The sequence below is a fragment of the Chryseobacterium sp. 6424 genome, from assembly GCF_003692615.1.
GTDB lineage: Bacteria > Bacteroidota > Bacteroidia > Flavobacteriales > Weeksellaceae > Kaistella.
On sequence record NZ_CP023540.1, the window covers coordinates 1,268,771 to 1,384,113 of the forward strand.

General features: G+C 42.6%; 109 protein-coding genes, 1 tRNA gene and 1 pseudogene (2 of these 111 running past the window's edge). 56 read left to right on the forward strand and 55 right to left on the reverse strand.

Annotated features, from left to right (window positions below):
* Positions 1 to 248, forward strand: the end of a protein-coding gene (locus tag CO230_RS05945; RefSeq protein WP_122027755.1) for an RNA methyltransferase. The gene continues 484 nt to the left of window position 1, outside the view; only the last 248 of its 732 coding nucleotides appear in the window; the start codon falls outside the window, past its left edge; the stop codon is at positions 246 to 248.
* A 27-nt stretch (positions 249 to 275) separates the two neighbouring features.
* On the opposite strand, the gene CO230_RS05950 is transcribed toward CO230_RS05945, so the two are convergent.
* The 5 genes from CO230_RS05950 to porQ form a co-directional block, all read right to left on the reverse strand.
* Positions 276 to 773: a phosphoribosyl-ATP pyrophosphatase gene (locus CO230_RS05950; protein ID WP_122027756.1), complete on the reverse strand. Its 498-nt coding sequence runs from the start codon at positions 771 to 773 to the stop codon at positions 276 to 278.
* A 4-nt stretch (positions 774 to 777) separates the two neighbouring features.
* Positions 778 to 1,086: a phage holin family protein gene (locus tag CO230_RS05955; protein WP_122027757.1), complete on the reverse strand. Its 309-nt coding sequence runs from the start codon at positions 1,084 to 1,086 to the stop codon at positions 778 to 780.
* Positions 1,087 to 1,167: 81 nt separating this feature from the next.
* On the reverse strand, positions 1,168 to 1,551 hold the full coding sequence (locus CO230_RS05960; protein WP_122027758.1) for a YtxH domain-containing protein: 384 nt from the start codon (positions 1,549 to 1,551) through the stop codon (positions 1,168 to 1,170).
* A 95-nt stretch (positions 1,552 to 1,646) separates the two neighbouring features.
* Entirely contained in the window at positions 1,647 to 2,321 is a 675-nt protein-coding gene (gene cmk / locus CO230_RS05965; protein ID WP_122027759.1) for a (d)CMP kinase, read from the reverse strand.
* A gap of 62 nt (positions 2,322 to 2,383) precedes the next feature.
* Positions 2,384 to 3,382, reverse strand: a complete 999-nt coding sequence (gene porQ, locus CO230_RS05970) for a type IX secretion system protein PorQ (protein WP_122027760.1) — start codon at positions 3,380 to 3,382, stop codon at positions 2,384 to 2,386.
* Positions 3,383 to 3,515: 133 nt separating this feature from the next.
* On the opposite strand from porQ, the gene pyrH reads away from it, so the two are divergent.
* Both pyrH and frr read left to right on the forward strand, forming a co-directional pair.
* The gene (gene pyrH / locus CO230_RS05975) at positions 3,516 to 4,223 is read left to right on the forward strand and encodes a UMP kinase (RefSeq protein WP_122027761.1); all 708 of its coding nucleotides are present in this window, start codon (positions 3,516 to 3,518) and stop codon (positions 4,221 to 4,223) included.
* A gap of 71 nt (positions 4,224 to 4,294) precedes the next feature.
* A complete protein-coding gene (gene frr / locus CO230_RS05980; protein WP_122027762.1) occupies positions 4,295 to 4,849 on the forward strand; it encodes a ribosome recycling factor in 555 nt (184 codons plus the stop codon).
* Positions 4,850 to 4,875: 26 nt separating this feature from the next.
* Here the strand turns inward: frr and CO230_RS05985 are convergent, their stop codons facing one another.
* Positions 4,876 to 5,523 carry an NAD(P)H-binding protein gene (locus CO230_RS05985; protein WP_122028909.1) on the reverse strand — a complete coding sequence of 216 codons (648 nt, stop codon included), beginning with the start codon at positions 5,521 to 5,523 and terminating at the stop codon, positions 4,876 to 4,878.
* A 77-nt stretch (positions 5,524 to 5,600) separates the two neighbouring features.
* Here CO230_RS05985 and CO230_RS05990 point away from each other — a divergent pair, with 77 nt between their 5' ends.
* Positions 5,601 to 5,954, forward strand: a complete 354-nt coding sequence (locus tag CO230_RS05990) for an MmcQ/YjbR family DNA-binding protein (protein WP_122027763.1) — start codon at positions 5,601 to 5,603, stop codon at positions 5,952 to 5,954.
* Here the strand turns inward: CO230_RS05990 and CO230_RS05995 are convergent.
* Positions 5,951 to 6,871, reverse strand: coding sequence for a bifunctional riboflavin kinase/FAD synthetase (locus CO230_RS05995; protein ID WP_122027764.1), 921 nt, complete (start codon positions 6,869 to 6,871; stop codon positions 5,951 to 5,953). The genes CO230_RS05990 and CO230_RS05995 overlap by 4 nt on opposite strands.
* Before the next feature lie 104 nt (positions 6,872 to 6,975).
* Between CO230_RS05995 and atpD the strand changes: the two genes are divergently transcribed.
* Both atpD and CO230_RS06005 read left to right on the forward strand, forming a co-directional pair.
* Positions 6,976 to 8,484 (forward strand): F0F1 ATP synthase subunit beta, encoded by a 1,509-nt coding sequence (gene atpD, locus CO230_RS06000; protein WP_122027765.1) that lies wholly within the window; start codon positions 6,976 to 6,978, stop codon positions 8,482 to 8,484.
* Between the two features lie 73 nt (positions 8,485 to 8,557).
* Positions 8,558 to 8,839 carry a FoF1 ATP synthase subunit delta/epsilon gene (locus CO230_RS06005; RefSeq protein ID WP_122027766.1) on the forward strand — a complete coding sequence of 94 codons (282 nt, stop codon included), beginning with the start codon at positions 8,558 to 8,560 and terminating at the stop codon, positions 8,837 to 8,839.
* An 88-nt stretch (positions 8,840 to 8,927) separates the two neighbouring features.
* On the opposite strand, the gene CO230_RS06010 is transcribed toward CO230_RS06005, so the two are convergent.
* The 7 genes from CO230_RS06010 to CO230_RS06040 all read right to left on the reverse strand — a co-directional run bounded on the left by CO230_RS06010 (position 8,928) and on the right by CO230_RS06040 (position 16,373).
* Positions 8,928 to 11,114, reverse strand: coding sequence for a B12-binding domain-containing radical SAM protein (locus tag CO230_RS06010; RefSeq protein WP_122027767.1), 2,187 nt, complete (start codon positions 11,112 to 11,114; stop codon positions 8,928 to 8,930).
* 75 nt (positions 11,115 to 11,189) lie between these two features.
* A complete protein-coding gene (locus tag CO230_RS06015) occupies positions 11,190 to 11,480 on the reverse strand; it encodes an EamA family transporter (protein ID WP_122027768.1) in 291 nt (96 codons plus the stop codon).
* Between the two features lie 243 nt (positions 11,481 to 11,723).
* Positions 11,724 to 12,056 (reverse strand): hypothetical protein, encoded by a 333-nt coding sequence (locus CO230_RS06020; RefSeq protein ID WP_122027769.1) that lies wholly within the window; start codon positions 12,054 to 12,056, stop codon positions 11,724 to 11,726.
* The gene (locus CO230_RS06025; RefSeq protein ID WP_122027770.1) at positions 12,056 to 13,237 is read right to left on the reverse strand and encodes a hypothetical protein; all 1,182 of its coding nucleotides are present in this window, start codon (positions 13,235 to 13,237) and stop codon (positions 12,056 to 12,058) included. Before CO230_RS06025 ends, CO230_RS06020 begins: the two co-directional genes overlap by 1 nt.
* Positions 13,238 to 13,450: 213 nt before the next feature.
* A complete protein-coding gene (gene rnk, locus CO230_RS06030; RefSeq protein WP_122027771.1) occupies positions 13,451 to 13,861 on the reverse strand; it encodes a nucleoside diphosphate kinase regulator in 411 nt (136 codons plus the stop codon).
* A gap of 85 nt (positions 13,862 to 13,946) precedes the next feature.
* Positions 13,947 to 15,221: an aminotransferase class I/II-fold pyridoxal phosphate-dependent enzyme gene (locus CO230_RS06035; RefSeq protein ID WP_122027772.1), complete on the reverse strand. Its 1,275-nt coding sequence runs from the start codon at positions 15,219 to 15,221 to the stop codon at positions 13,947 to 13,949.
* A 114-nt stretch (positions 15,222 to 15,335) separates the two neighbouring features.
* Positions 15,336 to 16,373, reverse strand: a complete 1,038-nt coding sequence (locus tag CO230_RS06040; protein ID WP_122027773.1) for a PLP-dependent cysteine synthase family protein — start codon at positions 16,371 to 16,373, stop codon at positions 15,336 to 15,338.
* A gap of 221 nt (positions 16,374 to 16,594) precedes the next feature.
* Here CO230_RS06040 and CO230_RS06045 point away from each other — a divergent pair, with 221 nt between their 5' ends.
* The 3 genes from CO230_RS06045 to CO230_RS06055 all read left to right on the forward strand — a co-directional run bounded on the left by CO230_RS06045 (position 16,595) and on the right by CO230_RS06055 (position 23,473).
* A complete protein-coding gene (locus CO230_RS06045) occupies positions 16,595 to 20,080 on the forward strand; it encodes a DUF2723 domain-containing protein (protein WP_122027774.1) in 3,486 nt (1,161 codons plus the stop codon).
* Between the two features lie 121 nt (positions 20,081 to 20,201).
* On the forward strand, positions 20,202 to 21,011 hold the full coding sequence (gene kdsA, locus CO230_RS06050) for a 3-deoxy-8-phosphooctulonate synthase (RefSeq protein ID WP_122027775.1): 810 nt from the start codon (positions 20,202 to 20,204) through the stop codon (positions 21,009 to 21,011).
* 32 nt (positions 21,012 to 21,043) lie between these two features.
* Positions 21,044 to 23,473: a TonB-dependent receptor plug domain-containing protein gene (locus tag CO230_RS06055; RefSeq protein ID WP_228438204.1), complete on the forward strand. Its 2,430-nt coding sequence runs from the start codon at positions 21,044 to 21,046 to the stop codon at positions 23,471 to 23,473.
* Between the two features lie 33 nt (positions 23,474 to 23,506).
* Here CO230_RS06055 and CO230_RS06060 read toward each other — a convergent pair whose 3' ends face one another.
* From CO230_RS06060 to CO230_RS06075, 4 genes are read right to left on the reverse strand one after another with little or no spacing between them, the layout of a single operon-like run.
* Positions 23,507 to 25,024 carry a carbon-nitrogen hydrolase family protein gene (locus tag CO230_RS06060; protein WP_122027776.1) on the reverse strand — a complete coding sequence of 506 codons (1,518 nt, stop codon included), beginning with the start codon at positions 25,022 to 25,024 and terminating at the stop codon, positions 23,507 to 23,509.
* Positions 25,025 to 25,036: 12 nt separating this feature from the next.
* Positions 25,037 to 26,083, reverse strand: coding sequence for an anhydro-N-acetylmuramic acid kinase (locus tag CO230_RS06065; RefSeq protein WP_122027777.1), 1,047 nt, complete (start codon positions 26,081 to 26,083; stop codon positions 25,037 to 25,039).
* Positions 26,084 to 26,110: 27 nt separating this feature from the next.
* A complete protein-coding gene (gene lptC, locus CO230_RS06070) occupies positions 26,111 to 26,701 on the reverse strand; it encodes an LPS export ABC transporter periplasmic protein LptC (RefSeq protein WP_122027778.1) in 591 nt (196 codons plus the stop codon).
* A 2-nt stretch (positions 26,702 to 26,703) separates the two neighbouring features.
* Positions 26,704 to 27,978, reverse strand: coding sequence for a hypothetical protein (locus CO230_RS06075; protein WP_122027779.1), 1,275 nt, complete (start codon positions 27,976 to 27,978; stop codon positions 26,704 to 26,706).
* A gap of 200 nt (positions 27,979 to 28,178) precedes the next feature.
* Here CO230_RS06075 and CO230_RS06080 point away from each other — a divergent pair, with 200 nt between their 5' ends.
* Positions 28,179 to 29,300 (forward strand): ATP-binding protein, encoded by a 1,122-nt coding sequence (locus CO230_RS06080; protein ID WP_122027780.1) that lies wholly within the window; start codon positions 28,179 to 28,181, stop codon positions 29,298 to 29,300.
* A 74-nt stretch (positions 29,301 to 29,374) separates the two neighbouring features.
* On the opposite strand, the gene CO230_RS06085 is transcribed toward CO230_RS06080, so the two are convergent.
* From CO230_RS06085 to CO230_RS06110, 6 genes are all read right to left on the reverse strand, one after another.
* Positions 29,375 to 30,868, reverse strand: a complete 1,494-nt coding sequence (locus CO230_RS06085) for a carboxypeptidase-like regulatory domain-containing protein (RefSeq protein WP_122027781.1) — start codon at positions 30,866 to 30,868, stop codon at positions 29,375 to 29,377.
* Between the two features lie 3 nt (positions 30,869 to 30,871).
* A complete protein-coding gene (locus CO230_RS06090) occupies positions 30,872 to 32,245 on the reverse strand; it encodes a CsgG/HfaB family protein (protein ID WP_122027782.1) in 1,374 nt (457 codons plus the stop codon).
* 29 nt (positions 32,246 to 32,274) lie between these two features.
* Positions 32,275 to 32,682 (reverse strand): curli production assembly/transport component CsgF, encoded by a 408-nt coding sequence (locus CO230_RS06095; protein WP_122027783.1) that lies wholly within the window; start codon positions 32,680 to 32,682, stop codon positions 32,275 to 32,277.
* Between the two features lie 4 nt (positions 32,683 to 32,686).
* Complete coding sequence (csgH, locus tag CO230_RS06100; protein WP_122027784.1) at positions 32,687 to 33,403, reverse strand: curli-like amyloid fiber formation chaperone CsgH; 717 nt, start codon at positions 33,401 to 33,403, stop codon at positions 32,687 to 32,689.
* A gap of 11 nt (positions 33,404 to 33,414) precedes the next feature.
* Positions 33,415 to 33,801 carry a hypothetical protein gene (locus CO230_RS06105; protein ID WP_122027785.1) on the reverse strand — a complete coding sequence of 129 codons (387 nt, stop codon included), beginning with the start codon at positions 33,799 to 33,801 and terminating at the stop codon, positions 33,415 to 33,417.
* A gap of 69 nt (positions 33,802 to 33,870) precedes the next feature.
* On the reverse strand, positions 33,871 to 34,689 hold the full coding sequence (locus CO230_RS06110; protein WP_122027786.1) for a hypothetical protein: 819 nt from the start codon (positions 34,687 to 34,689) through the stop codon (positions 33,871 to 33,873).
* Between the two features lie 213 nt (positions 34,690 to 34,902).
* Between CO230_RS06110 and CO230_RS06115 the strand changes: the two genes are divergently transcribed.
* The 5 genes from CO230_RS06115 (at position 34,903) to CO230_RS06135 (ending at position 41,411) form a co-directional block, all read left to right on the forward strand.
* Positions 34,903 to 35,508, forward strand: coding sequence for a TetR/AcrR family transcriptional regulator (locus tag CO230_RS06115; RefSeq protein ID WP_122027787.1), 606 nt, complete (start codon positions 34,903 to 34,905; stop codon positions 35,506 to 35,508).
* Positions 35,505 to 36,845, forward strand: a complete 1,341-nt coding sequence (locus CO230_RS06120; protein ID WP_122027788.1) for a TolC family protein — start codon at positions 35,505 to 35,507, stop codon at positions 36,843 to 36,845. Before CO230_RS06115 ends, CO230_RS06120 begins: the two co-directional genes overlap by 4 nt.
* Positions 36,846 to 36,849: 4 nt before the next feature.
* Positions 36,850 to 37,905, forward strand: coding sequence for an efflux RND transporter periplasmic adaptor subunit (locus CO230_RS06125; protein ID WP_122027789.1), 1,056 nt, complete (start codon positions 36,850 to 36,852; stop codon positions 37,903 to 37,905).
* A 16-nt stretch (positions 37,906 to 37,921) separates the two neighbouring features.
* The gene (locus CO230_RS06130; protein ID WP_122027790.1) at positions 37,922 to 41,077 is read left to right on the forward strand and encodes an efflux RND transporter permease subunit; all 3,156 of its coding nucleotides are present in this window, start codon (positions 37,922 to 37,924) and stop codon (positions 41,075 to 41,077) included.
* Positions 41,078 to 41,195: 118 nt separating this feature from the next.
* A complete protein-coding gene (locus CO230_RS06135; RefSeq protein ID WP_122027791.1) occupies positions 41,196 to 41,411 on the forward strand; it encodes a hypothetical protein in 216 nt (71 codons plus the stop codon).
* Here CO230_RS06135 and CO230_RS06140 read toward each other — a convergent pair.
* The 3 genes from CO230_RS06140 to CO230_RS06150 form a co-directional block, all read right to left on the reverse strand.
* On the reverse strand, positions 41,408 to 42,775 hold the full coding sequence (locus CO230_RS06140) for an MATE family efflux transporter (RefSeq protein ID WP_122027792.1): 1,368 nt from the start codon (positions 42,773 to 42,775) through the stop codon (positions 41,408 to 41,410). The genes CO230_RS06135 and CO230_RS06140 overlap by 4 nt on opposite strands.
* Before the next feature lie 59 nt (positions 42,776 to 42,834).
* Positions 42,835 to 44,019 (reverse strand): sigma-54-dependent transcriptional regulator, encoded by a 1,185-nt coding sequence (locus CO230_RS06145; RefSeq protein ID WP_122027793.1) that lies wholly within the window; start codon positions 44,017 to 44,019, stop codon positions 42,835 to 42,837.
* Positions 44,020 to 44,098: 79 nt separating this feature from the next.
* The gene (locus CO230_RS06150) at positions 44,099 to 44,773 is read right to left on the reverse strand and encodes a YggS family pyridoxal phosphate-dependent enzyme (protein ID WP_122027794.1); all 675 of its coding nucleotides are present in this window, start codon (positions 44,771 to 44,773) and stop codon (positions 44,099 to 44,101) included.
* Positions 44,774 to 44,956: 183 nt separating this feature from the next.
* On the opposite strand from CO230_RS06150, the gene CO230_RS06155 reads away from it, so the two are divergent.
* The 16 genes from CO230_RS06155 to CO230_RS06230 all read left to right on the forward strand — a co-directional run bounded on the left by CO230_RS06155 (position 44,957) and on the right by CO230_RS06230 (position 60,034).
* Positions 44,957 to 45,598 carry a hypothetical protein gene (locus CO230_RS06155; protein WP_162989992.1) on the forward strand — a complete coding sequence of 214 codons (642 nt, stop codon included), beginning with the start codon at positions 44,957 to 44,959 and terminating at the stop codon, positions 45,596 to 45,598.
* Positions 45,599 to 45,604: 6 nt separating this feature from the next.
* Positions 45,605 to 46,375, forward strand: a complete 771-nt coding sequence (locus tag CO230_RS06160; RefSeq protein ID WP_122027796.1) for a sensor histidine kinase — start codon at positions 45,605 to 45,607, stop codon at positions 46,373 to 46,375.
* Between the two features lie 2 nt (positions 46,376 to 46,377).
* A complete protein-coding gene (locus CO230_RS06165; protein WP_122028911.1) occupies positions 46,378 to 47,025 on the forward strand; it encodes a response regulator transcription factor in 648 nt (215 codons plus the stop codon).
* A 300-nt stretch (positions 47,026 to 47,325) separates the two neighbouring features.
* Positions 47,326 to 47,841 (forward strand): GNAT family N-acetyltransferase, encoded by a 516-nt coding sequence (locus CO230_RS06170; RefSeq protein ID WP_122027797.1) that lies wholly within the window; start codon positions 47,326 to 47,328, stop codon positions 47,839 to 47,841.
* Between the two features lie 73 nt (positions 47,842 to 47,914).
* Positions 47,915 to 49,444 (forward strand): 2,3-bisphosphoglycerate-independent phosphoglycerate mutase, encoded by a 1,530-nt coding sequence (gene gpmI, locus CO230_RS06175; protein WP_122027798.1) that lies wholly within the window; start codon positions 47,915 to 47,917, stop codon positions 49,442 to 49,444.
* Positions 49,445 to 49,616: 172 nt separating this feature from the next.
* Positions 49,617 to 50,594: an acyl-ACP desaturase gene (locus tag CO230_RS06180; RefSeq protein WP_122027799.1), complete on the forward strand. Its 978-nt coding sequence runs from the start codon at positions 49,617 to 49,619 to the stop codon at positions 50,592 to 50,594.
* 88 nt (positions 50,595 to 50,682) lie between these two features.
* Entirely contained in the window at positions 50,683 to 51,114 is a 432-nt protein-coding gene (locus tag CO230_RS06185) for a BT0820 family HAD-type phosphatase (protein ID WP_122027800.1), read from the forward strand.
* A gap of 10 nt (positions 51,115 to 51,124) precedes the next feature.
* Positions 51,125 to 51,934 carry a type I methionyl aminopeptidase gene (gene map / locus CO230_RS06190; protein ID WP_122027801.1) on the forward strand — a complete coding sequence of 270 codons (810 nt, stop codon included), beginning with the start codon at positions 51,125 to 51,127 and terminating at the stop codon, positions 51,932 to 51,934.
* On the forward strand, positions 51,934 to 52,698 hold the full coding sequence (locus CO230_RS06195; protein WP_122027802.1) for a class I SAM-dependent methyltransferase: 765 nt from the start codon (positions 51,934 to 51,936) through the stop codon (positions 52,696 to 52,698). The genes map and CO230_RS06195 overlap by 1 nt, the downstream gene beginning before the upstream one ends.
* Positions 52,699 to 52,762: 64 nt before the next feature.
* Positions 52,763 to 53,638, forward strand: a complete 876-nt coding sequence (era, locus tag CO230_RS06200; protein ID WP_122027803.1) for a GTPase Era — start codon at positions 52,763 to 52,765, stop codon at positions 53,636 to 53,638.
* Positions 53,639 to 53,686: 48 nt separating this feature from the next.
* Entirely contained in the window at positions 53,687 to 54,115 is a 429-nt protein-coding gene (locus CO230_RS06205) for a DoxX family protein (protein ID WP_122027804.1), read from the forward strand.
* 76 nt (positions 54,116 to 54,191) lie between these two features.
* Entirely contained in the window at positions 54,192 to 56,594 is a 2,403-nt protein-coding gene (locus CO230_RS06210) for a prolyl oligopeptidase family serine peptidase (RefSeq protein ID WP_122027805.1), read from the forward strand.
* Positions 56,595 to 56,845: 251 nt separating this feature from the next.
* Positions 56,846 to 57,286 carry a hypothetical protein gene (locus CO230_RS06215; RefSeq protein WP_122027806.1) on the forward strand — a complete coding sequence of 147 codons (441 nt, stop codon included), beginning with the start codon at positions 56,846 to 56,848 and terminating at the stop codon, positions 57,284 to 57,286.
* A gap of 35 nt (positions 57,287 to 57,321) precedes the next feature.
* Positions 57,322 to 57,831, forward strand: coding sequence for a hypothetical protein (locus CO230_RS06220; protein ID WP_122027807.1), 510 nt, complete (start codon positions 57,322 to 57,324; stop codon positions 57,829 to 57,831).
* A 223-nt stretch (positions 57,832 to 58,054) separates the two neighbouring features.
* Positions 58,055 to 58,798: an NUDIX hydrolase gene (locus tag CO230_RS06225; protein ID WP_122027808.1), complete on the forward strand. Its 744-nt coding sequence runs from the start codon at positions 58,055 to 58,057 to the stop codon at positions 58,796 to 58,798.
* A gap of 54 nt (positions 58,799 to 58,852) precedes the next feature.
* Entirely contained in the window at positions 58,853 to 60,034 is a 1,182-nt protein-coding gene (locus tag CO230_RS06230) for an acyl-CoA dehydrogenase family protein (protein ID WP_122027809.1), read from the forward strand.
* A gap of 27 nt (positions 60,035 to 60,061) precedes the next feature.
* On the opposite strand, the gene CO230_RS06235 is transcribed toward CO230_RS06230, so the two are convergent.
* A complete protein-coding gene (locus CO230_RS06235) occupies positions 60,062 to 62,794 on the reverse strand; it encodes a PD-(D/E)XK nuclease family protein (protein WP_122027810.1) in 2,733 nt (910 codons plus the stop codon).
* Between the two features lie 114 nt (positions 62,795 to 62,908).
* On the reverse strand, positions 62,909 to 63,544 hold the full coding sequence (gene rsmG / locus CO230_RS06240) for a 16S rRNA (guanine(527)-N(7))-methyltransferase RsmG (RefSeq protein WP_122028912.1): 636 nt from the start codon (positions 63,542 to 63,544) through the stop codon (positions 62,909 to 62,911).
* Between the two features lie 82 nt (positions 63,545 to 63,626).
* Between rsmG and CO230_RS06245 the strand changes: the two genes are divergently transcribed.
* The gene (locus CO230_RS06245; RefSeq protein ID WP_122027811.1) at positions 63,627 to 64,826 is read left to right on the forward strand and encodes a pyridoxal phosphate-dependent aminotransferase; all 1,200 of its coding nucleotides are present in this window, start codon (positions 63,627 to 63,629) and stop codon (positions 64,824 to 64,826) included.
* Between the two features lie 57 nt (positions 64,827 to 64,883).
* Here CO230_RS06245 and CO230_RS06250 read toward each other — a convergent pair whose 3' ends face one another.
* Both CO230_RS06250 and CO230_RS06255 read right to left on the reverse strand, forming a co-directional pair.
* Positions 64,884 to 65,666, reverse strand: a complete 783-nt coding sequence (locus CO230_RS06250) for a zinc ribbon domain-containing protein (RefSeq protein ID WP_122027812.1) — start codon at positions 65,664 to 65,666, stop codon at positions 64,884 to 64,886.
* A gap of 4 nt (positions 65,667 to 65,670) precedes the next feature.
* Positions 65,671 to 66,768 carry a Nif3-like dinuclear metal center hexameric protein gene (locus CO230_RS06255; protein ID WP_122027813.1) on the reverse strand — a complete coding sequence of 366 codons (1,098 nt, stop codon included), beginning with the start codon at positions 66,766 to 66,768 and terminating at the stop codon, positions 65,671 to 65,673.
* Between the two features lie 63 nt (positions 66,769 to 66,831).
* Between CO230_RS06255 and CO230_RS06260 the strand changes: the two genes are divergently transcribed.
* A complete protein-coding gene (locus tag CO230_RS06260; RefSeq protein WP_122027814.1) occupies positions 66,832 to 67,659 on the forward strand; it encodes an ion transporter in 828 nt (275 codons plus the stop codon).
* 396 nt (positions 67,660 to 68,055) lie between these two features.
* Here CO230_RS06260 and CO230_RS06265 read toward each other — a convergent pair whose 3' ends face one another.
* The 3 genes from CO230_RS06265 to CO230_RS06275 form a co-directional block, all read right to left on the reverse strand.
* Positions 68,056 to 69,093 (reverse strand): peptidylprolyl isomerase, encoded by a 1,038-nt coding sequence (locus CO230_RS06265; RefSeq protein WP_122028913.1) that lies wholly within the window; start codon positions 69,091 to 69,093, stop codon positions 68,056 to 68,058.
* 75 nt (positions 69,094 to 69,168) lie between these two features.
* A complete protein-coding gene (locus tag CO230_RS06270; protein WP_122027815.1) occupies positions 69,169 to 69,678 on the reverse strand; it encodes an FKBP-type peptidyl-prolyl cis-trans isomerase in 510 nt (169 codons plus the stop codon).
* A 91-nt stretch (positions 69,679 to 69,769) separates the two neighbouring features.
* Entirely contained in the window at positions 69,770 to 70,843 is a 1,074-nt protein-coding gene (locus CO230_RS06275) for a branched-chain amino acid aminotransferase (RefSeq protein WP_122027816.1), read from the reverse strand.
* A gap of 84 nt (positions 70,844 to 70,927) precedes the next feature.
* On the opposite strand from CO230_RS06275, the gene mnmD reads away from it, so the two are divergent.
* Together mnmD and CO230_RS06285 are read left to right on the forward strand one after the other, a co-directional pair.
* A complete protein-coding gene (gene mnmD / locus CO230_RS06280) occupies positions 70,928 to 71,605 on the forward strand; it encodes a tRNA (5-methylaminomethyl-2-thiouridine)(34)-methyltransferase MnmD (RefSeq protein WP_122027817.1) in 678 nt (225 codons plus the stop codon).
* A 44-nt stretch (positions 71,606 to 71,649) separates the two neighbouring features.
* Entirely contained in the window at positions 71,650 to 72,075 is a 426-nt protein-coding gene (locus tag CO230_RS06285) for an NUDIX domain-containing protein (RefSeq protein WP_122027818.1), read from the forward strand.
* Here CO230_RS06285 and CO230_RS06290 read toward each other — a convergent pair.
* A complete protein-coding gene (locus CO230_RS06290) occupies positions 72,059 to 72,850 on the reverse strand; it encodes a S1/P1 nuclease (protein ID WP_122027819.1) in 792 nt (263 codons plus the stop codon). The two genes, CO230_RS06285 and CO230_RS06290, sit on opposite strands and share 17 nt — an antisense overlap.
* 3 nt (positions 72,851 to 72,853) lie before the next feature.
* The gene (locus CO230_RS06295; RefSeq protein ID WP_122027820.1) at positions 72,854 to 73,564 is read right to left on the reverse strand and encodes a DUF4294 domain-containing protein; all 711 of its coding nucleotides are present in this window, start codon (positions 73,562 to 73,564) and stop codon (positions 72,854 to 72,856) included.
* A gap of 53 nt (positions 73,565 to 73,617) precedes the next feature.
* On the opposite strand from CO230_RS06295, the gene CO230_RS06300 reads away from it, so the two are divergent.
* Together CO230_RS06300 and rpe are read left to right on the forward strand one after the other, a co-directional pair.
* The gene (locus CO230_RS06300; protein ID WP_122027821.1) at positions 73,618 to 74,694 is read left to right on the forward strand and encodes a M28 family peptidase; all 1,077 of its coding nucleotides are present in this window, start codon (positions 73,618 to 73,620) and stop codon (positions 74,692 to 74,694) included.
* A gap of 13 nt (positions 74,695 to 74,707) precedes the next feature.
* A complete protein-coding gene (rpe, locus tag CO230_RS06305; RefSeq protein ID WP_122027822.1) occupies positions 74,708 to 75,358 on the forward strand; it encodes a ribulose-phosphate 3-epimerase in 651 nt (216 codons plus the stop codon).
* 72 nt (positions 75,359 to 75,430) lie between these two features.
* Here the strand turns inward: rpe and CO230_RS06310 are convergent, their stop codons facing one another.
* The 6 genes from CO230_RS06310 to cphA form a co-directional block, all read right to left on the reverse strand.
* Complete coding sequence (locus CO230_RS06310) at positions 75,431 to 75,850, reverse strand: nucleoside-diphosphate kinase (protein ID WP_122027823.1); 420 nt, start codon at positions 75,848 to 75,850, stop codon at positions 75,431 to 75,433.
* 177 nt (positions 75,851 to 76,027) lie between these two features.
* Entirely contained in the window at positions 76,028 to 76,954 is a 927-nt protein-coding gene (rsgA, locus tag CO230_RS06315) for a ribosome small subunit-dependent GTPase A (RefSeq protein ID WP_122027824.1), read from the reverse strand.
* A gap of 3 nt (positions 76,955 to 76,957) precedes the next feature.
* Positions 76,958 to 78,025 carry a chorismate mutase gene (locus CO230_RS06320; RefSeq protein ID WP_122027825.1) on the reverse strand — a complete coding sequence of 356 codons (1,068 nt, stop codon included), beginning with the start codon at positions 78,023 to 78,025 and terminating at the stop codon, positions 76,958 to 76,960.
* 27 nt (positions 78,026 to 78,052) lie between these two features.
* Positions 78,053 to 78,523: a hypothetical protein gene (locus CO230_RS06325; RefSeq protein ID WP_228438051.1), complete on the reverse strand. Its 471-nt coding sequence runs from the start codon at positions 78,521 to 78,523 to the stop codon at positions 78,053 to 78,055.
* Between the two features lie 119 nt (positions 78,524 to 78,642).
* A complete protein-coding gene (gene dnaX, locus CO230_RS06330; RefSeq protein ID WP_122027826.1) occupies positions 78,643 to 79,734 on the reverse strand; it encodes a DNA polymerase III subunit gamma/tau in 1,092 nt (363 codons plus the stop codon).
* Between the two features lie 135 nt (positions 79,735 to 79,869).
* Entirely contained in the window at positions 79,870 to 82,497 is a 2,628-nt protein-coding gene (cphA, locus tag CO230_RS06335; protein WP_122027827.1) for a cyanophycin synthetase, read from the reverse strand.
* Positions 82,498 to 82,681: 184 nt separating this feature from the next.
* Between cphA and CO230_RS06340 the strand changes: the two genes are divergently transcribed.
* From CO230_RS06340 to CO230_RS12195, 3 genes are all read left to right on the forward strand, one after another.
* Positions 82,682 to 83,569, forward strand: coding sequence for a cyanophycinase (locus CO230_RS06340; RefSeq protein ID WP_122027828.1), 888 nt, complete (start codon positions 82,682 to 82,684; stop codon positions 83,567 to 83,569).
* Positions 83,570 to 83,575: 6 nt separating this feature from the next.
* Complete coding sequence (locus tag CO230_RS06345; RefSeq protein WP_122027829.1) at positions 83,576 to 84,418, forward strand: isoaspartyl peptidase/L-asparaginase; 843 nt, start codon at positions 83,576 to 83,578, stop codon at positions 84,416 to 84,418.
* Between the two features lie 96 nt (positions 84,419 to 84,514).
* A complete protein-coding gene (locus CO230_RS12195; RefSeq protein WP_162989993.1) occupies positions 84,515 to 84,679 on the forward strand; it encodes a hypothetical protein in 165 nt (54 codons plus the stop codon).
* A gap of 46 nt (positions 84,680 to 84,725) precedes the next feature.
* Here CO230_RS12195 and CO230_RS06350 read toward each other — a convergent pair whose 3' ends face one another.
* Entirely contained in the window at positions 84,726 to 85,748 is a 1,023-nt protein-coding gene (locus CO230_RS06350) for a 3-oxoacyl-ACP synthase III family protein (protein WP_122027830.1), read from the reverse strand.
* A 76-nt stretch (positions 85,749 to 85,824) separates the two neighbouring features.
* Between CO230_RS06350 and CO230_RS06355 the strand changes: the two genes are divergently transcribed.
* A complete protein-coding gene (locus tag CO230_RS06355; protein WP_122027831.1) occupies positions 85,825 to 86,727 on the forward strand; it encodes a CorA family divalent cation transporter in 903 nt (300 codons plus the stop codon).
* 26 nt (positions 86,728 to 86,753) lie between these two features.
* On the opposite strand, the gene CO230_RS06360 is transcribed toward CO230_RS06355, so the two are convergent.
* Complete coding sequence (locus CO230_RS06360; RefSeq protein WP_122027832.1) at positions 86,754 to 87,410, reverse strand: response regulator transcription factor; 657 nt, start codon at positions 87,408 to 87,410, stop codon at positions 86,754 to 86,756.
* A gap of 135 nt (positions 87,411 to 87,545) precedes the next feature.
* Positions 87,546 to 92,189, reverse strand: a complete 4,644-nt coding sequence (gene dnaE, locus CO230_RS06365; RefSeq protein ID WP_122027833.1) for a DNA polymerase III subunit alpha — start codon at positions 92,187 to 92,189, stop codon at positions 87,546 to 87,548.
* A 174-nt stretch (positions 92,190 to 92,363) separates the two neighbouring features.
* Here dnaE and CO230_RS06370 point away from each other — a divergent pair, with 174 nt between their 5' ends.
* Positions 92,364 to 93,926: a glycoside hydrolase family 10 protein gene (locus tag CO230_RS06370; protein WP_122027834.1), complete on the forward strand. Its 1,563-nt coding sequence runs from the start codon at positions 92,364 to 92,366 to the stop codon at positions 93,924 to 93,926.
* Between the two features lie 246 nt (positions 93,927 to 94,172).
* Here the strand turns inward: CO230_RS06370 and CO230_RS06375 are convergent.
* Positions 94,173 to 94,245, reverse strand: a tRNA-Met gene (locus CO230_RS06375).
* Between the two features lie 89 nt (positions 94,246 to 94,334).
* Between CO230_RS06375 and CO230_RS06380 the strand changes: the two genes are divergently transcribed.
* From CO230_RS06380 to CO230_RS06415, 9 genes are all read left to right on the forward strand, one after another.
* Entirely contained in the window at positions 94,335 to 94,946 is a 612-nt protein-coding gene (locus CO230_RS06380) for an L-threonylcarbamoyladenylate synthase (RefSeq protein ID WP_122027835.1), read from the forward strand.
* A 41-nt stretch (positions 94,947 to 94,987) separates the two neighbouring features.
* Positions 94,988 to 95,746: a peroxide stress protein YaaA gene (gene yaaA, locus CO230_RS06385; RefSeq protein WP_122027836.1), complete on the forward strand. Its 759-nt coding sequence runs from the start codon at positions 94,988 to 94,990 to the stop codon at positions 95,744 to 95,746.
* A 15-nt stretch (positions 95,747 to 95,761) separates the two neighbouring features.
* Positions 95,762 to 96,172 (forward strand): acyl-CoA thioesterase, encoded by a 411-nt coding sequence (locus CO230_RS06390; protein ID WP_122027837.1) that lies wholly within the window; start codon positions 95,762 to 95,764, stop codon positions 96,170 to 96,172.
* Positions 96,156 to 96,716, forward strand: coding sequence for a helix-turn-helix domain-containing protein (locus CO230_RS06395; protein WP_122027838.1), 561 nt, complete (start codon positions 96,156 to 96,158; stop codon positions 96,714 to 96,716). Before CO230_RS06390 ends, CO230_RS06395 begins: the two co-directional genes overlap by 17 nt.
* Positions 96,717 to 96,788: 72 nt before the next feature.
* Positions 96,789 to 98,813, forward strand: coding sequence for a heavy metal translocating P-type ATPase (locus tag CO230_RS06400; RefSeq protein WP_262601757.1), 2,025 nt, complete (start codon positions 96,789 to 96,791; stop codon positions 98,811 to 98,813).
* On the forward strand, positions 98,786 to 99,403 hold the full coding sequence (locus CO230_RS12535) for an HAD-IC family P-type ATPase (protein ID WP_317124763.1): 618 nt from the start codon (positions 98,786 to 98,788) through the stop codon (positions 99,401 to 99,403). The genes CO230_RS06400 and CO230_RS12535 overlap by 28 nt, the downstream gene beginning before the upstream one ends.
* A 74-nt stretch (positions 99,404 to 99,477) precedes the next feature.
* Positions 99,478 to 100,014, forward strand: a complete 537-nt coding sequence (locus CO230_RS06405; protein ID WP_122027839.1) for a type 1 glutamine amidotransferase domain-containing protein — start codon at positions 99,478 to 99,480, stop codon at positions 100,012 to 100,014.
* Between the two features lie 17 nt (positions 100,015 to 100,031).
* On the forward strand, positions 100,032 to 100,628 hold the full coding sequence (locus CO230_RS06410) for a hypothetical protein (RefSeq protein WP_122027840.1): 597 nt from the start codon (positions 100,032 to 100,034) through the stop codon (positions 100,626 to 100,628).
* Positions 100,625 to 101,356, forward strand: a complete 732-nt coding sequence (locus tag CO230_RS06415) for a DUF72 domain-containing protein (RefSeq protein WP_122027841.1) — start codon at positions 100,625 to 100,627, stop codon at positions 101,354 to 101,356. The genes CO230_RS06410 and CO230_RS06415 overlap by 4 nt, the downstream gene beginning before the upstream one ends.
* Here the strand turns inward: CO230_RS06415 and CO230_RS06420 are convergent.
* From CO230_RS06420 to CO230_RS06440, 5 genes are all read right to left on the reverse strand, one after another.
* Entirely contained in the window at positions 101,353 to 102,330 is a 978-nt protein-coding gene (locus tag CO230_RS06420) for a polyprenyl synthetase family protein (protein WP_122027842.1), read from the reverse strand. The two genes, CO230_RS06415 and CO230_RS06420, sit on opposite strands and share 4 nt — an antisense overlap.
* Positions 102,331 to 102,438: 108 nt before the next feature.
* Entirely contained in the window at positions 102,439 to 103,314 is an 876-nt protein-coding gene (locus tag CO230_RS06425) for a hypothetical protein (protein WP_228438053.1), read from the reverse strand.
* Complete coding sequence (rlmN, locus tag CO230_RS06430; protein WP_122027843.1) at positions 103,311 to 104,348, reverse strand: 23S rRNA (adenine(2503)-C(2))-methyltransferase RlmN; 1,038 nt, start codon at positions 104,346 to 104,348, stop codon at positions 103,311 to 103,313. The genes CO230_RS06425 and rlmN overlap by 4 nt, the downstream gene beginning before the upstream one ends.
* A gap of 94 nt (positions 104,349 to 104,442) precedes the next feature.
* Positions 104,443 to 105,492 carry a tRNA preQ1(34) S-adenosylmethionine ribosyltransferase-isomerase QueA gene (gene queA / locus CO230_RS06435; protein WP_122027844.1) on the reverse strand — a complete coding sequence of 350 codons (1,050 nt, stop codon included), beginning with the start codon at positions 105,490 to 105,492 and terminating at the stop codon, positions 104,443 to 104,445.
* Between the two features lie 126 nt (positions 105,493 to 105,618).
* The gene (locus tag CO230_RS06440) at positions 105,619 to 106,107 is read right to left on the reverse strand and encodes a DNA-deoxyinosine glycosylase (RefSeq protein WP_122027845.1); all 489 of its coding nucleotides are present in this window, start codon (positions 106,105 to 106,107) and stop codon (positions 105,619 to 105,621) included.
* A gap of 207 nt (positions 106,108 to 106,314) precedes the next feature.
* Between CO230_RS06440 and CO230_RS06445 the strand changes: the two genes are divergently transcribed.
* Entirely contained in the window at positions 106,315 to 106,722 is a 408-nt protein-coding gene (locus tag CO230_RS06445; RefSeq protein ID WP_122027846.1) for a hypothetical protein, read from the forward strand.
* Between the two features lie 41 nt (positions 106,723 to 106,763).
* Here CO230_RS06445 and CO230_RS06450 read toward each other — a convergent pair whose 3' ends face one another.
* The 3 genes and pseudogenes from CO230_RS06450 to CO230_RS06460 form a co-directional block, all read right to left on the reverse strand.
* Positions 106,764 to 108,758: a S9 family peptidase gene (locus tag CO230_RS06450; protein WP_122027847.1), complete on the reverse strand. Its 1,995-nt coding sequence runs from the start codon at positions 108,756 to 108,758 to the stop codon at positions 106,764 to 106,766.
* Positions 108,759 to 108,903: 145 nt separating this feature from the next.
* Positions 108,904 to 109,247 (reverse strand): annotated as a pseudogene (locus CO230_RS06455) (phage holin family protein).
* A gap of 3 nt (positions 109,248 to 109,250) precedes the next feature.
* A complete protein-coding gene (locus tag CO230_RS06460) occupies positions 109,251 to 109,718 on the reverse strand; it encodes a DUF2147 domain-containing protein (protein ID WP_162989994.1) in 468 nt (155 codons plus the stop codon).
* Positions 109,719 to 109,875: 157 nt separating this feature from the next.
* On the opposite strand from CO230_RS06460, the gene CO230_RS06465 reads away from it, so the two are divergent.
* Complete coding sequence (locus CO230_RS06465; protein ID WP_122027850.1) at positions 109,876 to 111,426, forward strand: M20/M25/M40 family metallo-hydrolase; 1,551 nt, start codon at positions 109,876 to 109,878, stop codon at positions 111,424 to 111,426.
* Between the two features lie 49 nt (positions 111,427 to 111,475).
* Here CO230_RS06465 and xth read toward each other — a convergent pair whose 3' ends face one another.
* Entirely contained in the window at positions 111,476 to 112,249 is a 774-nt protein-coding gene (gene xth / locus CO230_RS06470; RefSeq protein ID WP_122027851.1) for an exodeoxyribonuclease III, read from the reverse strand.
* Positions 112,250 to 112,323: 74 nt separating this feature from the next.
* On the opposite strand from xth, the gene CO230_RS06475 reads away from it, so the two are divergent.
* The 3 genes from CO230_RS06475 to ligD form a co-directional block, all read left to right on the forward strand.
* Positions 112,324 to 113,103: a Ku protein gene (locus CO230_RS06475; protein ID WP_122027852.1), complete on the forward strand. Its 780-nt coding sequence runs from the start codon at positions 112,324 to 112,326 to the stop codon at positions 113,101 to 113,103.
* 18 nt (positions 113,104 to 113,121) lie between these two features.
* Positions 113,122 to 113,727, forward strand: a complete 606-nt coding sequence (locus tag CO230_RS06480; RefSeq protein WP_122027853.1) for a DNA polymerase ligase N-terminal domain-containing protein — start codon at positions 113,122 to 113,124, stop codon at positions 113,725 to 113,727.
* Between the two features lie 65 nt (positions 113,728 to 113,792).
* Positions 113,793 to 115,343: the 5' portion of a DNA ligase D gene (gene ligD, locus CO230_RS06485; protein ID WP_122027854.1), read on the forward strand. It continues 306 nt past the right edge of the window; only the first 1,551 of its 1,857 coding nucleotides appear in the window; it begins with the start codon at positions 113,793 to 113,795; its stop codon lies beyond the right edge, outside the window.

A 115,343-nucleotide genomic window follows, 5' to 3' on the forward strand; every position in this document is an offset into this window, starting at 1 on the left:
TAGGTAATACCAACAACCCCGTTCTCGGCACCGATATGGAAGGAGAAAATATTTATACCTATAATTTCCCGGAACGTTTCAGCTTGGTCTTAGGCAACGAAGGCAATGGCATACGGCCGGAAATTGAATCGCTTTTGACACAGAAGATTACGATCCCACGTTTTGGACGTTCGCAGGCCACCGAAAGTCTGAATGTGAGCATGGCTACCGGAATCGTATTGGGTGAAATATTTTCCGCAAAGGCATAAAAAAAACCGCTGAGAAGCGGTTAAATTTTATATCAGATGCTGCATACTCGAGGTGGTTTTGTTCCTTTGGTAATTTTCCAGCCGTTCGCGAACCATTTTCAATACAACGGGTGCCACATAAATCAGCGCGAGGCCAATGGCTTTTTTCTTCCAACTGGTATTGTTAAGGTTCTCTCTGGCATATTTCCCTACCAAATTCACAGCACCAAGTTTAAGTGCATTTTCTGCGATGCTTACTGCTTCCGGGCTGCTGGTGATGCTGTGCACATTCTTTCTGGTCAATACAGATTCGCGGAAATTATTTGCGAATTCTTTCACAATACCACTTGAATCGAAGGCGAGGCGCGTTCCGCCGCCAGGTTTCGGTTCTTCGGTAAGGAATTTATCTGTAAAACCATTGGTGAAAGCACTTAGGCTTTGTTTGGTGTTATCAAAAGTCAGCAAGTCTTCCATATCGGAAACTTCCTTTTTTAAAAGTGCCTTTTTACGGCGCAATTCTTCAAGATTGTTATATTTTGCTTCCATAATGTTAACCGCTAATAGATTTGATGATTTTATTGGCCACTTTATCTTTAATGGCTTTGCGTGCAAGGAATATAACCAGCATCAACAGTAGATAGAAGCCCGCAAGGATCAGGAATCCAAGGCCATAATTATCTACCCAAGTGCCAATAAGAAATCCCAGGCCGATGTTCAGTAGAATGATGAAGAAGAGGGCGGCCACTGCTATAAGCACAAGGTAGGTAGTGGTACCTGCCACGACAGAAGATTTTTCTGTAGCCTCCATTTTCAGCAGGTCCAGCCTTTTCCCGGCATAATCTTTTACAAGGTTCAGCATAGTATTTTGTTTTGGTTTACAAAAAAGGAACTTCAAAAAAATTAAAGTTCCTTTTAATTTAAAATCTTAAGAACCTGGTAATTAAGATTTCATTCCGTCCAACTCGTTTTCAACATCCTTTACAACTTCTGTAGTCGTAGCGATGGCTTGGTCTTTATATTTATCGTATCCTTCTTTTACAGAGCTCACCACTTTGTCAGCGGTTTCGCGCACCTGTGTGGAAATATTGCCATATTGGTCTTTTACCTTCACGGAAACATCCTGAAACTGCTCTTTAGCCTTTTCGCTCATTTTCCCATATTGGTCCAGCGCCTGGTCTTTCAGATCGTTGGCTTTAGCTTTTACTTTCCTTCTGGTTTCAGCGCCTTCCTCCGGTGCATATAGCATTCCTAATACCAATCCTGCTGCGGCACCTGCAAGTAAACCTGCTAAAACTCCTGCTGAGTTATTTCCTTTTTTAGACATTGTGATGTTTTTAATAGTTAATATTAATGTTTGAATAAGATATGTAGGAAGTTACAATTTATATACCAATTAGATTAAAGTGTTCTTAAAATTTGTTAAATCTCTTTGATATACGATAACAGCAGCTCGATGGTTTCCTTTTTCGTAAGTTGAGAGTTATCGATTAAAATGGCGTCTTCGGCTTGTTTCAGCGGTGCAACTTCACGTTCGCTGTCGGTTTTGTCACGGGAAATCAGGTTTTCGCGGACTTCCTCTTCCGGCATTTCAATTCCCAGGTTTTTTAATTCTAGGAATCTTCTTTTGGTACGTTCTTCAATGCTTGCGGTAAGGAAAAATTTGTAATCGGCGTCTGGCAATACTACGGTGCCAATATCGCGCCCATCAAGGATAACGCCGCCATCATTGGCGATTGCACGCTGTGTTTGCAGCAAAAAATCGCGTACTTGGGGCTGACTGGCAATTAAACTTACATTTTCAGATACTTCTTTGGTTCGGATTTCATTCGTGATGTCTTTACCATCCAGAAATAAAATCAGCTCCTCATTGATCTTCCTGAAACCAAGTTTAAGTTGCGGTAGCTGTTCGAATAAAGCCGGTAAGTTGATGTTGCCATCGGGCAAACGGCAAGAGGTAAGTGCAAAATAGGTAATCCCTCTGTAAAGCGCACCAGTATCCATATGGACGAGACCTAGTTTTTGTGCAATGATCTTTGAAATGGAGCTTTTTCCGGTGGATGAATAACCGTCTACGGCGATTACAGGTTTTCTCATAAGGCAAATTTCATCATTTTTTTTCAGATGCCGAAATCTGCAGCGGCGGAATTTCTAAATTATCAACGGCGGTTGCCACCTACCTGAATTAGGTCGAGCGTAAGGCCAAACATATTCATATTAGCAGCGTTGTGGTACCGCACATGCGCATAATCAAACCTAAAGGCGGAAATCTTTATCCCAAAACCGGCCGAAAGCCCAGTAAAACTCCGCTGATCGAGCACGGCGAGTTCATTACCGCGTTTTACATTATATCCGAAACGGATATTGAAAGCCTGTTGGGGGAATAATTCTGCACCTACCGAAAGATGGTCCAGAAGTTTCCTCTGCCAGCTGATTTCCTGACCGTTGTTGTTATAATCCTGGGAAATATTGAACTGCTGAAGATCGTGCGCCGTGATGGTAAACGCCAATGGAAACTCATCAAGTATCTTCGTATAACCCAAATCTACCCGAAACGCCACATCTTCACGAAGACCATTGTAAGTCTTAAACAGATAACCAAAATTCCTGAAAACCAACGCCAATGTTTCATTACTCAATTCATTATGATAAGTAATTCCTGCCGAACCAATGACTGCCATTGACGTGTAGGTATCAATTTTTGAAGTGACAAAACTGGCACTTCCGGCCACCGTCCAATCCTCATCGAACTGATAAGCATAGGAAAGGCCTATGGCAGCATCCATCGCCCCGAAATTGCCGTTGATCTCAGCGCTTTCATCGGTTCGTGGCATGTTCCCATAATCCATGTAACGGATGTTCAGTCCAATCAAGTGTGCTTCATTGAGATCGCGTACATAACTTAATGTTCCGTATTTCGAGTCTGCCAGATAGGAGGAATAATTCAAGGAAATCATTTCATCCTGCTCAATATTCATCAAACCGGGATTAACAGCCGCGAAACCCACATCATAATCCCGCACAGATACCGCATCACCTCCCATGGCTGCCTGGCGGGCAGAAACGGGCAAGTTCAAGAATGGGTAAATCTTAGTCCCTTCCTGAGCGCAAACGCAAACAGTATATAGAAGCACCGAAAGTGTGGCAATCTTTTTCAATGGGGTAATTATGGGTGCAAATGTAATTTTTTTAAGAATTTTCCGGAAATTTTCGCTGTAAATATAAATCTATTAACGGAATTATCTGCGTTTACTTATATTTGCAAAGCAAAAAATGCGATTAATACAAACCATGAAATACCAAAGAATTCTACTTAAACTCAGCGGCGAAGCACTGATGGGTAACCGACAGTACGGGATTGATAACGACAGGCTGAAGGAATATGCTGCCGAAATCAAAAAAGTGGTAGACCTGGGCTGCCAGGTAGCCATCGTCATCGGTGGTGGCAATATCTTTCGGGGATTGGCTGGTGCTGCCTCCGGTATGGACAGGGTTCAGGGTGATTACATGGGGATGCTCGCTACCGTAATCAACGGTATGGCCTTGCAGGGCGCGCTTGAAGATGCAGGTATCCATACCAGATTGCAGTCTGCGATAGAAATGGACAAAGTGGCTGAACCTTTCATCAAAAGAAAAGCGACCCGCCATCTGGAAAAAGGCAGAGTGGTCATCTTTGGCGCAGGCACCGGTAATCCGTACTTCACGACCGATACCGCAGCTACACTACGCGCGATTGAAATTGATGCTGATGTGATCCTGAAAGGCACCCGGGTGGATGGTATCTACGACTCTGATCCTGAAAAGAACGAAGCGGCGGTGAAGTTCAATTCCCTAACTTTTGACGAAGTGTACGCAAAAGACCTGAAAGTGATGGATATGACGGCTTTTACTCTCAGCCATGAAAACAAACTCCCAATCATCGTCTTTGATATGAATAAAGAGGGAAATCTGGTGAAGATTGTGAAAGGTGAGAATGTAGGAACACTTGTAACGATATAAAAATAATTAAAGGCCAGTTCGCGGTTTAAAAATCAGGTGAAGCTGGCTGTATCAACCGAAACAACAATATTATGGAACAATTAGAATTAATTGTGGATATGGTGAAGCAGGAAATGGATGCGGCCATAAAACACCTTGATCATGCTTTTCAGAAAATCCGCGCCGGGCGCGCGTCCACCACGATGGTACAGGACGTAGTGGTAGAATATTATGGCGCGCCTACACCGCTAAACCAGGTGGCGAACGTGATGGTGCCGGATGCGATGACGATCTCTATCCAACCTTGGGACCGTACAGCGATTGGGGCTATTGAAAAAGCCATCATCAATTCTAATCTTGGTTTTGCACCGATGAATAACGGTGAAAACATCATCCTCAATGTACCGCCACTTACCGAAGAGCGAAGACGCGATTTGGCCAAAACTGCCAAAGCCGAAAGTGAAGCTAGCAAAGTTACCGTAAGAAATGCCCGCCAAGACGGCATGAAAGAACTCAAAAAGCTTGATGGTGTTTCCGAAGATTTGATTAAAGGAGCGGAAGCCGACATCCAAGCGCTTACTGATAAATATGTAAAGCTTTGTGATGACCATCTGAAGGCCAAAGAAGCCGATATTATGAGAATATAGTTGAAAGTCCTGAATCTTCAGGACTTTTATTTTTCCGCAAAACTGAATATCGCGCCCAATTTTATATTAGAGTAGCCATTGCTCTTGATTTTCGCGGCGTTGATCATCGCTTTTGCCAGTGTGGCGGTTGGTAACGGTTTCTGCGATTCTAAAATTCCGAGTTTATTAGCAAATTTAATGATTTTTCCACCCAGGACTTCACCGGTGCGGTCGCTGTCTTTCCTGTCGAGCATACCGGGCTGAAAGATGGTTATTTTACCGAAATGCAGGGTTTTCACTCTTTCCTCAAGTTCACCTTTCATCCGCGAGTAAAATAATTTCGATTTTGCATTGGCGCCGTAAGCCGACACGAGGATGTAATCTTCCACCTTATTATCGCTGGCTGCTTTGGCAAAGTAATACTGATAGTCAAAATCAACCTTCCATTGGGCATCGTTACTTCCTGCAGCTTTTAGTGTGGTTCCAAGGCATGAAAACGCTACATCACCGTTTACAAGCTGCTTCCACTCATCGGGTTTATCAAAATTGATAACGTGTGCAGACAGTTTTGGGTGACTGAAATCCAGAGGTTTTCTAACAAAAACAGCTACTTCCGAATAATCGGGATCAGCAAGAAGTTGCTGAACCAAATCTTTTCCTGTTGCGCCTGTGGCACCTATAATTAATGCTTTCATGTACATGTATTTTATGAGAACAATCGTCTTGTTATTCTTTAAATTGATTATATTTGAAGATAAATTCACCCATCGAAATGGATGCCAACCAGATTATAGACTATTGCCTTGCGAAAAAAGGAGTTGATGAATCTTTCCCGTTTGATAAGGAAACCCTGGTGATGAAAGTGGGCGGGAAAATGTTTTTGCTGATGTCCCTGGATAAGCAGCCGGTAAGTATTTCCGTAAAAACCGATCCCGAATGGAGTGCAGAACTTCGCGGGCAATATCCGCAGATTACTGGCGCCTACCATTTGAACAAAACGTATTGGAACTCTGTACGATGCGAAGGTTTGAAACAAGAGTTACTCACAAAACTTATCGATCATTCTTACGGACTCGTATTTAGCTTGCTCACGAAAAAAGTGAAAGAAGAAATATTGAAATCTTAGAATTTAAAGTTTTCTGTAAGCCTTTTGTCCTCATCAAGTCTTTCAATCAGTTTCTCCAAAGACTCGAACTTGATTTCATCATGCAGAAAATCGCGGAAATTTACAGAGATTTGTTTTCCGTAAATATCATCGTTGAAATTGAGGATGTAAACTTCTACTGAAAGCGAACTGCCGCCGACGGTGGGGTTGGTCCCAATGCTCAGCATTCCTTTATATTGTAAGCCATCAATGAAGACTTCAACAACATAGGCACCTTTTTTTGGTAAAAGTTTCATCGGATTCACGGCGATGTTCGCAGTGGGATAACCGATGGTCCGCCCAATCTTTTTACCGCCAATCACTTCACCCGAAACCGAGTAAACGTAACCCAGCATTTCGTTTGCAGCCTTCACGTTACCTTCTACCAACGCATTCCGGATCTGCGTGGAGCTGATGGGTTGGGTATGATAATCTACCGCCTGTACCTGCTCAACTTCAAAACCATACTCAGAAGACATTTTTTGTAAAAGATTAAAATCGCCGCTGCGGTTTTTGCCGAAAGTATGGTCGTGACCGATAATCAAATGCTTGACGTTCAGTTTATCTACCAAGACCTGTCGGATAAATTCTTCACCGGAAAGATTGCGGAACACTTCATCAAATTCTTTCAGAAAAAGATGCTGTACACCGTTTTTATTGAGAAGATAGGTTTTTTCCTCAATCGTATTCAGCAATTTTAAATCATCACATGGGTTGAAAACCGTCCTCGGATGTGGCCAAAAGGTGAGTATAGCTGACTCCAGACCTTTATCATGAGCAATTTCATTAAGATTTCCGATGATGGTTTGATGCCCACGGTGAACCCCATCAAACATGCCTATAGAAAGGGCTAACGGCGTGTCGGAAGAATAATCGTGAAGATTGTTGATGGTTTTCAAAAGTAGCAGTTTTTGATGCTGCAAATATGATAAAAATCTTCAATTAAAATCAATTGCCAATTTGGGAAGTTTCATTATATTTGCACACACGAAAAAAATCAGCAATGGCAAACCAAATTAAAGGAAAAATTTCTCAAATTATCGGTCCGGTAATCGACGTGGTTTTCTCGGATGCAACAGCGCTTCCAAAGATCTACGACGCACTGGAAATCTTGAAAACAGACGGTAACAAAGTAATTCTTGAGGTAGAACAACATATCGGTGAAGACTCCGTAAGATGTATCGCGATGGATGCTACAGACGGTCTTCAGAGAGGTCAGGAAGTTATTTCCCAGGGCCGCCAGATCACCATGCCAACCGGAGAAGGTGTGTATGGACGTCTATTCAACGTAGTAGGCGATGCTATTGACGGTATTCAGGATGTTTCTAAGGAATCCGGTTTGCCTATTCACCGTGAAGCACCAAAATTCGATCAGCTTTCTACATCTGCAGAAGTTCTTTTTACAGGTATTAAAGTAATCGACCTTGTAGAGCCTTATGCAAAAGGTGGTAAAATTGGTTTGTTCGGTGGTGCGGGTGTTGGTAAAACAGTACTGATCCAGGAATTGATTAACAATATTGCAAAGGGACACGGTGGTCTTTCTGTTTTTGCCGGTGTAGGTGAAAGAACGAGAGAAGGGAATGACCTTTTGAGAGAGATGCTGGAATCCGGCATTATTAAATACGGTGATGAGTTTATGCACTCCATGGAAAATGGCGGTTGGGACTTATCTAAAGTAGATATGGAAGAAATGAAAGACTCTAAATGTACTTTCGTTTTCGGACAGATGAACGAGCCACCTGGAGCAAGAGCGCGTGTAGCACTTTCGGGCCTTACAATCGCGGAATACTTCCGTGATGGTGACGGACAAGGTCAAGGTAGAGACGTACTTTTCTTCGTTGATAACATCTTCCGTTTCACCCAGGCAGGTTCTGAGGTATCTGCACTTCTTGGGCGTATGCCGTCTGCAGTAGGTTACCAACCAACTTTGGCATCGGAAATGGGTGCGATGCAAGAAAGAATTACTTCAACTAAAAACGGTTCCATTACTTCTGTACAAGCGATCTACGTACCTGCGGATGACTTAACTGACCCGGCGCCTGCAACTACATTTGCTCACCTTGATGCAACTACCGTATTGGACAGAAAGATTGCTTCATTAGGTATTTATCCTGCGGTTGATCCATTGGCGTCAACTTCAAGAATCCTTACGCCGGAAATCTTGGGTGATGAGCATTACGACTGTGCACAGAGAGTAAAAGAAATCCTTCAGAAATACAAAGCTTTACAGGATATCATCGCTATTCTTGGTATGGAAGAACTTTCCGAAGAAGATAAATTATCTGTATACCGTGCAAGAAAAGTACAGCGTTTCCTTTCTCAGCCTTTCCACGTTGCAGAACAGTTTACAGGTCTTAAAGGTGCATTGGTAGATATTAAGGACACCATCAAAGGATTCAACATGATCATCGATGGAGAATTAGATCACCTTCCGGAAGCTGCTTTCAACCTTAAAGGAACCATCGAAGAAGCAATCGAGGCTGGAGAGAAAATGTTGGCAGAAAACGCATAAGAAATTTTAAATGCTAAATTTTAGATTTTAGATTAGTTTAAAATTTAAAATCTATAATCTATAATTTTAAGAAATGAATATTAAAATTTTAACCCCTGAATTTGTAGCTTTCGAAGGCGAAGTAAGTTCTGTACTGCTTCCGGGCAAGAACGGAGATTTCCACATCAAGAAAGATCACGCGGCTATCGTAGCATCGCTCACAGGCGGTAAAGTAAGGGTTTATACCAACACGATACCCGAGAACTACGAGAAGCATTTCACCAAAGAAAACACATCTGACAGTGTGTATTCAATTGAAGTGAAAAGCGGCGTGGTAGAATTCAGCAATAACAAAGGGATTATTCTCGCAGAATAATTTCAGTTCAGATAAAATGAAATCCCGGAATCTAATTTCGGGATTTTTTTATGTCTTATTTTAAAATGATTAAATTTTTCAGCCGTATCTAAAGGCTCAGCACAACACCATTTTCCTTAAGCTGCTGAACAGGTTTCGAAAACCAGAACATTTCGAAATCCTCGAAATGAAGTTCGAAATCATTTTTCAGTTGCTGAAGCGTGATCTGAGTGCCTTTTTCGATCGAATAATGCTTCATCGTGTCGATAAGCCACGCGGCCACCTGACGATCGAGTTCGATTTTAAGCAAATTCGTGTTCAGATGGAAAGTCAAAGCCGTCATTTCGCGCGACAACCCTTTTCTTGACTTGATAAAATCTTCTTTGATAGGCTCTGGGTGCAGGAATATGACCTTTGAATTTGCTTTAAATTTAAATGTTTCTTCTTCAATTAACGAATTGTGGATAAAATCCTGATCTATAGTCGTACGCGGAATCTTAAAATCAAACCAATCCTGCAGCGGAATTTCAAAATTGATTCCGTGCATATAGTTGAACAAAGATTTTTTCAGTCCGAAACTGAACTTGCTGTGATCAATCCCCGTACTGTCGATGAAATCGACGTCATTATTGGCAAACATAATCTCGCGTTTCACCGGCATCACCCCGAATTCTTCCGGCTTTATCCCGATCGGTGAGTGTGCAGTCATCGCGAACTGGTGCCAGAAGCCGCTTTGCAGCACGCCCATTTCGAAAAGTTGCCTTACCATTTCAAGGGAATCCACGGTTTCTTGAACTGTTTGGGTCGGGAAGCCGTACATCAAGTAGGCATGAACCATGATTCCCGCTTCGGTAAAATTTCGGGTTACCTGAGCCACCTGCGCCACCGAAACGCCTTTATCGATGAGCTTCAGAAGTCGGTCACTGGCCACTTCAAGTCCGCCGGAAACCGCCACACACCCGGAAAGTTTAAGCAGGAAACACAAATCCCGACTAAAACTCTTTTCAAACCGGATATTGGTCCACCACGTCACCACCAGTTTCCTGCGGATGATTTCGAGTGCTACTTCGCGCATCAGCGCCGGCGGTGCGGCTTCATCCACAAAATGAAATCCGGACTCGCCTGTTGAAGCCATCAGTTCCTCCATTCTGTTGACCAGAATTTTTGCAGCGACAGGCTCGTAAATTCGAATATAATCAAGCGAAATATCGCAGAATGTACATTTGCCCCAATAGCAGCCGTGCGCCATCGTGAGTTTGTTCCACCTGCCGTCACTCCAAAGGCTGTGCATCGGGTTTGCAATTTCGATTACCGAAATATATCTGTCGAGCAAAAGACCGCTGTAATCCGGCGTGCCAACTTCCGCCTGGCGATAATCGGGCAGGGTGGAATCATTCAAATACACCACTTTGGAATCTTCTAAGAGGAAAGTACGTTTATACGATCTTGGACCTTCATTTTTAAGATTTTTGATCAGCAGTTCAAGCGGAAGTTCACCGTCATCCAAAGTAATAAAATCGAAGAACTCAAAAACACGTTTATCCTTTACTTCGCGCAGTTCAGTGTTCGGAAAACCGCCACCCATAGCGGTTTTGATGTGCGGATATTTTTCTTTGATGTGTTTCGCGCAACGGAATGCAGCGTACAAATTACCCGGAAACGGCACCGAGAAACAGACCAATCCTGGATTTTCGCAGTTAAGATGACCATCCACAATATTTAATGTCAAACGGTCAATGTAGGTCTTTGGACCGATAATTTTCTGATATAATTCGTCGAACGAATTTGCGCTTTGGCTGATACGTTCGGCATAGCGGCTGAATCCGAAATCCGGGTCGATATTCTCAACGATATAATCTGAAAGGTCTTCAAGATAGAGCGTGGCGAGATGCTTGGCTTTGTCCTGCAAACCCATATTCCCGAAAGCATAATCAAGCTCGTCGAGCTGAGCAAAACGGGAAGCTTCGGGCAGAAAATTCATCGTGCAGATTTGCCTTGCCAACGTCGCATTTTTATTCTGAAGGAAAAGAATGACCTGATCGATAGTTCGGATATACTCGTTCCGGAGCGAAAAAATCCTTTGCGAGTTCACGGAAGCTTTTTGCAGATCGGTCGGTTGCGAGAAGACATTGGAGATTCCTTTTTTCGAGAACAATTCCAGTATCACTTCAATCCCCAAATCCATCTGATAGCTTTCAATATTCTTAGTTTTAAGAAAACCTTTGATATAAGCTGTGGCGGGATACGGCGTATTAAGCTGCGTAAACGGGGGAGTGATAAGGAGGATATTGCTCAAAAGTAATTTTTTGCAAATTTATCTTAAATCTTTCAGATAAACAGGGTGCTTCAATTTTTAAAAATAATCCTGATATTACTTGGTTATTGACAGGATGAACGCCGCCGCAATGCCCAATAAGATGCCGAGTTGCTGTTTTTTGGTGAGATATTCTTTGTGATATAATTTTGAAATGGTAAGCCCGATCACCGGTTCAATAAGTCCGATGATCGCGAACATAACAATACTGATATTGGCCAGCGCAAAATTTAAACAAAGTGTGCCCAAAGTGCCTAGAAGGATGAGCAAAAGTACCTCCTTTTTAGTCCTTGAACTGATGGCGGAGATTTCTATTCTTTTTGGTTTAATTTGAATACAGAGCGACACTCATTACACAAACTGTAAACTCAAGTATGACGCAGAAAAGTATCGGACCTAATTTATTGATAAAAGGCACATACAAATAAGCGGCAGACCAAAAAATCTTGCATAAAATAGAGTAGATCAAACCTTTTGAGATGATGGTGGAGCGTTTCTGGCCGGCGCTGTCAACCAATGAAATACCTATCAAAACGACTATGCACATCATAATTTTCAATGGCGAGATGTCTTCATCGTACACAAAGTACGCTACCCCATCCCTATTACCAAACCGATTTTGCCAAAGCCAATGGTTTTGGCCACAGGCGCGTGCTTCATGGATTTAAGGAAGAAAAACAAGCCAAAATAATTCACCGCACAGATACCCATCGTCTGTAGAATATCTACATAGGTAAACTTTGGGTGATTAAAAACACCGAAAAATATCAGCCCAAAATACAGCCCGGAAAAAATAAGAAAACAGCAGAAACTCCTGATGATGATGAGCGGTAAGGTACCAATTTCGTTCCGCGGGTTTTTCCATAGCACATTGGTGGTACCATACGCGATGTGGCCCAGAATAGTAAGTAAAATCCCCAGCATTAGATTTTCTTCATATAAGTAAACTTAGTACGCGCTATAAGGATGTCGAACCGCCGTTGCAAGTCCTTCCTACGTGGGTATAAGATGCGGGCGAAGTAAACATACTTCAATTCGAAGTAAATTTTGCTGTTGAACGAAAATGTTCTCATGTTATTAAGGTCACTGGGTAAGGTCTTAAATATCGTGAGTGCCTTTTCGATATTGCCGAGATGATATTGCGTAACAGCCCAATTAAGTTTGTAAAGAAAAATATGGGCACGGAAATGCGGTGCGTCTTCAGCGAAATGTTTCAAGCATTTTTCTGAGGCAAATTCACCGAAACACAAATCGGCGTTTTCATAATCCTGCAGAATGTTGAGAATGTTCGTAACATAAGTACCGAAGATAATTTTATCTGTAAGGGTAACCTCTGGCAGATGCCGTAGTGCGATCTGCCGTTGTAGTTCGGCATTTGGCCTTTTGCTTTGCGCATCCGTACCGGTGATGTGGGTGTAGATTATTTTTGCGATAGCATAGCGTGCTTCAGGAAACGCATGAAAGTTTTCACTTTCTTCACGCATTTGTTTTACGGCTTTTTCTATTTTTGACATTAATTTTTTCGCTTCCTCTAAGCGAAGGTTTTCAGACATGAACTTCCCGAACATTATAAAGCTGTAAGCAAATACTTTCAGATGTGCTTTTGGCGAGTTATGGGCCATTTGCAGCAGTGCCGCCTGATAATTTGTATGTGCGATATTTTCGTAGGAAGGGTGCCAGGCAAGCACATATTCCAGTGCTTCATTGTTTTGTGCGAAGCGTTTGACGAACTCTTTCAGGTTCTGTGGATCAGAGATGATTTTCTCCGCGAAATAATAATTGGCAAGCTGAAAACGCGTTTCGTTATGAGAGGTACCGTGACCTTTCACACTGCCGTAATAAATATCCAACAGATCAAAATCCAAGGAATATTTTTCCCTACCTACAGTTTCGCAGAAATGTCCGTAATTTTTATATCCAAGTCTTTGGGCAATAAGGCTGAGGGTAGAGGACCGTAATTGCGTGTCATCATTCAGTTTACCTAAAAATCTGCGTAGTGAGTTTTTAGAGATTTCTATGTTCTTTGCCAGTTCTTCAAGCCCTTTTGTAGTGGATACTGTGCTGAAATAAATTTCTTCGAATTCCTTACGTAATTTTCTTACCATTTATGATTTAATAATTTAATAAAGATAGTCCTTTTTTCACGAAATGGGCAAATTTGGGCAAAAAACCAAACATGATTAAAGTGTAATTTTGTACTATAAATAAGCAACAAAACACATCAACATATCAAGAAAAATCCGCATTCATTTTATTCGAATGCGGATTTTTTATTCAGTATGGTCATTAGCGATTCCTTATAAAAACCCATTAATTTTTTAAAGGTCGAAATCACCAGCAGCTTCAGGCTGATAGATGATTTCATCAATGATGATTTTTGTCATTCCGGAAGGGACTATCCAATCAATTTCATCGTTTACACGATAGCCAATCAGCGCCGCGGCTACAGGTGAAAAGATGGAGATTCTCTTTTCTTTGATATTTGCTTCATGCGGATAAACGATTTTAAATTCCGTAACGGTTTTGTTATTTTCGAAATGGATTTTTACCACAGAATTCATAGTCACCACGTCTGCGGGGATTTCTGAAGGTTCCACAATTTTAGCTGAGTGTAGTTCGTTCAGCAGTCGCTCGGCATCTTCTTTCTTGATGGTATTGTTCTTTTTGGCATCTAGGATAGATTTATGTATCCGCAGCGAATCTTGTTTACTGATGATGATCTGTTTCATATTTATGTTATTTATTGGTGTTTAGGAATAAAAAAAACCACCTGAATTTTTCAGGCGGTTATATTTTACTATAAGTGAAAAATTCTTAGGTTGCTTTAAAGGATAAACCTTCTTGTTCTACAAGTTTCTGTTCCTGTTGTTTATAAAAGCCGGATGTCAGTTTATCGTGGATCGCATCAAAGGCATCCAGCGTTTCATTAATTTCAGCATCCGTATGAGATGCGGTAGGGATTAGTCTTAGCAAAATCATCCCTTTCGGGATTACCGGATAGATCACTACAGAAGTAAAGATGCCATAATTCTCTCGGAGGTCTTTTACAAGCAAAGTAGCCTCTACGGTAGATCCCTGCATCATTACAGGCGTCACACAGGTATTGGTGTTACCCAGGTTGAAACCTCTTTCCTTAAGTCCGTTCTGTAATTTGTGCACGTTTTCCCAAAGTTTGGCCTTGATTTCCGGACGAGAGCGCAAAAGTTCGAGTCTTTTCAAACCACCGATGACCATTGGCATCGTCAGGGATTTTGCGAAAACCTGCGAGCGCAGATTGTATTTTAAAATTCTGATGATGTCTTTGTCTGCCGCGATGAATGCTCCAAAACCAGCCATAGATTTGGCAAAAGTAGAGAAGTACACATCAATCTGGTCCTGGCAACCCTGTTCTTCGCCAGCACCGGCACCGGTTTCACCTAAAGTACCGAAACCGTGCGCGTCATCTACCAGCAAACGGAAGTTGAATTTGGATTTCAGGTCGCATATTTCTTTGAGTTTCCCCTGCATGCCACGCATCCCGAAAACCCCTTCGGTAATCACCAGTATGCCGCCACCGTTTTCTTCAGCTACCTTGGTGGCTCTTGCCAGGTTTTTTTCAAGGCTGGCAATATCATTATGTTTAAAGGTAAAGCTTTTGCCCATATGCAGACGTACACCATCTACAATGCACGCATGAGAATCTGCGTCGTACACAATCACATCGTGGCGTGTCACCAATGCATCGATGGTTGATACCATACCCTGATACCCGAAATTCAGTAAGTAAGCAGATTCTTTTTGAACGAACTGGGAGAGTTCATTTTCAAGCTGTTGGTGCTGAGCGGTTTCGCCAGACATGGCTCGGGCGCCCATTGGGTAAAACATTCCGTATTCGGCAGCAGCTTTCGCATCAGCTTCTAAAACTTCCGGGTGGTTGCAAAGTCCCAAATAATCATTGGCACTCCAAAAAACCACTTCGCGCCCCTGGAACTTCATTCTCGGGCCGATAGGTCCCTCCAACTTCGGGAATACGAAATATCCTTCTGCGTAATCGGCAAATTGCCCCAGCGGTCCTGGATTTTGTCTTAACCGTTCAAAAATATCTGTCATTATTTGTTAGAATTATTTAAAAATTATAAGAGTAGCAAAGTTAACAAAATTTGGCATTAAAAAACCTTTTGGATGTTGCAAAAGGTCTTTATATGGGTAATTATCAGGATATGTTTATTTGATTTCCTCGGTTTTGAAAACTGCGTCGTAATTATGTACATCATTATTTGTGAAGCCCTGCTCTGACATCCAGTCATCACTGTACACTTTGGTGATATAGCGCGACCCGTGATCGGGGAAAATCGTTACCACCACATCGCTTGGTGAGAAAGCGTTCTCTTCCGCATACTGCAACAATCCCTGTACGGCTGCGCCAGTTGTATATCCGCCCATAATGGCTTCTTTAAGGGCAATCTCGCGTGTACGGTACGCGGCCATCTCATCATTTACACGAACGAATTGGTCTACTTTATCGAAAAGCAGTGCGGATGGAATCAGGTTTTTGCCCATTCCTTCAATTTGGTAGGGATGGATGTCGGTTTTATTGATCTCGCCGGTTTCATGAAAACCTTTGAGGATAGAACCGTCCGCATCTACCCCGATTATTTTGATGTTCGGATTTTTTTCTTTCAGAAACTTCGCGGAGCCGGAAAGCGTACCGCCTGTACCGGTACAGGCGACAAGGTGTGTGATTTTACCTTGTGTCTGCTCCCAAATTTCGGGTCCCGTCGTTTGGTAGTGCGCATCAATATTCAGTTCGTTGAAGTACTGGTTGATGTAGATGGAATTTGGGGTTTCTGAAGCGATTCTTTTGGCGACTTCATAATAAGATCGCGGATCGTCTGCGGGTACGTTTGCGGGGCAAATATATACGGTGGCACCCAGTGCTTTCAGGTAAGCAATTTTTTCTTTCTTTGTTTTGTCGCTTACGGCAAGGATGCATTTGTAACCTTTGATGATGCAGACCATGGCAATAGAGAAACCGGTGTTCCCGGAAGTTGTTTCTACTACGGTAGCGCCGGGGTATAGCAAGCCCTTCTTCTCAGCGGCGTTTATGATATGTATGGCAATTCTGTCTTTGGTAGAGTGACCTGGGTTGTAAGACTCCAGCTTGGCATATACGGTTGCAGGGATATCTTGGGTTACAGTGTGGAGTTTAACCAGCGGTGTATTGCCAATTAATCCCAGAATGTTCTCGTAAACATTAGTCATTTTTTGTCATTTTTTTTCTCTAAAAACCGTGGGCAAAAATACTAAAAAATAAATAACAGCACAATTTATAGCGTTTTTTCTAAATGAGGCACATTGTAATGTATGCAGGCTTTGGATAATTATTCAGGCAACAGTTCGTATCGCTGGAAAGGGATTAAATTAAGTTAAATTATACAGATAACAGCGGAAAAATCTTATTTTCGCAGGATTGAATGTTTTTTATGAAAAATTGGTCTTTTAAACAGTGGAATACCGTATTGGGATGGGTAATTTTCGGTATCGCTTTCCTCACTTATTTAACTACTATGGAGCACAGCTTCAGTTTTTGGGACACCGGCGAGTATATTGCCTCGGCTGCCAAACTAGAGGTTACCCACGCGCCTGGCGCGGCTCTGTTCCAGCTTGTTGGCGCTGTGGCCGCGATGCTTGCGTTTGGGAACGGTGAAAATTATTCCATTGTCATCAATGCCATGTCTGCGCTTTTCAGTGCTTTTACCATCTTGTTTTTATTCTGGATCATTACTCACCTTGTACGCAGACTCCTGAATAAAGATTTCGAGCATATTTCCCGACACGAAAAAATCTCTATTCTTTTTGCCGGTGCCATCGGTGCACTTTGCTTTACATTTTCAGATACATTTTGGTTCTCGGCGGTAGAAGGCGAAGTATATTCAATGGCGACCATGTTTATCGCGTTGCTTCTGTGGCTGATTACCAAATGGGAAAACGAGTATCACGCTGACGATAATGAGCGGTGGATCATCCTCATATTTTTTGTAACCGGGCTTTCCATTGGGGTACACATGATGTGCATGCTGGCCATCCCGGCGGTATGTTTTATCTACTACACCCGCAATTACGAGTTTTCCTGGAAAAGTTTTATTTGGGCAAATGCCATCACGTTATTAATTTTAGGCATTGTCTTCAAGGGCATTTTCCCATTGATTATGACGCTTTTCGGTAAGATGGAGATTTTCGCGGTAAACGGTATCGGCTTGCCTTTCCATTCCGGGACCATTATTGCGTTTATCATCCTCATCGCACTTTGTTATTTCGGTTTGAAATATGCTCGTCGTGCCGGTAAAAGTGTTTACCAGACCATCATTTTGTCTGCTATTTATATGATTATTGGTTTTTCTTGCTGGATGGTGATCCCCATCCGTGCAAACGCCAACCCACCCATGAACCTGAACAATCCCGATAACGCGATTGGCATGCTTGATTATTACAATCGTGAACAATATGGCGATTGGCCTACCTTTTACGGGCAAAATTATACCGCTTATCTGGATGCAAACGGTATTCAGAAAAACGAAGACGGAAGCTATAAAAACAAGAAAACCGGTGATGTTTACGAAAAAGATGAGCAAACAGGTACCTACCGAAAGGTGGGCGAACGTTTTAATTACGTGTACAGCGACGCACATGTAGGATTTATGCCGCGGATGTTCAGTGAGGACCGCGAAGTGATGTCGAATTACATCTCGATGTACGGTGCGCCCGATTTTTCATTTAATTATGATAATGAAAACGTAGCTGACAGCCCTGAAGCAAAGCAGATTTTTGAGGATCTGCGTGCAAAATTTGAAGCAGGCACCATTAAGGCAGAAGATTATCTACAGGTGAAACCTTATAACTTAATCAACGTTCAGAAACCTACTTTCGCGCAGAATCTTGATTATTTCTTTACCTTCCAGAACGGTTATTATTTCGTGCGTTACCTGATGTGGAACTTTGTGGGCCGCCAAAACGACCTCGAAGGTCATATGGAAAATAACCGCGGAAACTGGATTTCCGGGATTCCGTTTATTGATAACGCGCTTTGGGGCGACCAAAGCAAGATGCCGGCAAAATTTAAGAATGAAAGCACCGTAGCCTTTTTCTTCTTACCTTTAATCTTAGGGCTTATAGGATTTTTCTTCCAACTCAACCGTGATTTCGGCCGTTTCTATGCCATACTTTCGCTGTTTATCTTAACCAGTGTGGGCATTATTTTCTATACGGGTGTAAAACCTTTTGAAGTACGTGAGCGTGATTATGCGATGGTAGGCTCTTTCTTTGCGTTTTCTGTATGGATAGGCCTTGGGGCAGCCTCAATCTTATGGTGGCTTCAGGGGAAAGTAAAGTCCAATGCGGGCAATGTAGTGGGCGGTGTAGTGCTTCTTGGCATACCTTTGTTAATGGGTTTCCAGAATTATAATCCACATGACCGAAGCGGGCGGACCGCTGCCTATGATTATGCCTATTCTACACTAAAGTCACTGCCGAAGAATGATATTCTGTTTGTGTATGGTGATAATGATACGTACCCCATTTGGGGAATGCAAGAAACCTCTGGCCTTCGGGATGATGTTAAGGTAGTGAACTTCACACTGCTGTCCACCCCGTGGAATATAGATCAGGTGAAGCGAAGAACTTACAACGCGATGCCTATACCATCCGTATTGAACCATGAGGATTACCGGGACGGTACCAACGACCAGATTTTCCTGATGAGTACTGAAGATTGGCAGAATGTATTTGCAAACCTACAGGACCAAGGGGCGCCGCCAAGTGCTTTTGCCGGTTTCAGGAAATATCTTAACCAAGACAGCATGACGATGAAAGAAGCCATCAACTTCATCAAAACAAAATCTGATGATAAAGATGAAATCTTAAAGATGCTCTTCGGTGAGGAAAAGTATGAGAAGTTCAACTTCCTACCGGTATCTAAATTTATTTTACCTGTGAATAAAGCAAACGCTGTGAGATCTGGTACCATCAATGCTAAAGATCTGCCTCAAACAGTGGATCAAATCACGATTGATTATAAAAATACCATGATGTTCAAAAACAACCTGATCCTCATGGATTTGCTGGCACACAACGACTGGTCGCGACCGATTAACTTCAGCTCAGGCGGAATTTACTCTCCTGAAAACATCTTCTACCTCGGCGATTATTTACAGTATGATGGGTTCAGCTACCGCCTTGTCCCTATTAAAACTGAAGAACGCGAAGATGGCGAAATGGGTCGCGTAGATGCGAATTCGCTATATAATATCGTGAAAAATTACCGGTGGGGCAACTTTAAGGACCTTAGTGTACATTTTGACGAAACCTGCACCCAGAATATAGTAAGTTACCGAAGCTCGGTAAGCCGCGCTGCGGAAGCCCTGGCGCTCGGTGGGCAAAATGGTAAAGCCATCGAAATGCTGGATCTTGCTTCCAGAGAGATCCCAGTGGCGAAATATAATGACCCACGTTCATTAAGTTCAATTGTATATGGTTATATTGTCGCGGGGCAGGAACAAAAAGGTCTGCAATTGGCAGAAACCCTGAAGAAAGGTATTTTCGAGGAATATGAATATTACAGCAACCTGTCAGCAGAGGAACAGAGATTCGTGGGCCGACAGATGCGTACAAAACCCATGGAATATTCCCTGGTTGTCGGCGCAGTGACAGATGCCTACAACCGTATCGGGCAGAACCAAAAGGGTTATAATTATTTGGTGAAATCCATAGAGCCGGTGGATAAGATATTTAATACCTTCATCCAGCAATTGACTGTGATGGGCAAAGAAAAAGCATACAAAGAATCGGAAAAAGTACAGAAGATCACCCCATTCTACACCTATCTATTTGATGTAATGCAGCCTTACGACTCCACTTACAGTAAAGAGAAAGAAAACCAAATTACCAATGCCATCATTAAAGCCACACAGTAAGATCTGATGCTAAAAAAAAGCGCTGCCAGGAATGATGTTCCTCACGGCGCTTTTTCATTATCAGCGTCACTGCCTAAGCCGAAAAACCTTATTTTTGTAGGATATAATAAAATTTAATTAAATGATTCAACATTTAGAAAATATTCGTCACAAAGATTCCGAAAATTTCTTTCTGATTGCCGGCCCATGTATCATTGAAGGGGAAGATATGGCATTGAGAATCGCTGAAAAAGTGATAGAAATAACAGATAAGTATAAAATCCCATACATCTTCAAAGGAAGTTTTAAAAAAGCCAACCGCAGCCGTGTAGATTCTTTCACCACCATCGGCGAAGAGAAATCCCTGCAGATCCTTAAAAAAGTGGGGGAAACTTTTAACATCCCAACTACCACAGACATTCATGAAAATGAACATGCAGCCTTGGCCGCAAATTATGTAGATGTACTTCAAATCCCAGCCTTTTTGGTACGCCAAACCGATCTGTTGGTGGCTGCCGCTAAGACCGGTAAATGTGTGACTTTAAAAAAAGGTCAGTTTCTTTCACCTGAAGCCATGAAATTCGCGGTAGAGAAAATCACCGATTCCGGAAATGAAAAGACCGCGATCATCGAACGGGGTAATTCATTTGGTTATACCGATCTGGTGGTAGATTTCCGTGGGATACCTACCATGCAGCAATATGCAACAGTTATACTGGATGTTACGCACTCTTTACAGCAACCCAACCAAAATTCAGGTGTAACAGGCGGCCGCCCGGAACTGATAGAGACCATCGCCAAAGCCGGTATCGCAGTAGGTGCAGACGGACTTTTTATTGAAACGCATCCCGATCCTTCATGTGCGCTTTCCGATGGAGCCAATATGCTGAAACTCGACAAGCTGGAAGGGCTCCTGCACAAACTTACCCGCATCCGCGAGGCGATTCTTTAAATTTTCTATCTTTAAAGCCTAAATATACCGCATTGAAAAAAGCCTTTCTACTCGCTGCGCTGCTGCCTGGTTTGGCCATGTCGCAAATCAACCTTAAAGTTCTTGATGAAGACGGCGCACCCGTTCCCCAGGCGCAGGTTTCTTACAACAATCAGTATTTCCGCACAGATGACAGTGGTTTTGTAGAAATACCCATTGCTAATACCGATCAGTTACTTTTAGTAGAGAAAGAGCAGTACCAGAGATTTTCAAAAAACATCAGGAATACCCCGAAAGTGCAGCATATCCATGTGCTTTTTGTGAGTAAAACGCGCGAAACACAAATTCAGGAAGTGGTATTCCAAAAGAAAGGTAAACCTAAAGTAACCGACCTTACTTCGGTAGAAATCTCCGCTAAAGAAGCGCAGCAGGTCGCATCAATGTCCGGTGGAGTAGAAGGTTTGCTGAAAACCTTACCATCAGTAAACTCAAATACTGAACTTTCGTCACAATATATGGTGCGTGGCGGAAATTATGATGAAAACCTCATCTACATTAATGATATTGAGATATACCGTCCGTTTCTCATCCGAAATTCGCTGCAGGAAGGGATGAGCATCATCAATCCGGATATGGTGCAGGCCATTAATTTCTCTGCCGGCGGGTTTGAGGCGAGATATGGCGATAAAATGTCATCAGCACTTAATATTTATTATCGGCAACCTACTAAATTTGAAATTTCCGGTGAGGCAAGTTTAATAGGCGCACGACTTACTACCGGTTTGGCATCAAAAAATAAAAAGTTAACTGCGCTATTTTCGGGTAGATACCGAAATACCAACCTGGTCCTTAATACATTAAATGAGGATACCGATTTTAATCCGCAGTATGCTGATTTTCAATCTTATATCAATTATAAGTTAAATAGTAAATGGGATTTTTCATTCATCGGTTATTTCAGTAAAAATGACTACGAGATGATCCCCAAAGTAAAGGAAGTAGATTTCGGTAGTTTACAGAACCCTTTACGACTAAGCGTTTTTTATAACGGGCAGGAAGATGATTCTTATAAAAACATGATGGGAACAGCTTCCGTAACATATAAGCCTAATAAAAAATGGATATTTACACTCGATAACTTTGCTTACCAAAACCGCGAGCGCGAATATTATTCGATCGCTTCCGCGTATATGTTGCAGACTTTCGATCCCATTACCGGTGCGCCGATGGCTTCTTATGATGCAGGTGGCCAAATAGATCACGCACGCAACGATTTGTTGGTGAAAACGTATGGCTCCCAATTGAAAACACGTTATTCGCCCGATGTAAATACGGATTTTGAAGTCGGACTGAAATTCGAAAAAGAAAACCTAAAGGATCTCACCAACGAGTGGCAACTCATCGATTCTTTAGGTTACAGTACACCGCGCGACTTCACCAGTCCGGGTGAGTTAGATGCTTCTGACCTTAGGCTGCGCTACCAGATGGCGGGGCAAAATCATATTCAGCCCACACGGTTTTCGGGCTATGCGCAATACGCCCGCAAGTTTTATTGGGGCAGGAACCGGGTTTTCGTAAATGCTGGCGTAAGAGCCTCGCATTGGGATTTCAATAATGAGACCATCATTTCGCCACGCGCTCAGTTTGCGATAAAGCCAGATTGGGAGGCAGATATGTTGTTTAAAATTTCGAGCGGAATTTACTATCAGTCACCATTTTATAAAGAGATTAAGGATTTGGACGGTCTTTTTAACAAAGAAATTAAATCGCAGCGATCAACACAGGTAATCCTGTCTCACGATTATGAATTCCGGATGGTAGAGCGCCCGTTCAAACTTACCACGGAAGCATATTATAAAAAGATGGACGATCTGATTCCTTATTATCTTGATAATGTAAGGATTCGGTATTCAGGGAAAAATAATGCCGAGGGTTATGCGTATGGAATCGATGCAAGGCTTTTCGGGGAGTTTGTGCCCGGTGTGGACTCCTGGATTTCGGCCAGTTATGCGCGGGTGTATGAAAATATTGAAGGGAAAGGCTATATACCGCGCCCTACAGATCCACGATTCCGTTTCTCAATGTTTTACCAAGATTATATGCCGAAGTTCCCGTCTATGCGTGTAAACCTGACGTTAACTTATGCCAATGGCTTGCCTTCCGGCACACCAATTTCGCTAGACGCAAATGGAAAACCTGATTATGAGGCACCTTACCGCTACCAAAATACGTTGCCTTCATACAAAAGGGTGGATATCGGCCTGTCTAAGGTTTTCATCGATCAGAAAGACAACCGGGTAGATAACGGTTTCTGGAGCAACTTCCGTGAGCTTGCGTTGGGCGTGCAGATTTTCAATGCCTTCAACATCCAGAATACGGTCGCCAATCAGTGGGTAAATGATGTCTCGTCTGGATACAATTATGCGGTTCCGGTGCGTTTAACTGGTAGATTCTTCAATGTTAAAGTTGATTTTAAGCTATAAAATATCATCCCGGGAATTGGCTCTGGGATGGTATTATTCTTTTTCTTTTTTCAGGTCAACAGTTTCATAAAGGTCACGGCGCCGGTCGTTCATAGTCCGTACAGCTCCATAGTGATGAAGTTCTTTAAGTAAATTTAGGTCTACATCGACAATCAGTGTAGTTTCTGTATTTGGTGTAGCCTCACCTTTTACCGCGTTGCTCGGAAAGGCAAAGTCTGACGGCGTGAAAACTGCGGCCTGCCCATACTGAATATCCATATTATTTACACCGGGTAAATTACCCACACAACCAGCGATGGCCACATAACATTCGTTTTCTATTGCCCGAGCCGCTGCGCAATGCCGCACACGCATATAGGCATTCTGTGTATCGGTAAGGTAAGGGACGAAGAGGATCTTCATGCCTTGGTCTGCCAAAATCCTGGGCAGTTCCGGGAATTCAACATCATAGCAGATCACCAGACCTACTTTTCCGCAATCGGTATCAATTACCTTAATTTCACTGCCACCTTTCATTCCATAGAATTTTCGTTCATTGGGGGTGATGTGTATTTTGCGGTGTTCATCAATCTTGCCATCTCGGTGAAGCAGATAACTGATGTTATAAAGTTCACCGTTTTCTACATACGGCATACTGCCAGCGATAATGTTAATGTTATAACCAATGGCGAATTCTGAGATTTTATTCTTGATCTCTTCAGTAAGTTCTGCCAGTTTAAACATACTTTCGCGTTCTGAAAGATGATTGAAAGGCGCAAGCAAAGGCGTATTGAAAAACTCCGGGAACATAACGAAATCTGATTTATAATCTGCCATCACGTTCACAAAAAACTCTACCTGTTCATAAAACGCATCAATGGTTTTGAAGTGCCGCATCTGCCACTGTACCAATCCCAAACGAATTACAGAATCCTGCATACTGTTTGGCTTCTTGCTGTAATAAATATTGTTCCATTGCAAAAGCACAGCATTTTCTTCCGAATGCGAGTCTTCCGGCAGGTAATTTTTAAGGATTCTTACCGGCAGAAAGTTGTTCGCAAGCTGAAAACTAAGTACCGGATCATAAATTTCTTTATTACGGACCTTCTGGATGTAGGCACGCGGGGAAAGTTCGGCGCTGTACAAATGATAGTTCGGAATCCTGCCGCCTACCATGATCGATTTTAGGTTAAGGGTTTCGCAAAGTTCTTTTCTTACATCGTACAATCTGCGTGCGAGCCGTAGCTTTCGGTATTCGGGATCTACAAAAACTTCGATGCCATATAATACGTTTCCGGTTTCGGAGTGGGTGTTGAAGGTGTAGTTTCCGGTGATTTCTTTATAGGTATGATCATCACCAAAAAGTTCATACTGCACTATCAACGAAAGAGCCACCGCGGCGATCTTATCATCAACGGTGATGCAGATTTGCCCTTCAGGAAAAATGCGGATGAGTTTTTCGATGCTTCTTTTAGACCAGATATTCTCCGACATGGTCGGGTAGGCCTTCTTCATGGTTTCTTTTAACTCTTCGTAATCTTTTACGGAAAGTTTTCTGATATCTATCTGCATAATTTTTCTTATTTAAACTAAAGTTCCGGCACTGTGATTGGCGGGGCTTCCGGTGGCTGAACACAGGATATTTATTTCGCCCTTCATTTTCAAAACGCCCATAAATGCAAATATAAGTGCTTCCTTGAATTCTATCAAACCGGTTTCAGGTATGATGATTTCCGCATCACTTAAGGCTTTAATACGTTTTATCAAATATTTGTTATAAGCGCCGCCACCTGTAACCAATACCGTTTTTAAGCGATGATTTTTGATGACATTACTGATCTGAACCGCCGTGTGTTCCGTAAAGGTAGCGATAATATTTTCAGTGGTCTCATTTTTAAGTAAAGCATTCATGTGATCCTCAACCCACTCGGAACCCAAAGATTTTGGTGGAGACAATTGATAATAAGCCAGTTGGTTAAGCGCTGAAAGTATGGTGATGTTTATGATACCATTTTCTGCGATCTGCCCGTCTTCATCATAATTTTTGCCCAATTGACGGGCAAATTTATTTAGGACGAAATTTACCGGGCAAATATCGAACGCGCGCCGCTTATTATTTTCGCTGAATGAAATATTGGCGAAACCACCGATATTAAGACAAGCGCCGTAGCCGGAAAACAGCAATTGATCGCCGATTGGTACCAGCGGAGCGCCATTGCCGCCCATTAAAACATCCTGACTGCGAAAATCATAAACGGTAGGGATGCCGGTACTGATTTTTATAGCGCGTCCGTCACCAATTTGTAAGGTGAATTTGCGCTCGGGTTGGTGAAAAACGGTGTGTCCGTGCGAAGCGATAAGGTCTAATCCCTGCACCGAATACTTTTTAATGAATCTATCTGCCTGTTCCCCCAGATAGAACCCGTATTCTGCATTTAATGCCAGAAGGCCTGTGGACGAGATTTCTGTAGCGTTACGAAGTTTGCGTTCCCACTCGGGTGGGTAAGCGACGGTCTCTGCGTGAAGAATCTGATATCGCCAGCGCGAATCTTCTTTATTGAATGTGGCAAGGCAAATATCAAGACCATCCAAACTGGTGCCCGACATCAGCCCGATAGCGGTAAAGTTCATACTAAAGGTTTCCCCGAATGTACGAAATTATCTTCCCTGCTCCGGAATTTTTTGTGTACTGATGTTACCCGAACTGTTGAAGAATGTATATTCTGAAAAGTCATCTTTCGCGCGCATACCGTTTGCGCCAATTAAGGTAGAGCCGTCCTTGTCGGTAACATATACCGTATCTGTGGTGTAGATGGTACGTTTTGCCTGATCCCAGAAAACAGATTGCATGGCAAACATCTGGTTTTCATTGGTGATGATGCGCACATTTCCTCTGGCTTCGTAAAACTTCTTTTTCTCATTGAATTTTGCAAATTTAGCGTCGATTTTCCCGGGAGTTTTAGGTTTTTTCTTGTCGTAGAAAAGAATGTTGATGCCTTTTCTGGCTACGATGTAAGGAGAGTCGATATACTCGTATTTTTCGATGAGTGGCGCGGTAGCCCGCAGTTTTATCATCCCAGAGTCGCGCTGGATGATCTTTGCGTTGTTGATGACCTGCGAAGGGAAGTTGGTATCATCATTTCGGTTGATTTTCGTGAGGTCTTCGTCACAGGATGTCAAAACAAAAAATATAGCACAACACAAAATGCCTGCTATATTTTTATTTAGTATGTTAAGAGTAGAACTCATCTTTAATCATAAAGTCTTTTCTGGAACCATTTGTCGGCAAAATTAAGACCAATCCTGAAGTTGATGAAATTTTGGCGAATCATGTTATTTTCCAGGGTACCGCGCTGGCCAATCTCAAGGCCCACATCAATACCGCTCATACGGCTTGCGCTTCTGTTTTCGAATGGTAGGGTAACACCGCCGGTAATCGCAAACTGATTAATGTTGGTACCGTTGAAGGAAAGGTTTCCTTTTTCGTAATATGCGCCATAGCGATAAGTCACTCTAGAAAAATAGCTGCGGAAGTTGTTGTAATTCGGCAAAATCCAGCCACCCGCTGAGATTTTATAAGAATTTTCATTGGTGAAAGGCTGCCCCAGGAATTGGATGGTCTCTCCTTTCTTATAATCGAATTGGGTTCCTACAAACCATTTCGCGTCGCGCCCATAACCTGCACCAAAAGAGAATTCCATCGGAATCAGGTTTTTATCGGAACTGAAATCCTCATCAATAACGCTGATGTTGTTTTTGGTTTCTCCGTTGCCGTAGAAATAGGTGCTGTTGGTATAATTGGTATCCATTTCACCCGTATTCCCGAAAGTGTAAGTAGCACCTAACGTGAACTTGCGGTCGGTAGCAAAAGTTTTCTGGTAGGTAGATCCTAAAGTAAAATTGAAAGTTCTTATACGGTTTTTGGTTTCGTAGCCATTGATGAGTTCAGCATTGCTGTAAGCAATCTCATTGATGTCATACAAGTCACCGAAATAGAAATTGGTTTTTACCCCCAATGCAAACTCCGGTACAATCTGGTAAGATAAGGCCGCTTGCACCGTATTCACCGTACCTTCCCCCCGGAAGACGTTAATTCTAGTAACATTATCTGCCAAAGCATCCTGTACTGCTACTGAATATTTTTTTGAACTGTAAGGCTGGTAACCAAGCCCGAATTTTACCTTCGGAGAAAGCGGAAATGCAATAGAGATATTTGAAAGATAGGTGGAGTGTTTAGTTACATTTCTACCATCAAAATCCGACTTGAAAAAGTTGTTTTCGTTGCTCGCTTCTACTTTTATAGAGGTAAGTTCCAGGTTTTTATTGGCTGCAGGATTGCTGAAATTAAAGTTGTTGTTAAAATCCCAGATGTATGCTGTAGAAACGCCTCCCATCGCATTGATGTCTGTGGTATTGTCATACTTTACATCGCCAATCCCAAAGGCTGCGTAAGGAGAATTACCAATGGTTTGCCCTTGCATAAAAAACGCTGCGGCAAGCAATGGTAATACGAAAATTCTTTTCATTCTCTATTTTTAAAAATAATGCGCAAATATCTTAAATATTACTGAATTGAAGAAATTTACTTTGGTTAAAGTTTGTTAAGGGCTTTCAGTGAATGTATTGTAAGAAAATTCGGCTAAAACAGGTGTCTCAGCGTCATTTAAAATGTATCGGCAGTTAGTACATCTTCGCTATTTAAACGTAAATTATATATCTTTGAAAAATGAATTGGGACCAGATTGTAGGACAGGAAAATCTAAAGCAACTTCTTCAGGAAAGTATCTCCAGCCGGCGCATCAGCCATGCACAACTGTTTACCGGACCGGCCGGATACGGTACATTGCCACTGGCGTTGGCATACGCAAAGGAAATCTTCATCAGAGAGAACCCCCTGTCCTCGTCTAAGGTAGAACACCTTAATCACCTCGACCTACACTTCAGTTTCCCAGTTTTTAAAGAAAAAAATATAGGTCTCACCGCGCCTTTTCTGGAGGATTTCCGAACGATGACCCTTGAAAATCCCTACGCTGACAGCGAAAACTGGAGCAGGACATTAGAATCTGAAAATAAACAGCTTACTATATATGCAGATGAAATTGATGAACTCAATAAAAAATTTGCACTCAAAAGTTTTGAAGGTGGCAGTAAGGTTTTGATCGTGTGGCAGGCAGATAAAATGAATATTTCTGCGGCGAACAAATTTCTGAAATTTCTTGAGGAGCCGCCAAAAGACACCATCATTGTCTTGGTGGCAGAAAACACGACGGATATTTTACCTACCATACTATCCAGAACACAACTTGTGGAAGTCCCCAGGATTACGGATGAGGCACTGCGCGAATTCATCAGAAAAAATCATGAGACACAGGCCGATCAATTGGAAGAAATTGTATTTCAGTCCCAAGGAAACTGGAATGCCGCGTTGAAACTGATGCAGCCTAATGCAGCAGTCACCGAGTTCGAACAATTGTTTATTGCGTGGGTTCGGGAAGCTTTTCAGGTAAAGAAAAAACCACAATTCCTTAAAAACATCGTGCTTTGGGGAAGGAATATTGCCGGCTGGAACCGTGAAAAACAAAAAAACTTCCTGGCTTACTGCTCGGAAATGTTCCGCCTGGCGATGTTGCAGAATTATGGCAATCAAGAATTAGTGTATAAAAAAATTAATTCTTCTGGTTTCAAGTGGGAAAGCTTCTCGAAATATATCCACGGGGCCAATATCGAATCTATACTTACCGAAATTACGGAAGCGGATTATCACCTCGAAAGAAATGCGAATCCCAAAATTGTATGGACAGATCTTGGGATAAAACTTTCGCGATACCTGCATAAATCACCTCATTAATGAAAAAAGCAACGCCAAGGCGCTGCTATAAAACAAAAGTTGAGGAATAAATTCCTCAACTCCCCTTGAAAACATCACTCCCAATCCGGCATCTCTGCGTCGGGGAATAAAGCTGTTCGTTTATTATCTTGTAGGGTGATTTTGGCGATATTTCTGGTCGAAATCCCATCATTGGAGGTGTTGGTGAAAATTACCTCAGCATTATTTGGTGAGAATCTCGGATCCAGATCATTGGTTCCGGCAGGCTTTTGGCTGGCAGATGATATATTTGTGCTGGTATTTGCCTGCATATTATAGATGAATATATTCGTATTCAGTTGTCGGTAGTTATTATCCTGATAGCCTGAAATGTCGCGGGTATAAAGCAGTAAGTTGCCATCTACAGACCAGTTAAGCCCACCAGCCGCGCCGGCGACATTCTCCAGTGCTGTAGCAATGGTATTTCCAGCCATATCAATCACATATATTTTCACATTATAACCATTGGGATCATTTGTTTTAAGCGCAATCTTACTTCCATCATAGCTCCAGTCGCATTCCGAAATAAAACTTCCGTCTGGTGTGGTATATATGAGTTCGAGGCCGCTGCCATCTTTATTGATCCGGTAAAGTTTATTAAAACTCGGGTAGATCAGTTCTTTGCCGTTCATACTCCATGAAAAATCAATTTCCGCGTTATTGAAGCCTGATACCGATAACGTGGTGACTTGGGTAACATCTGAGCCATCTGGTCTTGAGGTAAAAATCTGTGTGCTGCCAGCCACCGTACGCAGGAAAGCTATGAGCCCGGCGTTCTGGTTCATACGTGGTCTCCAGCTGTTGGCAGTAAGTGGCGTGAACTGAAAATTGGTATTATTTTCATTACTTGAAACAATATAGTAATTGCCATTTGTTTTTTTCACGTAATGGAAACGGTTATTAGGTACATCAGATGTTTTAAAACGGAATACCGGGCTGTTAACCGTAGGATTGATGCCATCCGACACGCTTACCTGCCAGTAATACGTAACACCGAACTTTAAATTCTGTAAGAAATAGTGCTTCTCAGTAAGGTCGTTAATTTCAATGACATTCTGGTCGAAATCGTTTTTAACGACTAATTTATATTTCAAGATATCTGTAGAATCGGCATCGGTAGCAGTCCATACGAGGTCCACAGACAGTGGCTGATTTACCGAATTATCTGTGGGCGTTAGCAATACCGGTGCGGTTGGGGGAGTGTTCAAGGCATCATCATCACTCATTTCAAATACTATAGAAACTGTTTGGTTTTTGTTTTTGATGCTTACGCCTTGCATGTTCACTAAATATCCTGTCAGTTCAGCTTTTACGGAATAATCACCCAAAGGCATGTTTTCAATTAAAAAAGTACCGTCATCTTTTGTAAAAACAGTTTCAGTGGAAGGGGTTGTAATGATCTTCACGTTTTTTAAAGGTTGGTTGGTGCCTTTTTTTATCACGACACCTTTAAGGCTGCCAGTTTGTACCTGATCGACCAGGTCTTCGCTGCACCCAATTAATAGGAAGGTGCACAGCGTAAGTATAAATATATAGGTTAGATTTTTCATGGTTTAGTTTTTTGATTTTCTGTTTCCGAAATAATAATTCAGTCCAAGCCCAATTCTTACACCTTGGTCATTGCGGCTGCCATTTACAAAGCCATCCCAATCATCGGAGAAGCCAAAGTCGTATTGGGCAGAGAGCCTTACGGCAATTTGGCTGTTCAGCAGATACTCTAATCCGCCGCCCGCTTGGGATTTATATTTCGTTTCGTTATCTAAAAAAAGGGTACCAGCACCGGCATATACAAATGGTGAAAATTTATAGTTTGGCAACATCAGATATTCCAGATTTATTTCAGACATCAGTACGGTTTCTTTCAGAATACCTGTGTTCTGAAAGGTTACGGTGCTAAAATTGAGTTCTGTATTAAAATGGTCATTTATAAAAAACTTGAAACCACCTTTAAAACCAACGTTCATTTTAGGATTTATATAATCACCCTTGATTTGAAAGGCTTCTGCGTTAGCGAAAAGTGCCATAGTCCCGCGGTGGTTCTGAGGGAATTTGTTGCCTATTGACCGTGAGTCGTTAATTGATGATTCGGTATTATATTCAGAAATAATGTTTGCGAAATCAGCAGGATTCTTTTGCTTATTTGCCCATAGGTTATCCCTTACGCCTTCCACGATCATACTGTGTACGGCTTTTTCAATGGCTTCCGTCACAGCCAGATGTACTGGTTCGTTCTGTGTGATGCCAATTTCAGATTCAAGCAGCCTTTCGGTATCAATAAACCTGAAAAAATTACCGTTGATACTTGTTGAAAGTATGGTTTTGGAGGTATAAACCGTTTTAAGGATTTCCCCGGTGGAGGTTGAAACCGCCCTTAGGTAAACAGTGATGCGATCCTGACGGTATTGTGCACCAGCGCCCAGACCGAAATATCTTGCACCGATGCCACCCGTCATCACATTGGTGTCATACGATACTACGCCACCTTCCAGGATAATGCCAGCAAAAAGTAATGGGGGCAATAGGGAAGCGTCGTTAGCGTCGTTTCCGGCATATTCCTTCCGAGTGCTGCGTATGATTTGTCTTTCATTTAAAAGATTTCCAATGTTTTCTCTTTCTATGGGGGTAAACCATTTGCTGTCTTCAAGTGCTTTGAGCAAGATAGTAGTGGTACCTTGCGGAATGGCTGTACTCCAACTGGCTCCGTTTTCAGCGGCCTTATATTGGCCAGTCTGGTCACGGAACTTATACACACCTACCACAATTTTTTCTTTCGGGGGTGGCAGGTTCTTAATTTGTGGTGTGTAAGGCGTTGTTTCGCCTAAAGTGGATTGTTCACTGTTAGTCGGCAGGTTGAAGAGGGTACAGCTGGACAACAGTAAGATCAACGGACTTAAAAGTACGTTTTTGGTTAGCTTGTTTGTTTTCATAGGGGGTTGTTTTCAAGGGTTGAAATATGTTAGCCGCCGCCGGGAATAATGATTTCCGACTGCTCACCGGTGCTGGTATTAAGTATACTGATGAGTAAACCCTGGCTTGTCTGTGACACCTCTAGATAAATGGAGCCAAACACATATGTGCCGGGCTGCAGTTCGCCGTCACCGAACTGATCGCCAAAGAGTTTTCGAGATAACTCATTTAAGATCTGCCGATTAAGATTATCTGTAAAGCTATCCAGAGAATTTCCTGTCTTTATAGTTGAGCTGCGATTGTTATTATCAAACTGATTCTGAGCGCTGGCAGAACTCAAAAGCCACTGATAGTTAAAAGTATCGCCACCAAAAGCCGGATTGAGGGGTTTATAAACCATTTGCTGTGCCGCCGAGAACAGCGGGACAATAATTAAAAGTAGAATATATTTTTTCATGTGCTTAATATTTGAATTCCGTATTCCTTACATTTTTTCGGGAGTTGTAATCTACCAGTATAGCCAATGCTCTTGAGGCTTCGGCCTCTAGTAATTCTTCATCAGGTTTTGTGAAGAAACTGTGGATCAGTTGGTCATCCTGTGAAATTGTTATCCTACTGTTTCTACCGAAGGATGGGATTTCGGAAATGGTGATTGTTGCTTCGAATTTCTTGGGGATCTGATTGTATTTTTTAAAAAAAGATTCATAAAAGAGTTGTCCCATCCTTGTTTTAGTGTCATCAATCGTGAGTCCCGATAGTTCTAACTTATTCTCAGGGATGTAACTGACGTCGGTTCCGAACTGTGCGGCATTAATTTCTAAACTGTCTTTGGCCAATACGCGATCACTCTGTTCTTCTTTGATGAACAAATATACTTTCAGACCATCATTTTTAGCCATTCTAATTGTGGTTTCAGCCAGGGTTTTGGTTTCCTCCGGATTCAGTGTGAATTTGCCGCTTTGTTTATTTGTGGAATTGCCTGATGTTCCTTTTTTTACTGATACCATGATGTAATTAAGCGCATAGTAAGTGCTGGATGTACTGATGGCCGTAGCTTTTATTTTAAGCAAGCCTTCAGTGTGTTCGGTAATAATTTTTCCTGCAATGCCATCTGTATTTTGTGCGGAGTGTTGGTTGGCAAGAAAAATTGCGACCAGAGTTGTGATGAGAGTTTTCATTTTCAAGGGGATTATTGATTTCTCATATACAGTGTCATGTCATTGGCATTGATATTAATTGTCATTCCATTTGATATACTGTTTGCACCGGATACTTCAACTTGATTCCCAGACCCTTTAATGTTTATTTCCATATTGGTTGGGGACTGAGTGTAATTTTCATAATAGGTGACGTTATTATTACCATATTGCAGTATTGCCATATAGTCAGCATTGTAATCTTTTACCTCTATAATATTGTTGTCACCAATTTGGGCTGTTAATATCTGGGATTGTACACCGGTAGTGGATGCAGATTTTGTCATTTCGTAATATTCCAGCACATTATTGCTGTTAATTTGTGCAGTTATAGAGATGGAAGTCAACATGCCTACCATTAAAAAAAGAAGGGTTTTCATGTTATCTATATTTAAAAACACAGGAGAAACCGAAATTTCTCCTGCATATTTACATTAATGATGTAGTGATTAGTTAGACTGGGTTACAGTCATGGTGTTGTTGCTGCCAACTTGTGTCCCATAATGGAAATGATCTTCACCATTTTGTGTAATATCAGCCATGTTGTTGGAACCTACTTGCCAATCGTCAGCTGTATTCCAATCGCCAGTTTGATATTGGTAAATAGTGTTACCATTACCATTTTGGTAACCAAGTGCTGTGTTGTCATCTCCTGACTGATGAGCGTCAGCATAATTTCCGTCACCAATTTGTAGATAGTCAGCAGTGTTCCCATCGCCTAACTGCAATTGGTGTATGTAATTATCATCACCGTTTTGTGTAGCAATAGCCATGTTGTTGTCACCTACCTGATCTTGATAAACAAGGTTGTAATCACCCATTTGCTCAGAAGAAGCTTGGTTTCCATCTCCTTCTTGACCTTGGTTGGCATAGTTAACATCACCACTTTGCATTGCATAGGTGTCGTTATTATCACCAACTTGTAGTTGTATCACATCGTTTATAATACCATCCTGATCAGTTTGTGCGGTGTTTCCATCACCATATTGGTCGGTAACATTAGTGTTCCAGATACCTACTTGGTCAACATCAATACTGTTGTTGTTACCTATGCTCTGAGCATCGTTCTCATGCCACCACTCATTTTGGTCAACAGTCGCAACGTTATTATTGCCTTCTTGCAAAAGTCGGTTTAAGTTTTGGTAACCTGTTTGGTTGATGGTAGCTGTGTTTCCATTTCCATCTTGGGTAGAAACATCTCTGTTAGCCTGTGAGTAAGCGGAGCTTACTGCGAATAGTGCAAATGCACTAACAAGTAATTTTTTCATGGTTAAAAATTTTAATTAGTTTGTACCCCAAATGTAGAATGATTTCGGGAGTCTCAATTCCCATCAAATTGCCATTTTTATTAAATCAACAAAAACCATTACGTTATAGGTGTAATCACCCAGGGTATATGGTATTAGTTTTGCATGATGAAAATAAACCTGGAAACTATTTTTGTTTTTTAGTTTTTTTTGATACCTTTGCCTCCTTAAATTATGGAAGACAAACAATTTTTTTTGACAAAGGCATCGGAACTGTTTATCGAGAATGGCCCGAAAGCCGTGACCATGGATGATATTGCGGCAGCGTTTGGTATTTCTAAAAAAAAACTTTACCAGATGTTCCGTAATAAAGAAGAATTACTAGAGGAGATTCTCCGCTATAATCTTGACCTTGTGATTTCAAAACTGAATTACCTTGATGAGAATATTGAAAGTGCAATAGAAAGGATGTTTTGCCGAGACGAAGAAATCGAAAAAATGTCACATTCCAATAAAACATTGATGATCCGGCAATTGCTGAAATATTACCCTGCCATTTTTAACAAACATATGCTGGATTTTTCAGAAAAATTTGCGCATGTGATGGTAAAAAACATTGAGAAAGGACGCAGACAAGGCTATTATCGTGACGATTTTGATGCGGAAGTTTACGCAAAGATATTCTTTCAACTGGTGATGTCTTATGATAATTCACCTTATATAGATATTAACATGATCTCCAGAGCGCATTATAAAGAGGAGTTAATGATGATGTATATGCACGCTATCACTACAGAAAAAGGAAAAGAAACAATTAAAAAAATAAAAAACAATCAATGAAAAAATTAGCACTAAGCCTGCTATTCGTTGGGGCCATGCTCTCCGCCCAGGAAGCCAAGGTTCTCACCCTGCCTGAAGCCATTTCTTATGCGCTTCAAAACAAAGCAGAAGCAGAAAAAGCCCGCCTGAACATCAGAAGAGGCGATGCCCAAATAGCTGAAGTGAAGGCAAATGCTTATCCAAATCTGTCTTTCGGCAGCAGTACCACCTATAATCCCTTACTTCAGGAGAATGTACTGCCAGGAGAAATATTTGGTGCCCCGGGACAGCAGATAAAAGTGGCGTTCGGCCAGCGATGGACTTCCAGCAACATGTTACAGCTTACACAGGTACTTTTCAACCAATCGGTTTTTACCGGCCTTAAAGCAGCAAAATCTACCAAAGAATTCTATCTGATTAACGCACAACTTACCGAAGAGCAAATTATCGAACGTGTGGCCAATGCTTATTTCCAGGTCTATCAAAGCGAGCAGATGCTTGCCAATGCCGATAATAACCTGAAAATAACCAGTGAAACAAGTAAAATAATCAAAGGATTATTTGATGCAGGTTTAGCCAGAAAAATTGATTATGACCGCACAGAAGTGGCTAAAAATAACATCAAATCTTCACAGCAACAATTGGTAAATACCGTAGAACTCAGCGAAAATGCGTTGAAATTCATGATCGGAATGCCTATGGAACAAGAAATTGATCTGCCCCCACAAACTTTCGACCCCGCGATCTTACCAGACAGCGATGCCGGTAGTTTCGATAACAGAACCGAACTGCGCTTGGCCAACAAACAGATTGAACTGCTCGAATGGCAGAAAAAAGCCTCCGAAGCAGAGTATTATCCTACCGTAGCACTTGCGGCCAATTACGGATTTTTAGGCCAAGGACAGAAATTCCCCTGGTGGAATGGCGAGAAAAACGGCGTATTTTGGTCAGATCTGGCATCAGTAGGGCTTAACATCAGTGTGCCGATCTTTAACGGGTTTGCCACAAAAGCACGTATAGAACTCAACCAAATAGAAATTGAAAAAGCGCAGGCCGACCTTCGCGAAACCAGATTGGCGCTCGATATGGCTCATAAGAATGCGGTGACACTTCTTGAAAATAATTTGACGACCATCAGTATGCAGCAAAGCAACGTAAAGCTGGCGGAAGAAGTATTGGCCAACACCCGCTCCAACTATCAGTATGGTTTAGCCACCTTAAATGATATTCTGGATGCTGAACGAGATCTTACCGCAGCCAAAAATAACCTTACCACGGCACAGTTAGACTATAAACTTGCTGAAATTGAATTGCTGAAATCCCAAGGAAAACTAAATACATTAAAAGAAACAAACTAACAAAATGAACAAGAAGACATTAATTACAATATTGGCCATCATCCTTGTAGGAGCAGGTTTTTTCTATATCCTGCAGAATAACAAGAAGAAGAACCAAGAGCAGGTAGCCATTGTTGCCGAGAAAAACGCCAATGTTGCCGTACGAACCGTGCCGGTAAAACGCGAGGAAATCAGTGGCGAATTTACCGTGAACGGAACCTTCCTGCCAAACAGACAGGCAGATATCTCTGCGGAAATCGGTGGTCAGCTGGTCGCGCTTTACGTGAAAGAAGGTAGCTATGTACGTGCCGGGCAAAGCATCGGCCGTCTTGCCGGTGAAAAACTGAATGTGAATGTAAGCAATGCCCAAGCGAATCTTGCGCAGGCACAGTCGGCCCTCAGCAGATACGAAGCTGCTTATAAGACCGGTGGTGTTACCGCCTTACAGCTTGATCAGGCACGTCTTCAGGTACAGAATGCACGTGCACAGGTGCAGTCGGCGAGTTTGCAGTCGGGTGATACCAATGTAATCTCTAAAATCAGTGGTATCGTGAACCAGAAAAAAGTAGAAGTAGGTTCAGTGGTAGCTCCCGGAACCCCGATCGTAGAAATCGTTGACATCTCCTCGGTGAAACTGAAAGTAGATGTCGATCAGGCTTTGGTAAGTCAGTTGTCAGTAGGCAATATCGTTAAAGTAAAGCCAGATGTTATTGACGGGGATCTTGATGGCAGGATTACCTTCATCGCACCTTCCGCTTCCGGGGCCTTGAAATTTCCTGTGGAAATTACCGTTCAGAACAGTTTTAACAAACTGAAAGCGGGTATGTACGGTACGGCTACGTTTAACAGAACGGGGGTAAACAATGTACTTACCATCCCACGTGAGGCATTTGTAGGAAGTGTGAGCGACAACCAGGTATTCGTGGTAAGGAACAATATCGCTTACCTTACAAAAATACAGAGCGGTGTAAACTATGGGGATAAAGTAGAAGTCGTAAGTGGCCTGAAGGAAGGCGACGTGGTAGTAACCAGCGGACAGATAAACCTTACCGATAAAACCAAAGTGAGCATCCTAAAATAACCGCGAAACAAAAAATATGAAATTAGCAGAAATATCGATAAAAAGGCCTAGTGTGGTGATCGTGATGCTTGCATTGCTCATCATCGGCGGACTTTTCAGTTATACCCAGCTCAACTATGAGCTGATTCCGAAATTCGAGGTAAAAGTGGTCACCGTTTCCACCATCTATCCTGGTGCGTCGCCTTCCGAGGTAGAAAGTACGGTTTCCCGAAAAATTGAGGATGCCATTTCCTCGCTTGAAGGAATTAAGAAAATCCAGTCGAAATCTTATGAAAGTTTATCCGTCGTTATCATTCAGTTTAATAATGATGCCGATGTAGATTTTGCCTTGAATGAAGCCCAGCGAAAGATCAACGCCATCCGCTCCGAACTTCCGGAGGATATTGAAGAGCCTTCGCTTTCGCAGTTCTCACTTTCAGATATGCCGATCGTGAGCATGGGTGTTACCGCAAATCTTACCCAAAGTGAACTCTATGACCTGATTGACCAAAAGATTCAGCCAGAATTTTCAAGGATTCAGGGTGTAGCACAGGTGAATATCGTAGGTGGACAAGAGCGTGAGATCCGTGTGAACCTCGATCAGAACAAGCTTGAAGGTTACGGCCTTACCATTCCTCAGGTTCAGCAGATCATCTCGACCTCAAACCTCGATTTCCCTACAGGTTCCCTTAAAACCCGCCAAAACAGCACCCTTATCCGTCTCTCCGGGAAAATACAAACTGTTGAGGAACTCAGGAATCTGACGATTTCCTCTGTTAACGGCCAGAATATCCGTCTATCAGATGTAGCGGAAGTGCAGGACACGCAGAAAGAAACTGATAAAATTGCCCGGGTAGATCAGCAGACCACCATCTTGCTTCAGGTACAGAAACAAACAGATGCCAACGCGGTTGAAGTAAGTGAACTGGTACAGGCGAAAATTGTACAGATGCAAGCGCAGTACAAAGCCCAAAACCTGAACATCAACGTAGCGAATGATACTTCTACCTTTACTTTAGAAGCAGCAAACTCTGTAATTAAAGACTTGTTTATCGCGGTAGGCCTCGTAGCATTCGTGATGTTGTTCTTCCTGCACAGTTTCCGTAATGCACTGATTGTGATGGTAGCCATCCCAACATCACTTGTTGCTACATTCATCGGTTTGAGTTTGCTTGATTATTCATTGAACTTAATGAGTTTACTTGGACTTTCTCTCGTTGTAGGTATCGTGGTGGATGACGCGATTGTGGTTATCGAGAACATCCACCGCCATATGGAGATGGGGAAAAACAAAGTACGTGCAGCCTATGACGGTGCCTCTGAAATCGGGTTTACTGTTACCGCTATTACTTTGGTAATTGTGGTGGTATTCCTTCCGATTGCGATCAGCAGCGGTTTGGTGTCCGATATTATCCGTCAGTTCTGTGTTACCGTGATTATCGCGACCATGCTTTCGCTTTTGGTATCGTTTACCGTGGTTCCATGGTTGTATTCACGTTATGGTAAGCTCGATCTCATCAGTAAAGATTCACTTTTTGGTAAAGTGATCTATAAATTTGAACAGGGACTTTCACGCTTTACAGACTTTATTACAAATATCCTTAAATGGAGCCTGCACCATAAGATCAAGACCTTCCTTATCACATTTGCACTTTTTATTTCAGCGATTTTGATGGTTGCGTTTGGGTATATCGGATCAGATTTCTTCCCGGGAACTGACAAAGGTGAATTTTTAGTTCAGATAGAAATGCCAAAAGATGTCTCTATCGAGCAAACCAACTTTACCACCCAACAAGCTGAAGCTTTTCTGAGCAAAAGACCTGAAATTGAAAGGATGATTACCACCGTAGGCCAAGCCAGTACCGGGATGGGTGGCGCGCAAGCAACCAGCTACCAGTCGGAGATCAGTATTAAACTCATCCCCAAATCTGAGCGCGAAGAAAGCTCTAAAGTTTACGCCGCAAAGATTAAGCGTGATCTTGAGAAAGTGCTGGTTGGTGCCAAGATCACCACAGTGCCGATTGGTTTCATGGGCGCGGAGGAGGCACCGCTTCAGATGACTGTAGTTGGACCTACACTGGAGGATGTGATGGCGTATGCAAAGCAGGCCGAGGCTCAATTGAAAACAATTGATGGTGCTTCTGAGGTGGAACTTTCGGTAGAAACCGGAAATCCTGAAATCGCCGTTACGGTAGACCGTGATAAGATGGCTTCACTCGGATTGAGCGTTGCACAGGTGGGACAAACACTTCGTACGGCATTTAGCGGTGACGATAACAATAAGTTCAGAACCGGTAACAATGAGTATGATATCAATATCATTCTTGATGAAGGTTACCGAAAAAGTATTGATGACGTGAGGAACATCACTTTCGTGAACAACATGGGCATGAAGGTACAACTTTCCCAGTTCGCCGAGATCTCTAATTCCTCCGGCCCGGCACTCTTGGAAAGATACGACCGTTCACCTTCCGTAACCGTACAGTCTCAGGTGGTGGGTAAGACTACCGGTGCCATCGCTGCCGAATGGGAAGCCAAGATGGAAAACATACAGAAACCCGCCGGCGTCAACTGGATCTGGGGTGGAAACATGGAGAACCAAAGCGAAGGTTTCGGTACCCTTGGGGTAGCTTTACTGGCTGCGATCATGTTAGTATATATGATTATGGTGGTGCTTTATAACGACTTCGTGAAGCCCTTCATCGTACTCTTCTCCATCCCGCTTTCGTTTATCGGGGCGCTTTGGGCACTGGCGCTAACGAATCAGAGTTTAAATATCTTTACCATCCTCGGGGTGATTATGTTGATTGGTTTGGTAGCCAAGAACGCGATTCTACTGGTAGATTTCACCAACCACCGTATGGATAAAGGTGAGACCATCGAAAATGCATTGATCCAGGCGAACCACGCGCGTCTTCGTCCGATCCTGATGACTACGATTGCGATGGTCTTCGGTATGTTGCCGATCGCCTTGGCATCCGGTGCGGCTGCGGAGATGAATAACGGTCTGGCGATTGTAATCATCGGTGGTTTGTTATCATCACTTTTCCTTACACTGATCATCGTTCCGGTGGTTTACTATATCGTAGTGAAGCTGGAGAACCGATACTCAAAGCATGATAAGGTAAATTATGAAGAAGAAATGAAAGCTGATTACGAGCATATTCATCCAGAGCAGGAACTTGACTTTTAAACATCAGTTCTTTAAAAGAAATAGCCGTCTCAAATTTTTTGGGACGGCTATCTTTTTATTTTAAATATTTAATTAAATATAGTCATAACACATTTCCTTAGTCCGGACAGCACCTGAAATGAGACTGAAAGTTTCAGAAACGGTCGGGACACCTACAGAAACGGTCGGGTCACCTACAGAAACGGTCGGGACACTTGCAGAAACGATCGGGACACCTGTAGAAACGGTCGGGATACTTGCAGAAACGGTCGGGACACTCGCAGAAATGGTCCGGACAATTGCAGAAATGAACGGGACGGTAGGATATGCCAAAAATGTACGGGAGCTTAACTAAACTGCCACCGCTGCCTTGATATTTCTTTGGGACAGTTTCAGAAACCTACGTACCAGTAAAAGTGCTGAAATCGTAAGTCCGAGCCCAAGACCGATCCACACGCCGAAAGCCCCCATCTTTAACGGAACGCAAAGGAAATAGCCCAAAGGGATCGCGATAACCCAATAGGCTACGAAGGTAATGAAGGAGGGAATCTTCACATCCTGGATGCCGCGCAGGCAGCCCAGCGCCACCACCTGGATTCCATCCGATAACTGAAACAGCGCCGCGATGATCATCAACTTCGAGGCGAGTAGAATGACCTCGAAATCCTCTTTACGCGTGAAGAAGGTGGGGAGTATATCTCGGCCGACAATGAATATCAGACCGCAGAACAGCATGAACAGGAAGACGATTTTCAGGTTGTTCGTACCGACTTTCTTTAATCCCACAAAATCACGCTCACCACGTTTGCGACCGATCAGCACGGTAGAGGCCACACTAAAACCGATACATAGGTTAAAGGTGAACGACGCCATGGAAAGCGCGATCTGGTGCGAAGCGATATCTTTAGCCGAAACCAATCCACAGATGAAGGCGGCACCGGCAAACGCGGTAACTTCAAAGAACATCTGTAGTGCGGTAGGGAAACCGATTTTCAGCATTTTACCGAACATCTGTTTAGAGAAGCCCGCTATTTTCAAGGAGAAATCTTTAATGTATCTGCGTGTAGATTTTTCTTTAAGCAATACATAATAAAGAAAAACCATCATGAAGATCCTGGCGATGAGACTCGCCAGTGCAGAACCTTCCACACCCATTGCCGGGAAACCGAACATACCTTTGATGAACACATAGTTCAACACTACATTGATTACGTTGGCGATGATGGTGGCTTTTGTAACCCCGATAGTGAAGGACAGGCCTTCGGAAACCTCGCGAAGCGTCTGAAAGACCATGAACGGAAGAATGCTGACGGTCATGATGCTCAGGAAGCCTATCGTATCCGGAATGATTTCTGCCGGTTGATCCATATGATAGAGTACAGGCATCGCCAGGAAAAGCAGTAACATCAGCGCGAGTCCCACGCCGAGATTGATCACAAAGCCATGTCTGAACACCGAGTTGATGGTTTCATGCTTTTGTTGGGAATGCGCTTCCGACACCAAGGGCGGAATGGCAAATGAAAAACCGAGTGCAAAAACAAAGATTGAAAAGAATACCGCATTCCCCAGCGAAACCGAGGCAAGTGCCTGCGCACCGAGCAGCTTGCCGACAATAATATTATCAAAAAGGTTAACAGATACCTGCCCAACCTGCGTAATCATCACCGGAAGTGCCAGTGTAAGACAGGCTTTGGTGTATTCTTTATTAAGGAATGCCATAAAAAAAATTTGCAGCAAAAATACTGCAAACTTTTCTCTAAAAGACGGTTGTGTGTTTATTATTTTCTTACAAAGCTGGCCACGTCTTCCTCTGAAACAGGATTTGATCCTAAGATGAGAAGTCGCTCTACGACATTCCGCAGTTCACGGATGTTACCCGTCCAGCTGAAATTCTCCAACGCTTTAATGGCTTTGTCGTCAAAGGATTTCTGTGCGGTGCCATGTTCTTCAGAAATGGTTTTCGAGAAATGCTCCACCAGAAGTTTGATATCCTCTTTTCTTTCATCGAGGGGCGGTACGTAGATCTCGATTACCGACAGCCTGTGGTAAAGATCCTCCCGGAATTTGCCGGCCTCTATTTCTTTCTTCATGTTCTTATTGGTGGCGGCAAGTACCCGTACGTCCACCTTGATTTCTTTGTCGCTGCCTACAGGGGAAACTTTACTTTCCTGCAGTGCGCGCAAAACTTTAGCCTGTGCTACGAGGGACATATCCCCAATTTCATCGAGGAAAATGGTACCGTTGTTGGCAAGTTCAAACTTACCCTGCTTATCTTTGATGGCACCGGTGAAACTTCCTTTTACGTGCCCGAATAATTCAGATTCAATAAGTTCTGAAGGGATGGCGGCACAGTTTACTTCGATCATCGGGCCTTTACTACGGTCACTTTGTGAATGGATGGCGTGTGCTACCAACTCTTTACCGGCACCGTTTGGACCTGTAATTAGTACGCGGGCATCTGATGGAGCGACTTTTTCAATCATCTCCTGGATTTTTTTCAGCGGAGCGGATTCGCCAATCATCTGAAATTTTTTATTGACTTTCTTTTTCAGCGTAGTGTTTTCTACATGTAGCACTTGGTTGGTCCGCTGCAGGTTTCTTTTATCTAAGGCATTCTTAACGCTGGTAATCAGTCGGTTGATATCCACAGGTTTCGAGATGAAATCATAGGCACCTTCTTTCAGGCAAGCCACAGCCGTATCGATGTCTGCATGGCCCGAAATCATCACGAAGGTGGTGTCGGGTTTTATTTGTAAGGCTTGTTTCAGGAGTTCGGTGCCGGAGAGTTTAGGCATTTTAATATCGGAGACAACAAGGGCAAAATCTTCTTTTTCGATATGTTTCAGCCCTTCAAGACCGTCTTCGGCAATTACAAATTCATAATCCGGAAGTTCATCGGAAAGTATGCTCTGCAATACACCGGAAATTGTCTTTTCATCTTCAACGATTAAGATTTTCTGCATTAAATAGTTTTTATGGATTATATAGAAATAAGGTTATGATTTTGACGGATTTTTTATCAAGAATCGTACCTAACAACTTTTAAAGGTCATATTGTCTGCTGCCGAAAATCGCCGAGCCCACCCGTACAGAATTTGATCCGCAAGCTATGGCCATTTGGTAGTCGCCGCTCATGCCCATTGATAATGTTTGAAGTTGCTTCATCAATGAAAACTCGTCGAATATTTCTTTTAGTGAGTTAAATTCGGTTTTAATTTGATCTGTATCGTCAGTGAAACTTGCCATACCCATAAGGCCGGTGATTTCAATATTCGGGTAATTGCCTTCCATGTATTGCCGGAAAAGCTGTTGCGCTTCCTGTTTGGTAAGACCGTACTTTGTTTCTTCAGCCGCGATTTTGATCTGTAGATATACTTTGATGGTACGGTTGTATTTAGCGGCCTGCCGGCTTATTTCGAGAAGTATTTTTTCTGAATCTACACTTTGTATGGTATCGATAAATTGGGCAATGTATTTTACTTTATTCGTCTGTAGGTGACCGATGAGGTGCCATTGGATGTCTGATGGTAGTTTTGGCACTTTTTCGGTAAGTTCCTGCACTTTATTTTCGCCGAAAACTCTTTGTCCGGCGTCGTACACTTGTTGAATAACCTCAGGCGGATGCGTTTTAGATACTGCCACCAACTGTACATGCTGTGGAAGATCCTGTGAAATTTTCCTGTAATTGCTAACGGGTTCAGTTTCTGCAGTACTCATATTTCAATATTTTCTGTAAGCCAATATAATCATTAAAAAACAAATTTACAATCCTAAAACAGTGAAAAAACATTGGAGACGCTGTTTTTTAGGGTTTTTTCACCTATGCTAAGCATATAATTATCGTCTATATTTGTTATGTAAACACTGTTTATCTTATTAAGCATGTCAAAATTTGGTCAGATGAAAGATATAGCCGGATTTTTAGGGGTGATATTGATGCTGGCCACATTTATCCTACTTATCATTAAACGCAGGAACCTTGGCAAGAACATAGACGTCTTTATTTTAGCTGTAGGAACCATCACTTTAGTGGAAACTTACGGTACCTATTGGCGGTATATGGATGCGGAGTTTAACTCTTATCCCGTGTATGTCATTGGAGTTTCGTTTATTCTTTTTTTACTCTTTTTACTGTATCTTCATTTTACTTTGCAACAGAAGCGGCTGCGGCGGTTGAGTGTATTCTTTATGATAACTTTTTTGATCAATTATATATTATCTGCTATTTTCTTCGAAACCTTTTTAACGAAACCTCCACTGAATGTTTATTTTGGCGGTATGTTAATGGTGACTGCAAGCATAGTTTTGGTACTTATGGAGACCTTTAATTCCGAGGAAATCTTTTCCCTCCAGCATTACTTTCCTTTTTGGGCTTGTATTTACATAATGGTCACCTATCTGGGTGTCACCCCATTACTTATCGCAAGATTCACCGCCGGCCAACTGAATTCCACTGTTTTTTATCTCATACTTTTACTGGTGAATATACTGGGATATTCCGTACTTTTAGTGGGTATTTTTCAGGGTAAAAATGAAAACTGATACATCATGCACCTTTCACAGACAGAAATTCTTATCATCATCAGCACATTTATCATTTTGATAGTGGTTCTAATGCTGGTCGTCGTGTATGGGGTGTTCATCAAAAAAAAATCGGAACTGCTGCTTATCCAAAAGAAAAGAGAAGCTATATTTGAACAGCAGTTGGCCCTGTCCCAAGTGGAACTTCAGGAACAGACTTTAAAACACATCGGGCAAGAGTTACATGATGATCTAGGCCAAAAACTATCTGTAGCGCGCCTGATGACCAATAAAATCATGTATGTACCCGAAAGTGACAGTAATAAAATTGCCGAGGAAATAAATCAACTGGTGGGTGAGTGCCTACAGGATATTCGAAATATCTCAAAAGCGTTCATATCAAAACAAACCACTAACTTTGACTTCGTAGAATCGCTGGAGCGCGAAATCTTCCGGATTAAGAGGTTGGGCTTGTTGCAGGTGCATTATCAAATTAACCATCATAACCTTCGCATCAACCCTGAGCATGGACTTATTTTGTTCCGGATCATACAGGAATGTATTACCAATGTTATCAAACATTCGCGCTCTAAAAGTATTCAACTGATTGTAGAAGATCATTCGCGCTTGATAAAATTCATGGTGAACGATCAGGGCACAGGCTTCCGGAAGCAACGGAATAACGATGGGATTGGACTAAAGAACATGATTAGCCGTGCCAAAATCATCAACGCTGAACTGAAGATTAATTCGGTAGAAAACAAAGGAACACAAATTACGGTGATATATAAAAAATGAACATGAACACAATAAAGATTGCCATTGTAGATGATCACAAACTGGTATCAAAAGCATTGGAAAATATGATTTCTTATAACCCGGCCTTTAATGTAATTATAAACAGCCCTAATGGTCAGGATTTTCTCGATACCTTAAGTACCACACAGGATTTCCCCGATGTAGTATTGATGGATATCAATATGCCAATTAAGAACGGAATCGAGACCACCGCAGAACTTACCCAAGATTATCCGAACTTAAAAGTCATCGCGCTAACCATGGAGGATCATGAAGGGACCATCATTAAAATGCTGAAAGCCGGTGCTAAAGGTTATCTGCTTAAAGATATGTCACCCGACATCCTTTTTGATGCTATAGATATCGTACATAAAAAAGGGATATTCTACACCGATCTTGTCACCCAAAGTCTGTTGAAGATCAAGACAGAGGAAAAATTCATGGAAACCCTGAATGATGCCTTAAAAGAGCGTGAACTAGAGTTTATTCGCCTCGCATGTTCAGAACTTACCTACCGCGAAATTGCCGACCAAATGTTCGTAAGTCCGCGCACCGTAGATGGTTACCGCGATTCGGTATTCGTGAAACTGAATGTGAAATCCAGGGTGGGAATTGTCATGTTTGCGATTAAACATAATATTATTATTTGAAAAAAGGGTGTTTTCACGCTAATTAAAAGTGTTTTTTCGGCGTAATTTAGACACGTCAAACACAAAGACACAAATGAAGAAAAAAAAGAAAACCGGTTTATCATAAACTGGTTTTCTTTTTTATAACATTTTCGCTATTTCCATATCTGGATTAAAAACATTTTTTAATAATTACCAGATCAAAATGCCACTCAAATTTTTCTATTAAATCTTCGCATATAGCGTGGTTGTTGCTAATTAGATCAGCCTTTATCATTATCATAGATAACTTCAGTAGATTTGTGGAAAATTACAAAAAGAATGCAGACTCATCAATATATCTATCGAAAAGCTAACATGGCCGACCGCGATCAGATCTGGGAAATATTACGGCAAGGCATCGAAAGAAGAAAGAAAGAGGGCAGCCGGCAGTGGCAGGACGGCTATCCAAATATAGATTCGGTGACGGATGACATCAACAAAGGTTTCGGCTACGTCATAGAAGTTTCATCAAGAATAGCGGTTTATGCGGCTGTGATACATGAAACCGAACCCGCCTATGAAAATATAGAAGGCAAATGGCTCTCTGATGATGACTATATGGTGGTACACCGCGTCGCCGTCGCCGATGAATTTGCCGGCCAGGGTCTGGCATCATTAATCTTTGATGAGATAGAAAAACAGGTACAGCAACAGCAAATCCCCAGTATTAAAGTTGACACGAACTATGACAATGCCGCGATGCTGAGGATTTTTGAAAAAAGGGATTACCAATATTGTGGCGAAGTTTACTTTCGTGGAAGTGCCCGTAAGGCTTTTCAGAAAATATTTTTATGATGATAATTAGGTGACTTCGCTCGCAAAGCTCGTTTCAATTCCTTAATTTTGTAGTAATAAAAATCGTTAAAAAATGTCGAAAAAAGCCATATTAGCCATACTTGACGGCTGGGGACTCGGTACAGATCCATCAGTTTCTGCCATTGCTCAGGCACATACCCCTTTCATGGATTCCTGCTATCAGCATTTCCCACATACCACCTTAGAAGCCAGCGGAACTGCAGTTGGTCTCCCATTCGGCCAGATGGGCAATTCGGAGGTGGGCCACATGAATCTTGGTGCAGGCCGTGTAGTGTATCAAAACCTCGTGAAACTGAATATGGCCGTAGAAAATGCCACCTTAGGCAAAGAAAACGTCATTACCCAAGCGTTCGAGTATGCGGCGATCAATAAAAAGAACATTCATTTCATCGGGCTGTTGTCTGATGGGGGCGTGCATTCGCATATCAATCATTTGAAAGGGTTGCTTACGGCCGCACATGAATATGGTTTTACCGATAATGTCTTTGTGCACGCTTTTACAGATGGGCGCGACTGTGATCCGCTTTCAGGAAAAGGTTTTGTTGAAGATCTTTTAGGGCATATGGCCAATACCACCGGCAAACTTGCCACCGTCATTGGGCGATATTACGCCATGGACCGCGACCGCCGCTGGGAACGGGTGAAGCTGGCTTATGATCTCATGGTTAGGGGGATTGGTGAACATACACGCGATATCATAGGGACTTTTGACCGTTGCTATAACGATGGCATTACTGATGAGTTTCTGCGTCCGATTGTCTGCATGAAAGATGGCAACCTACCCGTGGCACGTATCAATGAAGAAGATGTAGTCTTTTGCTTCAATTTCCGGACAGACCGTGGCCGGGAAATTACCGAAGTACTCTCACAGAAGGACTTTCCGGAGTTTGGGATGAGCCATCTTAAACTTTACTACGTTACGATGACGAACTATGATAAAGATTTTGACGATATAAAAGTAGTCTTCGATGAAAGTGTACTGCAGGGCACTCTTGGCGAAATCCTCGAAAAGCATGGTAAAACGCAGATCCGCGTAGCGGAAACCGAAAAATACCCCCACGTAACATTCTTCTTTTCAGGCGGTCGCGAAGCTGAATTTTTAGGCGAACGGAGGCTGTTATGCCCAAGTCCGAAAGATGTGCCGACCTACGATTTTAAGCCTGAGATGTCCGCGTACGACATTACAGAAAGAATTTTACCTGAAATCGAAAGCGAATCTGCCGATTTTATTTGTCTGAACTTTGCCAATACCGACATGGTTGGTCATACCGGCGTATTTTCAGCCGCTGTTAAAGCCGCGGAAGTGGTAGATGCCTGTATAGAAAAGGTGGCAAAAACCGCCTACGAACATGGTTATACCGTATTTATATTGGCAGATCACGGCAATTCAGATGTCATGAAGAATGCCGACGGAAGCCCGAACACCCAGCACTCCACTAATTTAGTTCCACTGATCGTGATGGATAAAGACCGCACCTGGCAGCTGAAGCCCGGTAAGCTTGGAGACGTTGCGCCATCCATATTAAAAGCAATGGATATTGAAATCCCTGAGATCATGACAGGTGATATAATCATCAATTAAAATATAATTAAACACCAATAATAAACGGCCTGAAAATGCTTATGTATTTCAGGTCGTTTTTATATAACAAAATCCTTCTAAGATTCAATAACAGAGCGTTTCTTATTTTAAATGCCTTTCTTATGTGGCGAATATAATTTTATTATCTTTGCTTAAACAGAATTTAAACAGCATGTACAATAAATTAGTTAGACTGGAGGTAATGAGGAATCTGGGAAAAGAGGTTGGAGACTTCATCACTTCTTATCTCACACCCGTTGAAAAAATTTGGCAGCCAACAGATTTTTTGCCAGATCCTTCATCAGACACATTCAAATATGACGTAGAAGAATTACAAACATACGCCCAGGAAATGGGTTACGACCTTTTCGTAACACTTATCGGCGATTGTATTACCGAAGAAGCTCTGCCAAGTTACGAATCTTGGATAATGGGGATTGATGGCGTAGATCAGGAAGAGCGTACCGGCTGGTCACAATGGGTGCGTAGCTGGACTGCGGAGGAAAACCGCCACGGCGATCTACTGAATAAATATCTTTACCTGTGTGGACGCGTAAATATGCGTGAGGTAGAGGTTACTACACAGTATTTGATACAGGATGGTTTCGATTTGGGAACATCCATGGACCCTTATCGAAATTTTGTTTATACAAGTTTTCAGGAAACCGCGACCAACATTTCACACCGGCGTGTAGGTACGCTGGCCAAACAGAGCGGTAACGGAAAACTGGCTAAGATGTGTGGTGTAATCGCTGCTGATGAAGCACGACATGCCAAAGCTTACAAACATTTCGTAACGCGTATCTTCGAGCTTGATCCTTCTGAAATGATGCTTGCCTTCGAAGATATGATGAGAAAGAAAATTGTGATGCCCGCACATTTGATGCGCGAATCTGGCCAAAAAGCCGGTGAACTTTGGGGGCACTTTTCTGATGCTGCACAGCGTGCGATGGTGTACACAGGGCAAGATTATATTAACATCCTCAGCGATTTGCTGACAGACTGGAAGATCGAATACATTACCGGACTGAACGAAAAAGCAGAAAAAGCACAGGAGTATCTAATGAAACTGCCATCCAGATTACAGAAGATCACCGACAGAATCGCAACCCCTGATTTGCAATATCAGTTCAAATGGGTGAAATCTTAATCAAACAAAATACTTCTTTACCAGAGCGGCAGAATTTTCTACCGCTCTTTTATTTTATTATCTTTGCATTCCGAAATTTTTACGCAAAATGAAAAGCAATAAAAAACTCGCCATAGATTTTGATGGTACCGTAGTGGAAGATGCCTATCCAGGTATTGGCAAACCCAAGACTTTTGCCTTCGAAACCCTTCGCCAACTTCAGTCAGAAGGCTACCGCCTTATCCTCTGGACTTTCAGACATGGGAAAACTTTGGATGAAGCTGTGGAATTCTGTCGTAAAAACGGCGTTGAATTTTATGCCGTGAATGCAAGTTTTGAAGGAGAAATCTTTGACGGTAATGCCGCATCACGTAAAATAGATGTCGATCTTTTCATTGATGACCGTAACCTTGGCGGTTTTCCCGGTTGGGGAGAAATCTATAACATCATCAATGAAAAAATAGAGTTTCGGGTGGAAGGCAAGGAGGTTTTGCCTTATTCAAAAATGAAAAAAGACAAAAAGAAAGGCCTGTTCTGGTAAAAAATAGCTTATGATTATTTTTAAAACACTTGATGAACTGCGGCTGATTCGCGAAAGTGCCCAGTTGGTCTCTAAAACTCTGGGCATGTTAGCCAAGGAAATTGTGCCTGGCACTACTACCGAGCATCTGGATAAACTCGGTGGCGAGTATATCCGAGATCACGGTGGCGAACCTGCATTTTTAGGAATGTATGGCTTTCCCAAAAACCTTTGTATTTCACCTAATGCAGAAGTGGTTCATGGCATTCCTAATGACAAGCCACTGCGCGAAGGCGATATTCTCTCGGTAGATTGTGGGGTTTATATGAACGGCTTTTATGGCGACCATGCATATTCTTTTCAGGTAGGTGAAGTAGCCGCGGAAACCAAGAAACTTTTGGAAGTAACGAAAGAATCCCTATACAAAGGCATCGCCCAATGTGTACGCGGAAAGAGAGTAGGAGACATCTCTAACGCAATACAGGAACACTGCGAAAAACACGGCTACGGCGTGGTGCGCGAGCTTGTAGGCCACGGCCTCGGGCGTAAAATGCATGAAGATCCGCAAGTGCCAAACTACGGTCGAAAAGGCAGTGGGAAAGTCTTGAAAGACGGGATTGTTTTGGCGATTGAGCCAATGGTGAACCTCGGGACTGAAAAAGTTAAATTTCATGATGATGGGTGGACGGTGACTTCACTGGATAATTCCCCATCCGCACATTTCGAGCATGATGTGACCATCATTGCTGGGAAACCCGTTTTGCTGTCAACTTATAAATATATTTATGAGGCCCTCGGCATCGAAAGTGATGAGGAAGCTCCTTTTACTTTAGATTTTTAATGAAGAAAATTGCCCGTTTTTTACTGAATAAAATTCCGCGCCCAGTGCTTATTCAGTTAAGCATCTTGCTGCGTCCGCTAATTTATCAGTTCTTTAAAGGCAATAATTTTACCGATCCCATTGACGGGAAGTCTTACCGCAAATTTTTACCTTACGGTTACGGCAAACAGCGCGATAATGCACTTTCCCCCTCCACACTTAGTTTAGAGAGGCACCGCCAGATGTGGCTCTACCTACAGAATGAAACCGACTTCTTTACAAAGAGTTACAAAGTCCTTCATATCGCCCCCGAACAGGAATTTCTGCGGAGGTTTAAACAGATGAAGAACTTGACATATGTTTCCGCAGACCTTTTTTCGCCCATTGTAGATGTAAAGGCGGATTTGCTGAACCTGCCTTTTGAGGATGAAAGTTTTGATGTCATTTTCTGTAACCATGTACTTGAGCATATAGAGGACGATCGGCGTGCCATGAGCGAACTTTACCGTGTCATGAAAAAAGGAGGCTGGGGAATATTTCAGGTCCCGATGAGGAATACGTTGCAGAAAACGTATGAAGATTTCAGCATTACCGACCCGAAAGAACGGCAGAAGCATTTTGGCCAATACGACCATGTACGTTGGTACGGTATGGATTTCTTCGAACGGTTGCAAAACGCCGGTTTCCGTACAGAGGCCAATTTTTACTCGAAGAAGTTTTCAGCTGAAGACCGCAGAAGATTCGCGCTTCAGGAAAACGAAATACTGCCAGTAGTCTTTAAATAAGACAATTCATTATCTTTGTCTCATCATCAGATGATGACTTTTAATCTTTTTAATATTCTGAGAAATGCATAAAGCAGGATTTGTAAATATAGTAGGAAAGCCAAATGCCGGAAAATCAACACTTCTGAACCAACTGATGGGCGAAAAACTGGCCATTGTCACCCAAAAAGCCCAAACGACGCGTCACCGTATTTTCGGCATTTATAATGAAGAGGATTTGCAGATTGTGTTTTCGGACACACCGGGCGTGCTGGATCCGAAGTATGGCTTGCAGGAAAAAATGATGGATTTTGTAAAAGACTCTTTACAGGATGCGGATGTTTTCCTATTCATTGTGGATATTTTAGATAAGACCGAACCATTCGAGTTTCTGGTTGAAAAACTGAACAAAATTCCTGTGCCCGTGCTCATACTCATCAATAAAATTGACGCATCGAACCAGGAAGACCTTGAAAAAGTGATGGAAATATGGCACCAGCGCATCCCAAAAGCCGAGATACTGCCGATTTCAGCGTTGCGAGGCTTCAATACAGAGGTGATCTTACCGAAACTGAAATCTTTGCTGCCCGAAAACCCGCCGTATTATGACAAGGATATGTTTACGGATAAGTCCGAACGTTTTTTTGTAAACGAAACGATCCGCGAGAAAATTCTATTGAATTACGAGAAGGAAATCCCGTACGCGGTGGAGGTGGTGACAGAAATGTTCAAAGAAAAGGAAGGCATTATCTTCATCGATTCTATTATTTACGTTGAAAGAGATACGCAAAAGGGCATTGTGATAGGCCACAAGGGCGAAGCGATAAAAAAAGTGGGCACCGAAGCTCGTCTGGACCTTGAAAAATTCTTCAGCAAAAAAATTCACCTGAACCTTTTCGTAAAAGTTAAGAAAGACTGGCGCAAGAACGAGCGCGACCTGAAAAACTTCGGTTACCGCTAAATCCTTGTTTTTACCGGTATTTTTCTTAAATTTGGTAAAATTTGTTTTATGAACTATTTTACTTCGACGAAAAGTAACGCTGTTATTACCGATTTGGTAATTTTAGTCATCAGGATTTTTGTAGGATTTGCAATGCTTTCACACGGTTTTCCTAAACTTCAGCAGCTACTTTCGGGCGAGGAGATAGTTTTCTTCGAATTTATGGGGCTTAGCGCCAAAACCTCTCTTATCCTAGCGGTTTTCGCGGAATTTGTATGTTCCATTTTTATTATTTTAGGACTCTTCAGCCGTATCGCTGTATTTTTCCTCCTCATTACTATGGCTGTCGCCGGGTTAGTGGTGCACAGCGCAGACCCTTTTGCCAAAAGAGAGCTTAGCCTACTGTATCTTTCGATTTACCTGATGCTTTTTGCATTCGGGCCGGGTAGATATTCGGTGGACTATATGATTGGCAGGAGGCGCGAAAACAATTGGTAACGCTTCTTATGATACATCGACTTTGCTGTTGATGTATTTTTTATTTCTGACTTCAAAAAAACAATTACAATAATTTATGAAAATCAAACTTACGCTAGCAGCACTGGTCTTTGCCGGACTGGTGTATGCACAGGAAAACATTACGTACCAGCAGCCATCACCTGAAATCCTTCAGTTGGCTGACTTTCAGCGCGCACCCAGCGTGATGATGGACAGTAAGAAGCAATGGTTGATCTTTTCTTACCGCCCCACGTACAAATCTTTGGATGACCTCAATCAGCCAGAAATGAAACTGGCAGGTTTACGTGTGAATCCGGTGACAAACATCAGCAGTACAGTGACGTATGTTAACAATCTTAAAATCAAAAGATTAAAGGATAAAACCGAAACCCAGGTAAAAGGATTGCCGACAAATCCCAAGATTACCTACATGTCATTTTCACCTGATGAGAAGATGATGGCCTTTACCAACACGACCTCAAAAGGTGTTGAATTATGGCTTCTTGACCTAGCGACAGCCACCGCAAGGAAAATCAGCAATGATAACCTGAATGCTAATCTCGGTTCACCGTATGTATGGATGAGAGACTCTCAGCAGTTACTTGTAAAGAGAATCCCAGCCGGACGTGGCAACCTGATTGACTCTAAAAACGAAATCCCCACAGGCCCTACAGTATCAAACGCTGATGGCAAGGTATCGCAAAACAGAACTTACCAAGATCTATTGAAAAATCCGCAAGATGAAGCTAACTTCGAAACACTGGCGAAAGCAGACCTTGTGAAGATAGCGGTGAACGGTACTGTAAGCGATTACAAACCCGCAGCCATCTATACAGGGATGAGTTTTTCACCAGATGGTAATTATGTAATGCTGACCACCATCGAGCGTCCGTATTCTTATATCGTACCGCTGAGCCGTTTCCCGATGAGTTCTGAAGTGTACGACCAAGCCGGAAATCTGGTGAAGAAAGTAAACGAAGTCCCGTTAACCGAGATCATGCCGAAAGGTTTCTCCTCCGTACGTACAGGAAAGAGGAACATGACCTGGCGTGATGATCAGCCTGCGACGTTGGTCTATGCCGAAGCGCTGGATGGGGGTGATGCCGCTAAATCTGTCGAATACCGGGATGAGATTTTCCTCTGGGAAGCACCATTTGATCAGGACCCAAAGTCGTTTTTCAAGACCGCGCAACGTTTCAGTGGGGTTGATTGGTCGAATTCGGATTTCGCAGTTGTGTCTGACAGTTGGTATGATACCCGTAACACCAAATCTTACCTCGTCAACCTGAAAAACAATACTTCAAAAGTTATTGGTGACCGTAACTATCAGGATGTTTACATGGATCCCGGAACCTTTAACACTACCAAAAACCAGTATGGCAGAACTGTCATTGATGCTAAAAATAACAAATCGTACCTGGTAGGTGATGGGTTTACAAAGAACGGACAGTTCCCATTCATTGATGAAATTGACTTGAATTCCCTCTCGAAGAAAAGGATTTATACCTCGAAACTGAAAAATTCAAAGGAAAGCATCGTCGATATCATCGATGCGAAAAGTGGTAACGTACTTGTGGTAGAGCAATCTGCTAACAAATACCCAAATTATTTCGTTAGAAACATTAAAAACGGAAAAGCGACTGCGCTTACCTCTTTCGCAAACCCGTTTGAAAGCATTAAGGATGTATATAAAGAAGTCATCAAATACAAAAGAAACGACGGGGTAGAGCTTACTGGTACGCTTTATTTACCTGCTAATTTCGACCGTAAGAATCCCAAAGAAAAACTTCCGTTGCTTATTTGGGCGTACCCAACAGAGTACAAAGACAAAAATACCGCCGGGCAGAATACACAAAACCCCAACGATTTCACTTTCCCAAGCTATGGTTCATTTATCTATTGGGTGACGAAGGGATATGCAGTGCTGGACGATGCCGCTTTCCCAATAATTGGTGAAGGTACAGCCGAACCAAACGATACGTTCCTAGCACAGCTTATAGCCAACGGAAAAGCCGCAATCGATGCAGTGGATAAACTGGGCTACATCGACCGTAATAAAGTAGCGGTAGGTGGACATTCATACGGCGCATTCATGACGGCAAACCTGCTGAGCCATTCTAAAGATTACGCCTGTGGAATTGCACGAAGTGGCGCTTATAACCGAACGCTTACGCCATTTGGCTTCCAGAGCGAGCAACGTAACTATTGGGACGTGCCAGAGATCTACAACACCATGTCGCCATTTATGAACGCTGATAAGATGAAGACACCGATGTTACTGATACATGGTGAAGCTGACAATAACCCCGGAACATTCACGCTTCAGACCGAACGATATTTTCAGGCACTTAAAAACCTAGGTGCGCCTGTAAGAATGGTACTGTTACCGCTGGAATCTCATGGGTACGCAGCTCGTGAAAATATCTTACACGTATTGTGGGAACAAGATCAGTTCCTTGAGAAATGTCTTAAAAAATAGATAAAAACCTTCTTCGGATGGTTTTTTCATTTAAAGTATGGAACATTAAAGTTTAATACTGATTCTAAAAATCCAATGCTGTGGAATAAAATATATTCTGAATTCAGAAAATTACACAATTTAACATAATATAAATTATAGGAGTTTATATTGATGCATATTTTAACACTTTAACATGACTTTTCGCCTCCTGCATCTTATGAAAATTTACTATATTTAACACCCTGAAATTTTCACTACAATCTGGAATAATGAAATATTATACGCTTGTTATCCTTACAGCGGTTAGTTTCCTTAGCTGTAACAAAAAAAATCCTCATAATGCTGCCACACAATCCCACGAAACCTGTTATGAAGGCCTCGAAGCCGATGATACGGTAAGACTTTCTATCATTGATGATGCAGGAAAAATTACCGGGACTTTGTTATACGAGAATCCAGAATCCAGTAACTCATCAGGCACTTTTACGGGCATCCGTTCAGGTGACACACTGAAACTTACTGTGAGATCCACCGCTTCCGGTACCGCTTCTTACCGCGAAAAATATTTGCTAAAAAAAGAAGATAAACTGTATGATGGCATTGGCGAGATCAAACAGATCAACGATTCTGTCGCTGTATTTGCCAAACCTACGGATCTTGTATTCACCCACAGCCTTGTTTTCGAACAGGCAGATTGCAGCGATTTTTAGTTTAACATAATATAAGTGGTTTAACAATCTATTCAATGAAAAAATACCTTATAATCCCTGCAACTGTACTTTTTTTATTTAGCTGTAATAAAAAAACGACTGAAAATACCGATCTTCAAAGTTCTAAAGCTGATTCTTCAGTGGTTATCGAAGATGAACCGTTGGCTTCTTCAACAGTTCAAGACTGTTATGTGGCAGTAAATGGTAAAGATTCGGTTTTTATATCTGTGGAAGATAACTTAGGAACCATCATTGGGAAAATGCGTTACAAGAATTTTGAAAAAGACAGTTCATACGGCGATATTTCTGGTACACAACATGGTGATACGCTTAAATTAAATTACACCTTCCAGGCAGAAGGTACGACATCCGAACGCGAAATCTACTTCCTCAAAAAAGGCGGAAATCTTGTTGAAGCTATCGGCGAACACACTACTGAAGGTAATATAGACACCTATACCGATCCAGCGCGCCTTACCTACAACGGACAAACTTTGAAGCCCATTAACTGTGATGATTTCGAAAAAAACTTTATAGGGAAATAATTAAATGATAAGTAAGATTATTTTTAAAAGATTTAATAGGTGCTTTTAAAATAAACCAAACTAAATAAATCCTTTGTGGAATCTTAATTTTAGATATTTCTCTTGCCAATTTGATATTTATAAAGAACTTTTTATAAGGAACTGATATTTATCATTCTTTCCGGAACTTGTATGACAGATCTTTTGTCCCAAAAAAAGAAAATATTGCTTAGTTTTGAAGTATATGAAAATAGACGATTCGAAAAATAAACAAAACCTACAGGAATTAATTGACACGCAGGATTTTGTACCGCATATATCAGTGGATTGTGCCATTTTCGGGTATCAGAACGGCATCCTGAAAATACTTCTCCTCAAATATCATGATCTGGACCTTTGGTCGCTTCCGGGCGGGTTCGTGTTCGAAGATGAAGACCTCTCCGAAGCCGCTGCACGTGTACTTTATGAACGTACCCACCTTTCAGATATTTTTATGGATCAGTTCCATACGTTTGGCGCAAAGAACCGTACCGAAAATAATGTACACCAGATCCTGCTCCGCAATAAAGGCATTAAAGTCCCACCCGATCACTGGATCTTCCAGCGCTTCATTACCGTAGCGTACTGTAGCTTGATTGATTATAACCTGGTTGATACTTTTCCTGACGCGTTTAACGAAACCCGTGCCTGGTTTGAAGTAGATAACCTGCCAAAGATGGCCTTCGATCATGACCAGATCATACCCAAAGCCGTACAGCATCTCCGAAAAAACATTGATACACAGATAGTTGCAAGCAAACTGCTCCCTGAAAAATTCACGATGAAAGAACTTCAGACGGTTTATGAAACAGTACTGGGCGAAAAATTCCGCAGGAATAATTTTCAACGAAAGATCCTCGGCCTCAATTCCCTGGAGCGGCTGGAGAAATTTTATGACGGTTCCGCGAACAAAGCGCCTTATCTGTACAGGTTCGCAGACCATATCTAAGACCCGATTTCATCATCTTACAGAAAAAACTTACATTTAACAAAACAACATATCATGGCCTACTACCCGCTCACAGCAATCCCCGACTATTATCTGACAGATGAACTGTTAACCGATGAACATAAATTAATAAGACAGTCGGTACGGGAATGGGTAGAAAGTTTTGTGATGCCCAAAATAGATGAAGCGGCGCAAAATCACACCGATATACCGAATCTGATGAAAGAATTGGGGAAAATTGGCGCCTTGGGACCATACATTTCTGAGGAATACGGAGGTGCCGGGCTTGACCAAATTTCCTACGGACTCATCATGCAGGAACTTGAACGGGGCGACTCTGCCGTACGATCTGCGGCTTCCGTGCAAAGTTCCCTGGTTATGTTTCCCATCAATGAATACGGCAGTGAGGAACAGAAAAGAAAATACCTACCAAAACTGGCTGCGGGAGAAATGATCGGCGCATTTGGCTTAACCGAACCCAATCATGGTTCAGATCCTGCCTCTATGGAAACCCATATCGTTGACAAAGGCGATCATTACCTGCTCAATGGGGCTAAGATGTGGATCACCAATGCACCTTTGTGTGACATCGCGGTCGTTTGGGCAAAAAATGAGGACGGCAAAGTACAGGGCATGATCGTGGAGCGCGGCTTTGAAGGTTTTACTACGCCAGAAACGCATAATAAATGGAGCCTCAGGGCTTCAAAAACCGGGGAATTGGTCTTCAATGACGTAAAGATACCTAAAGAAAACATTCTTCCAAATGTCATAGGTCTTAAAGGGCCACTTTCGTGCCTGAATTCCGCACGTTATGGGATTTCTTGGGGTGTCATCGGTGCGGCCATCGACTGTTACTGTACTGCTGTACAATATTCAAAAGAACGGAAGCAGTTTGGTAAACCCATCGGTTCTTTTCAGCTACAGCAGAAAAAACTGGCAGAATTTTTAACCGAAATTACCAAAGCTCAACTGCTTTGCCTGCAACTAGGTAAACTGAAGAAGGATCACCACGCCACACCAGCACAAATATCAATGGCGAAACGGAATAACGTAAAGATGGCGATAGAAATAGCGCGCGAATCCCGACAAATGCTTGGTGGTATGGGTATCATGGGAGAATTTCCGATGATGCGCCACGCTGCAAACCTCGAATCGGTGATTACTTATGAAGGTACCCACGACATCCATTTATTGATTACGGGTATGGATATTACCGGCATCAACGCCTTTGGATAAAATGATGAGCCTCGAAAGAGGCTTTTTTTATTTCCCGAATTTAGGCTGTGTATTTTCTATAAATGGTATTTCAGGATTCAAAATTTCTGAGATAACGTTCCCAATCGCACGCATCGGGGTTTCGAGCAAAGTTTTTGTGATATCTTCTTGTCCGAAGATGCTGAGATTCTGTACGCCTTTGTTCACTTCCGCAAAACTCCAGATCCCACAGTTTACGCTATGATCCGGGAAGCGGTTGCTATGCAATGCAGCATACGCGTAAATGCTGAGCTGCATGGCCTGTTTATAATCATCGCGGAAGAATATTTTTTCCAGCTTGTCTTCGGCTTCGTTTTTCTTGGGCGTGGTTAATGAGAGGTTTTTCGTTTTGGCTGTCTTAAAGTCAATGATACGCAAGTTGCCATTCAACCGGTCGATACGGTCAATAAAACCATAGAAATTTATTTCCTCTCGTTGCTCACTTTCTAAGATGAAATTAGCTTTCTCGAAGTTACCTTCCACACTGATGATTTCAAGTGTGTTGCCTTGTGCCAGGAGTTTCCGGTCATAATCTAGCACGTTGCGTACTACCCTTTCCGCAATGGATTTATGTATGAAATTCATCCCCTTACGATAAAATTCGAGTTGATGATTCATCTTCTCAATCGCTCGTGCCATCACTTCATCCAATGCTTTAGGAGACAGCGATACATCTTTGACAGTGAGTTTTTTATTGACTAATTTCTCGTAAATATCCTGTAAAGCGTAATGGACCAGATTCCCATAACTGCGCTGCGAAATTTCTTCCTCAATTTCATCGGCTTCCCGGGTATTAAGGATTTTCGTCAAGTAAAAATCTATGGGATTGTAGATGTAGCTTGTGAGATGTGAAGCCGAAACCCGCTCCTTCCATTCCTGAAGTTTGGCCATCACAGGCGCGGTTTTTTCAATTCGCATGGCTTCATGCAAAATAGGATCTGAGGTATTTTCAATGATGATGTTTTCAATCGCGTGAAACTGGTCCTCGATTTCCATTTGTGTAATGAAACGGCTTTTTTCACCTGTATTTACACCGGAATTGAGCGCATTGAAGAGCAGATGTATATGCTCTGCATCCTGTATTAGCCGATAAAAATGATAGGCATAAATACTGTCATTATCAAGGAAGGTGTGCATGTTGAAAATCCCCCGGATATTGAATGGCAAATAGGTGTTTTGCGTATTACCAAGCGGCAGTTTACCTTCATTTACAGACAGCAGAATGATATTTTTAAAGTTCAGCAAACGGGTTTCAAGCAGTCCCATTACCTGTAGTCCCTGAAGTGGTTCCCCTTGAAAATCAATATTCTCTGAATTGACCAGTTGGTTAATCATGATTTCCAGCGTCTCCATATTGATGGTGAACTGATATGGTGTGATCTGGTTTTTAATGATTTTAAAAGTCCGTTCAAAGTGCGAGATGTTTTCATAAAGGATATCATCCAACTCACGGTATTTCAGTTGATAACAATAGTCGATCAGCAGGTCTAAATAATGATCCACCGAAGTTGGTCGACGAAAAAGTGCGGCGTATGATAATGCTCCCAAAAACTCATCAAACTGTTTTTTCGAGACATACACTATATTTCTTTCCTCAATCTTTGCTTTGAAGTTGGCTACAATTTCACGGTCTGTGTCATTATTCGGCAATTCTTCCAACACGGTCAGCAAATCGTTGTAATAATAGGAACTTTCTTTCTGTTCTTGCTGTTTCTGAAGGTAAAACAACTGTTTTACCGCATTACTGAAGGCGAGGTTCTTGAGCGGGAAACCCATGGTGATATTCAATCGCTCCACGGTGCTTAGCGCGTCTAAAGTAGCGGGCAGCAGGTTTTCGTCTAACAGTATTACCGCCGTGTTAGAAAGGTCTGTAGGCGGCATTTCCCTGAAGATTTCGGGCAATACTTTCGCTTGCGAAATATTACCGGAGACTTCATAGACTTTAATATTCTTCGGTTGCGAGAAATCATTTTCAATCCACCGGAAAGGCCTGCTGTCATTAAACTCCTTCCAGTTTTTGTGTAAACGCAGAAATTTGCCGGCTTCCTGTCTTTCATCTTTCATGTAATATTCATCTGCCTGAAAATAGCATTGCGCCTTATCCCACTGCAAAAGGTTTTTCACCAGCAATTCTTCGGTTGGTGTAAAGGCATTGAATCCGCAGAATACATATTTCCCATTAGTCTTTTGAGCAAAATCTGCGATTAGATGTCGGGCCGTTTCATGGATCATCCCCGCGGTTGCCCAGTTGCGTTCCTGAAGTTTTTGTTTAAGTAAAGGAATGAAAAGGCTCATCCTCTGCCAGAAACTCAGGTTTTTCTGTCTTGCGTTTTCCTGTTGATCGCCCAGTTTTTCCGACCAGTTCTTGATCCGTTCCTCACTGAACATGTAATCAATAACCGCGTGGTCGTTTTCAGTAAACTTCAGGATGTCATCCCAATCTTTTAACAGTGTTGGGAACCACTTTAAAAACGAAGCAAAATCTTCAGTTGAATGAATGGTCCTGTAGATATCGTAAGCGAAGAGCCAAAGTGCGATCCCCTGAATATGTTGTTTATCAGCCAGGCTTTTTATAAGATCCTCTATCGTATAAAAGTTCGGTAAGATACCCGAATATTGTTTTTCAGTAAGGATCCTTCGGATAAAAACGATAGGTCTTTTTCCAGGTAATACAATGTTAAACTCCGATAAATCAGTATTTTGAGACAGTAAATCGGTAATGATTTTATTCAGGAACTTCATGGTCTAAGAGAAAGAAGAAAAATAAGAAATATTTCGCAAAAAGACAGCACCTGAATTGGATTTCAGATGCTTTTATAACTTATAAACATAAAAACAAACAAATTGCCGAAAACATCATGAATTAAAGTGACCTTTAGACAGATAAACAACTTTTTTAGTTTCAAAAAACTCGCCGTCGAAATAATTTTTCAGGTCGAAGATTTCAGTTTTAAGGCCGGCAAGTTCTTCCGCAAGGTCGCCACCTTTCAGATAAAGCACCCCGTTGTGTTTGGGATTGAACTGTTCTTTCTCGAATTTGCCTTTCAGCCACCGCAGAAAAACCGGCATCTGTGTAACAGCCCGGCTCACCACAAAATGAAATTTATCTTTAACATCTTCTGCCCTGCCATGTATCGCCTTCACATTTTTAAGCCCAATACCGTTGGAAACCTCTTTTACTACCGTTATTTTTTTCCCGATGGAATCTACCAGCGTAAAATGCGCTTCAGGGAAAAGTATGGCCAGTGGAATACCCGGGAAGCCGCCTCCTGTACCAACATCCAGTATCTTAGTTCCGGGCGCGAATTCCATTACGCGTGCTATGCCCAGTGAATGTAAGATGTGTTTTTCGTAAAGAGAATCCAGGTCTTTCCTAGATATTACATTGATTTTTCCGTTCCATTCTGTATAAAGTTCCTGCAGTTTGCCGAATTGCTCTTGCTGCTCCACAGAAAGGTTGGGGAAATATTGTTGTATAAGTGCGATGCTCATGCCCGGATATTTTCGCAAATTTAGAAAAAACAAGCCGGGAAATAGGAACAAAAACATTTATCTTTGGCGTTTAAGTACAACTATGGAAAAATTTGCTGACCGGCTGACGCGGATGAGCTTCTCCCAAACCTTCGTGATGAGTAACCGGGTGCGCGAAATGAAAGCCGCAGGCCACAACGTTATCAGTCTAACACTGGGCGAGCCCGATTTCGATGTGCCGAAAGATATAAAAGCTGCCGCCTTCGAGGCGATCAATCAAAATTTCAGTCATTATTCGCCAGTGCCGGGTTTCCTGGACCTGCGTGAGGCGGTTTGCGAAAAACTGCAACGCGATAATCATCTAACTTATCTACCCACCCAAATCTGTGTTTCTAACGGTGCAAAGCAGGCCATATTAAATGTATTGGCAGCACTTCTAAATGATGGTGACGAGGTGATCTTACCCGCACCTTACTGGGTAAGCTACCATGAAATGGTGAAGATGATGGGTGGCAAATCCGTATTCATAGAAACTTCTATCGATACCGATTTTAAAATGACGGCCGCGCAACTTGAAGCCGCCATTACACCAAGAACCAAGATATTGCTGTACAGTTCGCCCTGTAACCCATCAGGAAGTTTCTACAGTTATGAGGAACTTGAAAAAATTGCAGATGTTGTTGCCAGATACCCGCAAATCACGATAATTTCGGATGAGATTTATGAGTATATCAATTATGACGGCAAACACACCTCTATCGCTGAGTTCCCGCAAGTGTATGAGCAAACAGCGGTCATCAACGGAATGTCTAAAGCATTTGCGATGACTGGCTGGCGCATTGGCTATTCCGCTTGTCCAACGTGGTTGGCGAAAGCGTGTGAAAAAATTCAGGGACAGATGACCAGCGGTGCAAACACGGTAGCCCAAAAAGCATCGGTAAAAGCGCTGAAAACCGACCCTGCGACTTACAAATATATGATTGAAAGGTTCAAAAGCCGCCGTGACCTTGTGTATGGGTTGATGAAAGAGATTCCAGGCTTTAAGGTGAATTATCCTGAAGCGGCATTCTATTTTTTCCCGGATATCTCTTATTATCTCGGTAAAACCCTGAACGGAACTTTAATAAACGATGCGGATGATTTCGCCATGTTTTTGCTTGAAAACGCCTACGTAGGAAGTGTGGGTGGCGTATCTTTCGGGAGTCCCAACTGCATCAGGTTTTCCTATGCCGCTTCCGAACAAGATCTTACGGAAGCAATGACACGGATAAAAAATTGTCTGCAAACAATTGATGTACAATAAAATAAAATGCGCCTTACAAATAAACTGTAAGGCGCATTTTTTATGTTGAATGAAATATTAATTAAATGTAATGATTTCTTTCATTTTTTCGGTTTCCTCATTTACCAGATCATCATCTACCAGGATTTTCCCGCTGTGCTCATCAATGATGATTTTTTTGCGCTGCGCTATTTCCATTTGCTTCTGTGGTGGCAGTGTGAAGAACGAGCCTTTTGGTGCGCCTCTTTCAAGGCCTACAACAGCCAGTCCGTTCGGTGAATTGGTACGGATCCTTTGGTAAGAAGCCAATAATCTTTCGTCAATATTTTTAGCAAACTCGGCAGATTTCTCCATCAGGAATTCTTCTTCTTTCTGGGTCTCCGCTACTAATGTTTCGAGTTCTTCCTTCTTGAATTTGAGGTGATTACGAAGTTCTTCGATTTTAGTGTTCAGCTCTTCTAAAGTTTCATTTTTGTGTGAAATCTTAGCGCCAAATTCCTTGATTCTTTTCTCCGCAAGTTGAATTTCAAGTTCTTGGAATTCAATTTCTTTGCCCAGCGCTTCGAATTCTTTATTATTTCTTACGTTATCCTGCTGGTTTTTATATTTTTCAATAAGTGATTTTGCGTGATTGATGACTTCATTTTTTGTATTGATTTCATCATTCTGCTCTTTAATTTCTGTCTGAAATTTTTCCGCACGTTTCTCCAACCCTTCAATCTCTATTTCCAGATCTTCCACTTCAATAGGCAATTCGCCTCTGGTGTTGCGTATTTCATCTAACCGAGAATCGATGATTTGCAGATCATACAATGCTCTCAGCTTATCTTCGATGGTAATTTCTACAGGTTTTTTTGCCATAGTTTTATAAAAAATAATTTACTGGATTGTTTTTCCCAAGGGATTTTAAGATTGCAAATTTAGGAAAAATTTCCGATAAAATCTCAATTATTTGTTCTGCGACGAATTGCTCCGACTCGTAATGGCCGATGTCGCAAATCATCATTTTCCCTTCACCGGAGAAGAAGTCATGGTATTTTACATCGCCTGTCAAATAAGCGTCGCAACCCTGCATTAACGCAGCTTTTATCCCACTGGCACCACTGCCGCCCAACACGCCGACACGCGTAATCTTATCTTTATTGATGCTTGAATGTCGGATTACCTGTAGCTGGAATCTTTGTTTAACGAATTGCAGGAACTCTTCCGTATCCATGGCGTCTTCTAAATCCCCAAACCGGCCCAAACCCGAATATTGGTTTTCGTTCTCCAAATTAATAAGTTGATAAGCGACCTCTTCATAAGGATGCGCGGCTTTCATCTTTTTAAGAATATTATTTTTCTTATGGCGTTCGAAAATTACGGATATCATTTGTTCCGCAGCATTTTCCCGGATATTCAGACTTCCGCTGAACGGTGATGAACCGGCTATGGGGCGGAATGTGCCTTCACCGTTAAGGCTGAAACTGCACTCATCATAGAAACCGATATTTCCGGCTCCCGCCTCAAACAAAGCTGTTTTTACTTTTTCTGTATAATCTTCGGGCACCATTACCTCCAGTTTTTGCAGGTTGCCTTGTTTTGGCATCAAGATCTGTTGATTTTTCAATCCCAACTGTTCACAAATCCGATAGTTTACTCCAAAATAGTCATTATCAAAAGCGGTATGTATGGCATAGATGGCAATTTTGTTTTCAATGGCCTTTATCACAGCGCGCTCTACATAATTTTTCCCAGTGAGCGATTTAAGGCCAGAGAAGATGATGGGATGAAAAGTGACAATCAGGTTGGTGTTTTGAGAGATGGCTTCATCCACCACATGTTCAAGGGCGTCGTGACATACCATGATACCGGTAATTTCTCTTTCGGGATTTCCGCACAGCAGTCCTACATTGTCGAAATCTTCTGCCTGCCTTATCGCAATTTTCTTTTCAAGTGCAGAAATTATCTCTTTTAGCGTCATTTTTTTAAGTTTGTAACGAATTTAAGCATTATTTCTTTACATTTATTTTCCTGAATCTGCGACATGGAAAAAGAGCATAATTTTATTCCCGAAAAAACTAAATGGAAGCGCAAGCTGTATCGGATCATCTTCAAATCTGATACCCGCCTCGGGAAACTTTTCGATCTTACACTGTTGGTGCTTATTCTGCTGAGCACATTGATAGTGATGATGGAAAGTGTAAAGATCTACGACGCGAAACTGCATCGGCTGTTTATTATTCTTGAGATTATCATTACCGCCTTTTTTACAGTGGAATATGTACTGAGAATCCTGACTATCCGGAATAAAAAGGCTTATATATTCAGTTTCTTTGGGGTTATAGATTTCTTGGCTATTCTGCCCTTTTACCTGAGTCTGTTCTTTCCTGTCACAAAATATTTCCTGATTATAAGGATGCTAAGAATGTTGAGGATTTTTAGGATTCTGAACTTGATGGACTTTATGCACGACGGATATTTCATTGTACGTGCACTGAAGAACAGCTCCCGAAAGATCTACATCTTTCTGTTGTTCCTCATCATATTTTCAGTAATCGTAGGATCGATGATGTTTATGGTGGAAGGTCACCGCGAAGGGTTTGAAAGTATTCCGCAGAGTATTTACTGGGCAGTTGTTACTGTAACGACGGTGGGTTATGGTGATGTTTCGCCGGGCACGCCGCTGGGGAAATTCTTATCAGTGTTGCTGATGCTGGCAGGTTATTCGATTATTGCGGTCCCCACTGGGATTGTGACTGCCGAAATGCGCAACAAGAGGCAAAACCTCGAAAAAGTGTGTAGCCGGTGCGGCAATGATGATATTGATGATGACGCACGTTACTGTAAGATCTGTGGTGAGAAGGTGGTATAAAAAAGATGCACTTCCCGGGGAAATGCACCTTTCTCTTCTCAATCATTTGTGTTATGGTTCTTCTGTCTAAGCCTACTTGGTTTATTTTATCTACGTTTATGATACTTGAGTCTATGGTTATTAGTTGTTACCTTTGGCGTAAATAAAGTTATTCGGTCATCACTTGGTGTAAAATTGAGAGAGATATATCATCAGTTGTGTTTGGTTTATTGTAAGTAATTCAGTTCCTGTTTATTGTTACACAAATTTACGGTATGTAAGAACTGTTATCTACCGTGAAAACACCTTATCTTATCTGATATTTTCAGCTAAATTCATTACTATAGTTAAAATTTTAATATAATTCCATAAAAAAAGAGCATCATTTGATGCTCTTTACTTTAAACTATATGTAAATTATTTGATCTTGATGAATTCTACATCGAAAACCAACCAAGCATTCGGTGGAATTACACCTCCGGCACCGCGCGCACCATATCCTAACTCCGAAGGAATGAGGAACGTGGCGGTTTCACCTTCTTTCATAAGCATCAAACCTTCATCCCAACCTCTAATGACTTGGCCAATACCTACTGAAAATTCTAGTGGCTGGTTTCTTTTAAACGAAGAATCGAATTCGGTCCCATCCACCAGTTTTCCGGAATAATGAACTGAAATTTCATCTCCCGCTACAGGTGATTTTCCGTCGGTGGTTTTAGTGATTTTATAATACAGACCAGACGCGGTTACCTGCATCCCGGCTTTTAATTCCTCGGCCATTTTCTGTTGATTTGCTGTAAATTCTTCTTCTTTCCTTTTCTTATCAGCTTCTATTTTTTCAATGATGGCCTTATTGTTTTGCTGGATTTTAGATTTTCCTTCCGTAAAAATCTTTGCGGCATCATAGTTTTTATATTCGTCGCCTTTGCTGAATACAGAAACCTTTTCAAGCACAACATCAGTTTTTGGGCGGTCTTGCGCACCTTTTTCAACATTGGCAATCGCATCAATTACTTCTTCACCTTTTACCACTTCACCGAAAATGGTGTGACGGCCATCCAACCAAGGGGTAGCAACTTCAGTAATGAAAAACTGTGATCCATTGGTGTTGGGACCGGAGTTGGCCATTGAAAGAATGCCCTTGCCCGTATGTTGTAAGTCATTTTTTTCATCATCAAACTTATATCCCGGGTCGCCCATACCTGTACCTTGCGGGTCGCCACCTTGGATCATAAAATCCTTGATTACGCGGTGAAAAATAGTGCCGTCATAGTAAGGTACACCTTTGGCCTTGGCCTTATTCTCAATTTTACCTTCTGCCAGACCTATGAAATTTGCCACAGTTACAGGCGCTTTCTTGTCCTGAAATTTAACAATCATATTTCCTTTGGAGGTTTGGAAATTTGCGTACAGACCGTCATTCAGGCCTTCGTAAGTTTCTTTTTCTACGTTCATTTTTTTATAAATTGGGGTGCAGCTGGTCAGTAATATTGCTGACACTGCGATTAATATTTTATTTTTAAGCATTTTTTAAAGTACTTTTATTTTTATAATTAAGGGCATATCGTTAGAGATTTTATCATTATCTCCATAGGTGCCAAATGCCAGTACGGAAGGCACCAATAATGTAGCCACTTGCCCTGATTTCAGATAACGGAGCGCGTCCTCCACTGCTTTAATATCCTCGAAACGGCCAAACTGTACATTTATATTCTCTTTTGGCTGATCGTACAGCTTTACGAAATCAAAATCATAAATTTCATATTCATATGAAACGACTTCGCCATCTGCTTTTCGGGGATGTTGCGATAGATTTTCAATATTTACCCAATAATTGAGGCTCATCGGATAGAATTTTTCCTGTTGGTTGTTGATCCAGTGCTGTATCTGCGCCCTTTCCGCAATATTCAGGTTTTTGGCGCGGTTTTTTGAAGTGGTTAGATCTGTTTCATATAGAAATCCACCCACCGGCGGATGGCTCTGCGTCTTTTGCGCACAGCTGAGTATCAGAAAGAATGATATGACCAGGATTTTCTGCATAGCTTTTGCGAAAATACACAATTCATCTTACATTAAAAAAATAAAAAAGCCAGGAATTTTTGGTTCCCGGCTGAATGATATAAAATTTTCTTTATGCGTTTTCCAGCACATTATTTTCTACCAAAACTCTCCACCCAAATGGGTCTTCGGCATTATTGGTTTGGATGTCCACCAGATCTTTCTGCAAGCTAAGCGCAAAACTTTCTTCTAAAGATAAGGTTGGCAACTCTAATTTTTCGCCTTTATAGCCCAACGCTCGAAAAACACTTGTTACAACGGCGGTACCTACCCCCCAAACTTCCTTCAAGGTTCCGTTTTTCTGTGCCTCTATAACTGTTTTTACAGCTACCGGCTCTATTTTTACTTCAATTCCCCTGCGTTTTGCAAGTTGAATAAAGCTGTCTCGAGTAACACCATCCAAGATTTTTTCAGAGGTTGGTGGCGTGTAGATGGTATCATTAATTCTTACAAACACGTTCATGGTACCACTTTCCTCGAAATATTCGTGTGTAGCATCATCAGTCCAGATGATTTGCTCGTACCCTTCTTCAATCGCTAACTGCGTTGGATAAAAAGAAGCGGCGTAATTACCTGCAGCCTTTGCGGAACCTACCCCACCATTAGCCGCACGCGAGTAGAAATCGGATATAAGTACCGATACAGGCTCTGTATAATAGCTTTTCGCCGGTGTGGCAACAATCGCAAACATATATTTGTTGGAAATACGGGCTTTCAGTGCCTCTTCAGTAGCGAAAATCAGCGGTCTGATATATAGTGACATCCCTTCACCCTGTGGTATCCAGGCACGGTCGATATCAATCAGCGCCTTCAGGCCGTCGATAAACATTTCCTTTGTCACTTCCGGCATCGCCAGTCTTTTCGCGGATTTATTGATACGCTCGAAATTCTTTTCCGGACGGAACATAAACACTTGCCCGTCTTTATCTTTATACGCCTTCATCCCCTCGAAACATGCCTGTCCGTAATTAATGCCCATCATGGCTGGTGAAAATGGCAGCGCACCATACGGTACAAGTTTTACTTCGCCCCATGCACCATTATCGTATTCGCAGATGATCATGTGATCGATGAAGGTATTCCCAAACGAAAAATTCTCTGGATCAAAGCTTGAGATTCTCGGTTGGGTAGATTTTTCGATTATCATATTAAAAATTTTTATTGATGTAATACAAATTTAACATAATTTTTCAAATATCAAAATTTTAAATTAAATTTGAGAAAATTTAGCATGAACAGAGAGGTAAAACTTACATCAGACGGTAGCAAAACACTGTATATCAGTGAAATGAATGAAAACTATCATTCATCACATGGTGCATTACAAGAAGCAAAGCATGTCTTTATTGAAAATGGGTTTAAACTAGTAGATAATTGTGAAATTAATATTTTAGAACTCGGTTTAGGAACGGGTTTAAATGTTTTAGTCACAATTGATGAATTTTTGAGAACTGATAAAAATCATGTAATCCACTATCACACCCTTGAAAAATACCCCGTAAATGAACATGAAATTGCAGAATTGGGTTATGACCGTTTATTTTATGAACAGAATATGAACGAATTTCTGCAAAAAATACATGCATGTAATTGGTCTGAAACCATTGAAATTCTACCGAATTTTTACTTCACCAAATACCATTGTGATTTTTTTGCTTTGAAGAATTTGCATCTGCCACCCGTAAATCTAGTGTATTACGATTGTTTCGGTGCGCGTGTACAGCCAGATCTTTGGGGGATGCCACTTTTTCGGCAGGTAGCTGATAAGATGGCCAACGGCGGACTTTTAACCACCTATTCATCAAAAGGCAGTGTGCGCAGGATATTGCAGGAGCTTGGTTTTGATGTGCAAAAAAAACCAGGCCCACCCGGAAAAAGAGAAATGATCAACGCGATAAAAAATAAATAGCAACTCATTTATTTTTATTACTTTTAAATCTGTTAAAAACGTGTATGATTGATAAAATAAACATCAGAGTGTACGCAACTGCGCTGAAAGAAGGGAAAGTTCTTGTGTTACACGAGGAATATGCGGGTGACCAACTGATGAAACTGCCCGGTGGCGGACTAGAGTTTGGTGAAGGGTTGCTCGATTGCCTGAGACGCGAATTTGAAGAAGAATTAAACGTGAAAATAAAAATCCTGGGGCATCTTTACACCCAGGAAGAATTCGTGACTTCCCGATTCCGGGAAAACGAGCAGTTGCTGACAGTTTATTATATGGTGGAGATTGAAGACGAAAACGACTTCCTGATCTTAGACCCATGCATCGAAAAAACAGAATGGATTCCCATTGATACCAATGAAAATCCATTTCCGCTGCCCGTGGACAGAATTGCTTTTGAAAAGCTGAAAGAAAAATTTATAGAACTTCGTTAAATATTTTTGCGAGCCGCAGTCCCCCATACAACAGTTGCCGTTCCATCAATTGGGTGAATTTGTACGTGTAATCATAAGAATAGGCCTGGTCTGCCTTGGTGTTGGCATATATGGTATTGGCTTTCAGGTGGCTGTCATAAAACCATTCCTCAAGACTCCCTGCCTGTATGGCTTTTACTTCTTCCTTTGATTTTACATCAAGTAAGCGGGCGTATTCTTCATAACTATATTTCTGAGAATCAATCAGTTTGCTGTCCCAAAGCGAATGAAGATTGGTGTTTTCACCAAAAAATTTCATACGGATCCGGTTTCCACCCAGATCTTCAGCACGCCCTACATGAAGCGGTTGCGATAAATCACCAATCATGTGAATCAGGAAGCGTAGGGCTATTTCCCGGTCGTTCTTCGACGTGTTTTTGTCTTTAATCTGTGCCGACAGTTTTTGGATTTGTGTATAAAGGTTCGGTCCATCCTGTGCTTTCAAACTGTCGGAAAATCTTTTAAAATCAGGCTGTGGGTTAATGTTTACATAATGCCACCGGTCCGTATGCTTCCAGGTACCTGTAGTGTCAGATTTTATAAAGTCTGGCCAGTTGGCCCAATACGCAAGTTTCTGCTCGCCAATGATTTTTTTTAGGTTTCGTTTTGCCTTGCCAGTCAGGTGGTTTTCTGCAATCTGTGCGACAATACGGTGGCCGGTGACGCCATAGGAATAGGCAAAATTAAAGGTTACCAATGCCGCGAGCAGCACCAGGTTTCGTAGGGTTTTAGTCATAGGTTATCTTTTGATTTTAAAGTTTCGGTATCCAGGGTAAGGCTGGAAATATCCTGCATTCCAGTTACTTTGCAACAGCGACTCCAGAAATTCGTCGGTTCTGTTTTTGTGTGGATCATAGGGTTCTTTCAGCTCAATATCGGCAATGTTTCCTTTTACATTCCACCAGAAAGCGCTCCAGCCACCGCGAAGTTCTTTAATGATGTCGTACACCGTTTTTCCCGTAGCACGGTTCATCAGTTTTGCAAATACCCTTCCTTCGGTAGTCGTAAGGTCGCGCAGCTGCAGTTCATACTGTTCAGCGAGTTTCTTCTGGCGCTCGTTCACGTATCTTTTTTGCTCGGCACGTGTCATTTGGGTAATGTCTTCCTGTATTTCTTGGTACTGGTCGAGTGCGGTTAGAAATAGCGGATACACACGGTTCAGCTTCTTATTAAGGAAATAATAATAATTCTGGTCAAGTTGGTTATTGAAGCGGGGTTTGTTAAGTAAGACCAGCTCATCCATCACCACTACATTCTCCCCATCTATCTCATACACTTTGGCTTGCTGTGCCTCATCATAGTAATATTTATTACCGAATTCATCGGTTTTCAGCAGTTCTGGCGGATATTGACTCAGGGGTTTTACAGTAGCGAGTATCGAATCATTTTGTGCAGCAGCCTGAAGCCCCGAAAGAAGCAGGATGACTATTACAATCTTATTAAAATTCATTATTTTTACTTCGTCTAAAATCAAATGTACATAACAAAATTCATTCCTCTTATATGTTATTCGAAAATAAATCAATTAAATTTCTAGAAAAATACCTAAACACTGCATCACCAACAGGTTACGAACATCAGGGACAAAAAATCTGGATGGAGTATATCGCGCCATACGTTGACAAGATTGAGTATGACCACTATGGGACCTGCTACGGCATCATCAATCCTGAAGCCGAATTTAAAGTAGTGATTGAAGCCCATGCCGATGAAATCTCCTGGTATGTAAATTACATCACCGATGACGGCCTGATCTACGTGATCAGGAACGGCGGATCAGACCAAATGATCGCGCCTTCAAAAATAGTCAACATACATGGTGAAAAAGGCATCGTGAAAGGCGTATTTGGTTGGCCGGCAATCCACACCCGTGGCATAAACGCTGATGAACCACAACCTAAACTCGAAAATATATTTATCGATTGCGGCGCGGTAAACAAAAAAGAAGTGGAAGATTTGGGCATACATGTAGGCTGTATGATTACCTACCCTGATGAATTTTTCGAACTGAATGACCGTTATTTTGTCTGTAGGGCGCTCGATAACAGAATCGGTGGCTTCATGATTGCAGAAGTGGCAAGACTCATTAAAGAAAATGACAACCAGTTGCCCTTTGGTCTTTACATCACCAATTCTGTTCAGGAAGAAGTTGGGCTTTACGGCGCAGATATGATCGCGGATACCATCAAACCCAACATCGCCATCGTGACTGATGTTACCCATGATACGACCACACCCATGATTGAGAAGAAAAAAGAAGGCGACCAAAAATGTGGTAACGGCCCGGTGGTCTTTTATGCGCCCAGCGTGCATCACACCATCCGCGAACTTATTGTAAACACGGCTAAGATAAAGGAGATCCCTTTCCAGAGGGCTGCCGCCAGCCGTGCCACAGGTACTGATACAGATGCTTTTGCCCATTCTAACGGCGGAGTGCCAAGCGCGCTGATTTCGCTTCCCCTGCGTTACATGCACACGACGGTGGAAATGGTTTCGAAAGAAGATGTATCTAATGTGATAAAGCTGATTTACGAAACTTTATTGCAGATAAAACCTGATATGAACCTGAAATATCATTAAATAAAAAGTAAGAATGAAAACTAAACTAATAGCACCTTCCCTATTATCCGCTGATTTCGGAAATCTCGAACGGGATATCCACATGCTCAACCGCTCGCAGGCCGACTGGTTACACATAGATGTGATGGACGGGCGGTTTGTACCAAACATTTCCTTTGGCTTTCCAGTGATGAAAACCGTGAAACAGCATGCTCAAAAATTCATAGACGTACACCTGATGATCGTAGAACCGGAAAAGTATGTGGAAGAATTCATCAATGCCGGCGCAGACCTTGTTTCCATACATTATGAGGCGTGTACCCACTTGCATCGCACCATTAATTTGATTCAGGACAAAGGCGCGAAAGCGGGTGTGGTATTAAATCCATCAACCCCCGTCTTATTACTGGAGGATATTATTTCTGAGGTAGATTTGGTATTATTGATGAGTGTAAACCCAGGATTTGGCGGGCAGAAATTCATTGAGAACACCTACAAAAAAATCGCTGAAACCCGCGACCTTATCCTATCCAACAATTCTACCGCTCTAATTGAAGTGGATGGCGGAGTGAATCTTGAGAATGCCGCAAAACTTTTCGAAGCAGGCGCGGATGTTTTGGTAGCTGGCAACGCCGTATTCTCAACAGAGAATCCCGAAAAAACAATTGAACTTTTAAAGATCTGACCGCTTTTTCAAGCATAAAAAACAGTCTCTTAAAAAAGTGACTGTTTTTTTTGTTTCATTTCCTATGATGGCTTAGAAAATCTCTCTTCCTGAGAAATGGAACTGCGCTTCAATCAGTGCATTTTCATCAGAGTCTGAACCATGTACGGCATTTTCGCCCACGCTTCTTGCAAACATCTTTCTGATGGTACCTTCCGCAGCATCCGCAGGGTTAGTCGCACCGATGAGTGTTCTGAAGTCTTCCACCGCGTTGTCTTTCTCAAGAACCGCTGCCACGATTGGCCCGGAAGACATGAATTCTACCAATTCCCCATAGAAAGGTCTTTCAGCGTGTACTTCGTAGAATTTTTTGGCATCAGCTACTGTAAGCTGTGTTAATTTTAATGCTTTGATTTTAAAACCAGCCTCTGCGATTTTACCCAAAATAGCACCAATATGTCCGTCTGCAACTGCATCGGGCTTAATCATGGTGAATGTAATTTTACCTGACATATCTCTTATTTTAATGTACTGCGAAAGTACGAAAACTTTTATATATTTGCACCGAAAATTCCATTTCACAAGAGGCTAGATTATTTTGGCACAGAAGTTGTAACTTACACTTCGATTCTCATGTTTAATTTGAGTTTTCATGGTTATTAGTTTTTACCCGGCTTAGGCTGGGTTTTTTTATATGGCGGCATTCTCTTCCGCCTCTTCCATCAGTTTAAGATAGGTGATGTATCGCGATTCTTCTATTTGGCCGGTTTCTAAGGCATTCATCACCGCGCACTTGGGTTCGTTGATATGAAGGCAGTTATGGAACTTGCAATCCCTTCCTATCTCGAAAATATCAGGGAAATAATGCTGTATTTCTTCTTTTTCTACATCAATCATGGCAAATTCGCGCACGCCTGGGGTATCAATCACGCTACCGCCAAAATCCCAGAAATGCATTTGTGCGAAAGTAGTGGTATGCTTCCCCTTCAGATGTGTTTCAGAAATTTCAGAGGTTTTTATATTTAAATTGGGTTGTAATGCGTTTACCAACGTAGATTTTCCACTGCCGGAATGCCCGAAAAACACCGAAACTTTATCTTGAATGATGTTCTTTAAATCATCCAAATGAAGTTTGGAGTAAGAGGAGATCCGAAGGGTATCGTAACCGATCTGCTGGTAGATACCTTCAATTTCCTGCACGAGTGCAGTCTCATCACCATCCAAAACATCCATTTTGTTGAAAAGTATGAGTGGCGTAATATTATAAGCTTCGCAACAGGCTAGGAAACGGTCGAGAAAACCCAACGAAGTTTCGGGCATTTTCAGGGTGAATATGAAGCAGGCTACATCAATATTCGATGCGATGATGTGGGCCTCTTTCGAGAGATTTACCGATTTCCGGATGAGATAATTCTTCTTTGGTTCAATTTCGGTAATCCAGGCCACGCCGTCCTGTTCGAGTACAAATTCTACATAATCGCCCACAGCCAGCGGATTGGTAAGCCTGGTCTTAATTAATTTAAACTTACCGCGGATACGGGCCTCATAGAACTGTCCGGTTTCCCGTTCGAGAACCTGATACCAACTGCCGGTAGATTTTGTGACGAGTCCTTTCAAAAGTTATAGTTTATTCTGTACTTCAATAGATTCTTCGTGAATGGCTTTAAAAACCTTTTCGATAAATTCCTGTGACATCCCGGTTTCATCTGCTTTCTGATTGGCGTATTCGGTGATGATTTTCCAGCGGTCCGGCTGAAAGATCGCGATGCTGTTTTCTTTTTTTAGCATCCCGATTTGCTCTGAAATCTTCATACGGTGCGAAAGCAGTTCGATTAACTGAAAATCCAGGTCAGAGATCAAGGTCCTGTGTCTGTCCATTTCATCGTCAAAGGCCGAAATATCAGAGTTTCTGAGTTGCAGTTTGTTGATGAGATCAGCCAAAACCTCTGGGGTAATCTGTTGTGCCGCGTCGCTCCATGCAGCATCAGGATCTGCATGTGTTTCGATGATCATGCCGTCATATCCCACGTTCAACGCTTCCTGCGCAATGGCGGCAAGGCCGGTCCGGTTTCCGCAGATGTGCGACGGATCTACCAACATCGGGATATTTGGGTATTGGTTTCTGAAATCCAGCGCTATTTGCCAGTTCGGGATATTCCTGTATTTGGTTTTACGGTAAGTGGAAAAACCGCGGTGAATGACACCAAGATTCTTAACATCCTGGCTCAACAGCCGCTCCAACGCACCGATCCAAAGGGCAAGATCCGGGTTTACAGGGTTTTTTACCAATACAGGTTTATTGGTACCCTTCAGTGCTTCCGCAATTTCCTGTACTGTGAATGGGTTTACTGTAGAGCGTGCCCCGATCCATAGAATGTCCACATCCGCTGCCAGCGCCGCCACCACATGGTGCGCGTTGGCTACTTCTGTCGCTGTCTGAAATCCAAACTCCTCTTTTACTTTTTTCAGCCAGTTCAGCCCGATAACGCCTACCCCTTCAAAACCGTTGGGTTTGGTACGTGGCTTCCAGATGCCCGCACGGAAAATTGGTACTTCTGCGGAAGTAGCTTTGATCCTGGTGGCCGTCTCCAGCATTTGCGATTCGCTTTCGGCACTGCATGGTCCGGCAATAATAAGAGGTTTTGGGAATTTATTTACCCAACTATTGTCTGTTGTTTTTAAATCCATTCGTGATTGTGGTCGTATACTGTATGGTTAGGAATTGAGGTCAAATTTAAATATTTCGTCCAACTCCTTCAAGACAGGGTTAATTTCAGCAAATTTATCGAAAATCTTTCGCTTCGTGATGATTTCTTTTTTTAAGGTTACATCATTGCGATATTCAATCATGATATTGAAATGATTGACTTTGTGCATGAAATGGTTAAAGAAATCGGCCCGTACTTTTTCAAACTCACTTTTAGCGGAATCTGACGGATAGGTGATTTCTACAGTATCCTCGCCTATTTTCTTTAGTTTAAAAGAGCTTATCGCACTATAGATAATGATGTCTTCACCCTGAAGTTTTAACAGGAACTTCTGCCACTCAGCTTGCAGGTCGGTTTCGGTGAAATGATTGCTTGGGAGTTTCTCTTTCTGGTGGGTTTCCTGCTTTTCTTCCTTAACTTCAGATTTCTGTAAAGTGGCGCTGATGCTGTACTTGGAAACAGGTTTCTGCCGGAGCACCGGTTCAGAAGCTTTCGGGAGTACAGGTGGGCTGGTTTCTGCTTGAACTGAAGATGTAGTGGCGGTCTTTTCCGGGATCTTTTCCGGGACGGGCGCAGGCTGATCCTGTGCCCACGGCGCTATGATCCTAAACTTTTTTTTTTAGGCGTGCCACTTTCTGCGGTAATCGAAGCCAATTGCATAAGCGCGATTTCTACGGTAAGCCGAGGATTTTTGGAGTTTTTGTAATTAATATCTGCATGATTGCAGATTTCAATGGCGTCAATGAGTTGCTGAACACCCCAACTCTTACTTTGCGCTGCGAATTTGGCTTTGGTTACCTCTCCTACTTCTATTAGATTGATGGTTTGCGGATTTTGTGCCATCATCAGGTCCCGGAAATGGTTGCCAAGGCCCGCGATAAAAATATGCGGATCGAAACCTTTTTTCACGATTTCATTAAATGCGGAAAGTATTTGGGGAATATCGTTGGCTGCTGCCAGATCTACAATTTTCAGATATTGGTCGTAATCCAAGATATTCAACACTTCTGCCGCTTTGGCCAGCGTAATGTTTTTCTGTGTGAAAGTGGAAAGCCGGTCGAAGATCGAAAGGGCGTCACGCATCGCACCGTCTGCCTTTTGGGCCACCATATACAACGCATCATCTTCGTAGAGAATGCCTTCCTTCTCTGCTATTTTTTTCAGTTGCAGCTGGATGTCCTCAATCGTGATCCGTTTAAAATCATAAATTTGGCAACGAGAAAGAATGGTTGGGATGATTTTGTGTTTTTCAGTCGTCGCCAAGATAAATATGGCGTGTGCTGGTGGTTCTTCGAGCGTCTTCAGAAAGGCGTTAAAGGCTGCCGAGGACAACATGTGCACCTCATCAATAATATATATTTTGTATTTACCAACCTGTGGCGCAAACCTCACCTGATCCGTCAGTTCGCGGATGTCCTCCACGGAGTTGTTACTGGCGGCATCAAGTTCAAAAATATTATAGGAAAATCCATCTTCGGAAGTGGACCCGTCGCGTTCATTGATTTTTCTGGCTAAAATACGTGCGCACGTCGTTTTTCCTACACCGCGGGGACCACAGAATAAGAGTGCCTGTGCCAACTGGTTTTCACCTATGGCATGCTCTAACGTATCGGTAATATGGGCTTGCCCTACAACAGTATCAAACTCCTGCGGGCGGTATTTTCTTGCAGAAACCACAAAATTTTCCATCGGTCAAAAATATGGAAATAATTGTGAAGATAAAACTATTAATTCACCCTTCTTATGCTTTATGAAGAATTTAAATATTTAAACAAAAAATTCCTTCAGATCGAAGGAATTAGTGATAATTTAGTAAATAATGCTTTAATAAGAAGCATCTTCCTGAAGTTCTTTGTTCTGATATTCCTGCACCAAATCTATCGCATTAGATATCACATCACTCAGGGCGGTGATGAAGGTGTTTTCTTCGGCCAGGCTCATGGCATGTTTCAGTGCCTCGGTTTCTTTTGGGATGATTTCGTAACTTATATTACGCCCCGCGCTTTGTATCCCGCTGATGACAAGGCTGTTTATCTCTTCTTCACTCCGGCCACGCAGGTGTTTCTCATTACGGATGATGATGTGATCGAACATTCTTCCGGCAATTTTTCCGCATTCGCGGATATCTTCGTCACGGCGGTCGCCCACACCCGAAATAATACCAATTTTCTTTGGTGAAGACACGTTTTTAAGGTAATCCTCAATGGCTTCATAACTCGCAGGATTGTGGGCAAAATCAATCATTACCTGGAATTTCTTGAATTTAAACACATTCAGTCTGCCAGGCGTGAGGGCTGCACTGGGGATAAAAGTGCGCAGTGAGTTGGCAATGTCTTCAATCGCAAAACCATGCAGATAAGTGGCGAGGGTAGCGGCGAGTACGTTGGCAATCATGAATTTTGCCTTCCCTTCCATCGTAAGGGGAAGGTTCTGCGCTTTCACTACACGGATCTTCCAGTCGCCTTTTTTAATGGTGATGAAGCCTTCCTCCAGCACACAGGCAATCTTACCTTCCTTGGCGTATTTCTGTAGATGCGGATTGTTCTCATCAAGGCTGAAAAGCGCTACTTTAGCATCAAGGTCGGGCATCAATCGCATAGAATATTCATCATCGGCATTCAGTACACACCACCCTTTTTTCTTTACGGCATCCAACACTACTCTTTTCACCCGGGTAAGATCCTTCAGGTTATGAATGTCGTTCATGCCCAGATGGTCTTCTTTAATATTGGTAAGAACCCCAATATCGCAAGAACTGAAACCTAAACCTGAACGAAGGATCCCGCCCCGAGCCGTTTCAAGCACCGCAAATTCAACGGTTGGATCTTTTAAGATAAATTCAGCAGAAACCGGGCCGGTGGTATCGCCTTTGGTAAGCATGGTATTCTGGATATAAATGCCATCGGAAGTGGTGAAACCAACCCGGTAGCCGTTGTTCTTCACAATATGGGCAATGATCCTTGTGGTAGTGGTTTTACCGTTGGTGCCAGTAACTGCAATGATGGGGATGCGGAATGGTTTGCCTGGCGGATACAGCATATCTACCACCGGCGCTGCTACATTGCGAGGCAGACCTTCGGTGGGCGCAAGATGCATGCGGAATCCCGGTGCTGCATTAACTTCCAGTATGGCACCGCCACTTTCCTTTACGGGCTGCGTAAGGTTTTCGGCCATAATATCAATACCACAAACATCCAATCCTACAATTTTAGAGATTCTTTCGCACATGGTGATGTTTTCTGGATGCACCATATCTGTCACATCAATGGCAGTGCCTCCCGTGGACAGGTTCGCGGTGGATTTCAGGTAAACGATCTCACCTTTTTGCGGTATGGTCTCAAGGGTGTAATTTAGTCTCTCTAACAGTTCGTTGGTATCTTTATCGACCAAGATTTCAGTGAGTACATTCTCGTGGCCATATCCTCTGCGTGGGTTCTCATTTTCGGCATCAATAAGTTGCTGGATATTCTTTTCACCATCTCCAACAATATGTGCGGGGACGCGTCGTGCGGCTGCCACCATTTTATGATTAATCACCAATACACGGAAATCGTATCCGGAAATATAGCGTTCCACAATTACTTTGCGGCCATAATTCTGTGCATGTTGTAAGCCTATTTTAGCACTTTCCATATCCGTTACATTGATGGAGCTGCCTTTTCCGTGGTTACCGTCGAGCGGTTTTAGAACGATCGGATATCCTATCTTAGCAATCACCTCTGCCAGTTGCTCTTCATCAGTCACCAAATCACCGATGGGCACAGGGATGGCTGCCTGATGCAGCATTTTCTTGGTAAGTTCTTTATTACAAGCGATTTCTACGGCAATAGAACTGGTTTTGCCTGTAATGGTAGCTTGAAAACGCTGTTGGTTCACGCCGTAACCCAATTGTACAAGAGAATTATTGCCCAGCCTGATCCAAGGGATTTTTCGTGCTACAGCTTCCTCTACGATACTGCCGGTGGAAGGGCCCAGGCGTTCACCTTCGCGAATTTCCTTTAGGCGTTGTATACAGGCGTCAATATCGTATTCTTCTCCATTGATAAGGCGTGTAACCAATTCTACCGACTGTTCTGCAGCATATACACCGCAGTTTTCTTCAAGATAACTAAAGACCACGTTGTACACCCCCGGGGTTTTGGTTTCACGGGTACGTCCGAAACCTGTATCCATGCCTGCAAGCGTCTGTATTTCGAGGGCAATGTGCTCAATGACGTGGCCCATCCAGGTACCCATTTCCACCCGCTGGAAGAAACCGCCTTCTACCCCTTCTGAACATCGATGGGTGATGAGCGAGGGAATCAGCGCTTCCAGCCGCTCGCGGAAACCTTCTACCTTATTGGTCGGGCGGTATTCCATATCCTCAAGATCAAGTCTCATCTGTATGAGTTTCTTGCGGCGAATGCTCCAAATGTTTGGACCACGCAAAATCTGTATTTTTTCAATTTTCATATAAAATGTATTCTTGTAATTGGATTTCGTAATGCAGAATGAAAACCAAAGATAAAAGAAATGCAGAATAATTTGAAATATTTTTTAAAACGCAGCATCCATGGGGATTTTATCTTATTATAATTGAGCGTATTCAATGTTTTCGGGTAGATGAACTTTTTTATTTTTTCTAAATTTGCACCCTATGAAAGCAGTTGGAAAATTAATGATCATCGGTGGGGCTGTTAATAAAGGTAGTTTTACAGAAACCGAGTACGATCAGAATGTAGAGAAAAACCTTAATTTCTTTGAGCGCGGCATCCTGCGAAAGATAATAGATGAATCGCGTCTGAAAGAAGATTCGGTGATTGAAGTCATTACCACAGCATCACAAATCCCACAAATCGTAGGGCCAGAATATAAAAAAGCGTTTGAATTTCTGGGCGCAAAAACCGTCAATATTCTTGATATAAAAAACCGCGAGCAGGCCAACAGCGACGCTATCGTTGCACGCGCCAATGCAGCCGATGTAGTGATGTTTACAGGTGGTGACCAATTAAGACTGACATCAATCTTGGGTGGGACCCGCTTCCACGAGGCTATCTTATTAAAATATCAGGAGCAGAATTTCATCTACGCAGGTACCTCTGCCGGTGCAGCCGCAGCTTCAGAGAATATGATTTATCAAGGCTCCAGCAGCGAAGCCTTGCTTAAAGGCGAAATAAAAACCACCCAAGGACTTGGCTTTATCGAAAACGTTATCGTAGACACACATTTCGTACAGCGCGGAAGAATTGGCCGACTTTTTCAGGCAGTAGTAAACAATCCGCGCACACTTGGCATTGGTCTTGGTGAGGATACAGGTCTGTACATACACGGCGAAAGGATGACCGCAATTGGCTCGGGACTCGTCATCTTAGTTGATGGCCGGTTTATTAAAGATACCAATTTAACAAAAGTAGAACTCGGACAGCCGATTTCTATCGATAATCTTACCGTTCATGTGATGTCGCAGAATGATTATTTTGATCTGAAGACAAAAGATCTTACGATTGTAAATTCGCAATATAGTCCTTTACCAACCAATGTTTAAAATATCATGAAACTTATTATCCACGGAGGATTCTTCTCTGAAAGCGACCAAAGCCAGGAAACTAAAACCGCAAAACAGCAGGCTCTGAAAGACATTGCAGCTAGTTCCTACGAATATTTAAAGAACCATTCCGCTGAAGAAACCGCCGTATTTGCGGTAAGCCAGTTGGAAGATAATGAACTTTTTAACGCCGGCACCGGCTCGCAAATACAGAGCGACGGGAAAATCCGGATGAGCGCAGCACTGATGAATGGTGTTAACAGCCGTTTTTCAGGGGTCATCAATGTACAGAACATCAAGAATCCCATACAGGTAGCGCAAGTTTTGATGAAAGAAGACGACCGCGTACTTGGTGACGATGGCGCAAAAAAATACGCCTCAGAAAATGGCTTTGCAGATTATTCTCCGGAAACACCCCAACGCCGCCAAGAATATGAAGAAAAAAAGAAAAACGGTGGCAAAGGTACCGTAGGCTGCGTGGTAATTGATGCCCAAGGGCGCTTAGCCGCTGCCACATCTACCGGTGGAAAAGGATTTGAGAGGGTCGGCAGAATCTCGGATTCAGCGACTGTGGCCGGCAACTTCGCCAATGAATTTTGCGCTGTAAGCTGTACAGGAGTTGGCGAAGACATTGTAAGCAATGGCACCGCGACCAAAATCGTAACCCGTGTTACAGATGGTAAGTCGCTGGAAGAAGCATTTACCAAAACCTTTGAAGAATTAAAGGCTATAGATGGTTTCTCTGGCGCTATCGCTATTGATAACCAAGGTAACATCTATCATCAGGATTCTCACCCAACTATGGTTTTCGCCAGTTTTGACGGTACATCATTTGAGGTTTTTGAGTAGATTTTTCTTCTTTTGATTATTAATTTGAGGAAAACCAGGCTTAAAAAATTCTGCTCGCACAATTATTGTAAGAACTTTCGTATAAAAAATTAAATTATGAAAAAGTTAATGTTTATAGCCGTTTTTGGGGCTTTGCTTACAAGTTGCGTACAGAAAGAAGAAAAGCGCGATGAATATAAAGAAACACACAGTGCTGATGAGAAACGCAATACGGGTGTAGATTCTGCCGCGCTGGAGCCTACACAACCCGTTGTACAGTAAAAAATGCGTCAGGTCTTGACGCATTTTTGTATTCTTTAATTTAAATTTAATATTCAAATAAAACAGAACCCCAAGTAAATCCGCTACCGAACGCAGAAAGAAGCACCAGATCGCCACGTTTTATCTTACCCTGTTGTATAGCTTCACTAAGCGCAATCGGGATCGAAGCGGCCGTTGTATTACCATATTTCTGGATATTGTTGAATATCTTTTCTTCCGGCAGCCCCATTTTTTGTTGTACAAACTGTGCGATCCGCAGATTGGCCTGATGCGGAATAAACATATCAAGATCCTCCATGGTTTTGCCAGCCTTATTAAGGGCTTCCGTCATCGTTTCGGGAAATCTGGTCACCGCATGTTTAAACACAAAGTTGCCGTTCATAATCGGATATACTTCAGCGTCGGTTACATTTTCAGGCTCAGCGCGCATACGGTCGCTCCAACCGAATTTTGAGCCTGGGAATTTCGTGCATAGCTCATCCGCATATTTACCTTCGGAATGCATGTTTACCGAAAGAATATCGCCAGAGGTTGCCTCATCAGCCGCAGAAAGTACGACAGCCCCGGCCCCGTCACCAAAAATTACGGATACGCCACGTCCCTGATCAGAAAAATCGAGCCCGAAAGAGTGTATCTCAGCCCCAACTACCAGAATATTTTTGTAGGTGTTTGATTTAATGAAAGCGTTGGCCACACTCATCGCGTACACAAAACCTGAACATTGGTTTCTAACATCCAGCGCGCCGATGGTATCGCAGCCAAGCATCTCCTGCAATAAAACGCCGCACCCTGGGAAATAATAATCCGGTGAAAGTGTTGCAAAAATAATATAATCAATGTTTTTGGCATTTAACTGAGCCATTTCTAAAGCTTTTTGTGAAGCCTTAAACCCTAAATACGCGGTAGTTTCCTCAGAGTCGTTTCTATTCTTACGGTGGCGGCGTTCTTTGATGCCTGTCCGTTCCGTAATCCACTCGACATTAGTGGTCATAAGTTTCGACAGGTCGTCGTTGGTTACTACATTTTCAGGAACATAATGCCCAATTCCTTTTATGATACTTTTCGTCATGGAGAATTTTAAAATTTGACAAAGATACTGTTATTTAGCTAAATCATCACATGACAAAATATCATTAGATTTGCTTATGCCAATTGAAATACTTTACCAAAACCCTCAGTGTGAGTGGATTGATGTAGAAGCGCCCACTGCAAAAGACCTGGCGTATATACATGAGAAATATCACATCAATACCTTGTTGCTGGAAGATACAACGGACCCGAACCACTTACCCAAATTTGAGCAGGACGGTGACCTGAAGTTTTTCCTGATGCGCGAAAACACAGAACTTGAACGCCGGAACCTGAATAACTTAAGCGATGTATCCACCAAACTGGGTGTCTTTCTTTTTAGGAACAAACTCATCACCATCCATCGGATGAAAAACCGGAGTATCAGGGAATTAAAAGAGGAAATCGTGCTTCCCCGGAACGAAAACATCATTCCCGATAAAATAGCGCTGATCCTCGCCCTAAAAGTGATGAGATCCTTTGATGACGAATCCACCCATCTGCTCGAAAAAATGGATTTGATAGAAAATGAGATCTTCCTTAAAAGAAATAACAATGCAAACCAAATCCGCCGGCTTTATCAACTGAAAAGAAAAGCAGGCCTGAATGCAAGAATACTTAGCGCATCCAGCGACTGGATCAAAAACTTCAGATCACTTAACATCCATGATGCAGAAATGAAGGATTTGCAGGACAAGCATGATGATGTGACTACAGATTTCGAACATCTGACCGCGCAGGCGACCAACCTGATCTCGATGTTTCTGGCCATGAGCGACCAACGTGCCAATCAGGTAATGAAAGTACTGGCCATTTACTCCATGTACTTTTTACCACTTACCTTCATCGCAGGCATCTATGGTATGAATTTCGACAACATGCCTGAACTCCATCAACCGTTTGGTTATTTTATCACGTTGGGAGTGATGGCATTTATCGCTTTGCTCACATTCCTTTATGTGAGGCGGAAGAAATGGTAAAAGCGGCCCGAAGGCCGCCCAGATACTTAATTTACCAGGTTGTTGCTCATCGCGTACTTCACGAGCATTGAGGTATTGCGTACCTCCAGTTTTTGCATGATGTTCCGGCGGTGAGATTCTACCGTATGCGTACTGATGAAAAGTTCGTCGGCGATTTCTTTGGTGCGCAAGCCTTCACAAATGTGCTGCAACACTTCTTTTTCGCGGGAAGTAAGCGCCTCGAGGCGTGAAAGTTTCTTCTCTTCCATGTGTTCGGTATTGCAGATGAAGTTGTAGAGCGCATTTTTTGTATCATCGGTAAGATAAACTTTACCGGCGATAACTTCCTCTAATGCATGGATGAACTCTTGGCGATCGGTTGTTTTGGTGAGGAAGCTTTTGATGCCTTTTTCGAAGAACTTTTTAATCATCTTGACTTCAGGGTCGGCTGAAATGATGATAATCCTTAGTTGGGGATTGATGGCGAGCAGTTTTTCCGGCAGTTCGAGAGCTTCGGTGGTGGGCATGCCACAAATGTTGATGATGGCTACCGAAGTTTTTTTGGAGATTAGGTTTTCGAATTCGTTGGCGTCGCCCGTACCGTGGCATGCGAAGTTTTTATGGTAACCATTTTTTTCTAAAAAGCATTGGAATGCTTCCACAGAAAGAAAATGATTATCATAGAAGATAATTTCTTTTTTCATCGTTTGTGGTGTGTTGTGTTTAGTGGCTAATTTAATTAAATTTTATAATAAAACAACTATAAACGGTGAAAAAATTCATTTATTTCTAAAACAACTTCAAATATTCAACTAATTGAAAGTTATGTGGCGAATAATTTAATTCAGGTACACCTCGAATTTCTGCGTCTCATTGATAATCTGTAGCAGGTTTCCGCTAATATTAATATGCGATTTCAGCGACATCATTTCGAGCATAGAACCGTCGGCAGGATTTTTAATCAGGAAATTAAGTTTCTGCTCCCCGGTATGCTCACTGAAATATTCTTTAAAGAAAGCAATGTCATCTTTCCTTAAATCGTTTACATCTACAATTACAGTCATTTTTTTGGCGAACTTTTCGAAGGCATCTTTCAGATCGATAACTTCTGCCACGTTCACGAAAACGCGCCCGTCTTTTGCCTGTGAAAATTTAATTTTAAAGATTACAAAACGCTGGATTTCTATCTTATCCCGAAGGCGCATATAATCCCGGTCGCCCAAGCGGAAACTGTAGCTGCCGCTGTAGTCTTCCAGCGTGATGAAAGCGACTTTTTCGCCACTGTTCTTGCCGTCGCGCACGCTATATTCCGTCACAAGGCCGGCCACCATGTATTCCGGGGTGTTATTTTTCATGGCCTGTTTCTCTTTCCAACTAAGGTTGTCATTGGTGAAGAGATCTGGCTGTTTGGCGGCAAAAACAGTGTCTTTAAAGGCTTCCACTTCATCCAGATTCAAAAAGTTGAAACTGCCTTTCGGTTCTGCTTTACTGGTGGGTTCCTCGAGCAGCGTTTCTTCCTCAACGTCAAGGTTTTCAGTTAAATCTACCAAATCTTCGTCGGTATCGGCAACTTCCACGGGCAACACTACTTTCTCCAGCGTGGTTTCCTCTTCCTTTTTACCTTCCAGCACTTCTTTTTTGCTTAAAGCGCCATTAAGAAACTGAAACTGGTACCGGTACTCATCCAACGGGTGCGCCGAGAGATAGAAACCGATGATTTCCTTTTCTTTATTGAGTTTATGCATGGTTTGCCATTCGGGAGCCGGATTGATCTTTGGGGGTTCTATCTTTACTTCCTCCGCAAAATCTGCGAACAGGGAGTTTTCAATCTCGTTTTTACTTTCCTGAAAGCTTTGGCCATAACGTAACAGCCTTTCTATATTGGTTCGGCCAGAGATATCGGCATCGAAATACTGCGCACGGTGATATTTATCTACCTCATCAAACGCGCCGGCGATCACCAAACTTTCAGCCACCCTTTTGTTGATTTGGGAAGACGGGATTTTCTCGAAAAAATCATAAATATTCTGGAAACGTTCGGTTTTTCTGGCATTAACGATGGCCTCACTTGGGCCTTCCCCGATACCTTTTATCGCACCCAATCCAAAACGGATCTGCCCTCTGTCGTTAACGGAAAACTCATACTGAGATTCGTTTACAGCTGGTCCCAGCACGTCAACACCCATACTTTTGCAATCTTCCATGAACATGGTGATCTGTTTGGTATTATTGAGGTTGTTGGTCATTACGCTGGCCATATATTCCGCGGGATAATTGGCTTTTAAATAGGCCGTTTGGTAGGCGATCAACGCATAGCATGTAGAGTGGGACTTGTTGAACGCATATTCTGCAAACGCCTCCCAGTCCTTCCAGATTTTGTTCAGTTTAGCGACATCCAGATTGTTTTTTTCGCCACCTGCTATGAATTTCGGGTACATTTTATCGAGTGTGCCCCGGTCTTTCTTACCCATAGCCTTTCGCAGGGTGTCGGCTTCACCTTTCGTAAAGTTGGCCAGCTTTTGCGAGAGCAACATTACCTGCTCCTGATATACGGTGATCCCGTAAGTTTCTTCCAAATACTCTTTGGTTTCCTCTAGGTCATACACAATTTCCTCTAGGCCGTGTTTACGGTTGATGAAGTTGGGGATGTATTTTATTGGCCCAGGCCGGTAAAGTGCGTTCATGGCGATGAGATCCGCAAACTTCGTAGGCTTCAATTCGCGCATATATTTCTGCATCCCAGGACTTTCATACTGGAAGATACCGATGGTTCTACCCTCTTGAAACAGCTGATAAGTTTTAATGTCATCTAATGGAATAGTATCTGGATTGATATCGATGCCATGTCGCTGCCTGATGAGCTTAATAGCGTGTTTGATGATGGTTAAAGTCCGCAGGCCAAGGAAATCCATCTTTAGTAGCCCGGCACTTTCCGCCACAGAGTTATCGAACTGCGAAACCAGGATGTCGGGATCTTTGGCCGCGATACTGATGGGGACAAGGTTCGAAATATCTTCTGGCGTTATAATCACGCCACAGGCATGTATCCCGGTATTACGGATGCAGCCTTCCATCCGTTGTGCGGCTGAAAGCACTGCATAGCGACTGTCATCGGGATGTGCCAGGATGTCTTTCATTTCCTGGGCGAGCATTTTATCCTCGGGACTGAGTTTATCAAATTTTGAGAACGCTTTTGCGATATTCATGCCCGGTGAGGAAGGTATGAGTTTGGCAATATTGTTGGTTTCTGGAATAGAAACATCCAACACCCTTCCGGCATCTTTAATGGCTGATTTTCCGCCTAGTACCGAATAAGTGATGATTTGTGCCACATTGGTTTTGCCATATTTCTCAACCACCCATTTAATGATTTTATCGCGACCTTCATCATCAAAGTCGATATCAATATCCGGCATGGAGATCCGTTCAGGATTCAGAAAACGCTCAAAAAGCAGATCATATTTTATGGGATCTACATTGGTAATACCGATACAGTATGCGACTGCGGATCCTGCGGCAGAACCACGGCCCGGCCCTACCCAGACACCCATATTACGGGCTTCATTACAGAAATCCTGAACAATGAGGAAATACCCCGGATAACCCGTATTTGCAATTACTTCCAGTTCGAAATCGAGTCTTTCCCTTATTTCATCGGTAATTACATCATATCTTTTGGCGGCGCCTTCATAAGTAAGATGTCTTAGATACGCGTTTTCACCACGTTTTCCACCATCTAATTTATCTTCTTCACTCAGGAATTCTGTGGGTATATCGAATTCGGGGAGCAAGACATCGCGTTTTAAGGTGTACGCCTCGAATTTCGCCAACAGTTCGGTGTAGGCCTCAAACGCATCTGGGAACTGATTAAAGGTCTGCTTCAACTCTTCCGCGCTTTTAATATAAAATTCGTTGGTCGGTAGCCCCCGTCTTTTCCCAAAACCTTTTCCTACCGGGGAAGATAGTTTCTCGCCGTCTTTGATACAGTATAGAATATCCTGAATATTAGCATCGGCTTTTTCGGTATAGAATGTTTCGTTTTGCGCGATGATCTTCACTTCGTATTGGTCGGCGAAAGACAGCAACACTTCATTCAGGTGGTCTTCCTCATCTATGCCATGGTTTTGAAGCTGTACATAAAAATCTTCTTTAAATGTATCTTTCCACCAACGGAAAACCTCTTCCCCTTTTTGCTCACCAAGTTCGAGCACTGTGCTTGGTACATCACCCGAAATGCCCGCTGTGAAAGCAATAAGATCTTCTTTATACTGTGCCACCATTTTCTTGGAGATCCGCGGGACACCAAAATAAAAACCGTTCACAAAACCAAGGCTCGAGAGTTTGGCCAAATTTTTATATCCATTGAAATTTTTTGCAAGCAACACAACGTTGGTTCGGCGGTCCGGATTATCTTTGGTGAATTGCTTCTGTTCTGGCCTGTCGGAAAGGTAAAATTCGCACCCGATAACTGGGATTAAGGGATTTTTACGCGGTTCAGGCTCGTGAAAGGGTTCGCCGGACATTTCTGCCTCTTCTTTTTTTTGCAGATAAGCCTGGTGGTTTGCTTTGATGGTGTTGTTTGCCTTTTCTACTTCTGCCACGAACTTGAAAGCACCCATCATGTTACCCAGATCTACCAAACCTACGGCTGCGTAATTATCCTTCAAGGCTTTATCAACAAGCTCTTTTATATGGGTAGATGATTGAAGCGATGAATAAATGCTGTGATTATGAAAGTTAAAATAATCACCGAGTTCGATCTCATCCTGATCGCCAAAATCTACTTTTTTCTTCTTTTTAGAATCAGCGACCTGACGTCTGATCTTAATGTTGAATGGTTGTACAGGATGTGGATGCGAAGATATAAACGCACGAAGTTCGGTATCCGTAATCTTCAGCTGAGAGGCGGGGATCAGATCAATCCGCATCATCTCGAAAAATACCTGCGCCGTAGCGTTTACGTCTGCCGCGGCATTATGCGCCTCATCGAATTTTTCATCATAAAGTTTGGCGTATAATTCTTCAAGCTTCGGAGATTTGTACTTTCCGTTTTTGCCGCCGCCCAGCTTACAGAAATCTCGGCCAATTTCCATCGTGTCAACCGCAGGTAAATCCTTTAGGACATCCGTTTGGTTTTTCCGGATAAATTCGGCACCTACAATCTTATAATCGAAATCAATATTATGACCGGCGACCACTTCTGTACGGCTAAGTACCTCTTGAAATTCCTCTAAAACTTCCGCAAGGTCGCGACCTTCCGCATGGGCCATCCTGGTAGAAATCCCATGGATCCTTGTAGCATTGTAGGGAATATCATAGCCTTCCGGTTTTATGATATAATCCTGATTTTCAATTAAGTTACCGTCCTTATCATGCAGTTGCCAAGCAATCTGTACCATTCTTGGCCAATTGTCGGAATCTGTAAGGGGCGCATTGAAATTTTTAGGTAACCCAGTAGTTTCTGTATCGAAAATTAAATACATGGATGTTGAAGAATTTCGGTAAAAATAGCTGAAAATTTCTTTAGAAAAAAATGGGAAGTTGTGGATGAAATGTTTTAATAAATGATTTCACAAGGGTGATAAAATAATCTTTAACAAGGGAAAACAATTCCACGATCGTAATGGTTTTTTAGCTTTTTATAATATTTTTGTGACATGAAGTATCCAAGTTATTCTTTATTGATGGCGGCTATGTTGCTGGTAAGCGCCTGTAAATCAAAACCTGTTGTTACGAAACCTACGACTGAGAAGCCTGCTAAAAGTGTTACCATACCGGTGAAACCTTCGCCAGAAGCCGCGTTACAGAATCTTAAGCTTCCAGAAATAAAAAGAGAATTTCGTGGTGCATGGGTGGCCACCGTGGCGAATATCAACTGGCCATCGCGTAACAACCTTACCACCTCGCAGCAAAAGGAGGAAACTATTAAGCTGCTGGATTTCCTGGCGGATCTTAATTTCAACGCTGTTGTATTTCAGGTGAGACCTGCTGCTGATGCACTTTATAAGAGTATGTATGAGCCTTGGTCGCCATTTCTGACGGGAGAAACCGGAAAAGCACCGCAACCCTTTTATGATCCGCTTGAGTTCTGGATTACCGAAGCCCACCGCCGTGGCATGGAGCTGCATGTTTGGCTAAATCCTTACCGCGCCCACCACACAACCAGTGGAAAGATCACCAACGAGTCGATGGCGCGTAAAATGCCCGAAGAAATCGTAAGACTCCGTAACGGCACATATTGGTTTGATCCCTCGAATGAAAAAACGCAGGATCATGTTTCAAAGGTTGTAAAGGATTTGGTGACACGCTATAATATTGATGGTCTGCACTTTGATGATTATTTTTATCCGTACCGCGAATACAACGGGGGTAAAGATTTCCCGGATGAACGTTCCTGGGCAGCCTATCGAAACACCGGTGGAACACTCAGCAGAGCAGACTGGCGGCGTGCTAACGTTAATAAATTCATCAAAAGAATCTATGATGAGATAAAATTTGAAAAGAAAGAAGTGAAATTCGGGATCAGCCCTTTCGGTATCTGGAAAACCGGTTATCCGGCAGATGTGAAAGGCTCTTCACAGTACGATGAGTTATATGCCGACGCCAAACTTTGGCTGAATGAAGGCTGGGTGGATTATTTCTCGCCGCAACTTTATTGGCGGGAGAATGGCCCACAACGCTTCAGTTCCCTACTGAAATGGTGGCAGGCAGAAAATACACAGCATAGGCATCTTTGGCCCGGCTTGAATACTGTTGGCTTGAAAGAAGTGCCAGACCGGCCCGCTGAAATCATCGGACAAATAAATACCACCAGGAATATCGTAACGGCCAGCAGCGGCGAAATTCATTACAGTGTAGCAGGTCTTACCGGCAATCCACAAATGGCGGCAGCGCTTAAAAATGGACCTTACCAGGAAAAGGCACTCGTGCCTAAGTCACCATGGCTAAGTACCGAAACTCCAGAAAAACCACATCTTGATTATACAGCCAGCGGGAATATTGTTACAGCACATTGGGGTGTAAAAGACTCTGAAAAGGTATCAACCTATATTCTCTATACAAAATACGGTGATAAATGGGAGACGATGATACTGCCCAAACTACAGAATGCCCTCTCATTGCCGAGAAACAAAGCAGGGGAAAAACTTCATACTATAGTCGTCAAAGCCGTAGACCGTGCCGGTAACGAATCGCCATACAATGCCAGACTGATCTTATAACAAGATCTTCCTAACGATTCTTTCGTTTGCATTCATTTTTTAACTGAATGAAAATGAACAATGAAGGATCAGGAACTCTGGGAGCAGTAATTTAAGAATTTCAGTTTCGTGTACCATTCCACAAATTTAGTACTTCACCGTAATTCCTCCCTAACTTTTGAACTTGATCCGTTCTTGTTTCAGGAACGGATCTTTAATTTTCAACCACAAAAAAAGAGAACCACTTTTGTGATTCTCTTTTGATAGTAGCGGGGACACGACTCGAACGTGCGACCTCCGGGTTATGAGCCCGACGAGCTACCTACTGCTCTACCCCGCGGTATTGTGATGCAAATATACAACTATTTTTATTAAATGCAAATTTTAGTCTAAAATTCTTTATTCATTTGCTTTTTGCTAAATTTGTATATGGCAAAAATACTTAAAATACATCCCGAAAATCCACAGGAAAATCTTATTAATGAAGTGGTTAAGGTTTTGAACAATGGTGGCATCATCATTTACCCCTCTGATACTGTTTATGCCTTAGGTTGTAACATTTTTGATGTCAGAGCGATGGAAAAACTCGCGCAAATAAAAAAAGTAAAGCTCGAAAAGGCACATTTTTCAATAATTTGTAACGACCTCAGTCATCTTTCAGGGTTTACTAAGGCCATCGACACCTCGGTTTTCCGCTTTCTGAAAAGTAAGATTCCCGGTCCGTTCACTTTCATCCTCGAAGCTAATAAAAGTCTGCCGCTTGCCTACAAAGGCAACAAAACAGTGGGAATCCGCGTGCCCGATCATGTAATCCCACAGTTGATTGTGGAAAAACTTGGCCACCCCATCGCCTCCACTTCGATAAAAGATGAGGATGAAGTCATTGAATATTCCACCGATCCTGAACTGATTGCCGAAAAATACGACCATCTGGTCGATATAGTGATAGACTCGGGCTATGGCGACAACGTAGCTTCTACGGTTGTAGATCTTACGAGTGGCGAGCCAGAGATTGTACGCCAGGGCAAGGGGGAAGTATAAACATCACTCTTTAATATTATTTAATTACAGAAAACTTATTAATGAAAATCATTACCTCACCAGCCAAACTGATGAAAACCGGTCATCTTGTAGAAACCAATCAAACAACAACCCCGGTTTTTATTAAGGAAGCTGAATTGATACACACTTATTTAAAAGAAAAAACGCCCCGCGAACTCGCCGAACTCATGGAACTTTCTGCAAAGCTCGCAGATGAGAATTGGGAGCGTAACCAACACTGGGTGCCCAATCCCACCGCAGACGAATCTGCCCCCGCCATGTGGGCCTTTACCGGTGAAGTCTATCGCGGGCTCGATGCGCCTTCTTTAACCCCAGAAGCCACAACTTATCTTCAGAAGAATTACCGCATGCTTTCCGGTCTTTATGGGCTACTGAAACCTTCAGACCGCATCATGCTGTATCGGTTGGAAATGGGACGCAAATTTCAGTTTGAACAGTACAAGAATCTATATGAGTTCTGGCGCGAAAAGATCACAGCGCAGCTAAACAGCGAACTGAAATCTGATGACATTTTACTGAACTTAGCCAGTGCTGAATATTTTAAAGCCATTGATAAAAAGAAACTGAATGCCACCGTTATTGATTTCGATTTTTATGAAATGAAAAGCGGAAAACCCAAAACCATTGTCGTATACACCAAACATGCCCGCGGACTGATGGTACGTTACTGCGCTGAAAACCTCGTGGAAAACCTTGATGAGGTAAAAGCCTTCAACTTGGCAGGTTATCTGATTGATGAAGAAATGTCCACTGAAACCAAACTTGTTTTTACCCGATAATTAAAATTAAACAAAATGAATTACCATACCAGAAAATGGATCAAACCTGAAGACTTAAACCCAAACCATACACTTTTTGGCGGTCGATTGTTGCAGTGGATTGACGAGGAAGCAGCGCTCTATTCCATCGTTCAACTCGAGACTCCGCGTTGTGTGACCAAATATATTTCTGAGATAAACTTTGTAAGTTCGGCTCGGCAGGGTGACATTATAGAAATAGGGATAGAAGCTACCGCGTTCGGAAACACTTCCATCACGCTGACCTGTGTTGTACGGAATATGATGACGCAGCAGACCATTATTACGATTGATAAAATTATTTTTGTCGGCATCGGTGAAGATGGCAAACCTGCAAAGCACGGAAAAACCCAAATCGAATATGTCGCAGACCGCCTGAAACGTATCGAGGATGAAAATATTCATTAGAAATATGGTTTGCGCTCGCTGTATCGCGGCAGTGGAGGATACATTTTCAAACGCTGGTATCGCGCTTCTATATGCCAGACTTGGGGAAGTGGAAACTATACAGGATCTGGAGATTAATGAGATTGAAAATATTGAAAAAAAACTGAATTCACTAGGCTTTGAAATACTTACGAATGCAGCTAAACAGGAAGTTGAAAAGGTAAAAACATTTATTATACTCACCGTAAACTCACTGGATATTCCCGAGGGGTTTGTACTGTCTAAAGCTGTTTCGGCTCATGTAAATAAGGAGTACAGCAGTATTTCCAAAAATTTTTCACAACTTGAAAATCTTACCCTCGAGCAGTTTTTTATTATTCAAAAAATAGAAAAGGTTAAAGAGTTGCTTTCATATAATGAAAAATATCTTAGTGAAATCGCCACCTGTTTAGGCTACAAAAGTGTGCAGCACCTGTCTTCGCAATTTAAAAATGCTACAGGCTTCTCACCTTCCGAGTTTAAAAAAACAAAATTGAAAAACCGTCTGCCACTGGATGAATTATAATTCTGTAATATTCTTCCATAATACTATAACTGCTTCCAAAAAGGTTTAACGAAATTTGAAAAAAGTTTACTTATGGAAAATCATAACCACAAAAATATCGCCAAACATCCAAGCGAACGTATTTCGCCAAGTTCTGTCTATTATTGTCCTATGGAATGCGAGGGCGAAAAAGTATATTTTGCGCCCGGCACGCGGTGTCCGGTTTGCAATATGTTTCTAGTACCGATAGAGGAACGTGCGGATTATCAAAACAAACCCGCAACATACAGTAAAACAAATTTACCGGTTTCCTTTAAAGATAAGGTAGGGCAATATTTCTGTCCTATGTTTTGCGAGAGTGATAAGACCTATCCTACCGATTCGGGTTGTCCGGTTTGCCACATGCATCTGGAGGAAATTACCGAAGAGTTGGTGCAACATATTGCCCCTGCTATAAATGACCAACCGAAAATTAAGGTCCAGGCCGGTAAATATTATTGCCCTATGTATTGCGAGGGCGATAAAGTGTATGACAGCAACGTAGGTTGCCCCGTGTGCGGTATGGATCTGGTGAAGTATCCTGAAAAGATGCAGCCCAAAGTATATTCATGTTCCATGCATCCGGCAGAAACGAGCAGCGAGCCCGGCGATTGCCCGGTATGCGGTATGGCGATGGTGGCACAAGCTGCACCAGAAGCAGAAGATGAAACTTACCTCTTGCTGAAGAAAAAATTTACCATCGCGATGCTGTTTACCCTTCCGGTGTTTATACTTTCAATGGGTGGCATGTTCATCGATTTTCCTTTTTCACATCGCGTACAGGGTATGTTAGAACTTGGGCTTACTTTGCCTGTCCTTTTCTATGCCGGTTGGTTCCTGATGAGACGTGGCTGGACTTCTTTCCGGACATGGAATCTCAATATGTTCAGTCTTATTGCATTAGGCGTGGGCGCCGCATTTCTATTTAGCCTTGTTGCATTGATTTTCCCGCAGGTTTTCCCGCACGAAATGAGACATGATGACCGGATTCCTTTTTATTTCGAAGCGGTTTGCGTGATCCTTACCCTCGTCATTTTAGGACAGCTAATGGAAGCCGCTGCACATAAAAGAACCGGTAACGCCATTAAAGAACTCATGGACCTTACACCTGATGAAGCCAACCTGATTCATCAAGGAACCGAAAAACGCGTACCGGTGAGCCAAATACAGATAGGCGATCTTATCCGTGTAAAACCAGGAGAAAAAATCCCGGTGGACGGTATCGTTACAGAGGGTACTTCTAGTATTGATGAAAGTATGATCACCGGTGAACCTGTGCCGGTCGAAAAATTTTCGGGTGATAAAGTGACCTCAGGAACCATCAACGGAAATGGTGTATTTCTGATGAAAGCCGAAAAGATTGGCGATGAGACACTTTTGTCGCAAATCATCCAGATGGTACATGATGCCAGCCGAAGCCGCGCGCCTATACAAAACCTTGTTGATAAAGTATCGAAGATTTTTGTGCCAGCCGTAATGCTAATCGCTTTGTTCACCTTCTTTGCTTGGTATTTCTTCGGCGGAGAAGACCGACTTACCATGGCATTTGTAAACGCCGTTGCAGTGCTTATCGTAGCCTGTCCGTGCGCACTGGGCCTCGCGACACCTATGAGTTTGATGGTGGGCATTGGTAAAGGCGCCAAAAATGGTATTTTAATTAAAGATGCGACCGCGCTTGAACAAATGCAGAAAGTCAACATCCTGATTACAGATAAAACAGGTACGCTTACGCAGGGCCGACCAACAGTGGATGATGTGTTTGCCATTGAAAACGCCGATAAAGCAGAAATTTTGAAACTTGCGGCGGCTCTCAACCAAAATTCTGAGCATCCGTTAGCAAGTGCCGTAATCACAGAACATCTGAAACATCAGTCTAATTTTGAGAAAGTAACCGATTTCGAGAATGTGTCCGGCAAAGGCATTACCGGAAAAGTGAATGGCGACCAACTTTTGTTGGGGAACGCGGCTTTGCTACAGCATTTTAATATCGAAATTCCCGCGTCTATAGAACACCGAATACGGCAGCAGCAACAACAAGCGAAAACTATATCATTTTTGCCAAAAAAGGCCGCTTATTAGGTTTCATTAGCTTTTCAGATAAAATAAAAGATACCTCCAAGCGCGCGATGGAAGAATTACGCCGTCACCATGTAGAAGTAGTGATGATGACCGGCGATCATGAAAATACCGCAAAAGCAGTGGCTCATCATTTAGGTATTAGTAAATATTTTGCTGCGCAATTGCCCCAGGATAAACTTAAATATATAAAAGAGCTTCAACAAAACGGTAATACGGTGGCAATGACTGGCGATGGCATCAACGATGCACCGGCACTTGCCCAGGCCAACGTAGGAATAGCGATGGGAACCGGCACCGACGTGGCAATTCAAAGCGCCGATCTTACTTTACTGAAAGGCGACCTCATGGGCATCGCAAAAGCGCGCATACTCAGTGAAAAATTATTGAAGAACATTCGGCAAAACCTCTTTTTTGCATTCATTTATAACATATTGGGCATTCCGATTGCTGCCGGTTTGTTATATCCGTTCTTCGGGATCTTACTTAGTCCAATGATTGCCGCGGCGGCAATGAGCGTAAGTTCCCTTTCAGTAATTTTAAATTCTTTAAGACTTAATGGTATAGATCTTACGATCCATCATAATCGTTAAAGAGTTTTAAAAAAAACAATATTTATAGGGGCGGCAACATTTTTGCAGCCCTTTGTTTATTAAAAAACAACGATATGTCAGATTTAAAGAATAAGAAAATTGCCGTTCTCGTGGCCGACGGTTACGAACAGTCAGAACTTGAAAGCCCTGTAGCAGCTTTGGAAAAAGCCGGTGCAGAAGTTGAAATTATCTCCTTGAAATCAGGTGAAATCAAAGCCATGAAAGACCATGAGTGGAGCAATTCTGTAAAAGTAGATCAAACGGTGGGCGATGCGAAAGTTTCAGATTATGACGCGCTGCTTCTTCCGGGTGGCGTGCTCAATCCCGATGCGGTTCGCAGTGATGAGAAAGCCATCTCGTTCGTGAAAGAATTTTTTGAAGCCAATAAGCCTGTCGCCGCTATTTGTCATGGTCCGCAAATCCTAATTACAGCCGAAGCAGTGCAGGGTAAAAAAATGACTTCTTACCCTGCCGTTGCCATTGACCTTAAAAATGCTGGTGCCGAATGGGTGGATGAAGAAGTGGTGACCGACGGTAACCTTACCACCAGTCGGAAACCCGATGACTTACCTGCTTTCAATGAAAGAATAATTAAAGAATTTGCCAAATAAACATTTAAAAAACAGGTATGAAAGAAAAAATCCCCGCCCAGCACAGCGGCGCCAAAACAGAAGTAGGTTCCGAAGTTGAATTTGATACCGAACAGGCCGCGATCGAGCATTACGAGAAAGTGAAAAAACGCTTTTACGATATGAACTCTTGGGAACTTTTTGCCGGCCGCGAAAAAGCTGAATTTTCGGTACGCGATGCCCAGGGAAACATCATCCTCGAAAAACCCAAAGTAGGCGATTATTTTTGTATAAAACTGCCCGGCTTACACAACAAGAGTGGTGACGGATACGATTGGGTACATATTGAACATGTGGAGGAAGAAGAAAATGAGCATCAGGCCTCAGCCTACATCCGTGTGCGGCCTTGCGCCAATCCTACAAAACCCGATGAAGGCATTGCGCATTTCTTCAATCCAGAGGCTACCTCAAACTTTTTAATTAAAAGAGAGGGACGTAAAGTCATCGCGGAAGTTCATGGCCGAAACGAAACTCCAAATACTGAAAATCATGATCTGCTGGAGAAAATCCGTAACGGAATGGTTGCCATGGGCGGTATGGTAATCGCCAGCGAAATTCAGTGGAAAGCCCTTACAGAAGGCATTTTGAAGAAATGAGACAGAAAATATACATTGGCTGCTCTGGCTTTTCAAACCGGGACTGGAAGGGGTATTTCTATCCGGAGGATGTGGCTTCTAAGGACCAACTTGCTTATTATGCCACTATATTTTCTACAGTTGAGATAAACACTACTTTCTACCGTATTCCGCGTATTACGACTTTAGAAAACTGGTATAATCGCAGTCGCGAAGGTTTCGGTTTTTTTGTGAAAATACCGAAAACCATCACGCATATCAAAAAACTTTTGGATACGAAAGCCGAGACGACTGAATTCTGTCAGCATATTTCCACCGGTATGCGAGATAAGCTGACAGGATTTTTATTTCAGCTACCGCCAAGCTATCATTTCAGTTTAGAAAATCTAGAAAAAGTGGTACAGACTGTCGATCCTTCATATCTGAATGTGGTGGAATTCCGGCATGAATCATGGTGGACTGCCGAAGTCATGCAACGCCTTGAAAGTGAAAACATTGTATTCTCTGGTGTAAGTCATCCTACGAATATACATGATGAGTTTATCAGCAATCACCCAACACATGCCTATTATCGGTTACATGGGGTGCCGATCATGTTTAAATCTGAATATACAGAAGCGGAATTAGATAATTTAGCCAGGGAAATTAAGAAATCTGGCCGCGATACGTACATTTATTTCAACAATACCTGGGGCACAGCCGCAATAAAAAATGCTCTTTATTTAAAAAAAAAACTGGCAGTTGATTAAAACTTACGTTCAATAACGTAATCCAGCATCAGATGAAGAGATTCCCGGGCATCCGATTCCGGGAATTCATTTAAAATATCCTTTGCACGCTGCTGGTAAGTTTTCATGACACCAATAGCATAATCCAAACCACCAGAGTCTTTTACGAATGCGATAAGTTCTTTCACGCGTTTGGTGTCGTTATTATACCGTTTAATGGTGTTGAGGTAATATTTTCGGTCTTTTTCAGAGGCAGCCCTTAATGTATAAATCAATGGGAGCGTCATTTTCTGTTCCTTAATGTCAATTCCTACAGGTTTCCCAATAATATTTGAAGTTAAATAGTCAAAAAGGTCATCCTTGATCTGAAAAGCCATTCCTGTAAGCGTTCCAAATTCCATCATTTTGGCCGCCAGGCTTTCATCAGCATCATTTGAAAGTACACCGATTTCGCAGCAGGCCGCAATTAAAGTCGCGGTTTTCTGTCGGATGATCTCGTAATATACTTCCTCCGTAATATCAAGTTTACGGGCTTTTTCGAGCTGTAGCAATTCGCCTTCCGCCATCTCACGAATGGTCCTTGAAATGACTGCCAACAAATCGAAATCCTTGTGGTCGGTTGATAATAAAACCGCTTTTGACAACAGATAATCCCCCACCAAAACCGCAATCTTATTCTTCCATAAGGCATTAATTGAGAAAAAATTACGCCTTTTGAAACTTTCGTCCACCACATCATCATGCACAAGCGTCGCGGTATGTATAAGCTCAATCATCGAAGCGCCACGGTACGTTTTTGCATTGACTTCCCCCAGAAGTTTAGCGCAAAGAAAGACAAACATCGGCCGCATCTGCTTCCCCTTAGTGGTTACGATAAACCGGGTTACCTTATCGAGCAGCGGGACATTGCTTTGCATGGATTCATAAAACTTTTGTTCAAAAAGTTTCATCTCTGCGTTGATCGGTTTCTTGATTTCTTCTACAATACTGGCCACGGATGAGGGTTATGCTGAATAAAATGTTGACAAATATAATTAAAAATTCATGCAGTTCGTAGTGGTAAACTCACAAATACAGCGCCACAATGGTACTTCGTGATATTTTTATTTCAGTTTCGCGTGCGGAATAAAATATAACGTAGGTTTCACAGTACCGAGTGGCGAGATAAACTTTTCCCCGGAAATATAGACGCCTTCGTCATTCACCTCAATGCCCTCAATTTGGCTTAACGCAAGTGAAGAGCCTAAATAATACTTTGCAGGTCCAGCTGAAAAAAATATCCCAAGTTCGGTTTCCTTAAAAACGCTTAAATAAACTTCTGTCTTTTTGGTATAACCCACCAGATATAGGTTGCCCCGGTAATATGCGGCATCGGTCACCACATAACCGGTTTGATAGGTTTCAATTTTTTGTGCCGCTTGCATTTCCTTGATTTGTGGATCTACCACATAATGCGTCGTAGCGCGCGAAGACCATTCTTTGGTGAAGATATGTAGTTTTCCGTTCAGGAAGACCATCGCTTCAGCATCGAAATCATTATTGAGGTTTTTTCTGGAAAAATCCTTCTGTTCAGGATAATAATACGGGATCTGCTGTACGGAGTCTGCTGCTGGTTGTCCGTGCATCGGTATTCTGTAGATCACCAAATCTTTCCTGTTGCCCAGGTTATTGCCAAAATCTGCAATATAAAGATGTAAGGAATCTGCGGCGATGGCTTCCCAGTCCTTGTTTTCAAGGGAGGTGGCGTATATGTTCTGAACAGTACCGTTCTTACGGTCAATTTCAAAGATTTCAGAAGTGTTTCCGCTGTCATTGATGGTAAAAAGCCGGTTCTGGAAAAACGCCAGCCCAGAGTTTTCCCTGATTGTATCGGGAAGCTGGGCGATGCGGTATTTTTTTAGTTTAAAGAATTGCTGTTGCTGGGCACTTAGCGCACTGAAGTTAAGTGCAATGAAAAACACAAACAGTAATCTCATCATGCACCTGTAGTTTTATTTGCCAATTGTCCGCACGCAGCGTCAATATCTCCGCCTCTGCTGCGACGAATCAAGACAGTGATGCCGGCATTTTCGAGCTGTCGTACGTAATTTTCTTCGGCTTCTTTGTTACACTGGTCATATTTACCGTCACCAATCGGGTTGTATTGGATCAAGTTAACTTTTGAAGGTACTTGGCGGCAATACCTGATTAGCGCTTTAATGTCTTCATCCTGATCATTGATGCCTTTCCACACGCAATATTCAAACGTGACAGGATTACCCGTTTTCTCATACCAATATTTAAGAGAATCCATTATCTCTGTAAGCGGAAACTTAGATGAAAACGGCATGATCTCGTTCCTTTTTTCCTCGATCGCTGAATGTAGGGATAGAGCCAGCTTCACGCGCAGGTCATCATCAGCCAGCATTTTTATCATCTTCGGAATGCCGGAGGTGGATACGGTAATCCTTCTTGGCGACATACCCAGACCTTCTGGCTGCGTGATTTTTTTAATGGCTTCAACTACGTTTTTATAGTTCATCATGGGTTCGCCCATTCCCATGAAAACGATGTTTGAAAGCGGCCGGTCGAAATAGGTTTTACTTTGCTGATCGATCAGCGCGACTTGGTCTACGATTTCGGCTACTTCAAGATTACGCATCCTCTTCAGCCTTGCGGTGGCGCAGAATTCACAGTTCAGCGAGCAGCCGACTTGTGAGGATACGCAGGCCGTGGTACGGGTTTCCGTAGGAATCAGTACAGATTCTACCATCAGTCCGTCGTGCAGTTTTACGCCGTTTTTTATGGTCCCGTCCTTGGATTTTTGTAACAGATCAACAGAAATTGGATTGATGATGTATTCCTGTGCTATTTTTTCCCGCAATTCTTTTGAAAGGTTGGTCATTTCCTCAATTGAATGCAAGTTTTTGCTCCACAGCCAGTCGTAAACTTGTTTCGCACGGAAGGGTTTTTCGCCAATTGACCGGAAATATTCCGTTAACTGGTCTAAATTTAAAGTTCTAATATCTTTCATAGAAAAAAATCTCGCAGATTTTGCAAATTTAGCGGATAATTTTTAATCTGCCGGATGTGCAAAAACTGCGAGAAGAATCGGGTATTTAAAATACTTAAAGGATCAGCATGGCATCACCATAAGAGTAAAACTTATACTCATTTTTAATGGCTTCTTCGTAGGCATGCATCAGGAAGTCTTTGCCAGCGAAGGCCGCGATCATCATCAACAGTGTAGATTTTGGTGTATGGAAATTGGTAATCATCGAGTTGGCTACACCAAATTCATGTGGTGGGAAGATGAATTTATTCGTCCAGCCATGGTAAGGCCCAATTTTTTTATTAGATGAAACAGAGGTTTCCAAAGCACGCATCGTGGTTGTCCCTACTGCGCAGATCCTTCTTTGCTCCGCCACCGCTTTGTTAATGATATCAGCGTTTACCTGATCGATGATGGCTTCTTCCGACTCCATCTTGTGTTTGCTGAGGTCTTCGACTTCAATTGGGTTGAAGGTTCCCAAACCTACGTGTAAAGTGACTTCAGCGAAGTCGATCCCTTTAATCTCCAGCCTTTTCATCAGGTGTCTGGAGAAGTGCAGGCCGGCGGTTGGCGCGGCTACGGCACCTTCATGTTTTGCGTAGATGGTTTGGTAACGTTCGGCATCTTCCGGTTCTACAGCACGCTTGATGTACTTTGGAAGTGGGGTTTCGCCAAGTTCTTTCAGCTTCGCACGGAATTCTTCATAAGACCCGTCGTAAAGAAATCTTAACGTACGGCCTCTTGAAGTCGTATTATCAATCACTTCCGCCACCAAGGATTCATCTTCGGTAAAGAACAGTTTATTGCCGATACGGATTTTTCTTGCAGGGTCCACCAATACATCCCACACACGGGTTTCGCGGTCAAGTTCACGGAGCAGGAAAACCTCAATCTTAGCGCCGGTTTTTTCTTTGTTTCCATAAAGTCTTGCAGGGAATACCTTGGTGTTATTGAAGATAAAAAGATCGTGTTCGTCGAAATAATCTACTACGTCTTTAAAAAGCTTGTGTTCGATAGTCTCGTCTTTACGGTTGAGGACCATCAGGCGGGCCTCATCTCTGTGTTCTGATGGATGTTCAGCCAAGAGTTCTTCCGGCAGGTGGAAGTTGAAATCAGATGTTTTCATTTTTTAAATTACGGTTTAAAAATTAGTCCCGAAAAATCTCGGGCTGCAAAGATACGGTTTTTGCCTGCCGAAGTCAAATCTGCGTTTTTAAAAAGATTATTTGCTGTATAAAGGCCAAAGTATGTCTCATAAATAATCAAGGATGATTTTCCAGCTTTCGAGTTTCTCCTCGAACTGAACGGTGTGTAGCGGGCTGGTGGAAGGCAGCACATGAAAAGGGATCTGTGAGTCTTTGCCCAAGATCTTGCGGGCTTCTTTGGAGGATTTCTGTCCATTGCTGAAGATGGCGTTAATAGAAGGATGCTCGGCCACCAATTGAAGAATATCATTATGCACTTCGTTACGGATTTTCGCGTCAGAACTTCCCTCGCGTTCACATGAGCCGATAACATCCCAAAGCGCGATCCCATGTTTGTACAGCAATTGCTGGCGCACTTCATAATCAGTACTGAATGCTTCGCCAAAAAGTTGGAACAGTATCTTCCAGAACTGATTCTGTGGGTGCGCGTAATATTGTTGCATCTGTAGGGATTTTGCACCTGGCGCAGAGCCTAAAATCAATATTTTCGGCTCATTGGGTATGATGGGCGGAAATGAATATATTCTGTCTGTCATTAATGCTACATCTTTAAAATAGAATTGGAATGATAAATGTAAGCTAAAAAAATCTAAATATATGCTTATGAAAAAGTTATCATTATTTACCGGGATGCTTTTGGTATTCTTAACGACCAGCTGCCGTGAAATTGTAAACACGGTCTTTGATGCACTGCCTCCGTTTGATGTACCATTTCAACAACGGTTGCCGTGCCGTTCGCAAGCATGAATACGACTACCTACACCCGCACCCCAGAAATCCCTATGAACATTAATCTGGATGCGAAGATCAAAGAAAACAACCCGAATTATTCCATCAATAATCTAAAATCAGTGAAGCTGAGCACACTTTCGGTAGATTGGGTAAGTTCTATCGCCGATACCCGCCTGAACGTGATCAAGAATGCAAGGATTTACCTAAAAGCGCCAAATATGGAAGAAAAACTGATTGCGACGGCTTATAATAACACCAATCCCAACACGATCACTTTCACGGTTATGGATGAGGAACTCCTTAACTACTTCCGGACCAGTCAAAACTCATTGATCTTCGAGGTGATGGCTTCTACCGCCACTGCCGACCAGCTTACCATGAGGCTGAACTCAGGCTTTAAGATCCGGGTGCAATTATAAATAAAAGAAGGTTCCCAAATTTGGGAACCTTCTTTTATGTTCTAAAGTGTTTCTTTCAGCCATTCGAAGAATTCACGCTGCCAAACAAGCGCGTTGTGAGGTTTTAGCACCCAATGATTTTCATTCGGGAAATATACGAACTTAGCTTTAAGTCCGTGTAATTTAGCGGCCTGAAATGCCTGTTGGCCCTGCTCGTAAGGCACACGGTAATCAAGTCCCCCTTGGATTATCATGATAGGCTTGTTCCATTTACTGATGTAATTACTCGGGTTAAAATCAGTGTAAGATCTTGGCAACGGATTTTCAAAGGGTGACCCCAAATCCCAGTTCGCGAAGAAGAGTTCCTCGGTTGTTAACGCCCAGGATTTCATATCATATAGGCCATTATGCGAAATAAAGGTTTTAAACCTATTTTCATGGATGCCGGCCAGCATATAAACACTGTAGCCACCATAGCTTGCACCTACCGCCCCTATTTTGTCAGCATCTACAAAAGGTAGGTTTTTAGCATAATCGGTAGCCGAAAGATAGTCCTGCATTACCTGTCCGCCCCAGTCGCGGGAGATTTGCTCGTTCCACGCGGTACCCCAACCCGGCATGCCACGACGGTTAGGCGCTATGATGATGTAGTCGTTTGCTGCCATCAGCGCAAAATTCCAGCGGGTACTGAAGGTTTGGGTGAGCGCGGATTGCGGACCACCCTGGCAATAAAGCAAAGCCGGATATTTTTTGTTGGGATCGAAGTTTGGCGGATAGATAAACCAAACGCCCATTTCCTTCCCATCAGTGGTTTTTACCATCCTTAACTCAGTCTTTGACGGAGTAATCTTTGCGTAGGCTTCTCTGTTGATATCGGTAACTTGTTTCATGTTACCATTTCTCAAGTCAACAGAATACAAATCGGCAGCGTGGTTCATATCAGTCCGGCCGACTAAAAGTGTGTTCTTACCCTGCGCATAGATTTCTGTGATATCAAAATCCCCTTTTGTCACCTGTTTTATTTTTCCGGATCTAAGGTCTGTGACGAAAAGCTGTTTCGTGCCGCGAATGGCAGAAGTGAAATAAATATTTTTGGAATCCTGCGTCCAGAAGGTGTCACCGGTGACACTCTCATCCCAGTTTTGGGTGATGTTCTGCACCGTCTTTGTCTGCCAGTCCATTATTTTGATGTCATTTTTATCCGCTTCATATCCGTCGCGGGCCATTGACATCCACAGCAGTTTTTTGCCATCCGGGGAAAATTTAGGTGCTACATCGTAGCCTTCATTGGCGGCAGTAAGATTCGTTGTTGTACCGGCAGCCAAATGATAGGCGAAGATATCGGTATTGGTACTTTTGGCGTATGCCGTGCCGCTAAGTGGTTTTGTTACAAACAACACCTGTGAAGAATCTGGGCTCCAAATGAAATCCTCTGCCCCACCGAATGGTCTTTGAGGAGAATCCCAGGCTTTGCCTTCAAGCAGATCAACCGCGCTGTCAGCTGGCTGGGTAGCATCTACCACAAAGATGTGGTTATACTTCCCTTGGTTAAAATAATCCCAGTGGCGGTGGTTCAGGTCGGTGTAGATGTGTGCGGTACTTTTAGCCACATCATTATATTTATCTTTGCCCAACACTTTTTCTACCAATACTTCACGGCTGAAGGCGATTTTCTTACCGTCTGGCGAAATCACAATATTATCGGCATTGGCTAACGTGTAAAATGCAGACCAGGTTTTACCGGCATCTTTCGAAAGAAATATCTGGTCGCCATCCTGTGCATAAAGGCCGTTTTTATCCCATTGGATAATGCTTTTCTTGCCAAGATCAATGCTGCTTGCTTCCGCGGTACGTATATTCAGGAAGTAATTGGTTTTGTTGTTCTTTTCTGTTTGCAAATCGGTTTTGCCTACCGAATATATAAGGCTGCTTTGATCCGGTGAAACAGCGGTGATCCCGATTTTGTTGAGGGTCCATAGTGTTTCCGGTGTCATTACATTTTGTGCGTTCATAAGAAATGGCGCTGCAACGGCGACCAGCGTGTGTTTGAGCTTCATAGAGAAAGTTTTTAATGATTTTGCAGAAATCTGCCCACAGCAAAGATAGCAAATAAAGCCGTTTTTCAATAGTGGCAACTTTTTCAGTTAAGACACAAAAAAAGTCTTCATGAATACATAAAGACTTATTTGAAGTAAAAAATAGTTAATCTGCTGAGCTAAATACACCACTGAGTAAAGAAGTGATAAGCGAAAGCGCGATACTGAAGATAAAGGCCCACCAAAACCATCGATCTGCATCCCGTCAATGAAATAATCGGCAATCAGAACCACCAGGGCATTGATGACCAAAGAAAAAAGTCCGAGTGTAAGTATGGTTAGCGGAAGCCCAAGAATCTTCAGAACAGGCGATACAATGAGGTTCAGCACACCGAGTACAATGGCAAAAACCAACGCGGTAGAAAAACCGTCAAAGTGTACCCCTGAAAATATTTTTGTTAGAAAAAACGCGACAACCGCGGTCAAGAGTAATCTGATAATCATATTCATAGTTTATAATTTTGCAAGTATTTCGTTATTTGTTTTTTTGAAAGTCATGGTTTTACCAATCCATTTATATTTCCAATAGCCACGGACTTTCATAAGGCCATTTTCAGTAAGCTGCGCGGAAGAGTCCCAGAACCGCCCGCTGGTAGCATCATAGATCTTGCCCTGCTCCCAGGATTTGGTCTTAGTATTGAAATGTAGTCCGTGCAGGATCTCCATACCCAGGATTTTCCGGTGCCTTAGCGCGGGGTTGGGATTTTCGGTGTCAAACCTCTTATCCATCGGTAATCCGCTGCCCAAACGTTCATCAAACCAAATCACACGGGCTTTATATTCGTTATTTTTCTTGTAAACTTCTACCGCTACGCTGTGGTCAGTCGCCAGCCATTTACCCAAAACCAAATCGGCCTTGGCTTGTGCGCCTACTTTGATTAAGAAAAAACACAGGACTAATATAAGATTTTTTGCCATCATATTTTTTCCCATACAAGATTGTTGCCAAGCTTCATTCAGTAAAAGAATCAACCCAAGAAAACCCTACGAAAAACCCCGCTTCACATCCTTCAAATTTGTACGCGTTTTTTCATATTCACAAAATTTTAATTATCTTCATCGCAAAAACTATTTTATAATGAAGAATTATGCAAAAGTGTGGATGCTTTCTGTTGTTTTCGCAACAGGTTTGCAGGCCCAGACTCAGGATGCTGTGGTAAAATCTATCATGGATGAAACGTACAACAACTCCCAACTCGAGCAGCTGGCTTATGAACTGTTGGATGGCATCGGTCCCCGTCTTGTAGGAAGTCCGAAAATGCAGCAGTCGCACGACTGGGCCGTGAACCGTTTCAAAAACTGGGGAATTAACGTCCGCAATGAGCAATGGGGAGAATGGAAATCCTGGGAAAGAGGCACCACCACTATTGAAATGGTAGCGCCTTATGCCAAATCTATCGAAGGAATGCAACTTGCCTTCAGCCCGGCTACTCCCGCTAAAGGGCTTACCGCCGATGTGGTAATGATGCCTATCTTTGCCAGCACCGCAGAGTTTAATGCCTGGCTGCCCAAGGTAAAAGGCAAACTCGTGATGGTATCTCAATATCAAGCCTCGGGACGCCCTGAGTATAACTGGAAGGAATTTGCCACACCCGAATCATTCGAGAAAATGCAAAACGAATCCAGAGCAGCCTCTGAAGTGTGGCAAAACTCAATAAAAGCAACAGGCGAAACCAGCAGAACCCTAAATGCGAAACTTGAAGCTGCAGGTGCCGCCGGCATCATCTCTTCTAACTGGTCACGCGGTTTCGGGGTGAACAAGATTTTCTCTGCCGCAACAAAAAAAATCCCGGTAATGGATGTTTCTTTGGAAGATTACGGACAACTGTACCGAATGCTTAAAAACGGAACTACGCCAAAGCTTAAGATCATCGCAAATTCTAAAGACCGTGGGATGGCACCTACTTTCAACACCGTAGCAGAAATAAAAGGTTCTGAAAAACCTGATGAATACATCATCCTGTCGGCACACCTTGATTCTTGGGATGGTGGTACAGGTGCGACTGATAATGGCACAGGAACCATCACGATGATGGAAGTAGCCCGTATCCTGAAAAAGCACTACCCGAACCCGAAAAGAACCATTATCGTAGGGCTTTGGGGCAGCGAGGAGCAGGGACTTAACGGCTCGCGGGCGTATGTGTCGGCTCATAAAGACCAAATGCCGAAAATCCAGGCACTTTTCAATCAGGACAATGGTACAGGGCGCATCGCCAACATCAGTGGACAGGGATTCCTGCATTCATATGATTATCTTGGGCGCTGGCTGAATGCAGTGCCAAAAGAGCTTACCAAAGACATCAAAACCACTTTCCCTGGGACACCGGGCGCAGGCGGTTCAGACCACGCCTCTTTTGTAGCGGCAGGCGTACCGGCCTTCATGCTGGGATCTTTAAACTGGAGCTATGGCAATTACACCTGGCATACCAACCGTGATACCTACGATAAAATCGTCTTCGATGATGTAAAAAGTAACGTGGCCCTGATCGCAATCTTAACCTACATGGCCAGCGAAGATCCTGAAAAAGCGTCCGCTGAAAAAATAAACCTGGGTATTGAGTCCCGTACCGGTGAGCCTGCAAAATGGCCGGAAGTGAAAGAACCTACCCGAAAAGGTGGTCTCGATTAATATTTTGCCTTGACAATTATTGAAACGTTCAGCGATGCTGGGCGTTTTTTTATATATCAAGTTCTATCCAAACCGGTACGTGGTCGCTGGTTTTTTCCCAGCCGCGTACTTCCTTGTCCACGCCGGCATTTTTAAGATGAGGTAAGACTTCGCCCGATAACAGGAAATGATCAATCCTTAAACCTGCATCACGCTGATAAGCGTTTCTGAAATAATCATAGAAGGTATAGATAGTTTCCTCAGGGTACAGATAACGCAACGCGTCCGTCCAGCCCTGCTGTAACAAATGATGAAATGCCTCCCGCACTTCTGGCAGAAACAGCGCGTCTTTCAGGAATTTTTCAGGCTTATACACATCTTTTTCCGTTGGCATCACATTGAAATCTCCGGCCAGAATTACCTTTTTGCCAGTTGTCACCAGCATTTCAGCATGTGCATCAAGTCGTTCAAACCACTGCATTTTATAATCGAATTTGGGTCCCGGAACCGGATTTCCGTTGGGCAGATAAAGGCAGGCGACGATCAACCCATTGATTTTTACTTCAAGATAGCGGCTGGCGGCATCATTTTCATCTCCGGGCAATCTGTCCCGGGAAATTTCGGGTGTTCCGCGACGCGACAATACGGCTACCCCATTCCAGCTTTTCTGACCGCGCCATACCGCTTCGTAGCCTGCGGCGTTAATCGCCTCAACCGGAAATTTTTCCTGCGGAGCCTTCAGTTCCTGAAGACATACGATGTCGGGTTTAGTGGTTTCCAGCCAGCGAAGAAGTACGGGCAGACGCCCATTTACCCCATTAACGTTGTAAGTTGCGATTTTCATGATGGATATTGTAAGGTGAAATGAAAAAAATCCTTTGGACGCATTTTTGATATGGCATCCTCAAAATATTTCTTATGAGAGCAATTTGGAACGGCGCCATCGGTTTTGGTTTGGTAAATATCCCTATCAAACTGTATTCCGCAACGGGCGAAAGCAACCTAGACCTCGATATGCTGGATAAAAACGACCTTTCAAACATCAATTTTAAACGTGTGAATGCCAATACCGGTAAAGAAGTGAAATGGGAGAACATCGTTAAAGGCTACAAGCTTGAAGACCGCTATATCGTGCTTACTGATGAAGATTTCGATCAGGTAAATCCTGAAAAATCCAAGTTACTGAATATCAAACAGTTTGTTGACATCAATGAGATCGACAGCGTATATTTTGAAAATTCTTATTTTCTGGAACCTCAAAAAAACGGTGAAGAAGCCTATAAACTACTGTTGAAGGCCATGATGAAAACCCAAATGGCGGGCATCGGCACCTTTATACTTCGCGAAAAGGAAATCCTGTGTCTTGTGCGCCCGTATGACGATAAGATACTGATCGTGAACAGGATGCGTTACCCGGAAGAGATCCGGAGTTTTGAAGACCTGAAAATCCCAACCGCCAAAAACCCTAAGGCAGAGGAATTAGAAATGGCAGAATCGCTGATTAAGCAGCGCGCGACTAAGTTTGATCCTTCTAAATTTAAAAATACCTATAATGATGATTTAATGAAAATCATCGAGGCTAAAGCCAACGGTAAAACCAAGAAAATTGTGAATAAAGAGGAAGTCTCTGCCAAGGCTACAGACCTGATGGCCCAGTTGAAAGCCAGTCTGGAAGCAGGCAAGACCAAAGCCGGGTAAACATTAAATATCTGAAAGATGCCGTTAGAAGAATACAATAAAAAACGCGATTTTACGCAAACCGCGGAACCTGAAGGAAAAACGGAAAAGTCAGCGGGCAAACTGCGATTTGTAGTGCAGCGCCATGCAGCGAGCCGCCTTCATTATGATTTCCGGCTTGAAATGGATGGCGTACTGAAAAGTTGGGCCATACCGAAAGGACCGTCACTGAACCCTGCTGACAAACGGTTGGCAATGATGGTGGAAGACCACCCGTTCGCCTACCGGACATTTGAAGGAACCATACCCGCCGGAAATTATGGCGCTGGCGAAGTGGAAATTTGGGATGAAGGCACCTATGAGCCACTTGAAAAAGTGAAGGGAAAAACCGATGACTTCATCATGCAACAGGAACTCCAGAAAGAATCTCTAAAGTTTGTCCTTCATGGCAAGAAATTACAGGGAGAATTTGCGCTGGTCAAAATAAAAAACGCATCTGAGGGAAATCCGTGGCTGCTCATCAAACATAAGGATCATTTTGCTACAGACCATTACGATGCGGAAGAAAACACAGCCCCCGACTCAAAAGTTACCGCCTACCTCGGTACCAAAAAAAAAGTAAATCCTCCGCCACCCCATCCGTAAAGAAATACACTGACCATAATCCCGCGTTATCAGGTGAAAAGAAACTCACTACTTACATCACACCCATGCTTTGCGGCAGCAAAGACAAACCTTTCAGTTCACCCGACTGGATTTTTGAAATAAAATGGGATGGTTACCGCGCCATCGCAGACCTTCGGAAAGAGATACAATTCTATTCCCGTAATGGTATTTCGTATCTTGAAAAATTCAGGAAAATAGCCAATTCGCTTCGGTTACAGCAAAACGAAATGATTCTTGATGGGGAATTGGTAGCGTATGATGACGAGGGTAAACCCAATTTCCAGTGGTTACAGCAGATAGGAGATAAACCGAATCTGAATGTTATCTTCCAGGTGTTTGATTTGCTTTGGCTTAATGGACACTCGACCGAAGAACTGACGCTTTTACAACGAAAAGAACTATTAAAGGAAGCCCTGGTAGAAACCGAGTTTATAAAATATCATGACCACGTTCTCGAAAATGGCGAAAAATTCTTTCAACTCATAGAAAAAATGGGCTTAGAAGGCATGATCGCCAAAAAAACAGATTCCGTATATCAGCGTGGCGCCCGAACCGGCGACTGGCTCAAAATCAAGAAACAACATACGGCGGATGTGCTGATTTGTGGGTTTACCGCGCCTAAAGGAACCAGGAAAAAATTTGGCTCACTGATCCTGGGGCGATACGATGATGGCGAATTGGTATTTTGCGGACATACCGGTACGGGTTTCACCGATAAAGTCCTTACAGAACTGCATGCGAAAATGACTCCGCTCATCATTCCTGAATCACCTTTTGCCGCAACTCCGAAAACCAATGATAAGCCTACATGGCTGAAACCCAAACTTATCGCGGAGATAAAATATACAGAGATCACTTCCGATCACATCTTCAGGCACCCTGTATTTCTACATCTTCGGGAAGATTTAGAGCCCAGCGATATTGATTTTGTCAAAGATTTTAAACCTGAAGCACCACCGGCACCTCAAAAAAAAACCGTCATGGAAAAAGATAATGAAACACTTACCAAATTCGGTAAGCAGGAGGTAAAACTCACCAATCAGAACAAAGTTTATTTTCCGAAAGATCAGGTAACAAAAGGCGATGTGGTAGCATACTATCAAAGCGTGGCCGAATATATCCTGCCTTACCTGAAAGACCGTCCACAATCCATGAACCGCTTTCCCAACGGCATAGAAGGCATGAGTTTCTATCAGAAAGACGCTTCCGAGGAAACACCGGATTGGATCGATACGCAGCAGGTATATTCCGAATCTAATGATAAATACATCAATTACATCCTTTGTAATGACCGCGCTACGATGGCCTATCTGAACAATCTCGGCTGTATTGAACTGAATGTCTGGACAAGCCGTGTGCAAACTATAGAGAATCCGGATTATCTTGTCCTTGACCTTGATCCCTCCGAAAACAATACTTTTGATGACGTCATCGAAACAGCGCTTGCCGTAAAGAAAATCGCTGACAAGGCAGAAATTAAGGCATTCTGCAAAACCTCTGGCAGTTCAGGCATCCATATTTATTTTCCTACCGGTACTGCTTATACGTTTGACCAGGTGAAAGATTTCGCCCATTTAATGATGCAGATGGTACAA

Coding starts and splice junctions, on each gene's coding strand:
- CO230_RS06300 (WP_122027821.1), top strand. CDS start 73,618: ATGTTATTCGAAAATAAATCAATTAAATTTCTAGAAAAATACCTAAAC.
- CO230_RS06145 (WP_122027793.1), bottom strand. CDS start 44,019: ATGCAGAAAATCTTAATCGTTGAAGATGAAAAGACAATTTCCGGTGTA.
- mnmD (WP_122027817.1), top strand. CDS start 70,928: ATGAACAGAGAGGTAAAACTTACATCAGACGGTAGCAAAACACTGTAT.
- CO230_RS05955 (WP_122027757.1), bottom strand. CDS start 1,086: ATGCTGAACCTTGTAAAAGATTATGCCGGGAAAAGGCTGGACCTGCTG.
- CO230_RS06040 (WP_122027773.1), bottom strand. CDS start 16,373: ATGACTAATGTTTACGAGAACATTCTGGGATTAATTGGCAATACACCG.
- CO230_RS06345 (WP_122027829.1), top strand. CDS start 83,576: ATGAAACTTATTATCCACGGAGGATTCTTCTCTGAAAGCGACCAAAGC.
- rnk (WP_122027771.1), bottom strand. CDS start 13,861: ATGAAACAGATCATCATCAGTAAACAAGATTCGCTGCGGATACATAAA.
- rlmN (WP_122027843.1), bottom strand. CDS start 104,348: ATGAAAGATATTAGAACTTTAAATTTAGACCAGTTAACGGAATATTTC.
- CO230_RS06195 (WP_122027802.1), top strand. CDS start 51,934: ATGAAGAAAATTGCCCGTTTTTTACTGAATAAAATTCCGCGCCCAGTG.
- frr (WP_122027762.1), top strand. CDS start 4,295: ATGGAACAATTAGAATTAATTGTGGATATGGTGAAGCAGGAAATGGAT.
- CO230_RS06480 (WP_122027853.1), top strand. CDS start 113,122: ATGCCGTTAGAAGAATACAATAAAAAACGCGATTTTACGCAAACCGCG.
- CO230_RS06115 (WP_122027787.1), top strand. CDS start 34,903: ATGGAAGACAAACAATTTTTTTTGACAAAGGCATCGGAACTGTTTATC.
- kdsA (WP_122027775.1), top strand. CDS start 20,202: ATGATTCAACATTTAGAAAATATTCGTCACAAAGATTCCGAAAATTTC.
- CO230_RS06405 (WP_122027839.1), top strand. CDS start 99,478: ATGTCAGATTTAAAGAATAAGAAAATTGCCGTTCTCGTGGCCGACGGT.
- CO230_RS06310 (WP_122027823.1), bottom strand. CDS start 75,850: ATGTCAGGTAAAATTACATTCACCATGATTAAGCCCGATGCAGTTGCA.
- CO230_RS06080 (WP_122027780.1), top strand. CDS start 28,179: ATGAATTGGGACCAGATTGTAGGACAGGAAAATCTAAAGCAACTTCTT.
- CO230_RS06425 (WP_228438053.1), bottom strand. CDS start 103,314: ATGATGAGATTACTGTTTGTGTTTTTCATTGCACTTAACTTCAGTGCG.
- CO230_RS06270 (WP_122027815.1), bottom strand. CDS start 69,678: ATGCAGAAAATCCTGGTCATATCATTCTTTCTGATACTCAGCTGTGCG.
- CO230_RS06230 (WP_122027809.1), top strand. CDS start 58,853: ATGGCCTACTACCCGCTCACAGCAATCCCCGACTATTATCTGACAGAT.
- CO230_RS06215 (WP_122027806.1), top strand. CDS start 56,846: ATGAAATATTATACGCTTGTTATCCTTACAGCGGTTAGTTTCCTTAGC.
- CO230_RS06110 (WP_122027786.1), bottom strand. CDS start 34,689: ATGAAAAAATTACTTGTTAGTGCATTTGCACTATTCGCAGTAAGCTCC.
- CO230_RS06320 (WP_122027825.1), bottom strand. CDS start 78,025: ATGGATTTAAAAACAACAGACAATAGTTGGGTAAATAAATTCCCAAAA.
- CO230_RS06360 (WP_122027832.1), bottom strand. CDS start 87,410: ATGAAAAAAGAAATTATCTTCTATGATAATCATTTTCTTTCTGTGGAA.
- CO230_RS06460 (WP_162989994.1), bottom strand. CDS start 109,718: ATGATGGCAAAAAATCTTATATTAGTCCTGTGTTTTTTCTTAATCAAA.
- CO230_RS06130 (WP_122027790.1), top strand. CDS start 37,922: ATGAAATTAGCAGAAATATCGATAAAAAGGCCTAGTGTGGTGATCGTG.
- CO230_RS06035 (WP_122027772.1), bottom strand. CDS start 15,221: ATGACAGATATTTTTGAACGGTTAAGACAAAATCCAGGACCGCTGGGG.
- lptC (WP_122027778.1), bottom strand. CDS start 26,701: ATGAGTTCTACTCTTAACATACTAAATAAAAATATAGCAGGCATTTTG.
- CO230_RS06210 (WP_122027805.1), top strand. CDS start 54,192: ATGAAAATCAAACTTACGCTAGCAGCACTGGTCTTTGCCGGACTGGTG.
- CO230_RS06340 (WP_122027828.1), top strand. CDS start 82,682: ATGAAAGCAGTTGGAAAATTAATGATCATCGGTGGGGCTGTTAATAAA.
- CO230_RS06020 (WP_122027769.1), bottom strand. CDS start 12,056: ATGCTGGGGATTTTACTTACTATTCTGGGCCACATCGCGTATGGTACC.
- CO230_RS06265 (WP_122028913.1), bottom strand. CDS start 69,093: ATGAACGTAGAAAAAGAAACTTACGAAGGCCTGAATGACGGTCTGTAC.
- era (WP_122027803.1), top strand. CDS start 52,763: ATGCATAAAGCAGGATTTGTAAATATAGTAGGAAAGCCAAATGCCGGA.
- CO230_RS06445 (WP_122027846.1), top strand. CDS start 106,315: ATGAATACGACTACCTACACCCGCACCCCAGAAATCCCTATGAACATT.
- CO230_RS06465 (WP_122027850.1), top strand. CDS start 109,876: ATGAAGAATTATGCAAAAGTGTGGATGCTTTCTGTTGTTTTCGCAACA.
- atpD (WP_122027765.1), top strand. CDS start 6,976: ATGGCAAACCAAATTAAAGGAAAAATTTCTCAAATTATCGGTCCGGTA.
- dnaE (WP_122027833.1), bottom strand. CDS start 92,189: ATGTATTTAATTTTCGATACAGAAACTACTGGGTTACCTAAAAATTTC.
- CO230_RS06415 (WP_122027841.1), top strand. CDS start 100,625: ATGAGACAGAAAATATACATTGGCTGCTCTGGCTTTTCAAACCGGGAC.
- CO230_RS06095 (WP_122027783.1), bottom strand. CDS start 32,682: ATGAAAAAATATATTCTACTTTTAATTATTGTCCCGCTGTTCTCGGCG.
- CO230_RS06255 (WP_122027813.1), bottom strand. CDS start 66,768: ATGACGCTAAAAGAGATAATTTCTGCACTTGAAAAGAAAATTGCGATA.
- CO230_RS06150 (WP_122027794.1), bottom strand. CDS start 44,773: ATGAGTACTGCAGAAACTGAACCCGTTAGCAATTACAGGAAAATTTCA.
- CO230_RS06135 (WP_122027791.1), top strand. CDS start 41,196: ATGAGACTGAAAGTTTCAGAAACGGTCGGGACACCTACAGAAACGGTC.
- CO230_RS06185 (WP_122027800.1), top strand. CDS start 50,683: ATGAAAAGCAATAAAAAACTCGCCATAGATTTTGATGGTACCGTAGTG.
- CO230_RS06165 (WP_122028911.1), top strand. CDS start 46,378: ATGAACACAATAAAGATTGCCATTGTAGATGATCACAAACTGGTATCA.
- CO230_RS12195 (WP_162989993.1), top strand. CDS start 84,515: ATGAAAAAGTTAATGTTTATAGCCGTTTTTGGGGCTTTGCTTACAAGT.
- rsmG (WP_122028912.1), bottom strand. CDS start 63,544: ATGAGCATCGCACTTATACAACAATATTTCCCCAACCTTTCTGTGGAG.
- CO230_RS06245 (WP_122027811.1), top strand. CDS start 63,627: ATGGAAAAATTTGCTGACCGGCTGACGCGGATGAGCTTCTCCCAAACC.
- CO230_RS06120 (WP_122027788.1), top strand. CDS start 35,505: ATGAAAAAATTAGCACTAAGCCTGCTATTCGTTGGGGCCATGCTCTCC.
- CO230_RS06155 (WP_162989992.1), top strand. CDS start 44,957: ATGAAAGATATAGCCGGATTTTTAGGGGTGATATTGATGCTGGCCACA.
- CO230_RS05985 (WP_122028909.1), bottom strand. CDS start 5,523: ATGAAAGCATTAATTATAGGTGCCACAGGCGCAACAGGAAAAGATTTG.
- CO230_RS05950 (WP_122027756.1), bottom strand. CDS start 773: ATGGAAGCAAAATATAACAATCTTGAAGAATTGCGCCGTAAAAAGGCA.
- gpmI (WP_122027798.1), top strand. CDS start 47,915: ATGTCGAAAAAAGCCATATTAGCCATACTTGACGGCTGGGGACTCGGT.
- CO230_RS06355 (WP_122027831.1), top strand. CDS start 85,825: ATGCCAATTGAAATACTTTACCAAAACCCTCAGTGTGAGTGGATTGAT.
- CO230_RS06090 (WP_122027782.1), bottom strand. CDS start 32,245: ATGAAAACAAACAAGCTAACCAAAAACGTACTTTTAAGTCCGTTGATC.
- CO230_RS06250 (WP_122027812.1), bottom strand. CDS start 65,666: ATGGCAAAAAAACCTGTAGAAATTACCATCGAAGATAAGCTGAGAGCA.
- CO230_RS06380 (WP_122027835.1), top strand. CDS start 94,335: ATGGCAAAAATACTTAAAATACATCCCGAAAATCCACAGGAAAATCTT.
- dnaX (WP_122027826.1), bottom strand. CDS start 79,734: ATGGAAAATTTTGTGGTTTCTGCAAGAAAATACCGCCCGCAGGAGTTT.
- CO230_RS06370 (WP_122027834.1), top strand. CDS start 92,364: ATGAAGTATCCAAGTTATTCTTTATTGATGGCGGCTATGTTGCTGGTA.
- CO230_RS06225 (WP_122027808.1), top strand. CDS start 58,055: ATGAAAATAGACGATTCGAAAAATAAACAAAACCTACAGGAATTAATT.
- CO230_RS06025 (WP_122027770.1), bottom strand. CDS start 13,237: ATGGTAAGAAAATTACGTAAGGAATTCGAAGAAATTTATTTCAGCACA.
- yaaA (WP_122027836.1), top strand. CDS start 94,988: ATGAAAATCATTACCTCACCAGCCAAACTGATGAAAACCGGTCATCTT.
- CO230_RS06085 (WP_122027781.1), bottom strand. CDS start 30,868: ATGAAAAATCTAACCTATATATTTATACTTACGCTGTGCACCTTCCTA.
- CO230_RS06045 (WP_122027774.1), top strand. CDS start 16,595: ATGAAAAATTGGTCTTTTAAACAGTGGAATACCGTATTGGGATGGGTA.
- CO230_RS06295 (WP_122027820.1), bottom strand. CDS start 73,564: ATGAATTTTAATAAGATTGTAATAGTCATCCTGCTTCTTTCGGGGCTT.
- CO230_RS06005 (WP_122027766.1), top strand. CDS start 8,558: ATGAATATTAAAATTTTAACCCCTGAATTTGTAGCTTTCGAAGGCGAA.
- CO230_RS06060 (WP_122027776.1), bottom strand. CDS start 25,024: ATGCAGATAGATATCAGAAAACTTTCCGTAAAAGATTACGAAGAGTTA.
- CO230_RS05960 (WP_122027758.1), bottom strand. CDS start 1,551: ATGTCTAAAAAAGGAAATAACTCAGCAGGAGTTTTAGCAGGTTTACTT.
- CO230_RS06065 (WP_122027777.1), bottom strand. CDS start 26,083: ATGAACTTTACCGCTATCGGGCTGATGTCGGGCACCAGTTTGGATGGT.
- CO230_RS06450 (WP_122027847.1), bottom strand. CDS start 108,758: ATGAAGCTCAAACACACGCTGGTCGCCGTTGCAGCGCCATTTCTTATG.
- map (WP_122027801.1), top strand. CDS start 51,125: ATGATTATTTTTAAAACACTTGATGAACTGCGGCTGATTCGCGAAAGT.
- CO230_RS06400 (WP_262601757.1), top strand. CDS start 96,789: ATGGAAAATCATAACCACAAAAATATCGCCAAACATCCAAGCGAACGT.
- CO230_RS06205 (WP_122027804.1), top strand. CDS start 53,687: ATGAACTATTTTACTTCGACGAAAAGTAACGCTGTTATTACCGATTTG.
- CO230_RS06160 (WP_122027796.1), top strand. CDS start 45,605: ATGCACCTTTCACAGACAGAAATTCTTATCATCATCAGCACATTTATC.
- CO230_RS06170 (WP_122027797.1), top strand. CDS start 47,326: ATGCAGACTCATCAATATATCTATCGAAAAGCTAACATGGCCGACCGC.
- CO230_RS06410 (WP_122027840.1), top strand. CDS start 100,032: ATGAAAGAAAAAATCCCCGCCCAGCACAGCGGCGCCAAAACAGAAGTA.
- CO230_RS06140 (WP_122027792.1), bottom strand. CDS start 42,775: ATGGCATTCCTTAATAAAGAATACACCAAAGCCTGTCTTACACTGGCA.
- CO230_RS06075 (WP_122027779.1), bottom strand. CDS start 27,978: ATGAAAAGAATTTTCGTATTACCATTGCTTGCCGCAGCGTTTTTTATG.
- CO230_RS06350 (WP_122027830.1), bottom strand. CDS start 85,748: ATGACGAAAAGTATCATAAAAGGAATTGGGCATTATGTTCCTGAAAAT.
- CO230_RS06180 (WP_122027799.1), top strand. CDS start 49,617: ATGTACAATAAATTAGTTAGACTGGAGGTAATGAGGAATCTGGGAAAA.
- queA (WP_122027844.1), bottom strand. CDS start 105,492: ATGAAAACATCTGATTTCAACTTCCACCTGCCGGAAGAACTCTTGGCT.
- CO230_RS06235 (WP_122027810.1), bottom strand. CDS start 62,794: ATGAAGTTCCTGAATAAAATCATTACCGATTTACTGTCTCAAAATACT.
- cmk (WP_122027759.1), bottom strand. CDS start 2,321: ATGAGAAAACCTGTAATCGCCGTAGACGGTTATTCATCCACCGGAAAA.
- CO230_RS06440 (WP_122027845.1), bottom strand. CDS start 106,107: ATGACAGACAGAATATATTCATTTCCGCCCATCATACCCAATGAGCCG.
- csgH (WP_122027784.1), bottom strand. CDS start 33,403: ATGAAAACTCTCATCACAACTCTGGTCGCAATTTTTCTTGCCAACCAA.
- rpe (WP_122027822.1), top strand. CDS start 74,708: ATGAAAACTAAACTAATAGCACCTTCCCTATTATCCGCTGATTTCGGA.
- CO230_RS06260 (WP_122027814.1), top strand. CDS start 66,832: ATGGAAAAAGAGCATAATTTTATTCCCGAAAAAACTAAATGGAAGCGC.
- CO230_RS06285 (WP_122027818.1), top strand. CDS start 71,650: ATGATTGATAAAATAAACATCAGAGTGTACGCAACTGCGCTGAAAGAA.
- xth (WP_122027851.1), bottom strand. CDS start 112,249: ATGAAAATCGCAACTTACAACGTTAATGGGGTAAATGGGCGTCTGCCC.
- CO230_RS05990 (WP_122027763.1), top strand. CDS start 5,601: ATGGATGCCAACCAGATTATAGACTATTGCCTTGCGAAAAAAGGAGTT.
- CO230_RS06220 (WP_122027807.1), top strand. CDS start 57,322: ATGAAAAAATACCTTATAATCCCTGCAACTGTACTTTTTTTATTTAGC.
- CO230_RS06290 (WP_122027819.1), bottom strand. CDS start 72,850: ATGACTAAAACCCTACGAAACCTGGTGCTGCTCGCGGCATTGGTAACC.
- CO230_RS06390 (WP_122027837.1), top strand. CDS start 95,762: ATGAATTACCATACCAGAAAATGGATCAAACCTGAAGACTTAAACCCA.
- pyrH (WP_122027761.1), top strand. CDS start 3,516: ATGAAATACCAAAGAATTCTACTTAAACTCAGCGGCGAAGCACTGATG.
- CO230_RS06125 (WP_122027789.1), top strand. CDS start 36,850: ATGAACAAGAAGACATTAATTACAATATTGGCCATCATCCTTGTAGGA.
- CO230_RS06105 (WP_122027785.1), bottom strand. CDS start 33,801: ATGAAAACCCTTCTTTTTTTAATGGTAGGCATGTTGACTTCCATCTCT.
- CO230_RS06395 (WP_122027838.1), top strand. CDS start 96,156: ATGAAAATATTCATTAGAAATATGGTTTGCGCTCGCTGTATCGCGGCA.
- cphA (WP_122027827.1), bottom strand. CDS start 82,497: ATGAAAATTGAAAAAATACAGATTTTGCGTGGTCCAAACATTTGGAGC.
- CO230_RS06475 (WP_122027852.1), top strand. CDS start 112,324: ATGAGAGCAATTTGGAACGGCGCCATCGGTTTTGGTTTGGTAAATATC.
- CO230_RS06275 (WP_122027816.1), bottom strand. CDS start 70,843: ATGATAATCGAAAAATCTACCCAACCGAGAATCTCAAGCTTTGATCCA.